Here is an 89,249-nt window from a genome sequence, read left to right as displayed (position 1 = left end):
CATAGAAATTGACACTGCAAGCTCCTCGGCTCCTTGCTTCAGTGTCAGTATGTCTCGCTCATCACCTCAAGCCGCGCCAGATGGGGTCAGCTTGGCGCTTACGATCAAGATCCATGAGGTGCCGGTTGAGGACTACCCGTTGGTAGTCTCCATCGCCCGTTGGGCCAATCAGCCCCTTCACTTGCAAGCCATCACCAGCGTCAATGTCGAGGTTACCCTGCTCCTGCACGCTGTCGCGTCAGAAGCACGGCCGGATTAGCTGAATTGCGGACCCAGCCGATGTTAGCGTGGCCTACGCGTTATGAACGGGGTCCACTCCTCGTGCTGCTTTGTGCATTCCACATTACCTTTTTATGCGACTTCCAAGCACAAAGCGTGAACATCTACCCAATGGCTCTGGTGTCCCACTCGCTTAGGCAGCCAAAACCTGACAATGCTGGTGCCGCTGCTGAGGTCGCGGTTGCGCCACCCTGGCAGATGGTCTGCTTTCCGCGTGCGAGCTGACCATTGCCAAGGCAGAAAATTCACTCTCCCACCTCCGAACCCAGGCGACGTTGTCTTTTCGCAGACCGCGTGGACTTCAGGCGCCGAACCTGTCCACCGCAAAGGGTGCTATGCGCGCTGGATCGCCGCGACCAATGATCAGCTCGGCAATCAGGCGCGCCGTGATCGGCGCCAGCGTCAGGCCGAGATGGCCGTGGCCGAAAGCGTGGATCACCCTCGAGCTGCCGCGCGACGGGCCGATGACCGGGCGGGAATCGGGCAGCGATGGCCGGAACCCGAGCCATTCGGATGAAGGCTGGCCGAGTTGTGGAAAGAACTGCCTGACACCGCGATCGAGCAGCGCCAGCCGGCGCGCATTTGGCGGCGCTGCAAGTCCGCCGAGCTCGACGGTTCCGGCGACACGCAGCCGGCCGGCCATCGGCGTCATGTAGAAGCCGAGATCGACCGGACAGACCGGACGATTGAGCAGAGGCGCTTCGGTCGGAAATTCGAGATGATAACCGCGTTCGGTCTCGAGCGGAATCCTGTCGCCGGCCTGTATGGCCAACGCCCGCGATTGCGCGCCCGCGGCGATAACCACCGTGTTCGCCTTGATGTTAAAGCCGGAACCGCTGAGCCTGACACCGTCCGCCTCAACCCGCAGTCCGGTTATCTCAGCCTGCGCCACCGAAACGCCGCGGTCGGCCGCGGCATCGAGCAGCCGCCGCATCACTGTCTCGGGATCGGTGACATTCATCGAGTCGGGGAAGTACAGACCGCTGGCCCCGGTCGCGGGCAGGCCAGGCTCCAGCGCGGCCACCGCTTCCGGCGTCAGAACCTCTTGATGGACGCCAAACCCGGCGCGCAGCGCCCTGCCCCCAGCGGCCTTGGCGAAATCGCTCTCGCGGCGATACAGGTAGAGACAGCCGTTGCGGCGCAGCAGGTCTGTCAGGTCAGCCTCCTCCACCATCTCTTCCCAGGCCGGCAGGGCCTCGGCCAGTAAACCGGCGAGCGCCAGCGCATTGGCGCGGGTAGCGGCGGGAAGCGATTGCCGCACGAATTGAACCAGCCATGGCGCAAGCTGCAACAGCGCCGGCCAGCGCAAGGAAAAAGGGCTGTCGGGATCGAGAAGCAGCTTTGGCAGCGCGCGCAGCAGAGCCGGATTGCCGACCGGCATGCAGGCATATTCGGCGATCGTTCCGGCATTGCCAAACGAGGCGCCGGAGCCCGGCTCATTGGGGTCGATGAGCAGGACTTCGCAACCCTCAGCTGCGAGCCGGAGTGCAGTTGCCAGTCCGACAACGCCGGCACCGACGATGGCGATTTCGACCGTTTCCGACGCTGCCATCTTTAAATTCCTAGACGAAACCAGGCAATTGAAGATGGCCGGCAGATAACAGTTCGGCCACCGAGTTCAGGGCCGTGCGCAGATCGTCGAGCGAGCGCGCAGCGCCGACATTGATACGCACGCCGTGCTGTACCGGCTCGCGCCCAACGGCGAAGGCATCACCGGGGAGCACGGCAACGCCACGTTCCAGGCAGGTGCGAGCGAAAGCCGCGCCCCGCCACGGCTCCGGAAGGCGCAGCCAGGCGTGGGTCGAGGTTGGGTGGTTCTGGACATCGTAGCGGCCGAGGATTTCAGTGAGGATGGCCTGGCGCTGGCGCAGCTCCTGCTTCTGCGTTTCTATTATGCGCGCCGCCAGGCCCTCTTCTATCAGCCGTGCGCCGATCAGCGCCGTCAAGGGACTGATGCTCCAGCAGTTGATACGCAACGCCGCTGCGACCTGGCCGGCTATGGCGCGTGGCGCGATCACAAAACCGAGGCGCAGCCCAGGGGCAAGACATTTCGACATGGCGCCGATATGGATCGTCAGTTCGGGCTCGAGGCTGGCAAGCGACGGCAGTGGATTGTCTGCCAGGGGGCGGTAGACGTCATCTTCGATGATTAGGACGTTGTGGCGGCGGGCGACAGCTATCAGCTCGTGCCGGCGCTCTTCGGATAGCGTGATGGTCGTCGGGTTGTGCAGGGTCGGCACCAGGAAGACCGCACGTGGGCGGAGCTGCGCGCAGGCCACATCGAACGCGTCGGCCCGCATGCCGCCACGGTCCATCGCGACGCCTCTGAGGTCGAGCCCATGCACCCGGCACAGTGCATTGATGCCCTGATAGGTCACTTCGTCGGCGAGCACGACCTCGCCTTGCCTGGTCACCGCGCCAAGCACGCAATCCAGCCCATGCTGGGCGCCCGCCGCCAGCACCACGCGGCCGGGATCGCCTTCCCCCGCCACCGGTCTCATCCACTCGGCGATTGCCATCCTCGCCCAAAGCGGCCCCTCGGGCGGATGATAGTCCTGAAGCGTGGCATAGTGCCGGTCCTTCGACAGGCGCGGCAGCAGCAGCCCAAGCGCATCGAGATAGGCCGAGGTCGCAGGTCTGTTGACGGAAAGATCGATGACGCCGGTGTCGTCGCTCGGCGCTGACACGAAACCTGGCCTTTCGCCGCCATTGCGGGCCGCGACCGTTGTGCCGCGTCCGGGCCGCGCTTCGAGCAGGCCGCGCTGCTGCAGCGTCGACAGTGCGCGCGTCACCGTGGTGACATTGATGCCCAGCGCGCGGGCAATCTCGCGCTGCGGCGGCAGCCGGTCTCCAACTGCAAGTGTGCCGGCCGTGATCCGTTCCGCAATAGCGTCCGCAAGACGCCGATAGACCGGGCCTTCATCCGAAGCGAGTTGCAGGTCCTGAAGCATGCGGATTGGCGGTTTCGGTGTGTTGACGCTCTGGCTATCGGCGCATCTAGCATAAGACAATGCTCCAGACAATAGCACTTGTCCGGCAGGTATTTTTAAAATCCGGCCCGAACAATCTCACACAATCCCGAAGAAAGCCGCTTGACGGCCAAACTTGTCTGCATCTATGGTTCTTTTGCGATCGATTGTGTGAGCATACAAGTTTGGTTTGCCGCCATTGTGCGGCAGCGTCATGCGAGACCCATACATGCACGGTAAACGCCAACTCGTTTCGACATGCAGCTTCTGCCGCAGATCGACGGACTTGCGTCCGTGATGGCCGAAGCGACAGCCCTGTCGCGTGACAGCGCCGGTCCTGCACGGGCAGCCGATGCCGGCAGCCAAGGATTTGTCGAATTCATCGATGTCGAGAAATCCTATGACGGCCGCACGTTCGCGGTATCGCGGCTGAACCTCGGCGTTGCGCGCGGCGAGTTCCTCACCCTTCTTGGACCCTCCGGTTCGGGCAAGACGACGACGCTCAACATGCTTGCAGGCTTCGAACGGCCGACCAGAGGCGTCATTGCGCTTGAAGGCCGGTCGGTCGACAGGCTGCCGCCCTACGAGCGCAACATCGGCATGGTGTTCCAGAACTACGCGCTGTTTCCGCACATGAGCGTCGAGGAGAACGTCGCCTTCCCGCTCTCCGTTCGCAAGATTACCAAGACGGAAGTCGCAGCCCGCGTCGGCCGCGCGCTCGACATGGTGCGGCTGCGGCAGTTCGGCGACCGGCGGCCGGCACAGCTTTCCGGCGGCCAGCAGCAGCGCGTCGCGCTTGCCCGCGCGCTGGTGTTCGAGCCGAGCCTGGTGCTGATGGACGAGCCGCTCGGTGCGCTCGACAAGAAGCTGCGCGAGCACATGCAGCTCGAGATCAAGCAACTTCACACGATGCTCGGTGTCACCATAGTCTATGTGACGCACGACCAGAGCGAGGCGCTGACCATGTCGGACCGCGTCGCCGTTTTTAACAATGGCGGGATTGCCCAGCTCGGTTGGCCGGATGATCTCTACAACGCGCCGCAAACTTCGTTCGTCGCGAGCTTCATCGGCGAGAACAACACCCTGCTCGGCAAGGTCGAGCGCGTCTCTGGCAAGGAGTGCCGCGTCGCGCTGGACGGCGGCGGTTCGGTCACGGCGCTCGCCATCGGTGTTGCGGAGGGCGATGCCTGCCATGTCGCTATCCGCCCGGAGCGGCTGAAGCTTGCGCCCGCCTCGAACGGAGCAAATGGGCTGGCCGCCACGGTTGAAGGCCGCATCTATCTCGGCGACCACCAGCGTCTTTTGGCCCGGCTGGAAAACGGACAGGTGCTGACGGTCAAGATCGGCCCCGAAACGACCATGGGCAACGGGGGACCGGTCACGGTTTCCTGCGCGCCCAACGACTGCCGTGCCTTTCCGGCAGATGCCGCAACGGACGGTTCCATCTCGAAAACAGGGGAATAACAACAATGAAAATTACAAGAGCCCGGCTGTTCGCCTTTGCGGCAGCCACAGCATTCATCACCTCAGGACATGTCGCCTTCGCCGACGAGCTTTCGATCATGGCCAGCGGCGGCGCCTGGCAGGATGCCCAGCGCAAGGCATGGTTCGAGCCGTTCAGCAAGGAGACCGGTGCCAGGATCGTCGAGCAGGAATATCTCGGCGATCTCGGCAAGGTCAAAGCCATGGTCGACACCGGCAACGTGCCGATCGACCTGGTGACGGTCGAGACCGCGACCGTCCTGCAAGGTTGCGACGCCGGCATTCTCGAGCGCCTCGACTATTCCAAGATCGCGCCGCGCGAAAAATTCCTCGAAGGCTCCGCGCTCGACTGCGGCGTCGGCCTCGACGCCTATGGCGACGTGCTCGCCTATGATCCCAACGTGCTGAAAGAGGCGCCGACCTCGGTGCTCGACATCTTCGACACGACCAAGTTTCCCGGTAAGCGAGCGATGCGCAAGTTCCCGGCGCAGAATTTGGAATGGGCGCTGATGGCCGATGGCGTCGCGCCGGCCGATGTCTACAAGGTGCTGGCCACGCCGGAAGGCGTCGACCGCGCCTTCAAGAAGCTCGACACCATCAAGAAAGACATCGTCTGGTGGGATGCCGGCGCACAGCCGCCGCAGCTCCTTGCATCCAAGGAAGTGGTGATGACCACCGCCTGGAACGGCCGTATCCAGAACGCCATCGATAAGGATGGGGCGCCGTTCAAGATCGTCTGGAACAACCAAATCCTCGAATACGACATGATCGCCATTCCGAAGGGGGCCAAGAGTCCGGACCTGGCCTACAAGTACCTTGCCTATATCAGCCAGCCGGAAATTAACGCCAAGCTGGCCAGCTACATCACCTACGGGCCGGTGCGCACCGATGCAGCTTCCTTTGTCGCGCGGGACGCCTTGCCCAAATTGCCGAATGCGCCCGACCATATGAGCGCTTACCTGGTCGCCGACACCGAATTCTGGGGCGATTACGGCGAGGATTTGGTCAAGCGCTTCAACGCCTGGCTCGCGCAGTAGGAAAAATGACGGCGCTTGAGCCCACGAAGTTGGAACGGCCGCGCCTCGCGCGCGACCGGTCGGCCGCCGATATCAAAGCGGCGAAATCGGTCACGGCAAAACTTCGGCGCGCCGAGTTCGGCGATCGGCTGCGGTCACTGGCGCTGGCGGCGCCTTTGCTTGTGCTCCTGGCGCTGAGCTTCGGCATCCCGATCGTCCTGCTGCTATCGCGCGCCGTCTATGACCCGACGATTGCCGACGCTTTGCCGCAGACCAGCCAAGCGCTGCGCGGCTGGAACGGCGCGGGACTGCCAGGAGATGCCGCCTTCCTGGCCCTTGCCGCCGACCTCAGGGACAATCAGGCCATGGGCACGGCATATGAGCTCGCCAAAAGCCTGAACGCCCGCCTGCCCGGTGCGCGCAGCCAGGTGCTCAAGACGGTACGCCAACTTGAAGCTGCCGACAGGCCGCCGCTGGAGGTGATGAAAGCCGTGCCGTTCTGGTCGGCGCCCGGCACGTGGCCGGTCATCGAGAGCGGCACCCATAGCGTGACGTCGTTCTACCTGCTGAGCGCGCTCGATCTGCGCTGGAACGCCGATGGAGGCATTGAAAGAGTGCCGCCGCAACAGGCGATCTTCCTGCAGGTGTTCATGCGCACATTCTTCGTCGCCGCGGCGGTGACGCTGGCCACGCTGATACTGGGCTTCCCCCTCGCCTATCTCATCGCCTCGGTACCCAAGGGCCTCGCCGCCATCCTCATCGTCGCGGTGCTGCTGCCATTCTGGACGTCGATCCTGGTGCGAACCGCCGCCTGGACCGTGCTCCTGCAGAAATTCGGCCTGGCCAACGACCTGCTTTTGTGGCTCGGCATTGCCGACGACCGGCTTGACCTGATGTACAGCCGCATCGGACTGATCATCGCCATGACCCATATCCAGCTGCCGTTCACGCTGCTGCCGATCTATAGCGTTATGCGCACGATCCCGGCCTCGCAGATGAAAGCCGCCTATTCGCTCGGCGCAAAACCCTTCACCGCGTTCCGCCGCGTTTATCTTCCACAGGTTTTTCCGGGCGTCATGGCCGGTTGCCTGCTCACCTTCATTCTGTGCCTCGGCTACTACATCACGCCGGCGCTCATCGGCGGTGCAAGCGATCAGCTGATCAGCAATTTCATCGCCAACTACGTCAATGTCGAGCTGAACTGGGAGATGGCGGCAGCACTGAGCTTCATCCTGCTCGTCTTCACCCTGGCGCTGTTTGGCATCTTCGCCCGCATCCTCGGCCTCGACCGTCTCAAGCTGGTGTAGCCATGCTGCTGTCTCCCTATCCGACGACAGGCGAAAGAATCCGCATCACCCTGCTGTGGCTGTGGTGCGGCATGGTGATCCTGTTCCTGCTCGTGCCGATCCTCGTTCCCGTCCCCTTGTCGTTCAACAGCGGCGCCTTCTTCATCTTTCCGCTGGAGGGAATTTCGACGCGCTGGTACGCGGTCGTGCTTGGCACCCAACGCTGGCAATCGGCGATCGGCAACAGCCTGATCGTTGCGTTCGGGACGACGCTGATCGCGACGATACTCGGCACGTTGACAGCGATTGCGCTTTCCGACGAAAAGTTTCCCGGCCGCCGCATCGTCATGCCGCTGCTGCTGTCGCCGCTGATCGTGCCGGTGGTGATCACCGCCGTCGGCTCTTATCTGTTCTATGCCCGCGTCGGCCTGGCCAGCACCTATGCCGGCATCATCCTGGCGCACACCGCGCTCGCCAGTCCCTTCGTCGTCGTCACGGTGGGAGCGAGCCTCACCGGCTTCGACCGCAATCTGATGCGCGCTGCCGCCATCTCCGGAGCAAAGCCCATCACGTCGTTCTTCAGGGTGATGCTGCCGCTGATCCTGCCCGGCGTACTGTCAGGCGCCGCTTTCGCCTTCGTTACCTCGTTCGACGAGGTCGTCGTGGTACAGTTCCTGGCCAGCGCCAACCAACGCACCATGCCGCTCGAAATGTTCATCGGCTTGCGCGAGAAGCTCTCCCCGGCAATCACCGCCGCCGCGACCCTGATGATGGCGCTGTCTATAGTGCTCCTGGTCGTCGCCAACCTTCTGGTACGGCGTAGCCAGCGTCGGCCAAGCGCGAGCGAGTAACTCGTGGCCTTGCCGCTCCAATGTTCCCGCAGTTTATGGAAGTGTTCCCGGTCCCTGGTCGGCGATCGTCGGAAGAGACGGGATGGGCACGAGGCGGTCATTGAAAGGTCCGTTCGGGATCTTCGCCTTTGGGTCAGTTGAGACTGCAGTCCCACCTGCTTGAATGTCTGCCATCGCTTTTAGGATGGCCAGAAGCTGCAAGTCCGCTCCCGGCCGCCACGACAGCGGCTGAATTGCCGGACCATCTTGGCCGCGGATAGCGCTTGCCGATGTTCTCTCCAAGCCGCAGAAGATGCAGTCGGTAACGCAAGGTGCGACAACACGAAGGCGACTGACGCGTTGGGTGATGGCGCCGTTGGCGGCAGGACAGCGAATGGATTGAGGCCGGTCCGGTCGCCGGTGCGCGGTACGCTGCACCTCTGCGTCAACGACCCAAATGGCGCCGTCTCTCGCGTCGCAGATAGTCCTGTATCGCGACGACGGGCGACCGCCCAAGAGCGATCGGCGAGCCCGCTCCGGCGCCTCGGACACACTGTCGAGCCCTAAATCCCCATAGCCCCGCCCGCCATCCCGCGGTTCAGTTCAATCAGGCTTTAATGTAGTCGCGACCCGTGCGTACCTGCCCAATCGCGCCCGCGACTACACAGAACTCTCCAGATTCATTATGCACCTCCTTTGCAAATGGCGGCGATTCCTGGTTATCGTCGTGGATGCGACGCGGAGTATTGCGCGCCCAGTTCGGCCTTGATCCGTTCGTCTTCGAGGTCGCTGGCGCGGATCTGGTAGGGCGCGCCGCGCATGACCTGCTCGGCGGGTAAGAGGCCATCCCTGATGAACCGGCGGATTTTGACGTGCGACACGCCGAGCTTCGCGGCCGCATCCGACATAGTGAGCCACTCGCCATTCTTGTCGGACGAGTGATAGCCGCTGATCTTGTGCACCGTGCGCAGCGATTGGACGCGTCGCGCGGTCCAGGTCTTTCCCTGACCGGTCTGCATGCCCATGCGGTTGAGTGTGGCAGCGATTTCGGCATCCGACCACCGGGTTGCCATGGAGCATGATCGCCAGAGCCTCCTCAGGCGTACGCTGGCCATGCTCTCAGGATTTGGGCTTGCGAACCCGTACCTGCGAGTGCTGGCCTCCATGCCAGTGGATCGTCAAGATCACGTCGCGCGAATGGTCATCGACATCCGCCACGATGTCCTTGATGAGCGCGCGCAGCAGTTGCTGACGACAGCGCATGTCGACACCCGGCGCATTCCAGGTGGCCTTGAGATCCTGGGCAAGGCCCGTGAAGTCCGGAACCGCGTCGACAGGCTCCGCACGCTGGACTTCGCTCAGCCGGGCCTCGCAGGTCCCCACGCGCCTGAGCGTGGCTTCCCAACTCCTCTCGAGCTGGACCGCAATAAGCCGGTTCTCCGGGTCGCAGGCCGCTTCGCCGGCAGAAGCATCTTGCGGATGGTGGACCTCGCGACAATGCCGTTGATTGAGGGCCGCGGCTGCGCTGTTCTCTGCCACTGCCTTTAACAGACTGGATGCACCCGTTGGCGTAGGTGACGAATACCAATTTGTCCGCCACGGCGAGAGCACTGGCCGTCCCGCCTGCGGTCAGCGCGGCGCCGGTGTCGAAATTCAGCCATGTGCGCTATCAGCTCGCAGGCGCCCGTCCAGCGCTCAGGCTCAGGGCGCCGGGCGGGTGAACAGGGTTCGGAATAGCTCCTCAGCACGCCGCAGTCCTTCATCTGTCAGAACCACTGACTTCGCCTTGTTTGCCGGATTCGCGATCAGCCCCTTCTCGTGCAAGCGATCCAGAGCATTCCAATCCAACCCCTTCCAGGCGCGCCTCTCTTCATGCAGCGTCAGCCAAAGCAGGCCCAGAACGGCTTCGTCGATCTTGTCGGCGTCGATCTCCATGCAAGCAGTCTAACACGCGAAAAGGCCGCTGCCACGATCCACACCGGATGGTTATTCCCTGCCGCGAGCGTTCGCCTGAAAACAGGCGCCTCACTTAGGCGTCGCATCCGCGACGGAGTCATTGGGGCGCGACGAGCAGGGACGGGATTGGAGTTCATCATGATGCCTAAGCGGCCGTGGCAGCGTTGCCGCTGGCAATGAAATGCAAATTGGCGAAATCCTCGTCTTCCCTCAGGTTGCGCTTACCGCAGGCGAGCGGCGCACTATCCAGGTCCGCGTCATGCTGCCGGCAACGCGCGCCGCCCCGCCGCGGTGGCCCATTCCATAGTCGACCGACGCGCGGATACGTTTTGCGGGACGCTTTCTTTTCCGACCCGCTCTCCGACTGCAAGTCTCAACCTTGTCAGAGGTGATTTTTGACTCCTGAGCGGTTATCGCGGAGCGCATTCCGGGCCACAAGCGAGTTTGCGACATCCCCTTCACTGATTCATTGCCCGTCCAGCGCCAGAATGCGAAATCCGCTGTGAGCGGTCGGGGCTTCGCAACAACCGCTCAAGGTCGGTCCGACGTTGCAGGGCTGACCTGTTTTCATCGAGCCAAGACTGACTCTGGTACCGTGCCGGGAATGAGCTATAGTTCACATACTGAGACGGCCGGGCGCTTGCACAATGGCTGGACTGGGTGAACAGATTGCGCGTCAGCAGCGCACCATGGGACCGCTCCTGGTGGCGGCAGTGGTCATCGGCCTTGTCGGTCTGCCCGTTGCAGCCTGGCTCGACCTCCGAGACCTATCCGAACGGATGCTGCGCAGGCAAGCCAGCGAAATCAGCCGCATCATCGACGAAATGCGCGGATTCTACGGCAGCGACGTCGTGGGACGCGTGCTGCAAGCTAACGGCGCCGTGACTGCGACGCACAACTACCGGGACGTGCCAGGCGCGATCCCTATTCCAGCAACCCTCTCGATCGAACTGGGCAACCGCATCAGCGCTCATGACGGCTCGGTCAAATATCGGTTCGTCTCGGATCTGCCTTTCAAAGGTCGCGCGCCCCACCAGCTCGATGCGTTCGAGCGGAATGCAATCTTGGCTTTGCGCGCCAACCCGAAGGAGCCGATCATCGAGGTCTCGGGCTCACTGTTTGACCGGCAGGTGCGCGCCGCGGCCCCTGTCATAATGGGACAAGTGTGCGTGACCTGCCATAACTCACACCCGGACAGCCCCAAGACGGACTGGAAGGTGGGGGATGTCCGAGGGATCCAGGAGATATCAGTCAATCAGCCTATTGCTGCGAACGTGCTGACCTTCAAGTATCTGCTCCTGTATTTCGGTTTCGCTGCGGCGGCGGGCCTGACGTTCATTCTCCTGCAGCGTCGGCAGGCCGCGTTGATTCAGGGCATCAACAAGGAGCTTTCGGAGGCAAACGACTTCCTGGCCGCCATTTCATTGAAGATCGCCAAATACCTTTCGCCTCAAATCTACAAAAGCATCTTCAGCGGCCAGAAGGACGTCACCATCGCGACCGAGCGCAAGAAGCTCACGATCTTTTTCTCCGACGTCAAGGATTTCACCGCGATCGTGGAACGGCTCCAGCCCGAGGATCTGACGCTTCTCCTCAACGAGTACTTTACCGAGATGTCGACGATCGCGCTCAAACACGGCGGCACCGTCGACAAGTTCATCGGCGACGCGCTTCTTGTGTTCTTCGGAGACCCCGAGACGCAAGGCGTCGAGGAAGACGCGAGAGCCTGCTTGCGCATGGCTGTCGACATGCAGCGTCGGCTGGAGCAGTTGAACAGGGTGTGGCATGACCGCGGAGTTGAACGGCCCTTCCGAGCTCGCATGGGCATCAACACGGGCTATTGCAACGTTGGGAACTTCGGTTCCGATGATCGGATGGACTACACGATCATTGGAGCCGAGGCGAACTTGGCGGCCCGGCTGCAGTCGATTGCCGAGCCCGGCGGCATCTGCCTCAGCTATGAGACTTACGCGCTCGTGCGCGACCTTGTCCGGGCGCGTCCGTTAGCACCCATTGCCATGAAGGGGATCAGCCGGGAGGTTGTCCCCTACGAAGTCGAGGGCCTCCTGGGTGAACTCGCCCAGCGCCCTCAGGTCATCAGCGAGCATGCGACTGGTCTCGACTTGTTCCTCGATGTTGAGGCAATCGACGAGAACGGGGTGGAGCGGGCGAAGAAACGACTTTCAGAGGCGCTCCTGGCCTTAACCATCCGAAGCAAGCCCGCCGCACTTTAGGTTCTTGAACGTGATCAATCTGGACCGTGGCCAGCCAAGTAAAGTCCGGTTCAACACCGTTCAGGCGCGCCGGGTCCCGGCCAGGAGTTCGCGCATCATCCTCGTTGGTCATCAGCGCCGTCAGGGCCGAGGCGTCGGTGAACATCAGTCATTCTCGTACAGGCTGTCGCGAAACGCCTTGTCGGCGGGCCTGCCGCGATCAGGCTTGCCCCGGGCTCGCAGATCACGGCAGAACCTGACGCCGATCTCTACCAGGGACCGTCTAGCCTGTTCGCGCTCAAGCTCATGCTTGAGCGCGGCATGGACGGCCTCTGTCAGACCAGTCCTCTTAACTGCGGCGAGCCGGCGGGCCAGTGCGTCGGTCTCGGGATTTTTGATGTGGAACGCCATCACTCGCGCGTATAGCCGTTCAAGTCTATCGGTATACAGCAATTTGGATACACCCGTGTGAAGGCCCCGCAGCATCGACCGCACACGAAGCGAATCGGCCACGCCGACCCAACTGTCGGCTGGATGGGATCGTACCGCTGTTTTTACAGATCTCGAGCAGTATCTGAGGTCGCTTGCATAAGTCACGTGCAACACCCGCACTTTCGTACGGGTCTGGAACGGCGCAATCACCGTCTAGCCAAATCCAGCAGCCTTGCCGCTGGCGATAAAATGCGGGTTGGCGAAATCCTCGTCGTCACTCTGGTTGCGCTTGCCGTAGGCGAGCGGCTCACCATCCAGCGTGCGCGTCATGCCGCCGGCGGCGCGTAGCACCGCGTCACCCGCGGCCGTATCCCACTCCATGGTGCGGCCGAAGCGTGGATAGACGTCCGCCTCGGCGCCGGCGACAAGGCAGAATTTCAGCGACGAGCCGACCGAGACGATCTCGGCGGCGCCAAGCGCGCGGATATAGGCGTCGGTTTCCGGCGTGTTGTGGGAGCGGCTGGCAACGACGGTCAGCGGCACCATACCGGCCCTTGCCGAAATCGGCTGGCGATCGACGATCTCGTAGTCGTCATTGATCTCGATCGTTTCCGCTTTGCCCGGCCGGCCGGAAAAGAAGCGGCCGGTGCAAGGCGCGAAGACAACGCCGATCTCCGGCACGCCATGGCGAACCAGCGCGATGTTGACAGTGAAATCGGTCCGCCGGTTGACGAACTCCTTGGTGCCGTCGAGAGGATCGATCAGGAAGAAGGCGTCGCCGAGATCTGGCGCCATGATGCCGGCCGAAGCTTCTTCCTCGGCCACGCACGGAATCTCGGGAAATGCGGCGCGTAGCCCGGCAAGGATGATCTTCTCGCTCTCGCGATCCGCCTCCGTCACTGGCGAACTGTCCGACTTGCTGTCGACCGCACAGCCGGCACGAAAGACGCGCATCACCTCGCGCCCCGCCGCCAAGGCAAGGTGCTCGAAGACGGCGAGCATCGCTTCGTCGTCAGATACCGCCGCCGCTGTCATATTGGTCTTCGGCAATGTCCCGCTCGTTCAGCCAGTGTTCCAGGGCGTCCACCATCTCCTCGGCCGATCTGCCGAGGGTCTTGAGATGGATTTCAGGTTTTTCCGGCACCTCATAGGGTGAATCAACGCCGGTGAAGTTTTTGATCTCGCCGTTCAACGCCCGCGCATAGAGACCCTTCGGGTCGCGCCTGGCGCATTCCTCGAAGGGAGTATCGACAAACACCTCGACGAATTCGCCGTCGGCCATCAGTTCGCGCGCCATGCGCCGCTCGGCGCTGAATGGCGAAATGAACGACACGATGACGATCAGCCCGGCGTCGGCCATCAGGCGTGCCACTTCGGCGACGCGGCGAATGTTTTCGACACGATCGGCATCGGTGAAACCGAGATCGCGGTTGAGGCCGTGACGGACGTTGTCGCCATCCAGAATGTAGGTATGGCGCCCGGTGGCGAACAGCTTCTTTTCGAACAGATTGGCGATGGTCGACTTGCCCGAGCCCGAAAGCCCGGTGAACCAGAACACGGCCGGCCGCTGGTTCTTCATATCGGCGCGGGCGCGCTTGCCGACATCGAGCGACTGCCAGTGGATGTTTTCGGCGCGGCGCAGCGAATGCAGGATCATGCCGGCGCCGACCGTGGCGTTGGTGATGCGGTCGATGAGGATGAAGGCGCCGGTGGTACGGTTCTCGGCAAACGGATCGAAGGCGATCGGCGACCGCGTCGAAATGTTGCAGATGCCGACTTCGTTCATTTCAAGCGACTTGGCTGCCTCATGGGCAAAGTCGTTGACGTTGACCCGGTATTTCAGGTCGGTGACGGTGGCGCTGGTCTGGTCGGTCTCGGTGCGCAGGATGTAGGAGCGGCCGGGCAGCAGAGCGTGTTCGTCGAACCAGACGATGTTGGCGGCGAACTGGTCGGCGACCTGCGGCCGCGTTGCCGGCGACACCAGTATATTGCCGCGCGAGACTTCCACCTCGTCGTCGAGGACAAGGGTGATGGCCTGGCCGGCGATAGCCTGCTGAAGATCTCCGCCATGCGAGACGATGCGCCTGACACGGGAGGACTTGCCGGATTTCGCGACGACCACCTCGTCGCCCGGCGCAACCGATCCGGACGCTATGGTGCCGGCGAAGCCGCGGAAATCGAGATTGGGACGGTTCACATATTGGACAGGAAACCGGAACGGCAATTCGACCGCGGCCTCGTCAACCGACACGGTTTCGAGATGTTCGATCAGCGTCGGGCCGGAATACCAGTCCGTCCTATCGGAACGGCCGGTAACGTTGTCGCCGTAGCGGGCCGACATCGGAATGGGCACGATCGTCTGGAAGCCGAGCTCACGCGAGAATTGCCCGTAATCCGCGATGATCTGTTTAAACACCGCCTCGTCGAAGCCGACAAGATCGATCTTGTTGACTGCGAGCACGATGTGGCGGATGCCCAGAAGCGAGGCGATGATCGAATGCCGCCTTGTCTGGCGCAGTACGCCCTGGCGAGCATCGATCAGCACGATGGCGAGATCGGCGGTCGATGCACCCGTCGCCATGTTACGCGTGTACTGTTCGTGGCCGGGCGTGTCGGCGACGATGAACTTGCGCTTTGGCGTGGCGAAGAAGCGATAGGCGACGTCGATGGTAATGCCTTGCTCGCGCTCGGCCTCGAGGCCGTCGACCAGCAGCGCGAAATCGACATCATCGCCGGTGGTCCCGTGCTTGCGCGAATCGCGCTCGAGCGTGGCCAGCTGGTCCTCGAAAATCTGCTTGGTGTCGGAAAGCAGGCGCCCGATCAGCGTCGACTTGCCGTCGTCGACCGAGCCGCAGGTCAGGAAGCGCAGCAGCGACTTTCGTTCTTGCGCCGCCAGATAGTCGCGGACGCCGTCGGTCGGGGCGAGGCTCTTGGCCATGATGTGGCGCATACTCAGAAATACCCCTCGCGCTTCTTCTTTTCCATCGAGCCGGCTTCATCACGGTCGATCAGGCGACCTTGCCGCTCGGAAGTGCGCGCCGTGAGCATTTCGCCGACTATGGCCTCCAGAGTGTCGGCCTCCGAGTCGATCGCGCCGGTCAGCGGATAGCAGCCGAGCGTGCGGAACCGCACCATCCGGTTCTCCACTGCTTCGCCGGGCCGCAGCTGCATGCGCTCATCATCCCTCAGGATAAGCATGCCATCGCGCTCGACGACCGGCCGCTCCTTGGCCAGGTACAGCGGCACGATCGGGATGTCTTCCTGGAGAATGTACTGCCAGATGTCGAGCTCGGTCCAATTCGACAACGGGAACACCCTGATCGATTCACCGGCAGCGACGCGAGTGTTGAAAATCTTCCACATCTCCGGCCGCTGGTTCTTCGGATCCCAGACATGCTGGGCGTTGCGGAACGAGAAGATCCGCTCCTTGGCGCGCGACTTCTCCTCGTCGCGCCGCGCGCCGCCGAAGGCTGCGTCAAACCCGTATTTGTCGAGTGCCTGCCGCAGCGCCACCGTTTTCATCACATGCGTGTGGGTGTTGGAGCCGTGGTCGAAAGGGTTGATGTTGTCGCGCACACCGTCTTCATTGACATGGACCAGGAGGTCGAAGCCGAGCTTTTGCTGCATCTGGTCGCGAAAGGCGATCATCTCGCGGAATTTCCACGTCGTGTCGACGTGGAGAAACGGAAAGGGCGGCTTGGCCGGATAGAATGCCTTCATCGCCAGGTGCATGAGCACGGACGAATCCTTGCCGACCGAATAGAGCATGACCGGCTTGGCAAAGGCTGCGGCCACCTCGCGAAAGATATGGATGGATTCAGCCTCAAGCCGCTGAAGGTGCGTAAGTGCGATGTTCATGGACTGTAAGCGTTCTTTCGTACCGATCCACGGAAGGGCCTGTATCATCAACGGGGCGCGATCTTCAGCCACCTGGTTCAAGCTGCACTTCTGGACAATCTATTTCTCGTGCGGGCGTTCTAGCAGATCGTTCCTGCGCAGAACAATGCAAGACAAGCCTGCGGCCGAATGGTTCGGGAATGAATTTTCCGTATGGCCAGCAAAATCGGGAAATTTCTGCTCAGCGAGCGAGTGCGCTTGGTAGGGGCAGGAAAACGTTGCCTGAGCCTCGGAACCCGAGAGTCGAGAGCCGGCTCGCCTCACATCGGTCCGCCATGTTCTGGCGATGCCAGCCGTGGCGACGAGATCGCTAGGACGAAGGTCCGATGGGAACAAACAGCTTGTCACCGTTGTGATCGATCTCGATCATCTCGCTCTTGCGGCTCAAGCGTTCGGCAAATCCTTTGTGGAAGATGATGGCGTTCATATAGGCAAAGGTCATCGCCAGCGCCCCGGTTCGCAGCGGATAATCGACCAGCGAATGAATGAGAAGAAAAGACACCGAGAGGAATGCCGCCTTCTGAAGTGGGTCGCGGCGAACCCTGGCAAGTGCAGCGAAAAGCAGTACGAAATAGCCTACCATAAGCAGGATAGCAGGAATTCCCCCTTCGAAGGCAATTTCAAGGTATTCATTGTGAGCATGATTCACATACTCCCTGAAAATCATGCCTGCTCTTTCGTATATCTGATAGGCCTTCTGGAAATTCCCGAATCCAATACCTATCGCCCAATTGTCTTTGATGCCCTCGATTGTGGTTCGCGCAAATTCTCCTCGCCCGAACGCCGGATCAAGCGCCTGTGCATCCAATTTGGTCCAGGCGCTTATCGTGTAGATCGAAAGTGCGATAAAGATCAGGAGAACGCCGAACCCACTCGCCCTCGAACGAGCTGAGAGAAAGACTACAGACAATACGGTGATCGCCAACCCGATCAGAACGCCGGCGCGAGAACCGGCGGCCAAAAGAAGCAGCAAAAGCGCGATCAAGCCGAAGGATCCGGACAAGAGATGCCCGCGGAACAGACCGTAATAGACGACGAAGGGAATAGACACAAAAAGCAACGCCGAAAAATGATTTACGTTGGCAAAAAGGCCGGCATTGATCGTAAAAGGCAACAGCCCGACAATGGCGACGTCGTCGGAGAGCGAATATTGAATCGCTCCCGCCAAACCATTGCAGATAACACCCATGAAGAAAAACGGAAGGAGCGCACTGACCTGCTCGGCACGCAAACGCAACACGGCCAAAAAAAACGCTGCAGCGGCCAGAAGATAAAGCAGGCATTCGACCGTGCGGCCGACCCCGACGCTGATGAAGCGAAATCGGCTTTCTCCAACCCAGGGATCTCCGAGCAGCAGCTCTGGCCGCAACCCATTGAATATGGCTGCCGGCAATGGGACGATTTGCAAAACGATCAGCGCCACAGCGAAGACCAGCAGCCACAGAACGCGCCGCGGGATTCTCTGGCCGGCGTTTTGCGAGAAGATGGCTGCCGCCGAGACAATTGCCGCGACCTCGATCAGAGTGTCCGTGTAAAGGCCGCTCGCAGTACCACCACCGATCAGCAGCGATACAAACAAGACCGTGCCGAGGAGATATTTATCCCATTCCGACGGCCGGTCGTTCAAGATGGAAGTCTCTCAACGCTCAATTTGTGCATTACCAAGGTGCCGACATATCGAAAGCGCCAGCTCTCGGCAATGGCGGCGGTCTGAAGCGTCAACAATTGTATAGGGCAGGCAGCCGGTCCTACTGAAAACTCCTGGCTGAGAGTCTGACGATTGTAAGTGCCTTCCGGAATGTTGAATCGCGCAATTTCTCCCGCAGGGTCAACACATCTGATGGACCAGAACAATCCCTTGGGTAGCTTCAGGTTCCGTGCCGAGGCAATCAGCGAAATCTTGTATGAGCCTGAAGGCAGCGAAACTAACTGCTGAAGAGCTGTGTTCTTAACGGGGGTATTCAAGAACCGGACCGTCGCCCCACCCTCACCCTCTACTGCATCCTGAGATGTTACAAACGTGACTTCTAAGCCGGATTGCCCGGGGATCTGCCAATCGAAAGGTTTGCCGCGGGAGACTGGCTCGAACGTGCTGTTGAAAACGTATCCGCCTAACTTCCGCTCTTGCTCAGACAGGGTGAAAAGAAACAGCCGATAGGCCGGTCCATATTGCTTCTGACGAAAGTAGCCGCTGATCACGGCACTCAGTTCGCTCGAATTCGGCGGTGCGCTTGATCCGGCCGAGTCGAGCAGCAGCCGATTTGCGAAATCAATCCCCCGGGGAGTTTTGCTAAGAGCGTAGATCAGGGTGGCTCTCCAGGGCGCCTCCGCTCTGATTGCCGCCAACACAGCCTGGTACCCTTCGGAATTTGAGAGAATTGTCGGCAGGCCGTCGGCGACTGCCGGAAATTGGTCTGGCCATCGCCGCAGCAATATGTCGATCTCGCCAACGGCCTTGGGCAAATCACCTGCTTCGATGTTGCGGCCAATTGACCTCTGTAGCGCATGGATCTCTGTCTTGGACAATTTTCGGGCTTGATCGAAGAGCTGGTAGGCCTCGTCTTTTTCGCCTTGCCGGTATTTGATCTCACCAATCAGGCTATAGAGGCGTGCATCGGCCAAATCGAAGGTGAGCGCGCGCTTAGCCTTGGCAAGCAAGGCATCAAGATCGATAGCATTATTCGTATCGTTCAGGTCACCGCTGATTTCAGCTGTCAATGCATCGACGTTGAATGGATCCAGCGCAAGAGCGACGGTTGGCGTTTCTGTTTCAAGAAATCGACTTAGCCCGATCGAGGAAGCCACCAACACTAGAACGGATGCGACGAACCAAACGACTGAATGTCGGAGACTTTGGATAAGCGGGCCGGCCTGCTCCATCATCGACTTTGCCCTCAATCTTCGGAGTACTCGTGTCGGTACCGTAGTTGTAGTACTGATAATTCATGTATTTGTAAGCGTAGTTGTAATCGAATTTATTCACCGCAAACTTTGACATTGCGGCTCCGACCACGTTCGCGCCAGCAGCTCGCAGGCGCTTCAACGCGGTCTTGGCCGACTTGCGCGTCACCTGATTTGTAGAGATGACCATCAATGTGCCCTCAGCGAGTCGGGTGAGAATAGGAGCATCAGAAAGGCCGACAATCGGCGGCGCATCGATAATGACAAGATCGAAGCGCTTGCCGAGATTGGTTATTATCAGAGCCATCTTCGGTGACGAGAGCAGATCCGCTGGGTTTGGCGGGATCGTGCCGGAGGTCAGAACGGTGACGTTGGGATATTTCGTCGCCCTGAAAATGCTCGCCAGATCCTCCTTGCGAACGGTGTTTGTCAGCAGATTGCTCAGTCCGATCGTATTGTCGAGACCAAACAGGCGATGAAGGTTCGGCTTCCGGAGATCGCCGTCGACAATGAGAACTCTTGCGCCAAGTGCTGCAAAATCCTGCCCGAGTTTGAACGACGTGGTCGACTTGCCTTCCGCAGGCTCCGAACTCGTGACGACCAGCGATCGTGGCGCGCCTTCCGCACCGGAAAACTGTAGCGAAGTTCGAAGCGAACGATAGGCTTCCGACAGGCCGGACTTCTGATCGGCAATACTGGCCATGAGTTCCCGGTCATCGACGAGCGGCAAGATGCCGAGCATTGCCAAGCCGAGCTCCTTTTCAACCTGTTCGGGATTGGTGAAGGTGTTGTTCATCAGTTCAATGATGTAAATGATCGAGGCGCAAAGGGTCAGAAAAAGAGCCAATGCAACCGCAAGATTAATGCTCAGGCGGGGAGAATAAGGCACTGGCGGCTGCGTAGCGAAATCTACGATGCCGGCGCTTTGGGTCTTGAGTTCCGAGCTTACACCAACCTCGTTCAGCTTGGCGATAAGGCTGTCATACTGGGATCGATTTGAATCAACCTCGCGCTTGAGAATTGTGTATTTGATGTTCTTGTCGTTGAAGATGACCTGCTGCTTTTCCATTTCAGCAAGTTTGGCCTTGAGATCGGCCTCCTTGTTCTGTGCCTCCTGGTATTTCAGTCGCAGAGAATCCGTTATCGCAAGGACGCCATTATTATAGACCCGCTGCAGCTCCTTGATCTGCGATTGAAGCTGCTGCATTTCGGGAAAACCCGGCTTGAGAATGCCCAGTTTCTGCTGGTACTGGCTCGTCAAATCCGCCAACTTTTCGCTGAGTTTCTGCAGACCTTCGCTTTCCAGGACCGGGGCTAGACTCGAACCGCGGCCCTTATCTATCTGATCCACTACCCGTCCAGCATCGAGACGATCCTGAATCGCCGTCGCAAGCGCTGTGTTCAGAGCCTCGATGTTCGATCCTATCAGCGACTTGTCGTCGCCGGTTATTGTGATGCCGGCATCCTTTGCGTAAGCGACCAGTTCCTCTTCAGATTTCTGGAGCTTTTGCTTCACCTGCAAAACCTGTTCCTGGATGAATTGCCTTGCCAGGTCCGAGGTCTCGCTGGTTTGGTCGAGGCGCTGATCGATAAAGCTCTGCGCTACCTGGTTGGCTACGTCGCTTGCGTATTTCGGATTCTGATCGGCAAACGTAATTGATAGTAGGCTTGTGTTGGCGACCAGATTGACTGTGAGATCGTTTAGGATCCGCCCGATCGCAATCGCCTCGCGTTCTTCTGGGGTCTTCCCTTGAACGGTTGGAGATTTGGAAATTCCGAACGCGCGATAAAAAATATTGCTGAGGGAGAAGTTCGGTGTAGGAAACAAAAAATCCGGCTTCTCGCTGAGGCCTAGTTGGAACACCACGCGCTGGGCCAATGCGCGACTTTTGAGTTTTTCGCGAGCGGTAAGGAAGGCCCGCACGTCGGCGTTCTCAGAAACCACCTCGATGTCTTGGAAGACCTTGGCCGAAGGAACTAGCACTTCCAACTGCGTTGTAGCCTGATACCTCGGAGTCTGCATCATCGTAACGATGACCCCGGCGACAAGGCCAGCTGCCGCCATAATGATGATCAGCCACCGGTATTGGACAACGTAAAAGAGCAGCTTTAGCGGATTGAAGCCTTCATCCTGCTCCGAATAGTCGCGGCCGTAAGGGCTATAATTTTGCGCACCGTCGTAATACAGGTCGGCGGACAGGGCCTGGCCGTGTCCCGGACCCGCTATTTGATGCTGCCTGTTGCGATCGAGCATGGTCGGAGATTATCCTAAATTCGTCTACATTCTGACCGGCCATGAATCACAGGCCGGGGACCACAGCAAGCCGAGCTGCACTTGACGCGACACCGAGGGCGTCCTTGAGATTATTCATCGCAATTTTCGATTTCGAGGCGAAGACCACAATCTTGTCGCCGCCATAGATGCGCGGATTGCGGCTTTTGCCACCACGAATCTCCTCGACGTTGTAATTAGCAACCAATGTATTTGGGCCGATATTGCGATAGACAAAAACCTTTTTTGCATCCCCAACGGTATTGAACCCTCCAGCAAGGGCAATCGCATCGATGAGAGAAGAATTGCTCGACACGGGATAAATACCGGCCTTGTTGACTTCGCCGTCGACGGTAATGCGCTGTCCGATCGATTCCTTGACGAAAATCGTGACGTCGGGAGACTGCAGGTATTTGGCGCCGTAGGCGGTCTCGATCTCCTGCTCCAACTGACGGACGGTCTTCCCTGCCGCGGTAATCGTGCCTATAAGCGGGAGCGAAATCTGGCCCCCAGAGTCGACTTGAACCGTTCTGTTTAAGTTATCGACCTGAAACACATTTACCTCGAGCACATCGTTCGGAGACAGAGGCTGCTCGCTGCCGTTCTGTGTATTTTGCGGCGCAGGCAGTTCCTTCACCACCTGTAGAGCGCCGCCGCCCGAGAGTGGCGCGGATGATGATGTCAATTGTAGCGCATCGACCGCACCAGAAGAGGATGGGGTCGTCGACGAGGTGCTCGTGCATGCGGAGATTGCCAGTGATGCAAGCAAGGCAGACATTATGGCCATATGGCTTCTTGCGAAACGGAAAGAGCCCATCACACAGTCCCGCCCTTGAACAAGCGGCCCAATCCAAAACGGCCGGCGTTGCCTGCGTTAGGTTTTTTTGGACGTGCTTTTCCGACAGGCTCGATGGGCCGGTTCGCCAATATTTCGCTTGGACGTTTCAGCACCATGTTACGGGCCTCGGCTTCTCCACATCGCTTGGCGGCAGCGGCAACCGCCTGTGAAAGGCCAGGACGCCGGCGTGTAGCGCTATGCGTATCCGATGCGATGATGTCCACCCTGCCCTCGTCAATCAGCTTTTCCGAATAATAAAGCGCCGTGCGTCCAAAAGCACCAACAATCGAGTCTGCGGTAACCTGGATAAGACAACCCACTGCATTCAACCTCTCGATAACGTCGTAATTCGTTTTGATCCAGGTCAAACGCTCAGGATGAGTAAGAATCGGGATGAAACCGGCGTTTATTAGGCGTAGAGCAAGATCCTCCATTCGGGGAGGTAGAACATGATGCGGCGGTTCGAACAGAAAATAGCGGGACCTGTTTAAGGTCGGCACAGTGCCGCCCGCCAATTGGTCCGGAAGATCCGGCGTTATGTGAACATCGGCGCCGACGTAGAGAGCAAGCGGTATGGCGGCGCTGCGCAGCGCCTGGTGCAACTCCTGAACCGCCCGGACGATGTTGGATGTTCCGTTTTCGTATATGCCCGGCGTCACGTGCGGCGTGCACGCCATGTGGGTCGTTCCGTCGGCCACCGCCAGTCGAGCCATTTCCAGCGATTCGGCAAGACTGGGCGAGCCGTCGTCAAGGCCGGGTAGGATATGGGAATGCAGATCGATCATGGGCGTTTGTGACTGCAACGACGCAACGTAGGGACGTCACCCGCAAAAAATATTAATGCGTCACCCGCAGCACAGCGAATGACGCATTTGTCAAGTTCAAGCGATACGATGGATGCCAGGCCCCGGCTATTGGCGGACAGAGTTGTCGTCATCATGCAGGCCGATGATCAGCACCGCATCGGCGGCAATAGCTGCGCCTGATGTATCGAGCGCTACACACATGCCGCCCTCCACAGAATTGACTTTGATCTTCGCCTTTGCCGGGCCCCGCATCCGAAACTTGCACCAACACGCAGCAGCGAAGCAAAAGATTGCAATTCGGCCATGGTGCCTAGCTAGACCGGTACTTCGCCCTTCATCTCGGCATGTTCGCTAGCCTCAGACATCCGCATGTCGCCTTGGCTTAAGCGATTCGACTAATATACCGACTGCAACAGCATACAGAATAACGCCGCTCTGTCGCCAACAGACGAGCAGCAGAACCACCATGCGCCTCTGCTGCCGTCGCCCTATTTACGATCAACTTAGTCGCTAACAGCGTGGCCGTGATCTTTGTCCGCGGTCGCGGCCAGAATACCGGCTCCAAGCGCCATGCCGCCGAAGATGAAGAGCGGAGTATTGTTATTGGAGGTACCCGTGGAATTGCCCGTTTGGGCAGTATGCTCAGAACCGAGGACATTGAGGCAAATCTTGTTCTCAACACGGGAGATATCGAGAGTCGAGTTAGCCGGGACGCTGACATTGCAGCCACCCACATGAACCGAAGCCGATCCCTTACCGCCAACCACGATGCGGCTCCCGAAATCCAGGGCGCCCCCTGCTTGTGCCGGGCCATAGCCAGCCACCTGCGAGACCATCACATCGCCATTGACGCTGCCGAGCGATCCAATCGGATTTACGCCGTTATAGGCGGTTGCACAGGTGCACGACCCATCCTGCGCGAAAGACGACACCGGGGCGAAGCCGGCCAACACAACAACTCCGGCCAACGCACTTTTCAACACTAGGTTCATCCGCATCAATCCTTCTGTCCCACGTTACCTGAGGCCCACCCAACCGCTAAGGTACTCAAAAGCGCGTAACAGCTTTCTGCGTCAATTCCAACCCATTTCGCATATGCGAGATAATTTTTGGTTTCGGTGTGGTTGATTGAACACACCATTAGAATATCGAAATGTATCATCTTTACTGTCGGCCGCAATAGAGCGCGTTTGCCAGCGAGCCAATCCGGCGTTCCTTGGGGCGCTGGCGTCACCTTCGTTTCGACGGTTACGCCACGGGTCCGCAGGAGCTACGAGCCCGGCGCGCAAGGTTTATAGGTCGAGCCCGCCTGCGCCGGCTGCCCGCATAGAATGCCTGCCTCGACGAGCTTCGCAGCCACATCCGTGCCGTCTGAGGTGAGGCATTGCACAACGAGGGCGTCACCAAACTTTGACGAGACATTGCCGTCGCATGGAGTCCCCATGCCGACCGGCTTGCAAGTCAACGTAAGCCCTTGATAATCCCGACGCAATACCTCGAACACCAGCGTCCGCACAGAATGCGGCTGGGTGAACGCGACGCCGCACAAAACAATCCTAAGCCCGGCGACACGCAAATCGTCAATCGATTGGACAGCAAACCTGCCCTCAAACGGCTCAAGCGCTGCGGCGGGTTTGGGCATCCGCGCGCCCAGATCTATCCCTCTTTCAACGACAATGACGAGAAAGCCAACCGCGAACGTAAGAGCGACAAGTGTAAGGAGGCCTACCGCCTTGATGGACAAAAGCGCACCTGTGAATGTTTTCAGCTTTTATCGCGGATTACAGTCAAATCGTATCCACGCGTGCCGTCGCGCATCGAAGCCTCGACCCAGATAACCAGGCGCGCAACGAGACCCGGTGTCGTTCTGAGTTTGCAGTTGGCCGCCATTCTAAGCACGCTGCCGTTTATCGATGTGCTGGCTGCGCATCTGCACGCAACGCTATGCAAGTCCCATTCTCCGCTCCAGCACTTCCAATTCAACAAGATCAACGATGTCACTAGCGCGTTGCACGGTAATCACAGCGTCGGCTGTAAGATAAAACTGATCGTGTTCGGTGCCAGCGTTTCCACCCTCAGCTGCAACTTGAGTAAAAAAATGAGGTGCTGCATTAGTAATCACCGCAGTTATCGCCCCAATACTGCCAAGCGAAACGGCAGATCCTATCATTAAAGAGCTTGGATGGCCGTGGAAAGCCATAATAGAGTAACGAGCGATGACAAGACCCCGACTGCGCGAAAACGCTCTTATGATTATTTCTAGCTCACGATAACCAGATCCAAGCTCTTGAAAACCGTAGTTGTGCTTCAGTTTGAACGGTATTGTGAGCACGGTGGCGCCAACTCGCAAAGGGGAATTGCGCAGTACGGTCTTGTAATGCAAGACAGGTGACCAGCCGAGATAAGGGACTTGTTTGACGTAGGCCGCTTTCATCGTGATACCCGGTGCCACCTTGCCGCCGGAAAGGTGTTTGGGATAGGTGATTGTGTTCGTGTCATACAACTCGAACGTGTCGGCAGAGGCGTTCGCCACGATAAATAGGCGTTTATTTATCTGGGCCATGCCGACGACTCCGTCGACGCGAACTACATCGCCATTTGAACGGCCATGCGCCGGGGCGACAACTCGAGCGGGATTGGAATTTGTAACATCCTTGATGCTGGCAACCTTACCCCGAGCACCCCATTCGTCGACAACGGACAGGACGACCGGCTCTGCACGCGGCGCCGTGCGCTGAATGGTTCGGCGGATATTCACTACATTTGTCGTTGTCCTGTCATCGACTTCAACGAACCCGACATCGTTTGTGATATCGATGTCGATAGAATTGACGTGGCAACGGCGAACGTAGACGCCATTGACTTCCCGTGCCCCAAGGCCTCCACGCGGACCGACTACGTCCTCATAGACACGATCATATTTTTTTCCAAGATACCGATAGGCTGGAAGGCTGATAACGCCACCTGCGCCGCTCACAGGTGTCATGGAGGTATCCACGGACCTGACTCGCTTTGCGTGGCCACCATAGCACCGCAGGCCAACCAGAGACGCTTTCTGATTAGGAGCGAGAACGTCCACTACGTCTTCAAATTTCGTTTCAAAAGAAGGATGGCACTCGACGATAGCAGTATTATTTAAGCCCGTTATACGCTTGATTATTGTGTTGAAAGCCCATTTATTCGCATCTATCGGATGCTGCACGCCTTCTGCGTATATATCATTAAATGCCGAGTTCCTTGATGCGTTGGATACGTTGATTGTATAGCGGCTATTAGTCAGAGCCAAGCGTTCGCCTCGTACTCCCTCGCAAACGCGAAGAAGGAGGCAATCTATTTCGGCGCGGGCTTCAGTTCCCTCCAGAGTCGCATCACAGATGTACGGCGCTTTCAGGCCCGTGAACTCGACACGTTTCCCATGCGCACATTTCCAGCTTATTCCGCGCAGGCGAAGCATGCCAGATCGATAAACGGAAATGTAGGTTTCAAGGGGAGAGAAATCGAAGTTTGCAGGCTCGACAAGCGTGATTTCGTTGGCGTTTATCGATGCGATCACGCCCACCATTTGCTTGTCGTAGCCGTAGGAAGTCTCGACTTGCGTGTCAGTGTCGAGAAAAAGAATGTCCCCGGCATGCGCCAAACTGGCGTCACTAACATTAATGACCATGTCGCCCCAAGCAACGGGGGCCGTAAGGGTAAGATTCGTTGCAATAACTTCCCCGGAGAAATCGATACACGCTGGATCGCCCGCGTTGATAATCAGTCGGGACTTTCCTCGGGCCCAAATGTCGAGAGTAGTGTTTGCAGGAATGGTGATGGTGGGGAGAGCCGTGTCTAGGGCGATATCGCCAACTGGGAGTTCAAGCGGCTGGTTTAGAAACTGCGCGGTCGCTATGGCGTTCATTAGCCCTGTCGCAGCGTCGGTTCGCCCACCTGCCACCACGCCGAACATTGCAGCGTTGAATGGCGGAACTAGCTCCCACCAATCACCATCGCCGGTTTGAAATTTGCCACTGTGTGCCGGCCGTGAATCAACCCTCCTATAAAGAGCATCGCCACCATCTCCAGCCTCATTGTAGCCGTTTACCCGGAGTGCAGTTGTTCCTGCCGGAACCGAGACGAAGGGCATGCCCACCACTGTCGCGTAGACGGGCGTATTGCCTCGGCTGACCTCATTGGCGCTATGTCGCGCTGCCGAACTGCCGCATGGATCCGTCTCCTCGGCAGTTGCATTAGCCACTACCGTGGCTCGAGACCCCGTAGCAAAGGCCGCAATGGGTGCGACCTTCAAGAATGAACGGCGATTTGTCGTTGGGGTTTTCAACGGGAAGTTTCTCAAATCGACGGGAAATCGATACGATGCTATGCTAGGGCTGGCGAAACAAAGGTCCGTGACCCAGCCTGGGGGAGCTTCCGGCCCCCGGTTCGACCTTAGCTACGGTTTTTTTGCGATCGCTATCATGCTTTTCGCAATCGCGGGAACGCGGCCTACTCGCTCGAAACGTGAAACTTCCAGCCCCGCCTCTTTGAGCAGCATTCCGAGCGTCCGTATAGACCAGAACTTGATGTGACCACCATCCCACAGCGCCCAGAAATGCGCATCCATTCGACCTGTCACCGCGAGTGCCAAATTCTTGAGATAACCATGATATGGTGTTGAAATGACGGCTGTTCCACCCGGATTAAGAAGCTCGTAAACGTTCCTGGCAAAGGCCCTTGGGTCATAGAGATGTTCCACAACTTCAAGGCTGAGGACCATGTCAAATGTGCCATAGCGAGCACGGAGATCATCGTAAGCTGAACCGCTTTCAATCCTGAGATCGGGATAGACCTTATTAGCTATAGCAACTGCAGATGTTGATGGATCGATCCCAGTAACAACACACCTATCGCTAAGGTGTTTTGCAACGCTGCCATTGCCGCATCCCAAATCGAAGATAGTCGCTGGAGAAAACTCCCTCACAATCCTGTCGACGGCAGGCAGCAAAATATTGTGAGAATCGTTCGTTTCCGGAGAATCGTAGAGATATTCCAGATTCTTTTCCTGACTCATTTGAATCTCCAAGTTAAAAACATCGATTTCTATACTATAGCCGATAAGCGCATCGGAATTGCTGGTCTTTCAACCTTCGTCGACGACAAATCCAGTACGGTCTTTGATAGCTTTTGCAACTGATATGCCATTTTGTTTCGCAAATTCCTCAATTTCAAACATCTTTGCATCTACCAATCCCCGATACCATAAACCTTGCAAAAAATGAAAATAGAATCCTGGCTTCCCGTCGAGGAACCCAAGGCGGATGAAATACCGGTACAAGAAGTACGTTATAGTTCGAAGCCCTGCGGGGGTGCGGAGATAAAGCTTTTCTTTTAGAAAGCGGCGCGCACGCGCCTGCGGGCTCGTACCGGAAGCGGGCAGCTTGTCTGCTTTTAAGAATGCGAAACGTGCATTCAGCAAATCTATGGCTTCCCGAGAAGCGTATTGATTATGCTTCGCCGACCACCACGTTAGAGAATTCAAGTTAATATCCGAGATTATGATGTTTGATTTTCGGACATTCCCATTCACGATTACATGTTCGTCCATCCAGCGCTGTTCGCAGCGCCCTCGGCCATTGCGCCAAAGCCGAAGCTGCCAGCTAGGCTCGATCGCTCCATATCTTATGCGACGGCCGAGGAAATAAATTCGACGCTGCACGAGGATGCCATCGCAATCGCCTCCGGCTTGCGAAACAGCTTCAAAAAGCTGGCCTGGCGTCGCCGAATCCAACACCTCGTCGGCGTCGATTCGCAGGAGCCAGCCGCCCTTCGCAACAAGGGTGGAAATTCCGAAATTCAACTGAGTCGCATAGTTTACCCAAGGGTGACGAATTACCTCGGCACCAAGCTTCTCGGCTATCTCGACCGTCCTATCATTAGATCCACTATCAATGACGGTGATGCTTTCAACTTGACCTTTGCAGCTCTCGATGCAGCGGGCTATGTGAACCGACTCGTTCAAAGTAAGAATAACGACGTGAATCCCCATAGCTGCCTTGCTTTCATTGCTCATGTCCGCTTTGACCATTTATAATTTAGCTAACGAAACTAAAACAGGTTATCGTGATGCTACTTGATGGGCTGGATTGCCGACCACGACGGCTCCGTCGGAAACATCCTTGGTGACGACCGAACGTGCCCCTATGACAGCCCGACTTCCAACACGCACACCAGGGCCGATGAAAGCCTCAGCCGCCACCCAGGCACCCGCCTCAATCCGGATCGGCCCAACGAAGAGCGGAAAAGTGGGATCGCGATAGTCGTGCGTGGCCGCGCAGAGGTGGGCGCCTTGACTTATGGTAACATGGTCTTCGACCGTAATCGAACCAACCGAGTAACAAATCACTCCGGGCCCGAGGCTGCTCACGGCACCTAGCCGCAGATTCCAGGGAGCCCAAATGCGCGCCGATGGATAGGGATGAGCGCCTTTGCTTACCGTGGCGCCAAATAGTCGCAAAAGAAAACACCGCCAACCGTGAGCTGGAACAGGCGACCAGCTATACAGCGTGGCTTGCACAACTCGCCATACCAACCGCCTGGATTTGTCCTTCAGGCTTGGCGCAGGAGACGGCGCTAGCCGAGAAGGTCGTGGGATCAAATCAGCCATGGCCTATTCCGACGTTACGAAGTGCGGCTGGTCCGCTTGGTTCAAGCACCAAAGGTAAACCTGCTCCATGTTCGCGGCGATTCCGTCCCAGCTGAAATCCCTTTTCATCCATGCGCGGCCGCGCGCGCCCATAGCATTCAGAAGTGCGGAATCCATTGCCATCGCCGACGTCAGTGTCGCCACAAGGGGTTCGACCCCATGATCGATCCACCAACCACAATCATGCTTGACAAGGCCTCCCCAAGGAGCACCACGGGTCGAGACAACCGGGGTGCCATTCGCCAGGGCTTCGGCGACGACCATACCGAAATTTTCATTGAGAGTTGGAAGGACGAACAGATCGGCTTCCTTATAGGCGGCGAGCTTGGCCTTGCCGAACAGGCTGTCTTCGAAGCTAATTCGAGTGAGGCTGAGTGAGCTTGCGCGCGCTTTCAATTGGCTGCCATGATCTAACTCGGACGGACCTACGATTCTGAGTTGCCAATCCGGATGCAGGGCTTCCAGTTGCCCCCATGCATCCACTAATCGCTCCAAACCCTTCTTGGGATGAACACGCCCCAGATACAGGAGTGTACGTCGTCGGCTCAGTCTCGAAATGGCGGTGAGCTCACTTGCGGTCGGCAGATCGATTCCATTTGGAATGACGGCAACCGGCTGCCTCAGGCCAAAAGCACGGATGTCCTCGAGCTCCTGCTCGCTCGTCGCGTGGAAGCAGCTTACCTGGCGGGCGGCCCTGCCCTGCGCCATTGCCCAGAACGCGCGTTTGAGCAAAGCGGAAAAGCGCAGCGACTCGGCTCCCAACATTCCCCGCGGAGAGAGGATAAATGGCCGGCCGCGCCGGAATGCCGCCTCGGCAGGATAGATGTTGGGCATCATCCAGAGCCCATGCGTGTGAAAGATGTCTACGGAAGCTCGCCGTAGCGCGCGCCGCATCGTCTGCGAAACACCAAGCCTGACAAGGGGACCTGCCCGCTTGAGATCCCAGGCGTAACGTGTGTGGCGCACGCCGGCCCAATTCCTCGTCCCTGGAAGACCGAGCGAGACAAGGTCGACTTCGTGCCCGAGGGCGGCGACGGATTGACTGAGGCGCGGCACCGAATAGGAAGGTCCTGCGGCCTCCTCTTCGACCGAGGCGACGATCTCGACAATGCGCATCATGTTCATTCGGTCTTGGAGCCCGTCCGGGATGTTGGCGCCTGAGGATTGGCGAATGTTGGCGGTTGAGATTCGGTGGATTGATCGTTCACAGACCGCGGCTCTCAAGCCGAGCTGCGCTGCGGCTTTTGGCCGGATGATGCCAGGGCGGCATCGGCCGCTTTGCCATCGCAGATTGGCCGCGCGATACGTCCTCCCAATGCTCGATAATCTTCTCGATATAGCTGGCAGCGGCCTCCGGAGTAATCGATGGGCGAAATTCGCGGATGATGTCGGCGAGGCCGCTTCCGTTGTGAAGTCGCCGGAACAGGATATCAAGGCTGTCGGCTAGCGATGCCTCTGATCCGGCGCGAAAAACTTGTCCGGCGCTGCTGGTCTCGATCAGCTCCTTGGCGCCAACACCGTCGCTCACAACCACTGGAAGTCCCGAAAGCAGGGCCTCGTTGATACGGATCCCCCAAGGCTCTTCAAGTCCGGGCGCCACGAGCACGTTGCTCCACCGAAACAGTTCCAGCAGCCGTTCGTTGTCAACGACACCAACAAACTGGACGTGGTTCGCCAATCCGAGTTTGATACTTAGCGTTTTGAGAGCCTCACCCGCGGAGCCGAACCCCGTTATGACGCATTCGACCGGGACCGAGCGGGCTCGCAACAACGCCAGCGCCTTCAGCAGGCAATCCTGTCCCTTGAAGGGCTCAAGGTAACCCACACAAAGAATGCGCAGGGCTGGTGCGGTGTTTTCGTCTTTCCGTTCCAACGATGGGAAGTTGGGGAAATAGCCGAACGGGAAGATGCGGTCAGGCGCGAAGCCAAGACTTTCAAATGCTTGCTGCCGATCACCGGACGCCGATAGCACAAATTCCGCTTTGCGGGCTACCGAGCGCGTTCGCATTGGTGTGATTATCGGCGCAAGCAACGACTTCAGCACTCTCTTCGCTCCCACTTCGAGATTGGCCGGCGCCTCCATGATGACCCCAAATCGATGACCGCCTTGCGAGAGGAGGTGTGCCACGTGACGAATGCGTTCATTGTGATAGATGCCGTTGACGATATGAATCCCAGGACGGTCATTCAGATATTTTTTGGCCTTGACCTTCCAGTTCTCGTCGTCGAGAATCTCGAGACGCATTTCGCCATTCTCAGGGATTGACCAGCCCAGCTTCTTGCGGCGTGGCGGCAGGTCGTACAGAGACACAAACAGCACGTCCCGGCCATAGTCCTCCGTCAGGGAACGAAATACCGGGATCATGCTCTTGCACGGTATCCCCCACCACACGGTGACCGAGGGCTGTGTCATTGCGTTTCTATGGCCTCATTTACGTGGTGTCCGCGCAAGCACCAGCTATCATACAGACTTGCTAGATAGTTGGGTGAGGTCGCTCGCAGAGAGGATTGTAACGCCGTCGTGAGAATACCCGGAAACGCAAGGCTATGACGTTTGATCATTGCGCCGATGCGATCGACTTCTGTACGCCTCGCCTCCATCGCTTTTATCAAACTCGCATCCGGCGCCTCCGAAAACATCGGAGCCGAAGTCTTGGCATCCCGGTGCAAACGATAGCCCCACGTATATCTTCGCAACCGAGCGAATCTGGCTCCGCTAATTGCAAAGCGCCACCAGAGGTCGGTATCCATAAGGTAATGAAGACCAAGGTCAACTCCGCCAACCCGGCCGTAAAGATCGCGTTTGAAGAACGCTGAGGGGCCATATGGCGTCAACCGGCCCAGGCGAGTGAGCAGGGGCAGATAGCGTTCGCCCTTTCGGCAACGCAGTATCCGATCATCCTCGTCCATCCAGATGATGTTGCCGAAGACACAATCACATCGGGCGTCGCTTGCAAATGTGTTCGCAACCTCGCGCAACGCCCCGGGCAAAAGCAGATCGTCAGTATTGAGCCACGTCAGAACGTCGCCTGTTGCGCGTGTAAAGCCTTTGTGCAACGCATCACTCTGCCCCTTGTCACGCTCCGAAACGCAGTAAGCGAACTTGTCACGATATTTTTCAATCACTGTCATGGTTTTATCGGTACTACCGCCATCAATAAACAATACTTCTTTGTCTTCATAATCTTGGTCAATAATTGACCTTATCGACGCCTCCACATACTTAGACTGATTGAATGATGGCATTATTATTGAAATTTTCATACTCTCGCTGCTCATATATGTCGAGATCATTTCTATTTTATCATGAAATACTTTCTAGTACATAGATTTGCGGGCCGACTCGAAGGCCTCGACCGCAATCTTCTCAAAACACGCCGAGAACGATCTTACTCGTTGGGGTAATTCTTCCAAAGCCCTATTCATTCTTTTCTCGTCGTCCTGAAGTGAGTATTCGTCAAGAAACCGGAGCAGGCGATCTGCCAGATCCCGTGAGGATCGGGGGTCAAAAAATATTCCGTGGTCGGGCGCTTGTTCACGATGGACGGGAATATCAGATAGAAGAATGCTCTTACCCAACGATTTCGCTTCCTCAACCGTCGTGCTCCAGCCCTCGAACAAAGAGGGGTTGATGACCGCGACCGAGTGCCTCATCAGCCCAGCGAGGTCGGCATAGGGAACCAGTCCAAGGACTTTGAGGTCATTTTCGCACCCTGCATCCCGGGCACGCCGCATCAACCGAGGAAAATAGTCAGGATGACGGCTGTCGTCGGTATGACCGGTACAAACGACCGTCATCGGCCGGCCACTGGAACGTGCTAGCGCAAGCGCATCGATAACCACACTATGGTTTTTATGCGCCCAAAATTGGTTTGGCAGATGGAAGAATGGCTCCCGTATGCCGTAGCGCTCGCTGAGGCTCTCACGCGTCTCGACGTGATCGGCATTGGCAGTGACCGTCGAGGCGAACCGCAGAATTCGCGCCTTGTCGGCCGCGGAAGGACGGAAAGCGCAAAAATCCCGCTTCGCATCTTCGCTGCTCAGCACAATCCGGGTGGATGCATCGGCGGACTGGGCGTAGGCAGCATCGCGCGCACGACGCTGCTCCGCCGTAAAGAACTCCGGCAGTCGAATATGTTGGAAGTCCGGGATCCAGGTGATCGTCGGAAGATGCGCGTTGCGCCCCAAATGACCTGAATGCGACAGAACGTCGATATTGTGATTCCGGAGAAATCGTTCCATCAAGACGTCGCGCCCAAAAATGCGCGCGCTCCCCTTGCGCGCCTTGTATAACCATCGCGAAGGCTGGACCAAACGAGTTCGAATGATTTCAAGGGGTGGGTCAAACCGAATGCTCGGCGCAAACGCATCACCGCTCAAGATCACAGGTTGAATTTTGTCGGACGTGGCGATGGCGCGCAACAAATTCTGGAAGTAGTTCGTCCCACCAATCCATCCGTTCCCTGACGCGTTCAGAACAAACCCGACGCGGATCAATGCGCGCCCTCCTTGAACCAGCGGACATATGCGCGCGTTTCGTCTGACCACCGGCGCGTTGGCTTCCAGCCCCAAGCCAGGGCTTCCGTGATCTCGGCCTGGTAATGGGCGGGATCGCCGGGTCGCGCCTGGCCGGAAAAATCGAGATCAACCTGGGCCCCAAGTTCATCGGCGATCGTGTGAAGAACGGCTTTGATGGAGGTCGCCTCGCCGGTTCCGCCATTGACGACCGGGCAACGGGCCGATCCGTGATCGGCAGCCAAAATCATCAATGCGGCCGCATCTTCGATATGCAACCAGTCACGCGTCTCCTCGCCAGTTCCCCCGAAACGGGCCTCTCCCAGGGTCAACTTCGCACAGGCATCCCAGAGCAACTGCTTTCGCAGCCCGGTCCCATAGATCGAGAACAGCCGGACGATGGCACTGCGCACTCCGAAATGTCGCCCATAGGACCGGCAAAGATCTTCTGCGAGCTTTTTGTGCAGCCCATAGGGCGATACCGGATTGAGGGGAGCCTCGACACTTGTCGGCAAGACAGTGGCAACGCCGTAGACACCGGCACTGGATGGCAGGACAAGCTTCGCATCGGAATGTGACGTGCGAATATACTCAAGCACGCTGTGCGTCGTCGCCACGGTGCGCTGGTAGTCTTGATAGGGATGGCTTAGCGAAAATGCCACCGAGCCACTGCCGGCGCAGTGAAAGACGGCTTCGGGTGCGCCTCCGTAGGTCGCCAGCGCATCAATCGTCACATCCGTTGGATGCCACTGAGCAATGCCCCAGTCGCGCCACTCGTCGCGGCTCCAGGAGCCATGACCGATCGCTATCACCTCGGCTCCCTGCCGGGCAACGGCACGTGCAACATGTCGACCCACGAAACCGTATGCTCCGGTAACGAGCACCCTCGATCTCATGACATCAAACTTTCGCCGAAACGAACGAGTAAAGCCGGCCAGGTCTTTGCGAGAACCGCCCAGCCAATTTGAGCGCAAGGTCGGGAACCAGCGCGGGCGAAGGCAATCGGAGCTTCCTTGCCCCCCGCGCTTTGACCGAACTCTTTGTATCGGGAAAGAGATTGATATCGCTTTCCAGCGGGTTGATCACTTCAACAATGCGAAGCTTGGCATGCCTAATCGCCGAAAGGTATTCTTCGAGCAGGAAGGCGTTCTCACCGCCGTACAACCAATGGAGATTGTGTCCCTTTAGAAACGCGTCCATGTCGGTCTTGCTCGAAATAACGTGTTCGCGGGTCGCCAGCATCAGGCCGCCCGCTCGAAGGACGCGCCCTGCTTCGGCACACAACTCCCGCAGATCCCGCGCGTGATGTAGCACCGCCCGGCAATACACCAGGTCGAAACTTGCATCGGCGAAAGGCAGCTTTTCGCCCCACTCGGTGACGACTTCGATATTGGTCGCCGTCGCATTGCTCAGTGATTGAATCGCTCCCGCCCCCACGACGTCACTGGGGTCCGGCTCCAACGCCGTGACCTGCCAGCCGTCGCGGGCGAGAGCGTAAGAAGCGATGCCGCGTCCGGCACCAATTTCAAGCGCTTTTCCTTTGCGACCACGCAGGAGCTTCTGAACAGCTGCCCACTCTGTCCCTGAATGAAACCGGCGGGCTGACGCCTCCAACGGGTCATCATAAAAGCAGGCTCGAACGAGATCGGCGCGATCTGGCTGCGATTTCAACCACTGAACCGCTTCTTCCCAGGTTCGTGTTTCAGGAATGCTCACGAGACCCCCTGCAACACGCGTGCTGGATTGCCAGCGACGATGGTAAATGGCTCCACGTTCTTCGTAACAACACTACCTGCACCCACAATCGCCCCTTCGCCAATGGTGACGCCTTTGAGTATTATCGAATTAAAGCCAATCCAGGCGTTGTCCGAAATTCTTACTTTGCTGACTTTCACATGGGACCAATCTTTCTTATTGAAATGCCATTCCCGTACATCTTTCTCACGCTTTGTCCAGTCAGTGGAGTGAGAATTATGGTCGACAATCGTGCATCCCCACGATATCAGTACGTTATTCCCTATACTTATTTCCTCAGCGCACACCAAACGGGAATTTCCTACAAATGTATTATTTCCAACCGATATGATAGAATTTTCGCGGTCAGATATAATGGTCGCTTGGAAAATAGATCCTTCGCCGATTGTCAACGCGGCCGGCGGCCTTTGGCCAATATTTCGGTAACTGATCTTTGTGCCAGCACCTATGTTCAGCGCGCACCTCTTTTTTAGCTTCCGCTCTGCAATCTTTTCCACAATCCTTGCTATGATTCTTCGCAATCTAGGCATCTCCTATTCACCTGTCCTGAGGATTTTGGCGCGAAGAACGAGTGCCGGAATGAGGGTAAAAGAGGTGAAGCTGATCAAAGTCGCCCAGACCGAACCGGCAATGCCCACATGATCAATGAAATAGAATTTGAGCGTGATCGCCACCACTGCGGTGAAAATTGCGGCGACCAGTTGAAAGCCGATCACTCGCATGCCGTTCAAGAACATGGCCAACGCACCACCCGCCGCCTCCACCACTTTCCACAAACCGAGACCAAGCAGAAGAAGAAAGGGCGGCGATACGGCGTGCCCCACCCATAATTCGAGGATCCAGGGCGCGGCAATTACCAAAAAGGTGGAACCGAGCGCCGCAGCTCCGGCCGACAACAAGAGCGAGCGTTTCAACGTCCGAGCCACCCAGACCCGATCCCCTCGAGCGATCGCCTCGCCATAGGCCGGCCAAAGAGGCGCGACCACCATCGCCACGACCAGACCGATCAGAGCGAACAGCCTTTCAGGCACCGCATAGTCGGCTACCGAAGAAGCGCCCAGCTTATGCGCAATGATGAAATTGTCGGACATGTAGGTCGCGGCGGCGACAAGCTGCAGGACAAGGAACAGAAAGCCGGTACCGGTCAGAATTCGAATCGCTGCCCTCGAAACGCAGTGACGATCGGGCGCGATATCCCGCTCGAGGAAGCCGAAGAACACTATGTTATTTGCGACGCCCGCCAGCAACGGCGCCCCGACATAGGCCAAGACCAGAAAGGGGAGCGGCGCCTTCAAATGAATGGCCAGAAGGACGCCGAAGAGGCCCATGACACTGGCAGCACCCTGCCAGAGGCTCATCATGTACCCCTTCTGCAATCCCATCTGAGTACGTTGGACCACTCCAACCGGAATCGCCAGGGCAAAGCAGCCAATCAGCACGGCGACCGCCGGCGCGGCCTCCGCGCGTGCGAGCTCGGATTGAACGTTGAAAATCCGATACCACGTCACTAACGGATAACAGATCGCAAGAATTGCTAGCACCGCAACCGCTATCAAGGAGAGCACAAGATAGGCGCTCGAAACAAGCGTCCGTATACCAGCGCGGTCGTCCCGTCCGTGAGCTGAGGCCACTGAGGACAATAGGCCATTGCCGATACCAAGATCCGCGAAGGAGAGAAACGCAACGAGCGAACTCATCGCCATCCACATGCCATAGCGCTCTGCGCCGAGGTAGTGAAGCGTCAGCGGCACTGAAACCAATGCCGTCGATACGGACACAATCTTGGCAAAGGCCGAGGCGAGCGCGCTTTTCGCGATGCGCCGCTCGCGCAGCGAGGCATGCCCATCACTAGCAACTTCAGATTCCATGATGGTCGACAATCACCGCCCTCACCTCAGCCGGCAAACCGTGGTCAGTTGCTGTTGACCTGGCCGCAAAAATCGAAAACGCCTGAGTTTGCTATTGCCAACATTTCGGAAGCACGACGGACGGTTTGCTCGCAACATTATCCCTGTCGAGCGGATGCGGAAAACTGAGCTTCGCGTCCGCGTCGGACACGAACCGATCCTTTCGATAGAATGTGAACTCCATGACCGAAGGTATCTCAAGTTCTCCCCGTCGAACTGGCTTCGCATGATTGTTAGGATGAACATGTACGATCTCGTGAAACCGCAGGAGTTTCTGAAACGCGGCACGTATTATCCGAAATGAGAACCTTCCATACACGCGCGACAAATGATGGAACTCTATCGTCATGATGCGAAAACTTTTGAGAGTCTCGTCGCTTGCATCAAGCAACACCCGGTACTCGGCACCTTCGATATCCATTTGCAAAAGACGATCACCGCCCAGGCCAGCCGGTACAAGCCCGCACAAAGAATCGAGCCGTATATTGTCTTCGTTCTCATGGACGTCGACGAACTTTTTCAGGAAGTGGAACCGCGCATCAATGGCGGGCGGCCCCGCGACGGAGGCGTCAGCCATGAACACGTCGATTCCGCGGTCAGCCATCGCCCGATCAAAACTCACCTCTGTGGAAACACCCGGTGAAATACACGCCCTTATGCCATCGAGATCGTTCGGCAGAAGATAGCCACCGTCAGCGACCCCGCCCAGCCGAATGAGGGGCGTCTTGATGGCTTTCGGACGCACGGTCTTGATAAAGGATGCAATTTGTTGAGGATCGGCCGAAGGCTCGATCCAAACCTTATTGCCCGATAATTTCTCGGCCACATCTTTGAGGAACTCAAACATCCAACAACTCCCACGCCCCTTCTACGATGTGCTCTTTGGAACTAGATGAACTTGACCCGCTGGTCGAAATATCCCATTTCGATCTGATGCTCTTGGGCTAATACCGTGCGCCATGCCAATAATTCTGGCACCCGCAAGGCACGCTGCAGAGACAAACATCGTAACATCCAATAAGTAAACCCGAAGGATCATCATCAGTATGAGAGGGATCAACGCTAGTTGAGCCGCCCGCACGAAAATATCGCGCTTGGCATCCGGCCCGGGAGTTATTCGAAGGGGCACTGGCGTCAGCTTCGCAAAATAAATTGCCATTAATACGATCATTACAATACCGCCGTTGACAAGAAAATATGTTATTCCGGACTTTGGTGCGATAACTCGCCCTTCCATGTAATGCCGAAGCGCATCGGGAATATACGCGTCCACCGCCAAATGACCCAACCCAAAGCCACGGCCGAGCACCATTGAAGAAGGATCTTCAAGAAAACTCTTGACGATCACCCAATCCATATCTTCCACTTCTATTCTTCCAACGGTGCGCTGATACAGAAGATCTTTAACACTATTGGGCTCCTCCACCGCAATGGTGGGTACGTCAATTCCTGAGAGAAGAGAAGTAGAGGGTGTATTGGCGACGTTGGATAAGTAAACCGCCAGCACGCAGGAGAATGCGCCTAAATATATAAACAATATTGACGTTGAACCCAGAGGGCGACCCAGGGCCCTTAAAGTCAGATATACACCCAGGCCAATTGGCAATGCGATAAGTGCCGAGGTCGATTGCGTCAGAAAGACGATGCAGAGCGCGAGTGCCAGAATTGCTAGTCGAGCTCTTAGCGTTGCAAAAATCTTCAGGCCGAATGCAACGGTAATAATTCCCGCGGACGCAGCGAAAAGGCCGAGCACCTTAGGTTCACCTGCAAGTGAACCCGGGCGGAGCGCGAGTTCACCGCGGAAGCTTAACATACCCGACCTTAGCTCATCGTCCCCGGCGCTAAACAAACCGATTGGCAGGATATCGGTTCCAAGAGCACGGAAAACAGCATACTGGACGATGCCAATCACGCATAAGATCGCGACCGAGATCAAGTAGGTGCGCATCAGAGCCATGACGTCGTGCTGTACGCCGCGCGCCAGGAACAACGCAAACGGTAGCAGTGACAGCAGAAAGGTAGTTGTGGAGATAGCGACTCGAAACCAGCCGTTTCGCAGGTCGCCACCAGCAAACTCGATTCCCAAGTCCGCTATTGCCAAGGTGAAGAAGCCAGAGACAACTCCAATACAGGTAAATAAAGCTACTAGCTTGGCATACGGGATTTGTTTTAGGCTAAATCGTCCGTGCAACGAATACTTCAATGCAAGAAATAAGAACAGTGCCTTTGATATTGGTAAATTGATGCCGATATCTGGTGTTAGTGCACCCCATGGCAAAAAGAACACAGGCACTACAAGGTCCCGACCTATTGGCCTATAGAGGCAAAGGATAGCACCAAGAACAAGAACTATGAACGGAACATAATGTAATCCGGTCATTTTTGTAAGCCGCCTAGAGCCTGCAGATGCATTTTCATGTCGCAGGTCGCAACGCTTTCAACTCGATCCAAACATACCCGGTTCGGTCCTGAAAGCTCCGCCATCTTGTGCACCGGCTTGTGGGTTTGAGATACACGCTTCATCTACAAGCAACGGTTATTTTGTCGATCAGAAGCAGCGTCAAGATACTGCCCAATCTTGCGCAGCGGCTTGGCAACAAGCGCGTAGTCGAGAGGACCTGATCCGAGCCAGCGGCGGCGTGAACGAAGCGCTTCCAGATTGTGCCGGATATGCGAGGCAAGGCTTCGCGTGCTGGCGCCGCCAACCATCATGTCGACCAACACGTGCCCGGTGGCTATGGTCTGGAATCCGTGGAGTTCAACGGCCCTCAGCATCCAATCGTAGTCCGAAGCCACTTTGAGTCTGAGGTCGAATGAACCGACCGCATCCCCAACCTTCCGCTTGACATAGAATGTTGGATGGGCCGGCATCCAACCAGTGCGAAAGCCTTTTTCGGGCCGCGGCGTCGCACGCCACCGGCGCACGACCCGCTTGGCCAGATGATTTTCGACGAAATCCAAATCGCCATGCAAGATATCGGTCTGTTCAAGCCCCGCGGAAATCCGCCCCAGCACCGTACGATCATGAAAGCAATCATCTGAGTTCAGCACGCCTACCGCGTCTCCGGTATAGATGCGCAACGCCTTGTTGAGCGCATCATACATTCCGCTGTCCGGTTCACTGATCAGCCGGATCTGGTCCTGCGGGTAAGACCGGACTATTGCAAGCGTGTCGTCCGACGAATTGCCATCGACGACCACCAGTTCCTTATCGCCATGATCTTGGGCCAGGAAACTCTCGATCGTATACCTGATTGTCGCCGCAGAGTTCCAACAGACGGTCAAGACCGAGACCTTCATGTCGACCCGGCTGCCCGATGTCGCTTACTGGGCCGCAACGCGCATCCGATCTTCGTCAAGGCGCCGGTGCTCAGATTCCCGCTTTACTGTTTCGAGGTCGGACTGGACCATTTCCTGGACCATTGTCGCCAGCGAGGTCGTCGCCTTCCATCCAAGCACGCGCTCCGCTTTCGAGGCGTCGCCGATTAGAAGTTCTACTTCGGTCGGCCTGAAATAGCGCGGATCCACCTCGACTAGAACGGCGCCGGATTTTGCATCTACGCCTTTTTCGGCGATACCGGAACCAACCCACTCGATGGCGACCCCGACCTCGGCAAATGCAAGCTCGACAAAACGGCGGACCGAATTCTTTACGCCGGTTGCAAGGACGTAGTCATCTGGCACTTCATGCTGAAGGATTCTCCACATCCCTTCGACGTAATCGCGGGCATGGCCCCAATCCCGTTCAGCGGACAAATTACCGAGGTAGAGCTTGTCCTGGAGGCGGAGGCTGATCGCAGCGGCTGCACGGGTAATCTTGCGGGTGACGAACGTCTCGCCGCGCATCGGGCTCTCGTGATTGAACAGGATGCCGTTGGAAGCATGGATATCATAGGCTTCGCGGTAATTCACTGTGATCCAATACGCATAGATCTTTGCGGCCGCATATGGCGACCGGGGATAGAAAGGGGTCGTCTCGCGTTGCGGGATCTCCTGCACCTTACCGTAGAGCTCGGAAGTCGACGCCTGATAGAAACGCGTCTTTTTTGTCAGGCCAAGCAGCCGGATGGCTTCGAGGAGACGCAATGTACCGATCGCGTCGGCATTCGCCGTATATTCTGCAGTCTCGAAGCTCACCTGGACATGCGATTGCGCGGCAAGATTGTAAATTTCGTCGGGCTGCACCTCCTGGACGATGCGGATGAGGTTGGTGGCATCGGTCATGTCACCATAGTGCAGCGAGAGCCTTACGTTCTTTTCATGCGGATCCTGGTAGAGATTATCGATACGGCCCGTATTGAACGATGAGGACCGCCGCTTGATGCCGTGGACATCATAGCCCTTTGTCAAAAGAAGTTCCGCCAGATAGGCGCCATCCTGGCCGGTGATGCCGGTAATGAGCGCGGTCTTCCTAGTCATTGTGCTTCTCCGAGGTCGATACGACGGTATTTTCAACGCTGATCAGCGTAACTTTTGACATTACAAATACCTATTTCAAAAAGCCGGTCCCCCGTCCTGTGAGGCTCGTGAGTGGTGGCTTGGCTGCGGTGACTACCGATCTTTGTCGCCGTGTCAACGCGCGCCAAATCCTGTCAGCATGGTTCGGATGGTACGAAACACAATCAGCACGTCGAGCCAAGGGGAGAAATTCTTGATGTAGTAGAAGTCGTAGTGAAGTTTTTCCAAAACATCGTCGACGGCCGCAACATGGCCCTGGTTGACTTGCGCCCATCCGGTAATGCCAGGCCGCACGATGTGACGGTAGCGATAGAATGGCAGCTCCGCCTCGTACCATTTCGACAACACAAGTGCTTCCGGCCGCGGTCCGATCCAGCTCATCTCGCCGCGCAAGATGTTGAAGGCCTGCGGCAACTCGTCGATCCTGGATTTTCTCAAGAACTGCCCCAAACGGGTGATACGTGTATCGCCGGCTTTCGTGATGGCCGCCTCCTTCTCGTCGACAGCCGTGTCGCTGAGCTTCATCGTTCGAAACTTGTAGACCTCGTAGGGATGCCCTCTGTAGCCCATTCGCTTCTGTTTGAATAGCGCCGGTCCAGGCGATTCGATCTTTACCGCAATCGCCACGAACAACAGCAATGGCGAGAAAACAACCAGCACAAATAACGCAGCAGCCCAGTCTATCGCCTGCTTAATTTTCAGGTAAGCCTGGTTTGGATTCAAGGAGCCTAGAGTGTTTTCAGAAAGATGTTCGATCTCTACCCTGCCTGTGAGCGACTCGCTTATTTGTTTGACGTGATAGACCGGTGTTCCCGAAAGCGCGCGGTCGGCAATATACCGCTCCCACTCATCTGAAAGGTCAGCTCGAAGATCGGCCACCACGCCGGTCGCATGCTGGACGACCGTGTCAGCCGAAAGAATCCTGTGCCAGTTAACGCCCGGTATGCTCTCCAGCCTGTCGACGTCTCCGCCAGGAATTATCGCCAGCCGGTGTGCATCGAGCCGCCGCGTCGCCAAGCTCAAACCAAAATACCACAATGTCGATTGAATGAAGCTCGCCGCGGCCTGGAACCGGCTGTAGTCGAACCTGAAGAAGAAGATCGTCGCGAACACCAGGCCGTAAGTCAGGGCGAAGGTTGGAAGGATGTAACCAGCGGCGGCCACGCCCGGGAAATTGCCGATGCGTTTGTAAAAGAAGTAGCCGGTGGTGTGCGCAATGAACGCTGCAATTATCGTAACCTGTAAGTTTGAATACAGGATAACGTCTTGATCGACCGACATACGGATCAGCGCGGGCAGCAGAATCGCGAATGTCAATCCGCCAAGCAGCTGAAAGCGCATCCGGAGCAGGAGATGCCGTTTGTTGGGTAAATGGATGGAGGTGGCGATCAATTTGAATCCCGCGAATCAACCCGGACGTTCACCCGACAACATGCCGCTCTCGGCCGATGCTGGAATAGGCTATCCCTTCCCTGACCACGTCCTCGCCGCGATACACGTTTCGCAGGTCGACCATCACCGGCGTCGCCATGACTGCACGAAGCCGCTTCAGATCCAGTGACCGAAACGCGTTCCACTCGGTGACGATGACGATCGCGTGCGCGCCGTTGGCCACCGCGTAGGCGCTTTCCCCGAATTCAATGCCCTCGATCATCTTGCGCGCCTGCTCCATGCCGACCGGATCATAGGCCTTGATCGAAGCGCCTGCATCCTTGAGTGCCTGAATGATGGCCAATGAGGGGGCGTCGCGCATATCGTCGGTGTTCGGCTTGAACGTAAGGCCAAGGATACCGATGGTCTTGCCACGAACCGAGCCGCCGCAGGCCTCGACCACCTTGCGCGCCATCGCCCGTTTGCGCTGGTCGTTTATCGAGACCGTCGTTTCAATAAGCCGCACTGGGCTTGCCGCGTCCTGCGCGGTCTTGACCAGCGCCAGCGTATCCTTCGGGAAACAGGAGCCGCCATAGCCCGGCCCGGCATGAAGAAACTTTGCGCCGATGCGATTGTCCATGCCGATGCCGCGTGCGACGTCCTGCACATCGGCCCCCAACCGCTCGCAGAGATCGGCAATTTCGTTGATGAAGGTGATCTTCATGGCCAGAAACGCGTTGCCGGCATATTTGGTGAGCTCCGCCGTACGTCGGCTCGTATAGAATATCGGTGCGGCATTCAGCGAGAGCGGCCGGTAGATCTCGCCCATGACCGCTTTGGCACTTTCGGCATCGGTCCCGACAATAATGCGGTCGGGCCGCTTGAAGTCCTCGATCGCCGATCCTTCGCGAAGAAATTCCGGATTGGAGACCACCGCAAAATCGGCTGTGGGATTTTGCTCGCGGATGATCCGTTCCACTTCATCGCCGGTACCGACGGGAACGGTCGATTTCGTCACCACGACCGTAAACCCCTTGAGTGCGCGACCAACTTCGGCAGCCGCGTCATAGACGAAGGACAGGTCGGCATGGCCATCGCCACGCCGTGATGGCGTGCCCACGGCAATGAAGACGACATCCGATTGAGAAACGGCATCCGCGAGATTGTCGTCGAAACGCAAGCGGCCTTGCGCGGCGTTGGTGGTGACGAGGTCGTCAAGCCCTGGCTCGTAGATCGGTATCTTGCCGAGTTTGAGCATGGCAAGCTTTTCCGCATCCCGGTCGACGCAGCAGACCTGATGGCCAAAGTCGGCGAAGCAGGCGCCCGAGACGAGCCCCACATAGCCGGCACCAATCATTGTTATTCGCATACCGCGTACTCTCCACCAGCGCCGATGAAACGATCTCGCCAGACAGCGCCTTTTCCCCACCGAACGACGGCTACCGCACTCCCGGGTGAAACCCGAGAGCGCATCCTACAACAATTTACATCACGACGCCGCCTTGATGTTTGCGGCTACGCGATTGCTACGAGATCCCTGGCATCCAAGTCGACAGGGATTTCGCCATTCATGATGGCCACCAGAACCCGGGCTCGTCCAGCTGGATCGAGCCGGTCAAGGCGACCGATCGTTTCCGCGAGAGGGCCCGAAAGGATTCGGACCGAGGCACCGGCTGCGAGGCCTCCACTGAAATCAAGCAGCCCGTCCTCACCGGTCAATGCAATGAAACGCTCTACCAGACCCGAGGGGACCGGCAAAGGCCGGTCGCCTTGTGTGACGAGGGAGCGCACACCGAATGTTCCATTGACCGAGCGCCAACGTTGCAGTCCGAGGTCAAGGGCGATGAACATGTAACCCGGGAAATAGGCCGCCGACCGGGTTTCGAGCCGCCGGGCATGACGCACGGTTTTCTCGCAGCGAGGCACAAAGGGCTCGAATCCCTGGATCCGGAGATGCCGCTCTGCGACATGCTCCTTCCCGGGAAAGACGCTGGCCGCATACCAGCGGGTTGCCGGCGCGGCGGTCGGCCCACGCGACAGGGCTGTTGCCTTGCTCGTTGTTTTTTCCGCGCTACTCACGTGTCTTCCTTCGGCGGTCGGCGGCATGATCTCAGGTCAACGGTCATGATCTCAGGTCAACGGTTACGACAGTGTGTGGATACCAGCAAGCAACCAAGCCACTAAAGTCAAGGCGGTTGGGTTAAGAATTTCCTACACATTGTCCAGAAATTTAGCTGTGCCTAAATAATCACCGAGCCGCTTTCTTTTTCAGCTGGCTGAGATGCTATGTCGAGCAATTTATTTCCATACGTAGGTGCTTGGTTACGCTGGTCGTGACGAATCGCCCGTTGGTTCTGGTACTTAGTCCGTCGACTTGAAGCTAATGTGACGAATGGCGTCGCGCTAGAAGCCAGCCGCCAGCGAGAAAGATCCTGCACGGCCACACCAACTACGGCGAAAAACATTCGACAGGTTATCGCGCAGAACAGGTTGCCATCGAGTCATGGGTCCAGGCAATAGCTTGGTGACAGCGGTGAAACATGCAGATCCGTTTTTGGCTTAAGTTCCGCTCGACCGGCTTCACGAACGCTTCAACAGCGACCAGACAGCCGGCACCAGGCTCGCGGCCAGCGCAACCTTGATCAGATCACCGACGATAAAGGGCACCACCCCGAACTGCCAGGATTTTTCCGGGCCGATCAACAGCGCCAGCCAGGCAAAGCCCATTGCCATCATGACGATCTCGGCCACCAGCATGGCATTGAAGAGCTTGATAGGATGGCGATCCCAGCCACGGTCGGCAGCCCAGCCGACGATCGCCGCCATGACAACGAAGCCGGCAAGATAACCGCCGGTCGAACCGAGCATGTAGGCGATGCCGATGCCCTTTTCCGGCGTGCTCTGGAAGACCGGAAGCCCCAGCGCGCCCTCAGCCATGTAGAGAAGCAGTGTGGCGACGCCAAGGCGCATGCCGAAGGCGGCAGCGATCAGCAAGACGGCGAGCGTCTGCATCGAGATATCGACCGGTCCGAGCATGACCTTGGTCTTGGCAGACAAGATCAACAGCAGCGTTCCGGCGATCGCCAGCAAAAGCTGTCCTGCCAGCCGGGCCGCGCCCTTTTCAGGCAGAGCGAGAGAAATAAGCGGACGCATCGTCGTTGCAATTGCCATGGTCTTCCCCGTTCCGGATTGCCGCCGAACGCGGCCTTGCGTTTTCCTATATTGGCTTCCGTGCTATGCGGCAATCGGTTTTGCCCTCGCCCCAAAAAAGGTCGCGACGTTCGCATGGCGCTGACATTCGACACACGCTTCGAACCGTCCTATGGCAAGGGCGTGATCGTTGCGCCTGGTATTCAACGCGTCACGGCCCCGAACCCAAGCCCGTTCACCTTTCACGGAACCAACAGCTATATCGTCGGGCGCGAGACGCTGGCGGTGATCGATCCGGGTCCTGATGACGAGGCACATCTTCAAACGCTGCTCGAAGCGATCGGGACCAGGCCGGTCAGCCATATCTTCGTCAGCCACACGCATCGCGACCATTCGCCGCTGGCGGCGCGGCTGAAGCAGCACACCGGTGCGGCGGTTCTGGCGGAAGGCCGGCATCGCCCGGCGCGGCCGTTGCGCACCGGCGAGGTCAATCCGCTCGATGCCAGCGCCGACACCGACTTCGTTCCTGACATCGCGCTGCCGGATGATATGATGATCGACGGTGACGGCTGGGTGATCCGGACGGTGCTGACGCCCGGCCATACCGCCAATCACGCGGCCTTCGCGCTGGAGGGAACCGGCATCCTTTTCTCGGCCGATCACGTCATGGCGTGGGCAACCACGATCGTCGCACCGCCGGATGGCGCGATGGCCGAGTACATGACATCGCTCGATCGGCTGATCGAACGTGACGACCGGCTGCTGCTGCCCGGTCATGGTGGGCCGGTGACCGAGCCGCGCAGCTTCATGCGCGGATTGAAAACGCATCGCAAAATGCGCGAACGTGCAATTCTGGAGCGGATCAACAGCGGCGACCGGGCAATCAAGGACATGGTGGAGGCGATCTATCGAGACACCGACCCGCGCCTCCATGGCGCGGCCGGCCTGTCGGTGCTTGCCCATCTGGAAGATCTGGTGGCGCGCGGCCTGGTCCACACCGACGGCGAGCCGGCTATCGACGGCATCTACTCGCCGGCAACCTAGCACACTTCGGATATCATTCCGCCGGCGCCACGCCCACCTGGCCGGCGACTTCCTGGTCGAGTTCGGAAAGGAAATCGGTGATGCGCGCTGCATTGTCGCCAAGGTCGTAGCGGCCGTAACGCGAGGCCGAGCGCATATCGACGATGACCGCATCGCCGTCGTCGGTCACGCGGATGGCAACATCGGCGGGAAGACCAAGCAGCAAGCCCTTGGCCAGCGCATCGACCGTCACGTCGCTTTGCCCTGCTGCATCTGGAAACGGCGCCGTGAGCTGCCAGCCGCGCCGATCGAGCACCGTTTTGACCGCCTCCAGAACGCGATCGAAAGGCAAGGTGTAGCTGCGTCCGGTAACAAGCGGATAAGCTTCGATTTGCAGGCGCTGCTCGCCGGGTGTCGGCGGCAAAAGCTCGTTCATATCCTTTGTCCGGGTGGAAATATCGAGCACCGGTGGGTCGTCCAGATCCGTCGAGATGTCGCGCAGCGGCGGATAGGTGGCCACCCAATAGGCCGCGACGCCGTAAGGGATGAGCACCAGAATCGCCAGCAAGGCGCCGGCGGTCAGGTCATGGCCGCCGCGATCACCGAAATTCCACAATCGCGCAAAGGCAAACCCGGCGAACAGAAGCGCAAACGCAGCCAGCAAGGCGACAATGCCAAGCACCCATAGGAAAGCTTGGGTCTCGACGAAATCATAGCGATGGCCGATGAGAGCGGTCAGCAGCAGGACTGCCGAAAACGCGCCGGTGCGCCGCGACCAGCTGGCAGCCCTCGACGTCTGTCGCTCGGGAATTCCCGTCATTGTTTTCCGCGCTGCCCCAACCCGAACACAGGCATAGTGCCTTTCAGCGCCGGCTTGAAGGCGCAAAGACGCCGCATCTCCGGTCAATCCGTCGGCAGGTGATAATCCCGGAATTGCTGGCGCAAGGTAATCTTCTGGATCTTGCCGGCAGCCGTGTGTGGGATTTCGCCGACAAAGGCGACGTCGTCCGGCATCCACCACTTCGCCACCTTGCCGTCCATGAAAGCGAGAATATCCGTCTTGGTCGGCTCCCTGCCCGGCTTGCGTACGATCACGAGCAAAGGCCGCTCGCCCCATTTGGAATGCGGAATGCCGATGGCGGCGGCCTCCGCCACGTCGGGATGGCCGACAGCGAGGTTCTCGAGCTCGATGGTCGAGATCCATTCGCCGCCCGACTTGATCACGTCCTTGGCGCGATCGGTGATCTGCATGTAGCCGCCGGGGTCGATATGCGCGATATCACCGGTATCGAACCAGCCGTCTTCATCAAACTGTTCGGGTCCGATGCCGCCATAATAGGCGCGCGCGACGGCCGGCCCGCGGACTTTGAGTCGGCCGAAGGTCTTGCCGTCCCATGGCAGCTCGTTATCGTCGTCATCCGTTATCTTCATTTCGATGCCGAACGGCGTAAAGCCCTGCTTCTGCTGGACGGCGAGGCGAGCCTCGCCCTTCAGCCCGACGTAATCCGGCTTCAAGGTGCACAGCGTGCCGAGCGGCGACATCTCGGTCATGCCCCAGGCGTGGACGACCTGGACATCGTAATTGTCCTGGAACTTCGTCGTGATCGCGCGTGGACAGGACGCGCCGCCGATGACGACTTTCTGCAGATAGGGCAGTTTCTTGCCAGTTTCTTCCAGATGCTGGAGGAGCATCATCCACACCGTCGGCACGGCGGCGCTGAAGGTCACCTTCTCGGTGTCGAGCAGCTCGTAGATCGAAGCGCCATCCATCTTGCAGCCGGGCATGACCAGCTTGGCGCCGATCATCGGCGCGCTCTGGGCAAGGCCCCAGGCGTTAGCGTGAAACATCGGCACGACCGGCAATACGGTATCGCGCGACGACAGGCCCATGGCGTCGGGCATCGCTTCGATCATGGCGTGCAGCACGTTCGAACGATGGCTGTAGAGGACGCCTTTCGGATCGCCCGTGGTGCCCGAGGTGTAGCACATACCGGCGGCGGTGTTTTCGTCGAAAGTCTTCCAAGCGAAGTTGCCGTCGGCTTCAGCAAGCCATTCTTCGTACGCAACCACATTGGGCAGCGCAGTCTCCGGCATATGCGCGTTGTCGGTCAGCACGATAACCTGCTTCAGCGACTTGACCGCGTCGGCGATCTTTTCGAGCAGCGGCAGGAAGGTCAGGTCGACGAAGATCGCCTTGTCCCCGGCATTGTTCATGATCCAGGTGATCTGCTCGGGAAAGAGCCGCGGGTTGAGCGTGTGATAGATGGCGCCGACACCCATGATGCCGTACCAGGCCTCGATGTGGCGCGCGGTGTTCCAGGCCAGGGTCGCGATGCGGTCGCCAAGCCCGAAACCGTCACGCTCGAGCCGCTCGGCGACCTTCAGGGCACGATCATGGATTTCGGCATATGTGCTGCGCACGATCGGCCCCTCGATCGAACGCGACACGATCTCGCGGCTACCGTGCTGCCTCTCGGCGTTGTCGATCAGCTTGTGACAAAGCAGCGGCCATTCCTGCATCAGCCCGAGCATTTTGTTCCTCCCGTTATTTTTTGCGCCATTGTGGGACGAACCGGCCGATTGTCCAGCCAGGATCGGGCTGGAGCGGGGCATGGAGCCAATTGAGGCCGAATTCGCCACAATCCGGCCATGCTCGGCGTTAACGTTGATTAACGGCGGGGCGCGATTGGCGAATGAAAGAGGTTCGCATGGACGCGCAGCTCGACGACAAAGCCTTGGAAAATACGCTTGCCGAAAGCCTGGCCGATCTGGTGGCCGCCGATGTGGCGCAGGCCGATCTGGTGCCTGACGCCAAAACCGTTTCCGAAGATGAATTCGTCGAGGTCGTCGGCGGCGCCCTCGAAGCTGTCGGCGGCACGCTCTTGTTCAAGATGTGCGTCGAGAACGAGGGCGAAGCCCAGCACGTCGCCGCCGCATCGGTCGGCGATGGCGGCAATCGCCAGTTCCTGCTGCTCACCTTGCCAACCAACGGTGGTGCTTTGAAGGTCGAGACCACCTCGAAAAGCACCAATCCGGTGGCCGGGATTGCCGCCGCCTATGCCGGGCTGATGGACGCTTTCCAGGCCGCCGCCTGATTTTAGGCGCGATACCGGAGGAAAGCGCAAGACTGCCAGCCGGGGGCGATGCCCGCCGGTCGCTTGCAGGTCTCGCGCAACGCGCTTGCCAGACACATCTTGGGGTAGAGGCAAGGAGATCCGATATGGACCAGATCGCAAATCCGTCACCCGGCTTTCAGCGCAATCCGGACAAGGTGATCACCGTCGAGCCTTACAAGGGCACCGTGACGGTGCGCGCCGGCGATACCGTTATCGCCTCGTCCAGCAAGGTCAAGGTGCTGACCGAACCTCCCTATCCGCCCGTTTTCTACATTCCGTTCGGCGACATCGACTTCAAACAGCTTGGCAAGACCGAACACTCGACCCATTGCCCCTATAAGGGCGATGCCAGCTATTGGAGCGTGCTGCCCGCCGGCGATGCAGGCAAGGATGCGATGTGGGCCTATGAGCGGCCGTTCGACGAGATGGCCGATATCCGCGACCACGGCGCGTTCTATCCGAACAAGGTGACCATCGAGGCCACGCCCGACTGATCAGTCGGTGGTGCCTTCATCGCCGATGCCGTCGGCGTCGTCGAGACGCACGAAGGTGAGGCCCTTGGCCTTCAGCGCCAGAAGTCCCTGCACCACGCCTTCGCCAGCCGCATGGGTCGGCTGGTTGATGTGAGCGATGATGACGTCGCCGTCCTTCGCCGCGGCAATGCGCCGGGCGGTCTCTTTTGCGCCGAGCAATGAGCCGCCATCGCCGTTGATCGAGAATCCGGCGATCTTGAAACCAAGCTTGCGGATCATCGCGATTGCCGATGGGCTGTATTCGGCGGTTGCGCCGCGAAACCATTTCGGCGCCAGTTCGCCGGTCACGGCAAGAGCGGCAGCACCCGATTCGACTTCGGCCAGCACGGCCTCCGGGCTGCCGGCACTGCGAATGCCGTAGATCTTTTGCGGCGTGTCGACGGCCGGGACGTGGCGGCCGCCATGGTTTTCCAATTCAAACAGTTCGGGATGCGCCCTCATGATCTCGACGGCGGCGGCGTTGTGCTTCAGCCAGATGCCGGTGACGAAAATGGTGGCAGGAATCTTGTTTTCCACCAGCGCCGAGAGAATCCGTGTGTCGGTCCTTCCGCCGCACGCATCGAGCGTCAGCGCGACGCGGCCGCCGCCCGCCTCGGCCTTGATGTGCAGCGTCGGTGCGACGAGCAACTGGGCGTTGCCAGGAGAGACAGCCCACAGCGATATCGCAACGGCGCAAAAATACTTTTGGAACAGGCGCATCGATTTATTTCCAGGTCGGCCGGATCAAAGTTGAAGCGGCGACCCCAAGACCGGCATCAAGGCGGAAATCGGGACGGTGCCCCAACAAAAGCGTCGGCAGCGGCAATTTGACCGCCGGCCTGACCTTTGGCAAGCGCGAGGTCACAACGCGTGCTCCACGTCCTTAACCTTATGTGAAAGGATCGCGAGCACCGCGTCGACCACCGCTTTGACCTCAAGTCGCCAGACGCAGCAAGCCTTGCTCGGATCGGGTCGGCGGCACAGGTCCCTGGCTATGCACTCGCAAGGCATGGAGGGCCGCGGCGTAACACTGGCCACGCCGACAGGCCCCCAGACGGCCGGGTCGGTCAGGCCGAACAGGCCGACAACCGGCGTTCCCGCGGCCGCCGCCATCTGCATCGGGCCACTCTCGTTTCCCAGAAACAGGCGTGCCTGGCCGAGGACCGCCAGCAGCGTTGCCAGTGACAGCGCCCCGACCACGTTGACGACCGGCGAAGCGGCCTTAGCGACGATGCGCTCGGCCGATGCCCGTTCATCGGGGCCGCCGACAAGCAGGAAGTCCAACCCGGTCTGCCGCGAGATCTCGTCGATGGCCAGCGCAAAACGTTCCGGCTGCCATTGCCGCCCCCGGAAGCTCGCTCCTGCATGAACGGCTATGAAGGCGTTACGCCGGAGATGATGCCGGTCGAGAAGCGCCAATGCCCTGGCGGTCTCCAGCGGCAGCGGCTCAATCATTGGGACCGGCGCACGCAACTCCACGCCAAGCGCCTCAAGCGGCGAAAGATAGCGGTAGAGATAATGCTGGCCACCAAAGCCAAACGGCTTGGCCAGGACGTTGGCGGGCTGGCGTTCCAGCCAGCGCAACGGTTTTTCGGGAGGATCATATCCGACGCGGGTCTTGGCGTTGACGAGCCTGACGATGATGCGTGAGGTTTTGGAATCGGCCAGGTCGATAGTCAGGTCAAACCGGAACCGGCGCAGAGCGCGCACCGTCGCGTAAAGCTCGCGACCACGCTGCACAGGGGTGCCACGCATCCGTACGCGTCGGAACGCCACCACGTCCGAGGCGATGCCATGAGCCAACACGAAACTGGCAAAGTTCGCCTCGCAAAGGAACACGATCCTGGCCTTTGGATATTGGAGGCGCAGGTTTCTGGCAAGCGCGGAGGCGAGGACAAGATCGCCGATGAATTTCGTCTGGAGGATGAGAATCGAGCGGACGTGCGTGGGCGGGTTCTGCAACATCTGTTTCTGGCACCGGGGCGGGTTCGGGGGCCGGAAACTGGGCAGAAACGATGTCGGGATTTGGAGCCGACAGACGCACGTTCGCGTGAATTCGGTTACAAATCGGTAAGGTCAGATGCCGGTGGACTCCAACTCCTATCCGCGGCCGTTCTTTGCAGCCTGCACCGCCGCTTGCGCAGCGGCCAGCCTGGCAATTGGCACCCGGTATGGCGAGCAAGAGACGTAGTCGAGGCCGACCTTTTCGCAGAAATGGATCGAGGCCGGGTCGCCGCCATGCTCGCCGCAAATACCGAGCTTGATGTCGGGCCGCGTCGCCCTGCCCTTTTCGGCCGCCATCCGCACCAACTCACCGACACCCTCTGTGTCGAGCGACACGAACGGATCCTGCTCGATGATGCCTTTTTGCCGGTAGGTCTCGAGGAACGAGGCCGCGTCGTCGCGCGAGATACCGAACGTGGTCTGGGTCAGATCGTTGGTGCCGAAGGAGAAGAATTCGGCTGCCTCGGCGATGATTTGGGCGCGGATCGCGGCACGCGGCAGTTCGATCATCGTGCCGGTCAGATAGTCGATCCTGACACCGGTCTCCTCCATCACGCTTTTGGCGACCGCATCGATATGTGCCTTGACGAAGTCGAGCTCCTTCGCCAGCCCGACCAGCGGCACCATGATTTCGGGGACCACCAGCGCGCCGGCCTTCCTGCCGGCCTCGATGGCCGCCTCGAAAATGGCGCGCGCCTGCATCTCGGCGATCTCGGGATAAGAGACGGCAAGCCGGCAACCGCGATGGCCGAGCATCGGATTGAACTCGTGCAGCGCCTCGGTGCGCCGCCGGAGCTTGTCCGGCGACACATTCATGGCGGCGGCGACCTCGGCCACCTCCTCCTCGGTCTTGGGCAGGAATTCGTGCAGCGGCGGATCAAGCAGGCGGATCGTCACCGGCAGCCCGGCCATGATCTCGAACAGTTCGAGGAAATCCGAGCGCTGCATCGGCAACAGCTTGGCCAGCGCCGTTCGACGGTCCTTTTCCGTATCGGCCAGGATCATCTCGCGCATGGCAATGATGCGATCGCCGTCGAAGAACATGTGTTCGGTGCGGCAAAGACCGATGCCTTCGGCGCCGAAGGACCGCGCCATGCGAGCGTCCAGCGGCGTCTCGGCATTGGTGCGCACCTTCATGCGGCGCGCGCCGTCGGCCCATTCCATGATGGCGGCGAAATCGCCCGAGAGTTCGGGCTGCAGCATCGGTACCGCGCCTTTCAGCACCTGGCCGTTGCCGCCGTCGATGGTGATGATATCGCCCTTGCGGAACGTCGATCCCATCGCCATCAGCGTGCCGGCCTTGTAGTCGACTCGCAGCGAGCCGGCGCCCGAAACGCAAGGCTTGCCCATGCCGCGCGCCACAACAGCGGCGTGGCTGGTCATGCCGCCGCGCGTCGTCAGGATGCCTTCGGCCGCATGCATGCCATGGATGTCTTCGGGGCTGGTCTCGATGCGCACCAGGATCGCCTTGCGGCCTTGTGTCTTGGCCTCCTCGGCGTCGTTCGAGGAAAACACGATTTCGCCAGTGGCAGCACCTGGGGATGCCGGCAGGCCGACGCCGATGATATCGCGCGCCGCCTTCGGATCGATCGTGGGATGCAGCAACTGGTCGAGCGAGGCCGGATCAATGCGGGCGACGGCCTCCTCCTTCGAGATCAGCCCGTCCCTGGCCATGTCGACAGCAATCTTCAGCGCTGCCTTGGCGGTGCGCTTGCCTGACCTGGTCTGCAGCATCCATAATTTGCCGCGCTCAATGGTGAATTCGAGATCCTGCATGTCGCGGTAATGCTTTTCCAGGCGGTCGGAGATGCTGACGAAAGCCTGGAAGGCGTCAGGCATCAGCTTTTGCAGCGACGGCTTGTCGGAACCGGCGGCAATGCGCGCCGCCTCGGTGATGTTCTGCGGCGTACGGATACCGGCAACGACGTCCTCGCCCTGGGCGTTGACCAGGAACTCGCCGTAGAGCTGCTTTTCGCCGGTCGACGGGTTGCGGGTGAACGCGACGCCGGTGGCCGAGGTGTCGCCCATATTGCCGAAGACCATGGCCTGGACATTGACCGCCGTGCCCCAGCTTTCGGGAATGTCGTGCAGGCGCCGATAGGTGATCGCGCGGTTGTTCATCCAGCTGGAAAACACCGCACCGATGGCGCCCCACAGCTGCTCGCTCGGATCCTGAGGAAACGGCTTGCCGAGCTCCTCCTCGACCTTGGCCTTGTAAAGCGCGATCACGCCTTGCCATTCTATGGCTGTCAGCTCGGTGTCGAGCTCATGGCCGAGGCCGCCCTTCTGGTCCTCGAGGATTTCCTCGAAGACCTCATGGTCGAGGCCCATGACGACATCGGAATACATCTGGATGAAACGGCGGTAGCTGTCATAGGCGAACCGCGCATCGCCTGAATCGGCGGCAAGTGCCTCGACCGTCTCATCGTTGAGGCCGAGATTGAGCACGGTGTCCATCATGCCGGGCATGGAAGCGCGGGCACCGGAGCGCACCGACACCAAAAGCAGTTTCGACGGATCGCCGAAACGGCGCCCGGTCAGCCGACCGACGTGATCGAGGGCGACCGCCACATCCGCTTCCAGCGAGGCCGGATAGGCGTGGCCGTTGGCGTAATAAGCGTTGCAGACCTCGGTGGTGATGGTGAAGCCTGGCGGCACCGGCAGGCCCAGGCTGCACATTTCGGCAAGATTGGCGCCCTTGCCGCCGAGCAGATTGCGGTCGCCGGCACGGCCTTCCGCCGCTCCATCGCCAAAGGTGTAGACCCATTTGGTCATGCTTGCTCCCCGGTTGCAGGAGATTGGAAATACTGACAAATCGAGCGATATGATGCTGCAGTGCGAAAGGCAAGGCATCGACCAAGCCGGCCGGCCTCTACAATCGATTAATGAAAAGCGGCGCCGAAAAGACTTGCTTTTTGGAAAGCTTTGTTTTTGAACGTAACGTGAACAAAAGGCTGAACGATGAGAATGACCGGAAAGCTCGATTATCTGGAAATGCCGGCGACAGGCGGAACGCTGGACAGGGTGAAGGCTTTCTATAGCGCGGTCTTCTCGTGGTCGTTCACCGATTACGGGCCGACCTATTCAGCCTTTGCCGAAGGGCTGGACGGCGGTTTTCAGGCGGATGGCCAAGATGCGCCGGTCAAGCTGCTGCCCGTGCTCTATTCCGAAAGGCTGGAGGAAACATTGACCGCCGTCGAGAATGCCGGCGGCACCACCGTCAAGCCGATCTTTTCATTCCCCGGCGGCAGGCGGTTCCATTTCGTCGATCCGGCCGGCAATGAAATGGCGGTGTGGAGTGAATAGGTCCGATCAAGGTGACGATTGCAAAAACGGCGGGTCGGTCGCGCATAGTCGAGATGTCGGCATTGAGCTTTCTCCCGGCTCGTCCTATAAGGCCGCGCGCACAGCGGGCACGCTCCGGCTGTTGGGGCGTCGCCAAGTGGTAAGGCATCGGTTTTTGGTACCGACATTCCCAGGTTCGAATCCTGGCGCCCCAGCCAGTTCTCCAATTCTGACGATCTCCCGAGTCGTAATCTCAGTTGCAGACACCTTGGTCGCGGACTGGTATCTGCGGTATCTGTCCACAACAAATTGGTGTCTCCGGCAGAGAGCGCGATGTGGCTGGCATCTTAGTTTAATGTCGGCTCAATTGGCCGGCAGTCAAATGCATCTTATAGGGAAAAGCAGTTTTTCTGCCACGGCTTGTCGTTTGATCTTATAGTTTGAGACTTTTATAATCAAAAACATCGGATTTTTTGTCACTTTTCTTCAAATAAGCCAGCGCCTCCAACGTCCCTGTAGGAACCGGCGTAATCATCAAACTCATTTTAATAAGATTAAATTTCTTTTTTAACGATGGCGATCATGTTATCTTTGGGCTGTCTGCAACAAATAGAATGTCCTAGAAATATCAATAAGCATCTATCGGAAAACGGCGTGGGCATCTCTGAAGAGAGATTTGCTTTTTTATTGCACAGTGTCGACTATCCGTAAGTATATTTTCGCCGCAACGTAAGAATCCTGCCGCCGATCAACCATTCTATCAGGGCGTGCAGGTATGTGATTTGGCGCTAATATACACCTTCTAGTAGGCAGACATCCGCGGGGCGCTATCGAATCAAAATGAGGGATTATGGATGGCAACTCTGCACTATGCATCGGGTGGTTCTGCCACCGAAATCGCAACCGCCGGCTTCAATCTGGCTGACGTTCAGTATGTTTCGCTGGTCGACGCATTGCCGGACGGCATGAAAGGCCTGGTCTACCTCAACGAGCATGAGGGCGTAACCGCATCCTTCATCGAGAAAATGACCCCCTTCCTCGGCAATCCGAATGTGTTTGGGTTCTATCTGGTTGACGAGCCCGATCCCACGGGCAGGTGGGGTACCTATGCAACCGCCGAGAACCTGAAGGCGGAATCCGACTGGATCCATGAGCATTTTCCAGGCGCCAAGACCTTCATCACCATGATGAACATGGGATCCCCGACCAATCCGGATTTTACCAACACCTACAATCCGGCCAACACGCATATCGACTATTTTGGAATAGACCCCTATCCGGTGCGCACGGGAACGGACACGGTCGACTACGACATGATCGACCGAGCCGTGGCTGCAGCGGTGAAATCCGGCATCCCGATCAGCAACATCGTTCCGGTCTATCAGGCCTTCGGTGGCGGCAATTGGGAGACTTCCGATGGCGGCAGACAGGTCATGCCCACCGCCGAACAGATGCAAATCATGATCGATCATTGGGCCAAGCTGGTTCCGTCACCTGCCTTCGACTACACCTACAAATGGGGAACGCAGAACGGCGACACCGCATTAGAGAGCTCTCCGGAACTACAAGCCGTTTTCCGGGAGCACAACCTCGCAACGACTGGGACCGAACCGCCTCCCATCGACACAAGCGACACCTTGTATGGCACCAGCGGCGACGATGTGTTTCACGGCGCCGGCGGCCACACGATGATCGGCTATGGCGGCAATGACACCTATTATGTCGATGACATCCGCGACAAGGAGATCGAGGCCGCGGGCGGCGGTACCGACAAAGCATTCGCCTCCGTAAGTCATGCGCTTGCGGCCGGATCGGAGATCGAGCTTCTTGCCACCAGCAATCCGTCCGGCACGACCGCAATCAATCTCAACGGGAATGAATTCGGCCAGACAATTCAGGGCAATGCCGGCGCCAATTATATCAACGGCCTCGGCGGCGCCGACACGATGGCTGGCTATGGCGGCCCCGATACCTACTATGTCGACAATGCCGGCGACAGGGTCTTCGAGGCGATCGGCGGCGGCTCCGACAGAGTGTTCACTTCGGTGAGCCATGCCCTTTCGGCCGGATCGGAAATCGAACTTCTTGCTACCAACCCGTCCGGCACCACGGCAATCAACCTCACCGGCAATGAGTTCGCCCAGAGCATCGGGGGTAACGCCGGCGCCAATGTCATTAATGGCGGCGGTGGCGCCGATACGATGGTCGGTTATGGCGGCAACGACACCTTCTATGTCGATAACGCCGGCGACAAGGTGGTCGAGGCAATCGGCGGCGGCGGTGACAAAGTGCTCGCCTCGGTGAGCCATGCCCTTTCGGCCGGGTCGGAGATCGAGCTCCTCGCCACCGGCAATCCGTCCGGTACGGCGGCCATCAACCTCAATGGCAATGAGTTCGCCCAGACGATCCAGGGCAATGCCGGCGCCAATTTCATCAATGGCGGCGGCGGCGCCGATACGATGGTCGGCTATGGCGGCAATGACACCTACTATGTAGACAATGCCGGCGACAGGGTGGTTGAGGCGGCCGGTGGTGGCACCGACAGGGTGTTCGCCTCGATGAGCCATACCCTTTCAACGGGCTCGCAGATTGAGATTCTCGCCACGAACCCGTCGGGTACGACGGCAATCAATCTCACCGGCAACGAGTTCGCCCAGAACATCGGCGGGAATGCCGGCGCCAATGTCATCAATGGCCGTGGCGGCGCCGACATCTTGGCCGGCTATGGCGGCAACGACACATTCGTGTTCAATACCGCTCTTGGAGCCGGCAATATTGACAGGATCACCGACTTCAACAAGCTCCAGGACAAGATCCAGCTCGACGACGCCGTTTTTGCCGGGCTTAAGTTGGGCGGCCTTTCATCCGATGCTTTCTTTGCTGGCACGGCTGCACATGATAGCTCCGACCATATCATCTACAACAGTTCAACCGGAGCGCTCTCTTTCGACAGCGACGGCATCGGCGGCGCAGCTCAAATACAGTTCGCCACTCTCTCTCCAGGTCTGTCGCTAGCAGCAGGGTCGTTCCTTGTGATCTGAAAGACCCGGAGCGGCGGACCTTCGGCTCGAGACGGTCCGCCACTCTACAGCGAGGTAACCAGTCCGAGTGGCGCTCTCCTCCTGGGCCAGCGCGACGTACCCTCCATAAGGTTCGCCTGAAAAGTGGAATGTATCGTTGTTGTCTCGTGATCTGCTTAAAGGGAGGCCTGGATGGTTCACTCAATGTCAATACTGAGATCTGGGGATAGCCGGCTATGGCCAAAAGCGCTCAAACGTCAGCGATTTGTCGCTGCCTTGACCTTGAGCAAAGATGCGGAGCTCCATTCAACTCAGGACACTCAATTATGCGCTTGTGGTCGCAGAAGAGGGCAGTTTTCTGCGCGCGGCGCGGCGCGCCGGGATCGATCACACTGCGCTCAGCCGGCGCATACGCGATCTCGAGTACGCGGTGGGAACGAGGATATTTCATCGCCATGCTCGAGGCGTTGGGCCAACCCCGGCCGGCGAGCGTTTCCTCGATCGTCTGCGCTCCGTGCTGCTTGAACTGGACAATACTCTCACACTGGCCAGGACCGGCATTAAAGATGAACTACAAAGGCTTTCCGTCGGCTGCAACGGACTCATCCTCGCCGGGCGAGCGCTGGATGCAGTCATCGATTTCGGGAAATGTCATCCAAATGTGACCGTCAGCTTGATCGAAGGCTCTCACCCTGAACCTGGGGCTACCCGGCGCGAGGCGGAGGTCGACGTTACCGTCACTTCCTCCTCCCAATCCACTGGCGGCGCATTCGAACTGAGATTGTGGAAGGACACCCTAGCCGTCGTTCTCGCTTCAAATCATCCTCTGGCAACCCGCCCGGTGATCGAGTGGTCGGAGCTGGGCCAAGAGACGCTGCTCGTGCGTAGGGGCGAAGCATTTCTGCTCGCCGACGCTGTGGGAAATGGCGTGCAGCTTCCCGCAATCGTGGAACATCACGTCAGTGCGGGCATCCTTCTGCGCCTCGTCGGGAACGGTCTGGGAGTCGCTCTGATCCACGACGGAGATGCCAACAATGTTCCTGAAGGTGTCGTCTGCCGCAAGCTGCGGATCGGGGGCAAGCCAATCCAGATCTGCAATTTTGCCCGTTGGCGCCTGGACAACGCCAATCCTGCCCTGCCGATGTTCATCGAGTTCCTGCGTGATCGGTATTCGTCCTGACGACCGTCCGACCACAATGACCCGAAAAGTCATCCCCCGCTTCAGGGCTCGTCGAACTCTGGCAAAGGCTCTGTCCGTTGTCACGAATCGGGTCAGCATCGGCGCTATCAGCTTGCGGAATCGGCGACTATCTGTCCGGCCTCGCGGCCGAGCAATTCAGCATAGGCGACCAAATCGCGATGAACGGCGCCGGGCAGTTCGGCCGTGGTCTTGACCGGACGGTCATCGGGAATGGCGGAGAGTTTCAGCTTGGTCATGACGGATCCTTCGGCGCCACACCCGGTCAGCACCAAAGCCTTCGGCGATGCGCACCAGGTCGCTGAGCGCTGAACGGATTTGTGGCCAGGGGAACTCGGAGCATTCCTCCCATGCCTCGCCTTCGCGCAACACGGCATCGAGCTTGCCGGCCACGCCAGCGAGAGTCGTAGCGTGGGTGGTTGAGAAGGCTCCCAGAAGATCCTTCGCCCGGTCGCCAGCCTCGCGTTCGGCCCTGAGCGCAGCGGTGTAACCTGTCTCTTCGGCCGCCGCATTCCAGCGTGCTTGATGCATTGCGAACTCATTTTCGGCCTTCTCTCGGAGAGCGGCCGTATCCGGCCCGTTGCCGAGCACTTCATTGAGCCCCTCGATCGAGTGGACCGTCACTTGCTCACCTTCGGGCACGCGGAGGGTCACACAAGGAAAGCCGACGGCCTCAACAAGCCTTGTCTCTAAACGCTGCTGCTTGCGGCAAAGCCGCTCGGTCTGTTTGTGGACTCTCTCCCATTCCAGCCAAAGCGCCAGGGCAGGATCAGAACGCACATTCGTGCTGCCGGCGTCGCTTGCGGGCGCGTTGCCTTCGAGCGTCCACGCGGTGGTGGCCACGACTGTTCCCTCAAGCACTCGCCTGCGGGTGACGTAAGGCAGAGTCGTGGTATTGTCGGAATCAGCCATGATCCGAGCTCCATCAGCTTGGGATGTGGTCAGGCGGACTGGAGTGGTGGCGCACTCCGGCCAGCCGCCGCACGTGCGATGCAAGTGCGGTGCACGTGCATATCTATACGCCTTTTGAAACTGAATATCAAGCCGCAGAGCGAAAATGACAAAAAAGCCGTTCACCACCCGCCTTGATCCGCCGGTGTTGGCCTTGGCGCAACAGCTTGCAGAAGCGGAGCGGCGTTCTATCACCTCGGTGATAGAACTCGCATTGATCGAGTACGCGGAACGGCGCGGAATCAAAATAAGTGCGACGGAAAGGGAATAGTCAGAAGCGGGCTGGCGGACGCCGCCAAGGTACTGGGTTGGCGAGCACGCATGCGATCACATGGAGCAGAAATCAGCCGACGGCCCGGCTGGCCACGGGTACGTGACTGGCACGTCTCCGGCCCCTGCCCGCGCTCGACCGCTACGGACCGGCCAACTGGCCGGCGTATCGCAGACCGGCACGCGCACTCTTCTTACAATCTCATCGAAAACAGGATCGACAAAACTCGTCACGGTCGATCTTTCAATGCGGACGACTCGTGCCAACGAGTTCGGCAGCTAACCGACGTTGGCAGCACCAACGCGGCGGATTTCCCGACCCTTATTCCGCCACTCCGCTCTCAGCGCGATGGTTGAGGACGATAAGGTTTTTTTGCCTGCGCCAGGCTGCCGGGCTGCTCATTGTGGTAAGGGGGTCCGACTCTCATGATGAGAACGGTCTCCGGCAAGAAGACCAGCTCGCTGAAGATGTCATCCCACTCGATATCGCCCAAACCGAGGAGTAACTGCAGGTCACCCGGACCTAGCGCTGCATTCTCCTGCGAGAGGTAGGTTCGATGGAGACCCTGTGGGCGCCCGAAGGAACCATGGACATGCAGGTGGCCCGTAACCGGCGCCATGGCCCGCAGCTGCTCACGGAAGTTCAGGCCGCGATGGATCGATTCACTATAAGCGTGACTGAAATCGATGAGCGCCACCAGGTTCAGATGGCTAACCGCCATTGCCGTCTGCGCAACCCCAGGGCCTTGGCAGCATCAATCTGGTAACAGTAGACCGCCGGGTCCGTGAGGTTCGATGAGACGACGCGGTGAACCGTATAGCGGAAATCGAACTTCCTCGTCAGCGCGATAAGCCTCTCGGCTCTCTCGGGGACGACGCGACCACCGACCATGAGGTCGAGGGTCGTCAGTTCCAGTCCGACGGCTTCGACGCACATATCGGCAAAGCTGCGAAAGTCCGCCTCAAGGCTCTCCATCTGCCATTGGAAGAGACTGAGTCAAAACCTGCGGCGATAATCTTGCTCATAAGCATCCCCAATGACGGGCGGCCAGGAATGCCAGGCCGGTCCGGATCGTTGTCAGGTGAGATGGCAATTACAGAACCGATGCCATTCTCGAAACGAGCTTCGTTCACCCCAGGTGCGATCGAGCGGTCTACGCTATTGCCAGTGGGCCTACCTTAACTCGGATCAGACCGCGACGACCTCGAGTCTTACAAAGCAGACTGCCTGCCCCGAACCTGGAAGCTCTCAAGAGCACCTCTCGTTCAGACAGACTTGATACTGAGAGCCCCTTTCTCAAGCTAAACTATTACAGGTTCACGCAAATCACCTTGTCATCGTGGCGAATTCATCAGCCTCCAGAGCTGGAGGAACTGGCGAGATGGGCGGCATGAGGCAAATCAATTCGACCGCCGGAGGCCCCGCCGTTGCAGAGTTTCCGGGTTTGAGTTTCATTGCTGCGGCGTGCTCGCAGATCCCAGGAAAAGACCGGTGAAGTTCGCAACACGTTGAATTCTCGGCGACACGCAAAGGTTACAGCTCGCCTTTATGTACGCCGCAACGGCTCAGATCTGTCTGGGTTCGGTCCACTCGGCGCCCGAGAGGCGAAGATTTCGGGATCGAGGCGCTTGAGCCACTGCGCGCCAGACAGAGCGATCCGATCCGTGTCATACTGTCAGGCAAGACACTAGCAATTTGGGGGCCGCAGCAAATGAAAGAAGAGAACGACGTTCAGAAGTTGGTGCGCACGTTGCGTGCTCGAGCACCTGATGACGCAGCTGAATTGCTGGCCCGAGAATCTCCCGAGTTCATCCGCGACACACTAAAGCTGTTGCCGGACGGGCACGCCCGTAAGGTGGCCGAGCATTTGCCACCGCATATGCGGCCCATCAGGTCTCATGGCGGTGGCAAGGATTTCGCGGTCCCCGACTCGCTCGTCGAGCTAATGGACCCGATTCCCGCCAGCGTTCCTGTCGCGACGACGGTTGCTGCCGCGGTGGAAGCTGTCAGACGCGCCCAGGTGCCGACCGAGCTCACTTATCTCTATGTCACGGACGAGGGCAATAAACTGGTTGGCCTGGTGGTCCTGCGCGATCTGATGCTGAGCGAAGCGGACGCGACGGTTGATCAGATCATGCTGCCCAGGCCGTTCGCCCTTAATGTCGGTCTGTCTTTGAGCGACGCCTGCAAGGCAGCAGTACGCCGTCAGTACCCTGTCTATCCGGTGGTGGACGCGGAGAACCGGCTGCTCGGGCAGGTTCGCGGCTGGCGCTTGTTCGAGCAGCAAATCATCGAGATTTCCGCCCAGTCTGGCCAGATGGTGGGTGTCCAGAAGGAAGAGCGTTCTTTTACGCCGCTGTTTTCAGCCTTCTTGAAGCGTCATCCGTGGCTGCAGCTGAACCTGCTGACGGCCTTCATGGCCGCTTTCGTGGTCAGTTCATTCACAGGCACGATCGAGAAGATCGTCGCCCTGGCGGCGTTCCTCCCGGTCTTGGCCGGGCAGAGCGGAAACACCGGCTGCCAGGCACTCGCTATGACGCTGCGTGGCCTTGCCCTGGGGGATGTGGACAAACGACCGAAGCTGCACCTGGTGATGAGGGAGGGCGCGCTCGGGATCGCCAACGGCGTGCTCGTCGGTCTTGTGGCGGCTGCGGCGATGTGGTTCTACGCCTCGCGGCAACCGGAGTCGGCGGCCCAGGCGCCCATGCTGGCACTTGTGATCCTGCTTGCCATGTCCGGATCGTGTCTCATGTCCGGAATCTCCGGCGTGCTGATCCCGCTGGGCCTGCGCCGGGTCGGCGCCGATCCGGCCGTCGCTTCGGCGATCTTCCTCACCACCGTGACCGATATTGTAGGCATGGGCCTGATGCTGGGGCTGGCCACCATGCTCGTACTGTAGCAAGACGCGTCCGGTGACGCGTCCCTGGGAGTCGGGGGCGATAAGCTGACCTCGTCGCGTTCAACGAAACAGCAAGAGCCAGGCCGCATCGCGCACGTGTTGTGAGTAGCACCTTCCGGCAGCTCTCCGACCCCTTACGCAACGCGACGGAAGACCTTTGGATGAGCCGTGGGTGACCTTGAAGCCTCATTCGGTGACCAGAACGCGCAGAATCGCGCAAACAATATTAATCTTGTCGGCTGCGCGATCCGCCACTGATGATGATTTGAGTTAGTTGCCACTGGTGCCGAATACTTCAATTATGTACAGCAACGCTGAGAAGATGTTTTGACAACCAGCGCAGCCGAAACACGAATAAACCGATAGTTTGTTGCGCCGCTGCAACAGCTGCTGAGACTCGCATGGTCTGGTGACAGTTCAGTCGCCTTTTTCTTTGAGTCGTGCTAAATCCTTCGCACTAGTCGGGTTTGGGGTGGGTTCTCGGCATGCAATCTTCGTTTCGAACGATCTTCGGCTTCGCCGCAGCGCTGCTTTGTACCGGCGTATTGCCGGCCGGCGCACAAGGTCTTTTTACGGGCTATGATGATGCGTTTTCGGCCCGCATCGCCAGTCCGGCCGACAACGGAACGCTCGCCCAGTTCGTCACGGTTGCCGTCAACGCGGGACAATACGATCAGGCGATCTCTTCAATCGAGCAGTATCTGATCAAATATCCCCGCGATGCGCGCGCCCGACTGGCGGCCAGCCGATTGTACTATCATGTCGGCTCCTATGAATTGGCCCGGCGGCAGGTGCAGTACGGCATCGAAGTCGGCGGTCTGAGCGCAAGTGAGCAGCAGGAAGCCGTTCGCCTGCTCGCCCGCATCGAGCGCGCGTTGCGTGGCGTCACCTGGGAACTCGCCCTGACCGGCGGCGTGTTCAGCGCATTTACCGATTTTGAGCCAGGCGGGGCGCAGGACGACGACAGCTTCGTCTCGCCCTACGGCCGGGCGGAAGGTTTTGTCCGGTGGGACCTCGGCACGCCAAGCGCCGACGCTCTCGTCCTTTCAGGCTCATTGACCGCGACACAGCGCTTTTTCACGGAAGACCTGTCGGTTCCGGGCAGCGAGAAGACTTTCATCCACGGCAACGCCGCGATCACCTGGGACAAGGGGCTGCCGAACAGTGGGATCGATTCGCTGCGCCTGCTGCTTTCGGCGTTCACAGTTACGGATCGTTTCGACAGCGATATCCACGAGACCGGCATCGGCGTCAGTGGGCGCTTTCTTGTGCGCCCGACGGTCGAAACGACGCTTTTCGCAGGCGGCGGCTACATCGATCTAAGCGCCTCGCAAGGCATTTTCGCCGATAGCAGGGTTTTCTATGAGGCGGGCGGCAGCTACCGCTTCCGCAATGGCCAGGCGCTCGGACTGCGGCTGGTCGGCTCGAATGACTTCGCCTCCGGATCTGGCGAAATCGGCCACAGCTACACGGGCGAGGTCCGCTATGGCGGCCTGTTGATGAACGTACCGGATCTTTTCGCATGGTCGCACCAGATCGCCTTTTCGGCCGGCCACAGCAACACTCCCGATCTGTCCGTCGGCATCGGCACAAATATCAAAAGCGACTTCTGGCGCATTGCCTCGGAAAGCGATTTTCAGCTGACGGAGGCGCAGAAGATCAGCGTCGATCTCGCCTATCGCCAAACCAACTTCGACATCGCCAACGGCGACCGAAAATCGTTCGAAATGCTCATGAGCTACACGTTGACGCTCAATTGAAAGAGGCCGCGATGAGGACCCCGTACCGTCAGATCGCCATTTTTGTCGCCTGCCTTGCCTTTGCGGCACCTTCCGCCGCTGAGACGGTCGGGTCGATGACGGCCTACCAGACCAACATCGTCCGCAACAACGGCGGGACAATGAACGTGGGGGCCGGCGTCGAACTCGGCGACCAGCTGCGCAGCAATCCCACCGGTCTTGGAATGCTGGTGTTCCGGGACGAATCGAGCGCCAAGATTGGTCCGAACACCAGCCTGACGATCGATGAATTCGTCTACAATCCGGGCTCCGGATCGGGAAAGATCGACATCGGGATGAACAGCGGCCTGGCCCGGTTCTATGGCGGCCAGGTTTCGAAAGGCGGCGTCATGCAGGTTGCGACGCCGCATATGGTGCTCGGAGCCAGAGGCGGCATCATCGAAGTGCTGGTGGCAGCCGGCCAGACCGTGGGCATTTTGCGCGCCGGCCGCATGACCTGCACGATCAATGGCAAACGGCTGGTCATCACAAACCCAGGCTACGCCTGCACATCGGAAGATGGCAAGCTGCTGACCGGCTACGGCGGAATCGACACCTTCCCGATATTGGACAGCATCGACCGGATTGCCGGCACCGGCCTGCCAGGCGAACCGGGTCCGGGACTGGATGTAAGCGCGCTTTGTGCGTCGGCACTCGGGGGCTCGCTCAAAATCTGCGACTCCACCGACGGCGCATTGCCAGGAGTGGTCATGGAGTTCCCCGACACCCCAACGCCACCCGTGGGCGGCGGCGTGAATAAGGGCGAGTGTGAGGGTGAGGGTTGCTGCAACTACTGCGAATAGGGCTGGCCGCACGACATGAGCCTCTTGGTCGGTTGGCGCTGGGCTGATTGGCGGCAAGCAGGCAGGCGCAAAGTATCCGGCCTTGTGGTCGTGCTCCTGCTGCTCGCTTGCCATTTGGCTTTTGACGGGCCGTTGTCGCGCCTGCGCGAACGCACGTACGACTTCTACCAGTTCCTCGCCCCACGCGAGGCGACGAGCAATCCTGTCGTGATCGTCTCGATAGACGACGCCAGCCTCAAGGCACATGGGCGATGGCCCTGGAACCGAGGCCTCTTGGCCGATCTGGTCGATGGCATCACCAAATCCGGTGCCGCGGTCATCGGGCTTGCGCTGGTCCTGCCCGAGGCCGACACCTCGCCTGAGGGCATCGCCGGAGACAAGCGCCTGGCAGCGGCACTGGCCAAAAATCGAACGGCGCTTGCTGTCAGCCTGGGCAACGAGGCGACGGTTTCAGAAGCAGGGCCCAAAGCCGGCTGGTCGATCGTCGGACAGGTACCCGACACACTTCCCGGCTTCGCCGGCCTGACCGGCTCGCTTGGCGAATTCTCGAACGCCGCCGCGGGCCTCGGCGTAATTCGCACCTTGCCCGATCCCGACGGCGTACTGCGCCATGTGCCGCTGCTGTGGCTTCGCAATACCGCTCAAGGCGTGCAGCTGTGGCCGTCCTTCGCGCTCGAGCTTCTGCGCCTTTACGCCGGGCAGGACGGCTACATAGCCCGGATGAAGGCCGCCGGGTTCGACGCACTCAGGATGGCCGGCGCCATCGTGCCGCTCGAGCCGGAGGGGAGCATCCGCCTCTGGGAAACCGCCACCGATACGCCGCGTATATCTGCCAGCACTATCCTTTCGGGCGGCAGTGATCCGCGGCTGCGGGACGCCATCGCCATTGTCGATCTGTCGGCCGTGGGACTGACGCAGTACCTGCCCACCCCGACACGTCCAGCGCGACCAGGCGCGGACATCCACGCCGATGCAATCGCCCAGCTGCTTGCCGGGCAGTACCTAACAGAGCCGCCGCATGCGCGCACGGTGGAGCGGCTCTGGTTTGTCCTCAGTGCCGTCATTTTCATCGGACTTTCCGGAGTGCTCGCCGGGCGTGTCGTGCTTGGTGCCTTGGCTCTCGTGCTGCTTGCCGTCACGCCGTTCGTGTTCGGCGCTCTCGAATACAGCCTGCAGGGCGCACTCTATGACCCGCTGCAGCCGGCGCTTGCGACGATCCTGGTAGCCGGCTTCGAAGGCTATGTTCTCTACAGGCGCAGCGAGCAGCGCCGGTCCACCCTGGCACGGCAGTTCTCCCAGTATCTGTCGCCTTCCGTGGTGCAGCGCCTCGCAAGCTCAGACACCGAAGCGATCCTGTCCGGCGAGAAGCGCGAGATCACGATCCTGCTCAGCGACATACGCGGCTTCACGACGATGAGCGAACAACTCGACACCCAAGAAATCGCAAAGGTGGTCAACCACTTCCTCGGCATTGCGACCGATGAGATCCTCAAGCGCGACGGCACCATCGACAAATTCATGGGCGACGCGGTGCTCGCTTTCTGGAACGCGCCGCTTGATCAGCCGGACCATCGCGAGCGCGCGCTCGACGCGGGCCTTGCCCTGATCGAACGGGTGAAGCGTGAAGACGCCGCCTTCAGCGCGGACGGCCACCCCTCCATCGCAATCGGCGTCGCCATCGAGACGGGTATTTGCTCGGTAGGCAATTTCGGCTCCGAACGGCGTTTCGATTACACCGCGATCGGCTCTCCGGTGAACCGCACGGCTCGGCTCGAGTCGACGACCAAGAAGCTGGGCATCCCCCTGGTGCTTGGTCCCGGCTTTGCGGCAGGAGCGCCGATGCCGGTCGTCCAGGCGGGCGCCTTTGAACTCCAGGGTTTCAAGGGCGAGGTGTCGGTTTTCACCGTTCCGGAGATGCAAGCTGCTCACCAAGGTATGAGCCGCGAAGTAGAGAGCCAACGTGGTGAGCAATCTGGCGCCCCTGCCGTGGTGGTTGGTTCGCCGCCATCCGTGCAAATGGCACCGCCTGATCTTGCACCCCGAACCCGAAGCACACGCTGACCGGATCCAGCGGATCGCGGGTGCCGATCTGCTTTGTGAACTAATACTGCTGGGGAGGCCTAGGTGTCATCAAACGGCCCTTTAATTACGGGTGGCTGTCAATCCGGATCAGCGCGAGAGCCGATGAGACGCGTATAGACGGCGAAGGGATCCGTCGAGGTAACTCCGGCAATGATTGTCGAGGCCGCCGAATTTTCGAGCGAGAAGATAGGCCGTGTTATCCAGTTCACCACGAATGGCAGCACGGCTTCGTTGAGTTCGCCGCGCCATCATGTGGAGGCAGCGCGTGGTTCAGATTGTTTATCCTCGCCGCCGGATCATGCGCTCGAGATGTTTCCAAGAGCATCCAGCCGTAGCACTCCCCGAGCTGCCCTAACGAGAGAGTTCACTTGGGCCGGGATTACGGCCCTATGAACCTGACGCAATCGATGCAGCTGGCGCTGGCCTCATCGGGCGCGTGGGCGGTCTATCGACATCAATCGGTCGCCGCGGATGTTGGGATGCGCATGCGTCGGCGCACGTAGCGTCGATACGCCTTGGGCATGTGGGCATTGACAGTGACATGGCCGGAGCGACGTGTTTCAGACGCCGAGCAATTCCAAGGACTGAGCACCAGAACCGAACCTCCCGACGGAATTTCGCGAGCTCATTCCTCCCTCTCCTCCTTATCAAAAGGCCGCTCGCGAATTCGCTGGCGAGTATATCTCCGCTATGATATACATATATCACTCATGAGGATATACAAAATGCCGCTCTTCATTCGCGATCCCGACGTCGACGCCATGGCCGTCGAGCTGCAGCACATTACCAACGCGCGCAGCAAGACCGAGGCCGTCAGAACCGCCTTGCGCCACGAGATCGAGCGCAACCGCGGCAGCGTCCCGCTGCGCGAGAGACTTGCCAAAGTCAAGGAAATGGCGCGGCGGATCGGGCCGGCCAACCCTGATTTCGATATGAAGAAATTCACCGACGAAATGTGGGGCGACGACTGATGTTCGTCGATGCCTCGGTGATCGTTGCCATTCTGAACGAGGAACCTGGCGCGGAAGAACTGGAAAAGCGGCTCGCGGCCGCGACCAAGCCGCTGTATATCTCCCCGCTCGTCCGGTTCGAGGCAGTCCAGGGACTCGCGCGAGCGTCGGCCGAAGCCATCACAAAGAACGCCAAGCCCACGGCCAACATGCTGGCGCAAGCCCGTGATACCGTCGACGCCTTTTTGATCGAGATCGCCGGCAAGGAAATCATGATATCCGGCGATATCGGCGACCGGGCGATCGAAGCCAGCATGAAATACGGCAAAGCAGTCGGGCACAAAGCCGATCTCAATTTCGGCGATTGTTTTGCCTACGCTTGCGCGAAGGCTCACCGGCTTGCCCTGCTTTACAAGGGCAATGACTTTTCACAAACTGATCTGGCGTAAGGCTTTCCTGGCCTTGCATCGCGGCGCAAGAGCCGATGCGCCCTTTTGCATGCTTTGGGCCAATCGTCGTCTTTCATGGTTAAACGCAATATAACGAGGAACGTTCGCTGGAGCACTGGTTTTCTTCGGCACGATCACCGTCCAGGCACAGCGGGCAGACGGCATCTTCTGGGTGCTGCGATCGGGTGCGCCATGGCGCGATCTGCCCGAGCGCTGCGGCCCACGCACCACCTGCTACAATCGCTTCGTTCGATGGCGGAAAGCAGGTGTGTGGGACCGCCTCATGCATGGCATCACCAAAGCCCATGATGCAACGGTGCAGATGATCGACACCTCTATTGTTCGCGCCCATCAGCAGGGTGCGACGGCAAAAAGGGGAATCGAGATCATTGTCTCGGTCGTTGCCGAGGCGGGCTGACCACCAAAATCCATGCTCTTGTCGACGCCGAAGGCAGGCCGATCAAGCTGACGCTCACGGCAGGTCAAATGAGTGACATCGCCTACGCAGCGGACTTGATCAAGGATTTGCCCGAGCTGCTCGCCGACAAGGGCTATGATGCCAACGCCTTGCGCAATGCCCTGACCGAGCAAAAGGCATGGGCCAACATCCCGCCCAAGGCCAACCGCAAGGACCCGGTGTGCTTCAGCCCCTTCCTCTACAAGGCCCGCAAACCTCGTCGAACGCTTCTTCAACAAGGCCAAGCAGTTCCGTCGCATCGCAACTCGATATGACAAGCTGGCAGAAAACTACCTTGCTGCCCTGAAACTCGTCTCAACTCGCATCTGGCTACGCGGTGATGAGTCTACGTCCTAGCGTTTTGCGTGCCCTCCCCGGTTGTCATTCGCCGCGCATGGTCGCCTGGAAGGTCGGCAGGTGCTTCTTCTGTGCCTCGAGCATTTTCTCGCGATAGACGCCATAGATGACGTCGGTGTCGTGCAGTGTGACGCCGGCAATTGTCGGCGAGGCAAAAACCGGCAGTTCGATGCCGCGTTTCGAAAGCGCATCGGCGGTGCGGGCGATCAGCTCATGCGCCAGGATCATGGCAAGCACGGTCGACGAACCGGAGACCGGCCGGCTCCAGCCCTCGACCGGCACGATGGCATCCTCGATCGGCGAGCAGGTGTCGATGACAAGGTCGGCGGCATCGGCAAGCCGTTTGCCGGAAGAGTGCGTCGCCGGCTTGTCGAGATTGTTCTTGCTAGTTATCGCAACGACGAAGATGCCGCGTTTTTTCGCATAAAACGCGGTGTCGATGCCGGACGAATTGCGGCCGCTGTGGCCAAAGATGATGATCGAATCGCCTTTGTTCAGCGGCTGGTGGTCGAGGAATTTCTCGGCGTATTTCTCGGTCCGCTCCAGCCACAGAAGTTCGCGCACGCCGCCGGCGCCGAGCACGTTATGCCACATGACACGCGGGTCGGTCAGCGGATTGAAGCCGACATAGCTGCCGTAGCGCGGAAACACTTCCTGGACCGGCAACACCGAGTGGCCCGAGCCGTAAAGATGAACCAACCCCCCGCTCTCGAGGGTGTCGGCAAAGCGGCTGGCCGCTTCGCCAAAGGCTTCGGCATTGGCTTTCGAGGCCTGTTCGATGAGGGCGGCAAGGCGAGGTATGTAGAGATCGGACACGTCGGTACTCCTGTTATGTGTCGGCTTCGGTAATGGCTCAGCTTCTTGCGGTTGGCGCGGCGCGACCGGCACGCAGCGTCGAGCGGATTTCGTAGCGGTCGCCACGCATAACCGAGACGGTGAATTCGAACGGGCCACGCTCGTCGGTGGTGATGCGCTCGACCACGAAAGCGGGGCTCCCCGCAGGCAGATCGAGCAACTCGGCATCCGCCGTCCCGACCGCGCCAACACGGTAGTTTTCGCGCGCCGCGACCGGCACGATGCGGTAATGGCGTTCCAACGCTTCGTAGAGCGAGCCTTGCAACAGGCCGGCATCGAGAAAGCCGGGCACGCGCGCGGCCGAAAGTTGCGCAGTCTGAATACCGATCGGTTCGTTGTTGCCGAGCCTGAGCCGCCGGATGCGCACCACCGGATCGCCCTCCTCGATCTCCAGCGCTCCGGCCACGGCGGCATTGGCGGTGGTCAGGCTGCAGTCGAGCAATCGCGAGCCGGCGACCACGCCCATATTGCCCATTTCCTGCGTGAAGCTGGTGAGTTCGCGGGTGCCGGCGACCAGCGTGGTGGAGCGCACGAAGGTGCCACGGCCATGTTCGCGCCTGAGCAGTCCGTGCTCCTCAAGATTACGCAGCGCGTGGCGCAGCGTGATGCGGCTCACCCCGAATAGGGCGCACAGTCTGTCTTCGGCCGGCATCTGGTGGCCGGTCGCCCACTCGCCACTCTTCACGACGGCGCGGATGGCCTCTTCCACCTGATACCAGAGCGGCTCGGGCCTTCGGCGGTCGGGCAGCTGGAAGCTAACTTGGCTCATCTTATCTGCCTCCACTGTGCTCCGGCGAGACCGGCCAGCGAGGCGCCGACGAGACCGGCGCGGGAGCCAAATTCGCCGGACCGCAGCACGACATCGCGCAGATGCGGCGGCAGCTGACGCCGCAATGCCGCAAGCAGCCTCGGTCCAACGACGTCCAGCGCATCGGCAAGCCCGCCGGAAATCAGCACCGCCTGGGTGTCAAGCAGCGCGACCGCACCCGCCAAGGCAGTACCCAGCCGGCGCGCCGGCAGCTCCAATGCGTCAAGGGCGGCCGTCTTGCCACCCCGGGCCGCCTCGACCAGCCTGCCGCCATTGGCAAGCCCGATCTGGCGCGCCGCGGTGTCGAATGCCAGCCCGGAAGCGAAGCGCTCCAGCCAGCCGCCGCGGTCGTCGCCTTCATCCTCGATGTCGGCGCAGGCCCAGCCGAATGAGCAAGCGCCGCCACGTACGCCGGCGACGATGTGGTTATTGGCCAGAACGGCGGAGCCGATACCGGTGCCGATCGCCAGCAGGATGGCATCGGACAGGTCTTTTGCGGCACCTTCGACCGCTTCGGCCAGCATGGCGACCTGCGCGTCATTGCCAACGGCAACGCGCAGACGAGGAAACAAGGCCGCGATGTCGATGCCGTCGAGATAGGGCAGGTTCGGAATCCAGCGGCAGACCGAGCCCTCGACAAGCCCCGGCACCGCTAAGCCAAGTGCCTCGACCGGACCGGCCTCGGCGCGCAACGCACCGACGCGGGCGACGAAGGCATCAAGACTTGCTGGTGCGGGCTCGCGGCTGAGCATCTCCAGCCAGCGAACATCGCCGGTATGGATAGCGGCGCGCAAGTTGGTGCCGCCAAGATCGATGGCCAGAACGCGTGTCATCGAGAGCGACTCCGACTGGCTGCCGCCCGGTCCTCGGAGCGCCAGGTCCACGACGCCACGGCGTCGTCGGCTCTGGTCGGCAGTGCGGTACAGACTCCGGTGCACGCGGCGCCAAAGCCGATCGGGCTGAGCGCAGCGTGTCGATGAACCATGCTTCGCCTCCCATTCGACATCGGCATCCTTTGCAAGCGGCGCCCGGCAGCCGAGAGGCTGCCTGTCTCCGCCGCGGCAACGAAAAGCGGCTCAGTGTCATTATAACGACATGACTTCGATCGCAAGAGGTTTTGGGGGATAGCCAGCAGTGAGAAACAGCTCGAGCCATAGCACTTAAACTCCTGTTTATTATCTGTGATCTCCCTTCACAAAACCGGAGTAAGAAAACGCCGCAACGCCGGCAGGAGCTCTCCACGAAGATAGCGCTTGCATCGTTGCTTCTGGTTGTCATAACGTCATGGACATCGCTGTGTGGCTATGCGGAGGGTCGGATGTCTTTGGCTTGGATTTCGAAACTGGCACTTGCTGCAGGGTTGTTGGCCTCGCCCACCATTGGTTGGGCCCAATCGGTCAACATCTCCTATCTGACCCACTGGTCGCCCGAAACGGTCGCTTTGCTGGACGCCGCGGCCAAGGACTACGCCAAGAGCGATCCGGATGTGACCGTCACCGTGCGCGCCGTCCCCTTCGGCGATCTCCTGACGACACTGCGTTCCCAGGGCGGCAGCTCGGACGGGCCGACGATCGGCGGTATCTATGATTTGTGGCTGCCCGAACTGGCGCGAGACAAGCTGGTCGCGCCGGCCCCCGATGCAGTCGCCGGCGAGGTCAAGAGTGCGTGGCCGGCCGGTGTCGTCAGTGCAGCCTCTGTTGGCGCCACGCTTTACGGCATTCCAAACGAGATCGACGTCTACGCGCTGAACTACAACAAGGAGCTGTTCAAACGGGCAGGCATTACAGCCGCGCCGAAGACCTGGTCCGAATTGAAGGATGCGGCCCAGAAGCTGACCAGGAAAGATGCCGGCCAGCAAGGCTTCGGCATGATCAATTCCTGGGCGGCGGGCGTCGTCCATCCCTTCGCCTCGCTGCTGGTCTCCAATGGCGGCGAGCTGGTCAAGGACGGCAAACCGATGCTCGACAGTCCTCAAGCCGGTGAGACTTTCCAGCTTTACGAGGACCTGATCAAGTCCGACGCCAGCGATCCGGCGATGGCCACGGCCGACGCCAACACAACCGGCCCCTTCCTAGACAATTTCGTCTCCGGCAAGACCGGCATGATCATCATGGCCAACTGGTGGGAAAGCGCATTGAAGAGCGGCATGGGCGACAAGTTCTCCAATATCGCCACCGCACCCATCCCGGTCGGTCCGAGCGGCGACAAGCCGCACTCGATCTCCTATTCATGGATGACCGTCGTCAACGCCAATGCCGGTCAGGCCGAGCAAAAAGCGGCATGGGATTTCCTGGTATGGCTGAACAGTCCGAAGTCCGGCAAGAACGGCGCATCGGCAATGTCGGATATTCTGATGTCGATGGGCATCCTGCCGACGCGGACCTCCGACATCGAAGCCCATAAGGACAAGCTCGGTTCCGAGTTCCTGTCCGGCTATGTCAGCGTGCTTGCTGACGCCAAGCCCTTCCCTGTCGTCCCGGGCGGCCAGGAGTTCAGCGAATCGCTGCAGCAGACGCTCGAGGCGTTGCAGTATGGGCAGCTCTCGGCCAAGGATGCGCAGGCGAACGCGCAGGCCGATGCCGTCTCGATCCTGGAGCGTGCCGCCAAATAGCGAAGGCGCTGTTTCGAGAGCCCGACGCTTTGGAAGCAGAGCGATGATCAAGAGCTATCGTGCCTCGGTGGGCATCATGCTGGCGCCCGCCGTGACACTGATTGGCGTTTTCATCCTGCTGCCGATGCTGCTCACCATCTGGCTGTCATTCCAGGACTGGTCGACGCAGACGCCTTTTTCCAATGCGAGCTTCATCGGCTTCGACAATTTTCGCGAAATATTCGGGCCGACCTCGGTCGGGCGGGATTTCAAGCGAGCGCTGCTCAACACCGCCATCTACACGGCATTGTCGGTGATGCTCATCCTGCCCCTTTCGGTAGTGTTCGGCTTGATGGTCCACCAGCGCGATGTCGCAGGCGGTACGGCGCTGCGGACCGTGTTGTTTTCCACCTACATGGTGCCGATGATCGCCGTGACGCTGGTCTGGTCGAAGCTCTATTCGCCGAGCGAGGGGCCGCTCAACCAGGTGCTCGGTCTCGCCGGCATCGGCCCGCAACTCTGGTTGTCCTCGCCAAGATCGGCGTTGATCTCGATCGTCGTCCTCAATGTCTGGCAGCAGATCGGCTATTTTACGGTGCTGGCCGTTGCCGGGCTGACCCAGATCCCAGGCAGTCTTTACGAGGCGGCGACGCTTGACGGCGCCAACCGGCGCGAACAGTTCCGCTTCATCACCTTGCCGCTATTGAGCCGCACGCTCTTGTTCAGCGCCGTCATTGCCATCATCAACGCCGTGCAAGTGTTCGAGCCGGTGGCGCTGATCACCCAAGGCGGGCCGGTCGGCTCGACCAACGTGCTGACCTACCATATCCGCCGAGTCGGCATCGAGCGGGCACAAGGCGGGCTGGGCTCGGCCATGGCAGTGATGCTGATGCTGTCGCTGATCGTCATTGTGTGTGCGCTGTTTGCATTCGCCAACCGGAAGGATGACGAATGAGCGCGCCGGGCCGCTCACCATCGAGCCGGTTGGCGCGCAAACGCCTGGCGGGCCGCAGAGCACTGCTCGCCACGCTGATGCTGCTGGTTGCCGTGGCCTCCGCCTTCCCGCTGTTGTGGATGGTGCTCTCCAGCCTGAAAACGCCGGCCGAAACCATGCAGGTGCCGCCGGTGTGGATACCCCGCACGCCGACCCTCGAAGCGTACGAGAAAGTGTCCGGCGTCATCAATGTCGGTCGCTCGATGTGGAATTCGCTCGTAATCGCCACGATCAGCACCGCCGGCATTCTGGTCACCAGCATGATGGCTGGCTACGCCTTCGCCAAGCATCACTTTCCCGGCCGCTCACTGCTGTTTTCGGTGCTGATCGCCACCATGTTCCTGCCGCCGATCGTCACGCTGATCCCGCTTTACCGTCTCGTCGGATCAATTGGCCTGAACGCCAGCCTTGCCGGTATTATCGTGCCCAATCTCGCCAATGCGTTTGGCATTTTCCTGATGCGCCAGTTTATAGCCGGCGTGCCGGACGATCTGATCGACGCAGCGCGGATGGATGGGGCGTCGGAACTCCTGATCCTGTTCAAGATCGTCGCGCCGAGCGTGGCGCCGGCAATCGCAGCACTGGCGCTGTTTGCCTTCGTCTATCACTGGAATAGCTATCTCTGGCCGCTGACCGTTCTACAGGGCAATGCACACGAATATCCGATCGTCATCAGCCTTAGTCGCCTGCTCAGCTACAATCGAGGCGCTCTCAACACGGGACTGGTGATGGCTGGCGCGACGCTTGCCGTGCTCCCGCCACTGGTGCTCTTCGTCTTCCTGCAGCGCTTCTTTGTGGATTCGATCGTCGGCTCGGCGATCAAGGGGTAGCGTCGGCGGCACTGCCGGCATCCGTCTGGCTGTCATCGGGACGCGCTGGTGCGCTGAACGGAGCTGAGCAGATGACCGCGTTCTGAGAGCCATCAGTTCATCAGTACAACTGGCCGCGAATGCCTCCACCACGTTAGCTGCAACTAGTGAATCGCACGCTTGGTACCCGCCCCAGGCCGTTTTCACAGCTCCCAGAAAAGCGGCGCGGCCCTGCTCGTTTGCAGACGTTCGGAAGGTCACGGGAAGGTAGTGATTGGACCCTGCGTTTAACGGTGACCTGCCTCATCTCGGGAAACTAGCCCCGATCGAGGAATTTGCGCCCCCGCGAGAAGCTCTCGCTCGAATAGTTGCTCGAACTCATGCGACGCGAGCTGGGTCAGAGCAGGACCGCGATCTTCAGCTGTTCGCTTCGCCCCGCTGCGGCTATTCCGCGCGAGGGCGTCGGCTTCGTTGATCTGGTTAGGGTTCTTTCTTCCGCAGGTCCTTTACAACATCGAGAAAAGCCCGCAGGGCGGGCGGCACGGCTCGATGTCCGGGGTAGTAGACCGCAACTTCTTCCGGTGCTGGCGTCCACGCGGTCAGGACCTTGCGTAGCCGGCCATCGGACAACGCGGCTTCGGCGGCCCAATCCGCCACATAGGCGATGCCCAGACCCTCTATTGCGGCTTCGACCATCAGTTCCTCGTCATCAAGGACGATGGGGCCGTTTGCCCCGATCACCAGTTCCTGGCCTGCGCGTTCGAACTCCCATCGATAGAGCTTGCCGCTGGGCATACGGTGGCCGATGCAATGGTGGCGTTGCAATTCCTCGGGCGTTCCCGGCTCCCCGAAGCGATCGAGATAGGCGGGTGACGCGATACAGATGAACGTCAACGCGCGTGCAAACGGCACGGCGATCATGTCTTTGGGAATTGATGTGATGAGGCGCGCGCCGGCATCGAACCCGCTGGACACGATATCGATGAGCCGTCCCTCGACGACGATGTCCACGGTCACGTCCGGATGGCGCTCCGCCATCTGCGGAAGAACCGCGCGAACGAGCAGCCCGGCCACCAATCGCGGTGCGTTGATGCGGACCGTTCCTGCGACATTGCCCCGGAACCCCGCGACGCTGTCGAGCGCCTCGTCCAGCGAGGCGAGCGCCGGCTGAAGACGGTCGAGCAACCGGAACCCGGCTTCTGTCGGCGAGACGCTGCGTGTGGTGCGGTTCAGAAGTCGCACGCCCATGCGTTCCTCGAGCGCACGCATCGCATGGCTCAATGTGGAAGGTGCCGTGCCGATCTCGTCCGCTGCGCGGCGGAAGCTACGGTATGTGGCAACGGCGACGAAGGCGGTGAGATCGTTGAGCGACGGGCGGGGCATTGATGGGGATTTTGCATTGTCCCATGCCGATTTCAACGGCTAATGCGCGCAATGCGATTGCCCTATCTCCTGCCTGGATCAATTGGAGAAATGAGAAATGGAAAAGGCCTGGCTCATAACGGGTGTGTCTTCTGGTCTAGGCCGGCTGCTGGCGGAGAAGACCCTGATCAGGGGAGACCGCGTCGTCGGTGCCAGTCGCAGCGAGGACGCACTTCCCGACCTGCGTGCAAGTTACCCCGAACGGCTCCGCATCGTCGCAATGGACCTCAAGGACCAGAGCTCGGTCCGCGCCGCGGTCGACCGGGCCTTCGCGGCATCCGCTCGGATCGACATCGTCGTCAGCAATGCTGGCTATGGCCTGCTCGGCGCGGCTGAAGAGGCTGGCGATGTGCAGGTTCGGGACATCATCGACACCAATCTCATCGGCTCGATCACGCTCATCCAGGCGGCGTTGCCGCATCTGCGCAGCCAGGGTGGTGGTCGGATTCTACAGGTATCGAGCGAGGGAGGCCAGATCGCCTATCCGGCTTTCAGCCTCTATCACGCGACCAAGTGGGGTATCGAGGGGTTCGTCGAATCCGTGGCGCAGGAGGCTGCTCCCTTCGGCATCGAATTCAGCCTTGTGGAACCCGGGCCGGCGCGGACCGGGTTCGGCGGCAATCTCGCGCGGACCAAGCCGCTTGCGGCCCATGAGGGAACCCCCGCCGATCAGGTCCGCGAGGCGCTCCATGGGTCTTGGGTGATCAAGGGCGACCCCGACCGCATGACGGATGCAATGATCAGGCTTGCCGATCAGGATGGTCCGCTCCCGAAACGGCTGGTGCTCGGTGCCGAGGCCTATGCTGGCATCCGCAAGGCACTCGGCGGACGCATCGAGGAGCTCGACCGGCAGAATGACATCGCGGTTGCGGCGGATTTCACAGACGAGGAGTTGGCGCGGCTGTGACCCCCGGCTCCGGCCCGCTGCTCGTGCCCACCTCTTATCAAGACAGAAAGGAACTTGAGATGCCTACACGTGACGCCGTCTACCCGGCCAACCGGCACGCGTTATACGATATCCACCGCTATTCCGCAGCCATTCGGTCCGGCGATCTTCTCTTCGTGTCGGGTCAGGTCGGGAGCCGTGAGGACGGCTCGCCCGAGCCCGTATTCGAGGATCAGGTTCGACGGGCCTTCGCCAATCTACGCACGGTCTTGGCGGCCGCCGGGTGCAGCTTCGACGACGTCGTCGACGTCACAACGTTCCACACCAACCCGGACGAACAGATCGAGACAGTTCTGGCCGTCCGAGCGGAAGAAATCGGTGCACCTCCCTACCCGAACTGGACCGCAGTGGGCGTCAATTGGCTTGCGCGCTTCGATTTCGAGATCAAGGTCATCGCCCGCATCCCTTCGACGACGAGCAGCCAGCCGGCGGACAAGCGCTGATCGCTCGCCCTGCAGTTCTGTATTGGCTATTTGGGGCCGAAGGCAGCCTGTCAGCTTTGTGTCCGGAGCGGAGATAGCTGACCTCCACCTGCGAGAACCGAGGTCGTGAACTGACCAAACAGATTAGGTTCGTTCGGTCAGCGTACCGCAAGGGAATCTCGCAGCCTGTTGTGTATCTTGGCTTTCTAAAGTTCGAGAGAGGTGCTGAAGGTCGAGAACTCTTCATCTGTGATCGGGACCACGTGCTGCGGCTCGGGTAAGCGCCCGTCTGCACGTCGGATACGAGCTCGCGATAGGCGGCAATACGCTCGCGTTGCAGCCGCTCATATTCGGCGGTGAAGTTGCGGTAGGTCTTGGCGTGGCGCGGCCTGTGGCCAGCGGTGTGGCCAAGCATGTCCTCGCTGAACAAATACTGCGCGTCGGCATTTGGGCCGGCGCTCGTGCCGAGCATGATCATCGGTGTATTCCGGGTGATCAGTTCGGCGACCGGTCGGAGACCACCTCCAGCTCGGCGCCAAAGCAGCCTATGCCTCCACCTTCGCGTATGAGCTCCGAAATTCGTTCGGAGGCACCACTTTCAGATCTCTCCAACTCGAGGACCGGGATGTCGGAGGCAAGAACGCGCCGGAAGCGACGGGAGAACCCGTAACGGCGAATGTTGTCTTCAATCAGTCGCGCGGAACGCGACAGAGTGGTCACGACACAGAAACTGTGTGCGACAAGGCTGACGGATGAAGCGAAGCCTTGCCTATACCGATGACGGGCTTGGTAGCGATGGCCCTTTCCGCGTCGAGACCCGTTTCGTCTAAGCAGGCAATGATACGGGCGTCGACATTGTCCATTTCCGCCGCGACCACCTGCTTGAGCAGGCCCGCTACGGAGAGTGCACCGTCAAATGGCCCTTCGATCGCTTCAGGTCCAGCCGTTGGCATGCATGCCCACTATCTTCGTCCCCGGATCCGGCGCCGCCATGGCGGCTGCGACGATCCCGCTGGTCATCGAAGCGGTGGTGTTGGGATTGATGATGGCAATTCGCATTCGGGGCATCCTGGCTTGGTTCCGCTCAGTCACAAGGATGCCAGCGCGCTGGACATCCGCTCCAGCCCTCGGCGCAGCAGAGGACGCGGGCAGCCGACATTCAGGCGGATGAAACCTTCGCCGCCAGGCCCATAGACGCGGCCGTCATACAGATTGACCCCGGCCTGATCGACAAAGAACTTCTGAATTCCACCCACTCTACGATCGAGCGCGCACGCGTCCAACCACACCAGAAACGATGCGTCGGGCCGCATGGGCGTAATGCCTGGAAGGTATTCGCCGGCGAAGTCACAAACCAGATCAATGTTGCTGGCGATGTAGGATGTGAGTTGATCGAGCCAGGGCGCGCCGGTGCTGTAGGCAACCTCCAGGGCCAGGCGGCCGAAAAAGTTTGCATTTACCATGAATGAGGCCTGCATCGCGGCAAGAAGCTGCTCGCGGCGCTTTTTGCTCGCCACCGCAATGGTTGCCGAAGGCACCCCGGCGAGGTTGAAAGTCTTCGTCGGAGCGGTGCAGATGAACGACTTCTCCGCGGCATCGTGCGAGATGGAGGAGAAGACGATGTGCGGGTGGTCCGACAACCTTATGTCGCAGTGAATGTCGTCGGATATGACCAAAATCCCATGGCGCTCACAAATGTCGTTCAGCGCTGTCAATTCTTCGAGTGTCCAGGCCATTCCGGCAGGATTGTGAGGATTGCACAGCAGGAACACCTTGGCGCCGCCGGCCGCCAGTTTCTCGAAGTCTTCCAGATCGAGTTCATACCTGTCGTTTTGCAGCCTCAGCCGGTTCGTGAGCAGAATCCGGCCATTTCCCTGAACCACTTCGAAATAGGGCGAGTACACGGGTGACTGAACGATGACGCCGTCACCAGGCTTCGTGAAGGTTCGCAGTATCGCAGCGACCGACGGCATGATCGCCGGCGCGGGGAGCAGGGTCTCCAGCATCGGCGACCAGTTGTGCCGGCGTGTGAACCACGATTGCACGATCTCATAGTGGCGCGGATCGCGGCGTGTGTAGCCGTAAATGCCATGGTCCGCGGCCTCGCGCAGCCGCGCGATGACGGTTTCCGGGGCACGAAAATCCATATCCGCTGTCCATAGGGAGAGCAGGTCCTGGCCTTGCACCTGAGGAGAGAACTCGTCCCACTGGTTGGCCCATTTGACGGATCCGAATTGCTGGCGGTCGTGGATTTGGTCGAAATCTATTCCCACAATATTTTGTTGCCCAACCGCCGATGCGGGCGTGTCTGCACAAGCCATTTGATACTCACCTGGAAAATCTACTGCCACGGTTACGGGCCGCTTTGCGTCTGCGGACTTCCCTATTTGAGGATTTGCGCCAGAAACTGCCGCGCTCGTTCCGACCGGGAGTTGGTGAAGAACTGATGGGGCGTATTGATCTCGACGATCTCCCCGCGGTCCATGAACACCACGCGATCGGCCACCTCCCGCGCGAAGCCCATTTCATGCGTCACGCACAGCATCGTCATACCTTCACCGGCGAGCGACACCATCGTGTCGAGCACCTCCTTGACCATCTCCGGATCGAGGGCAGAGGTTGGCTCGTCGAAGAGCATGATCTTCGGGTTCATGCAGAGAGCCCGGGCAATTGCAGCACGTTGCTGCTGGCCACCCGACAGCTGACCCGGGTAGCTGTCCGCCTTTTCCGCAATTCTGACGCGCTCCAGATAATGGCGCGCCAATTCCTCAGCTGCCGTCCGGGGCATCTTCCTCACCCAAACAGGCGCAAGCGTGCAATTCTCAAGGACCGTGAGGTGGGGAAACAGATTGAAGTGCTGGAAAACCATCCCGACATTGCTGCGGACTTCATCGATCTTGCGCAGATCCTCGGTTACCGCTTTGCCGTCGACGATGATCTCGCCCGACTGATGCTTCTCGAGATGGTTGACGCACCGGATCATCGTCGATTTGCCCGACCCCGAGGGGCCGCAGATCACAATGCGCTGCCCCTGTGGCACCGACAGGTTGATGTTCCTGAGCGCATGGTATGAACCGAACCATTTGTTGACGTCACGCAGTTCAATGGCCATCGCCTTGTTGAAGGGCTGTCCCTTCGTCGATGCGTACATTGCTTGTGGCATCATCGTCGCGTCCTAAGATTTGTGGCCGCGCGCCAATTGGCGCTCCATCGATTGCGAGTAACGGGACATGCCGAAGCAAAAGCCCCAGTAGACCAGTCCCGCAAAGAGGTAGCCGGTTGATGAGATCGTCGGGCCTGCCCAGTTCGGATCGACGCGCGCCGTTTCGATGGCTTTCAGGAAATCCGCGATGCCGACGATGGCGACCAGAGTCGTGTCTTTGAACAGACCGATGAAGGTGGAGACGATGCTCGGTATGACGATCGTCAACGCCTGGGGGAGGACGATCAGGCGCATTATGTCGAAGTAGCTGATCCCAAGCGCCTTCGCCGCCTCGTATTGGCCCTTCGGGATCGCCTGAAGGCCGGCCCTCACAACTTCGGCCATATAGGCGGACGAGAACAGCGCTATCGCCATAAGCGGGCGCAGGAGACGGTCAGGCGTCAGATAGTCCGGGACGAAGAGCGGCATCATGAAGTTCGCCATGAACAATACCGTGATAAACGGCACCCCCCGGACGACTTCGATGAATGTGACGCAAACCGCCTTGACGAAAGGGAGTTCGGACCTGCGTCCAAGCGCCAGGATAACCCCGATCGGAAGCGAGAAGACGATGCCCACAATCGACATCAGCAACGTGATCAGGAGACCGCCCCAGAGCGTCGTATCGATGACAGACAAATGGAGCCAGGCGACCCCGCGCACGAGAACGAACGCGGCAACGGGGTAGACAAGGAAGAATAGCAACGCCGCCACTTTGCGCCGCGGAGCCTTCGTCCACAGGAGCCAAACGATGAGGATGGCGCCGATAGCCTGTGCGAGATCAACGCGCCACCGCTCGGAAGCCGGGTACGCGCCGTATCGCAGGTAGTCGAACTTCTCGGCAATGAAAGGCCAGCAAGCTCCTTGGCTGTTCGTGCGGCAAGCCTCGCGACCGCCGCTCCAGACCGCGTCGAAGATCGCAAAGCTCAGAAAGTGACGCAGCAGCCACACGGCGAAGAGGAGAAAGCATATTGTCAGCGCGCCTGAAAACGGCGTCGAAAACAGATTCTTTTTCATCCAGGTCACTGGACCTGGCCAAACGTCAGCGGGGGGCGCCATCGCTGGTATAAGCGCGCTGCTGACAACTGGCGAATGCATGGACTGATCGCTCATGCGTCACCTCTCGACGATCGCAAAATGTCGGTTACACGCGTTCATGGCCAACGACGTGGCAAGGGAGATAACGAGATAGACGGACAAGGTGATCGCCATGACCTGGACGGCGGCGCCGGTCTGGTTGAGTACCGTCCCGGCAAAGATCTGAACGAGGTCGGGATAGCCAATGAACACCGCAAGCGACGAGTTCTTGATTAGATTGAGATACTGGCTTGTCAAAGGCGGGATGATAATACGCAGCGCCTGCGGAACAACGACAAGGCGAAGCGTCTTGCCCGGCGCCAGCCCCAGCGCATACGCAGCCTCGCTCTGGCCCTTTGGCACTGCCTGGATTCCACTCCGGACGATCTCGGCGATGTAGGATCCGGTGTAGACCGACAGACCGATCAGGAGAGCGGCAAACTCTGGATAGAGTTGATGTCCGCCTTGAAAGTTGAAACCCCGCAGCTGCGGCGCGACAAACGAGACCGGCTCGCCAGCCGCCAGGAACACGATCAGCGGAAATCCTATCAAGGTCGCCAGGCTGACCAAAAATACCGGCAGCTGCTTGCCAGTTCGTTTCTGGACACTCTTGGCGCGGAACCAGAATGCAATGCAGCAGAAAACGGCCGCTACCAATGCCAGGCCCACAAGCCCCGCCCCCGGATGCCACTGGATCTCCGGAATGATGAGGCCGCGATTGTTGAGGTAGATGCCGCCGGGGATGGCGATGGACGCCTTCGGGGAAGGCAACGGCTTGAGGACGGCGTTGTACCAGAACAGCAGCTGCAGCAATAACGGGACATTGCGCACAAGCTCGACATAGGCGGTCGCCACCTTCGAAACGATCCAGTTCGGCGAGAGGCGGGCAACGCCGATGACGAAGCCAAGCAAGGTGGCCAGCAAGATTGCGAGGAAGCTGACGTAGAGGGTATTGACCACTCCCACCCAGAAGGCCTGACCGTAGGTGGATAGTGCATCGTACGGTATCAGCGTTTGATTGATGTCGAAGCCGGCAGCCTCACCCCAAAAATCGAATGAGAGCGGAATCCCCCGGACCCGCATATTCGATGCGGTCTGCATGCCGATGCCCAGAGCCAATGCCAACAGGCAACCTGCGAGCAAGAGCTGGTAGAAAACGCCGCGCACTTTCGTATCGTGCAGCGATAGGCTCCTGCGCGAGGGCGCTGGAAGCGACAAATCGGACATGGCGTGTTCCTATCGGGATCTGTGCAAGGCGCTGGCGGTAACGCGCAAGCGCCTTGCAACCATGCTTTGCCTAGCGAATCGGCGGAGCGTACTGAACGCCGCCTTTGTTCCAGAGCGCGTTCATGCCGCGCTCCATTTTCAGCGGGGAGTCCTTGCCGACATTCCGATCAAACACTTCGCCGTAGTTACCGACCTGTTTGATCACCTCGACCGGCCAGTCGTCGCCGAGCCCGATGTCCTTGCCGATGCTGCCTTCCACGCCAAGCAGACGGCGGATGCTGGGATTGTCCGACGACTTCATAGCATCAACGTTCTTGGAGGTGACCCCGTATTCTTCGGAGGCCACCATGACGTAAAGCGTCCACTTCGCCACATTGAACCACTGGTCGTCTCCCTGCCGCACTGCCGGGCCAAGCGGCTCCTTGGAGATCAGTTCGGGAAGAACGATGCTGTCGTCCGGCTTGGCCATGCGAAGCCGCGATGCGTTCAAGGTAGAGGTGTCCGCCGACAGGACGTCGCAACGCCCCTCCTCGTAAGCCTTCACGACAGCTTCCTCGTCGGCGAAACCAACCGTGGTGTACTTGATCGACTGCGAGCGAAAATAGTCGGCAAGGTTCAACTCGGTCGTGGTGCCTTGGGTGACGCAAATCGATGCGCCCTCGAGCCCCTTGGCTGATGTGATGTTGTCCGCCTTGCGCACCATAAATCCCTGACCGTCATAGAAGTACGTCCCCGCAAAAAGTATGCCGAGAGACGTATCGCGCGACGATGTCCATGTTGCGTTGTGTGCAAGAACGTCGATCTCCCCCGACTGCAAGGCGGTGAAGCGATCTTTCGGCGTCAATGGGATGAACTTAACCTTTTGCGCATCCCCGAGCACAGCAGCGGCCACGGCGCGACAATAGTCGACCACAAATCCGGTCCATTTGCCTTCATTATCGGGAAGGCTGAAGCCAGCCGTGGCCGAATTTGTGCCACACGTCAGCACTCCATTCTTTTTGACATTGTCGAGGGTTGCGGACCACGCCGAGGAGGCAGTGCACGCGATAGCGAGGGCAAGAAAGCCCTTGAACATCGATCTCATTTCGGTATTCCCCTGTTTTTGTTGAAGGGAATGTGGCCTCAAGTATGACTATTCGTCAAATTGACTGTTCTCATTGCAAAAATGAGCGCCATTCATAATTGAGGAGGCGCTCGCTCTCGGGTGAAAGGGAGCTTGAGTGCTGATCGGGCTAGTTTGCTTGGGGCGGGCTAATCGAATGAGCGACGGCGCGCGCGACCTATGGTGCAGCCAACCCCGGTGCTCCGACGGTTGACCCTTGGTCTCTCTCGGTCCGCGACTCGTTGTAGATGCTCATGATTATTTCCCGGAGCCATTTGGTACCCGGGTCATTCGCCATCTGGCGGTGAACAATGAGCCAGGCATTCACATTCGATATGGCAAGGGGCGGCGGGACCAACGTCACCTCACTCCTCTCGTCCAGAATTTGCAGGATGGCATCGCCGCAATGGGTAATCAGTTCAGTGCCGCGAAGCGCCCAGGGCAGCACCAGATAATTCGAGATGGTCGCAACGACATTGCGCCGGAGACCATGCTGCTTGAGGGCGGCATCCGCGAGGCCTTCTGCCAGACCATCTGCGGAAATCTGCAGGTGAGAACTGGCCAAATATGTTTCCAGTGTCATTGCGTTCCTGGCGATCTTGCTTCCACTCCACACCGCGCAAAACAATTGATCCTGGCCAAGCTCCACCTTCAAGAGACCTGGGTCGTCGCGTATTGCCGCTCCCGTCAGCGCACAGTCGACTTGTCTCAAATAGACCGATGAACCGATTTCGGGTCCGTTTGCGGGAATGACGTTCAGCGTCGCGCCAGGCGCTTGCCTCGAAAATTCCCGTATGAGCCCTGGGATGAATATCATGGCGTGATAGTCAGTGAGTCCCACGCGAAAGTTGCGTCGCGTCGTTGCTGGATTGAAGATCTGATGCCGGTCGATCGACGCGCGGATCGTAGCCAGCGCAGCAGAAATATCTGACAGCAACTCCACTGCCCGAGGGGTCGGTCGCATTTCGCCCCCGTCTCTCGTGAACAATTCGTCCTGCAATAAATACCGAAGTTTTGATAGGGAATGACTTACAGCTGATTGTGTTCTTCCCAATTCGGCAGCTGCGCGCGTTACGCTCCTTTCACGCATCATCACGTCGAACACTCTCAGCAAATTGAGATCGATATCATCGAAACTCATGAGACCTTCCCCGTTTTCATCATGCCTCGCCTGCATGCTAACATCGCTTCCAACGCGCGAACGATGCCATGGCGAACAAATGCGACCCTTCGACCTGCGGGGTCAACGTTCCCTGTTGGGAAATCAATATGTTAGCGGAGGGTTCGCCAACCCATTTCCTTCGCATTCTCTCGTATGGTCTGGCTAACCTAAGGACCAGGGATGTCTACGACTCGCTGCCCCTTAGGCTGAGGCCAGACTGACCTGTTGGCGCTTCGGCTGCCGTGCCGAAACCAGGGTGGCGAACTGGTCCACCGCCTGCCCGGCCCGCGCCAGAACCAGCGAATCTACGAGCTTGCCGTCGGCAAAGTCGCTGTCACTGCCATAGACGGCGCTCGGCACCGGAGTAAAAGCCAAACAGCGGGCGAAGCTGATGTTCGACTACCAGCGCGTGGCGCTGGCCACCACCCGTCGCGCCGATCAGGACCGGCCGGTCGACGAGCGC

The 89,249-nt window shown here is 59.2% G+C and carries 79 protein-coding genes, 1 tRNA gene and 3 pseudogenes; 26 read left to right on the top strand and 57 right to left on the bottom strand.

Annotation, left to right across the window (positions count from 1 at the left end):
• A partial coding sequence (locus NKJ15_RS26440; protein ID WP_352818605.1) for a hypothetical protein occupies nt 1-259 on the top strand: 259 nt, incomplete at its 5' end.
• 321 nt (nt 260-580) lie between these two features.
• On the opposite strand, the gene NKJ15_RS26435 is transcribed toward NKJ15_RS26440, so the two are convergent.
• Both NKJ15_RS26435 and NKJ15_RS26430 read right to left on the bottom strand, forming a co-directional pair.
• Nucleotides 581-1,831: an NAD(P)/FAD-dependent oxidoreductase gene (locus NKJ15_RS26435; RefSeq protein ID WP_352818602.1), complete on the bottom strand. Its 1,251-nt coding sequence runs from the start codon at nt 1,829-1,831 to the stop codon at nt 581-583.
• Between the two features lie 10 nt (nt 1,832-1,841).
• A complete protein-coding gene (locus NKJ15_RS26430) occupies nt 1,842-3,230 on the bottom strand; it encodes an aminotransferase-like domain-containing protein (protein ID WP_352818600.1) in 1,389 nt (462 codons plus the stop codon).
• Between the two features lie 315 nt (nt 3,231-3,545).
• On the opposite strand from NKJ15_RS26430, the gene NKJ15_RS26425 reads away from it, so the two are divergent.
• The 4 genes from NKJ15_RS26425 to NKJ15_RS26410 are packed head-to-tail and all read left to right on the top strand — an operon-like array spanning nt 3,546 to nt 7,883.
• Nucleotides 3,546-4,712, top strand: a complete 1,167-nt coding sequence (locus tag NKJ15_RS26425; protein ID WP_502906950.1) for an ABC transporter ATP-binding protein — start codon at nt 3,546-3,548, stop codon at nt 4,710-4,712.
• A gap of 5 nt (nt 4,713-4,717) precedes the next feature.
• Nucleotides 4,718-5,767 carry an ABC transporter substrate-binding protein gene (locus NKJ15_RS26420; protein WP_352818594.1) on the top strand — a complete coding sequence of 350 codons (1,050 nt, stop codon included), beginning with the start codon at nt 4,718-4,720 and terminating at the stop codon, nt 5,765-5,767.
• Nucleotides 5,768-5,772: 5 nt separating this feature from the next.
• Nucleotides 5,773-7,053, top strand: coding sequence for an ABC transporter permease (locus tag NKJ15_RS26415; RefSeq protein ID WP_352818591.1), 1,281 nt, complete (start codon nt 5,773-5,775; stop codon nt 7,051-7,053).
• A 2-nt stretch (nt 7,054-7,055) separates the two neighbouring features.
• Nucleotides 7,056-7,883 (top strand): ABC transporter permease, encoded by an 828-nt coding sequence (locus NKJ15_RS26410; protein WP_352818588.1) that lies wholly within the window; start codon nt 7,056-7,058, stop codon nt 7,881-7,883.
• A 698-nt stretch (nt 7,884-8,581) separates the two neighbouring features.
• Here the strand turns inward: NKJ15_RS26410 and NKJ15_RS33065 are convergent.
• The 3 genes from NKJ15_RS33065 to NKJ15_RS26400 form a co-directional block, all read right to left on the bottom strand.
• Nucleotides 8,582-8,935 carry a helix-turn-helix domain-containing protein gene (locus NKJ15_RS33065; protein WP_502906947.1) on the bottom strand — a complete coding sequence of 118 codons (354 nt, stop codon included), beginning with the start codon at nt 8,933-8,935 and terminating at the stop codon, nt 8,582-8,584.
• Between the two features lie 46 nt (nt 8,936-8,981).
• Nucleotides 8,982-9,401, bottom strand: coding sequence for a hypothetical protein (locus NKJ15_RS33060; RefSeq protein WP_502906946.1), 420 nt, complete (start codon nt 9,399-9,401; stop codon nt 8,982-8,984).
• 162 nt (nt 9,402-9,563) lie between these two features.
• Nucleotides 9,564-9,797 (bottom strand): DUF6429 family protein, encoded by a 234-nt coding sequence (locus NKJ15_RS26400; protein ID WP_352542802.1) that lies wholly within the window; start codon nt 9,795-9,797, stop codon nt 9,564-9,566.
• A 668-nt stretch (nt 9,798-10,465) separates the two neighbouring features.
• On the opposite strand from NKJ15_RS26400, the gene NKJ15_RS26395 reads away from it, so the two are divergent.
• The gene (locus NKJ15_RS26395; protein ID WP_352818586.1) at nt 10,466-12,052 is read left to right on the top strand and encodes an adenylate/guanylate cyclase domain-containing protein; all 1,587 of its coding nucleotides are present in this window, start codon (nt 10,466-10,468) and stop codon (nt 12,050-12,052) included.
• Nucleotides 12,053-12,196: 144 nt separating this feature from the next.
• On the opposite strand, the gene NKJ15_RS26390 is transcribed toward NKJ15_RS26395, so the two are convergent.
• The 31 genes from NKJ15_RS26390 to NKJ15_RS26240 all read right to left on the bottom strand — a co-directional run bounded on the left by NKJ15_RS26390 (nt 12,197) and on the right by NKJ15_RS26240 (nt 47,036).
• On the bottom strand, nt 12,197-12,442 hold the full coding sequence (locus NKJ15_RS26390; RefSeq protein ID WP_352818583.1) for a type II toxin-antitoxin system VapB family antitoxin: 246 nt from the start codon (nt 12,440-12,442) through the stop codon (nt 12,197-12,199).
• Nucleotides 12,443-12,676: 234 nt separating this feature from the next.
• Complete coding sequence (gene cysQ / locus NKJ15_RS26385; RefSeq protein ID WP_352818614.1) at nt 12,677-13,465, bottom strand: 3'(2'),5'-bisphosphate nucleotidase CysQ; 789 nt, start codon at nt 13,463-13,465, stop codon at nt 12,677-12,679.
• Nucleotides 13,466-13,475: 10 nt separating this feature from the next.
• Complete coding sequence (cysN, locus tag NKJ15_RS26380) at nt 13,476-15,413, bottom strand: sulfate adenylyltransferase subunit CysN (RefSeq protein ID WP_352818581.1); 1,938 nt, start codon at nt 15,411-15,413, stop codon at nt 13,476-13,478.
• A 2-nt stretch (nt 15,414-15,415) separates the two neighbouring features.
• On the bottom strand, nt 15,416-16,321 hold the full coding sequence (gene cysD / locus NKJ15_RS26375) for a sulfate adenylyltransferase subunit CysD (RefSeq protein WP_352616519.1): 906 nt from the start codon (nt 16,319-16,321) through the stop codon (nt 15,416-15,418).
• A 349-nt stretch (nt 16,322-16,670) separates the two neighbouring features.
• A complete protein-coding gene (locus tag NKJ15_RS26370; RefSeq protein WP_352818577.1) occupies nt 16,671-17,987 on the bottom strand; it encodes an O-antigen ligase family protein in 1,317 nt (438 codons plus the stop codon).
• Entirely contained in the window at nt 17,984-19,165 is a 1,182-nt protein-coding gene (locus tag NKJ15_RS26365) for a tetratricopeptide repeat protein (RefSeq protein WP_352818574.1), read from the bottom strand. Before NKJ15_RS26365 ends, NKJ15_RS26370 begins: the two co-directional genes overlap by 4 nt.
• Nucleotides 19,131-21,515, bottom strand: coding sequence for a GumC family protein (locus tag NKJ15_RS26360; protein ID WP_352818571.1), 2,385 nt, complete (start codon nt 21,513-21,515; stop codon nt 19,131-19,133). Before NKJ15_RS26360 ends, NKJ15_RS26365 begins: the two co-directional genes overlap by 35 nt.
• A 46-nt stretch (nt 21,516-21,561) precedes the next feature.
• A complete protein-coding gene (locus NKJ15_RS26355) occupies nt 21,562-22,311 on the bottom strand; it encodes a polysaccharide biosynthesis/export family protein (RefSeq protein ID WP_352818569.1) in 750 nt (249 codons plus the stop codon).
• A gap of 38 nt (nt 22,312-22,349) precedes the next feature.
• Nucleotides 22,350-23,156 carry a tyrosine-protein phosphatase gene (locus NKJ15_RS26350; RefSeq protein ID WP_352818566.1) on the bottom strand — a complete coding sequence of 269 codons (807 nt, stop codon included), beginning with the start codon at nt 23,154-23,156 and terminating at the stop codon, nt 22,350-22,352.
• A 524-nt stretch (nt 23,157-23,680) separates the two neighbouring features.
• Nucleotides 23,681-24,169, bottom strand: a complete 489-nt coding sequence (locus NKJ15_RS26345) for a hypothetical protein (RefSeq protein WP_352818563.1) — start codon at nt 24,167-24,169, stop codon at nt 23,681-23,683.
• 278 nt (nt 24,170-24,447) lie between these two features.
• The gene (locus NKJ15_RS26340; protein WP_352818560.1) at nt 24,448-24,921 is read right to left on the bottom strand and encodes a hypothetical protein; all 474 of its coding nucleotides are present in this window, start codon (nt 24,919-24,921) and stop codon (nt 24,448-24,450) included.
• 198 nt (nt 24,922-25,119) lie between these two features.
• A complete protein-coding gene (locus NKJ15_RS26335) occupies nt 25,120-27,414 on the bottom strand; it encodes a hypothetical protein (RefSeq protein WP_352818558.1) in 2,295 nt (764 codons plus the stop codon).
• 195 nt (nt 27,415-27,609) lie between these two features.
• The gene (locus tag NKJ15_RS26330; RefSeq protein WP_352818556.1) at nt 27,610-28,227 is read right to left on the bottom strand and encodes a class I SAM-dependent methyltransferase; all 618 of its coding nucleotides are present in this window, start codon (nt 28,225-28,227) and stop codon (nt 27,610-27,612) included.
• A gap of 69 nt (nt 28,228-28,296) precedes the next feature.
• Entirely contained in the window at nt 28,297-29,226 is a 930-nt protein-coding gene (locus NKJ15_RS26325) for a glycosyltransferase family 2 protein (RefSeq protein WP_352818553.1), read from the bottom strand.
• A 45-nt stretch (nt 29,227-29,271) separates the two neighbouring features.
• Complete coding sequence (locus NKJ15_RS26320; RefSeq protein WP_352818551.1) at nt 29,272-29,820, bottom strand: LbetaH domain-containing protein; 549 nt, start codon at nt 29,818-29,820, stop codon at nt 29,272-29,274.
• Between the two features lie 3 nt (nt 29,821-29,823).
• Nucleotides 29,824-30,978, bottom strand: coding sequence for a glycosyltransferase (locus NKJ15_RS26315; protein ID WP_352818548.1), 1,155 nt, complete (start codon nt 30,976-30,978; stop codon nt 29,824-29,826).
• Between the two features lie 85 nt (nt 30,979-31,063).
• On the bottom strand, nt 31,064-32,224 hold the full coding sequence (locus NKJ15_RS26310; RefSeq protein ID WP_352818545.1) for a glycosyltransferase family 4 protein: 1,161 nt from the start codon (nt 32,222-32,224) through the stop codon (nt 31,064-31,066).
• Between the two features lie 44 nt (nt 32,225-32,268).
• Entirely contained in the window at nt 32,269-33,123 is an 855-nt protein-coding gene (locus NKJ15_RS26305) for a glycosyltransferase family 2 protein (RefSeq protein WP_352818542.1), read from the bottom strand.
• A gap of 54 nt (nt 33,124-33,177) precedes the next feature.
• Nucleotides 33,178-34,356, bottom strand: coding sequence for a glycosyltransferase family 4 protein (locus NKJ15_RS26300; RefSeq protein WP_352818540.1), 1,179 nt, complete (start codon nt 34,354-34,356; stop codon nt 33,178-33,180).
• Nucleotides 34,353-35,270: an NAD-dependent epimerase/dehydratase family protein gene (locus NKJ15_RS26295; RefSeq protein ID WP_352818612.1), complete on the bottom strand. Its 918-nt coding sequence runs from the start codon at nt 35,268-35,270 to the stop codon at nt 34,353-34,355. The genes NKJ15_RS26300 and NKJ15_RS26295 overlap by 4 nt, the downstream gene beginning before the upstream one ends.
• A 4-nt stretch (nt 35,271-35,274) precedes the next feature.
• The gene (locus tag NKJ15_RS26290) at nt 35,275-36,090 is read right to left on the bottom strand and encodes a class I SAM-dependent methyltransferase (RefSeq protein WP_352818536.1); all 816 of its coding nucleotides are present in this window, start codon (nt 36,088-36,090) and stop codon (nt 35,275-35,277) included.
• Nucleotides 36,087-36,626, bottom strand: coding sequence for an acyltransferase (locus NKJ15_RS26285; protein ID WP_352818533.1), 540 nt, complete (start codon nt 36,624-36,626; stop codon nt 36,087-36,089). The genes NKJ15_RS26290 and NKJ15_RS26285 overlap by 4 nt, the downstream gene beginning before the upstream one ends.
• A 36-nt stretch (nt 36,627-36,662) precedes the next feature.
• On the bottom strand, nt 36,663-38,009 hold the full coding sequence (locus tag NKJ15_RS26280) for a lipopolysaccharide biosynthesis protein (RefSeq protein ID WP_352818531.1): 1,347 nt from the start codon (nt 38,007-38,009) through the stop codon (nt 36,663-36,665).
• Between the two features lie 79 nt (nt 38,010-38,088).
• Complete coding sequence (locus NKJ15_RS26275) at nt 38,089-38,883, bottom strand: FkbM family methyltransferase (protein ID WP_352818528.1); 795 nt, start codon at nt 38,881-38,883, stop codon at nt 38,089-38,091.
• Between the two features lie 21 nt (nt 38,884-38,904).
• A complete protein-coding gene (locus tag NKJ15_RS26270; protein WP_352818525.1) occupies nt 38,905-40,329 on the bottom strand; it encodes a hypothetical protein in 1,425 nt (474 codons plus the stop codon).
• Nucleotides 40,330-40,559: 230 nt separating this feature from the next.
• The gene (locus NKJ15_RS26265) at nt 40,560-41,336 is read right to left on the bottom strand and encodes a glycosyltransferase family 2 protein (protein WP_352818522.1); all 777 of its coding nucleotides are present in this window, start codon (nt 41,334-41,336) and stop codon (nt 40,560-40,562) included.
• Nucleotides 41,337-41,360: 24 nt separating this feature from the next.
• Entirely contained in the window at nt 41,361-42,455 is a 1,095-nt protein-coding gene (gmd, locus tag NKJ15_RS26260) for a GDP-mannose 4,6-dehydratase (protein WP_352818519.1), read from the bottom strand.
• 153 nt (nt 42,456-42,608) lie between these two features.
• Nucleotides 42,609-43,886 (bottom strand): sugar transferase, encoded by a 1,278-nt coding sequence (locus tag NKJ15_RS26255; RefSeq protein WP_352818516.1) that lies wholly within the window; start codon nt 43,884-43,886, stop codon nt 42,609-42,611.
• Nucleotides 43,887-43,914: 28 nt separating this feature from the next.
• A complete protein-coding gene (locus NKJ15_RS26250; protein WP_352818513.1) occupies nt 43,915-45,234 on the bottom strand; it encodes a UDP-glucose dehydrogenase family protein in 1,320 nt (439 codons plus the stop codon).
• A 146-nt stretch (nt 45,235-45,380) separates the two neighbouring features.
• Nucleotides 45,381-45,944 carry a transcription termination/antitermination protein NusG gene (gene nusG, locus NKJ15_RS26245; RefSeq protein ID WP_352818511.1) on the bottom strand — a complete coding sequence of 188 codons (564 nt, stop codon included), beginning with the start codon at nt 45,942-45,944 and terminating at the stop codon, nt 45,381-45,383.
• A 501-nt stretch (nt 45,945-46,445) separates the two neighbouring features.
• Entirely contained in the window at nt 46,446-47,036 is a 591-nt protein-coding gene (locus NKJ15_RS26240) for a biotin transporter BioY (RefSeq protein WP_352503745.1), read from the bottom strand.
• A 114-nt stretch (nt 47,037-47,150) separates the two neighbouring features.
• On the opposite strand from NKJ15_RS26240, the gene NKJ15_RS26235 reads away from it, so the two are divergent.
• On the top strand, nt 47,151-48,059 hold the full coding sequence (locus NKJ15_RS26235; protein ID WP_352818507.1) for an MBL fold metallo-hydrolase: 909 nt from the start codon (nt 47,151-47,153) through the stop codon (nt 48,057-48,059).
• A 13-nt stretch (nt 48,060-48,072) separates the two neighbouring features.
• Here NKJ15_RS26235 and NKJ15_RS26230 read toward each other — a convergent pair whose 3' ends face one another.
• Nucleotides 48,073-48,858, bottom strand: coding sequence for a DUF1499 domain-containing protein (locus NKJ15_RS26230; protein WP_352818504.1), 786 nt, complete (start codon nt 48,856-48,858; stop codon nt 48,073-48,075).
• 83 nt (nt 48,859-48,941) lie between these two features.
• Nucleotides 48,942-50,570 (bottom strand): fatty-acid--CoA ligase, encoded by a 1,629-nt coding sequence (locus NKJ15_RS26225; protein WP_352818501.1) that lies wholly within the window; start codon nt 50,568-50,570, stop codon nt 48,942-48,944.
• Between the two features lie 176 nt (nt 50,571-50,746).
• Here NKJ15_RS26225 and NKJ15_RS26220 point away from each other — a divergent pair, with 176 nt between their 5' ends.
• Nucleotides 50,747-51,133: a hypothetical protein gene (locus NKJ15_RS26220; RefSeq protein ID WP_352503741.1), complete on the top strand. Its 387-nt coding sequence runs from the start codon at nt 50,747-50,749 to the stop codon at nt 51,131-51,133.
• A 125-nt stretch (nt 51,134-51,258) separates the two neighbouring features.
• Nucleotides 51,259-51,648, top strand: a complete 390-nt coding sequence (locus tag NKJ15_RS26215) for a DUF427 domain-containing protein (RefSeq protein ID WP_352818499.1) — start codon at nt 51,259-51,261, stop codon at nt 51,646-51,648.
• Here NKJ15_RS26215 and NKJ15_RS26210 read toward each other — a convergent pair whose 3' ends face one another.
• The 3 genes from NKJ15_RS26210 to ppdK all read right to left on the bottom strand — a co-directional run bounded on the left by NKJ15_RS26210 (nt 51,649) and on the right by ppdK (nt 56,445).
• The gene (locus tag NKJ15_RS26210) at nt 51,649-52,386 is read right to left on the bottom strand and encodes a polysaccharide deacetylase family protein (protein WP_352818496.1); all 738 of its coding nucleotides are present in this window, start codon (nt 52,384-52,386) and stop codon (nt 51,649-51,651) included.
• A 141-nt stretch (nt 52,387-52,527) separates the two neighbouring features.
• Entirely contained in the window at nt 52,528-53,631 is a 1,104-nt protein-coding gene (locus tag NKJ15_RS26205) for a glycosyltransferase family 9 protein (RefSeq protein WP_352818493.1), read from the bottom strand.
• Between the two features lie 135 nt (nt 53,632-53,766).
• Nucleotides 53,767-56,445: a pyruvate, phosphate dikinase gene (gene ppdK, locus NKJ15_RS26200; RefSeq protein ID WP_352818491.1), complete on the bottom strand. Its 2,679-nt coding sequence runs from the start codon at nt 56,443-56,445 to the stop codon at nt 53,767-53,769.
• 186 nt (nt 56,446-56,631) lie between these two features.
• Between ppdK and NKJ15_RS26195 the strand changes: the two genes are divergently transcribed.
• From NKJ15_RS26195 to NKJ15_RS26180, 4 genes are all read left to right on the top strand, one after another.
• On the top strand, nt 56,632-56,976 hold the full coding sequence (locus NKJ15_RS26195; protein ID WP_352818488.1) for a VOC family protein: 345 nt from the start codon (nt 56,632-56,634) through the stop codon (nt 56,974-56,976).
• A gap of 122 nt (nt 56,977-57,098) precedes the next feature.
• A tRNA-Gln gene (locus NKJ15_RS26190) sits at nt 57,099-57,173 on the top strand.
• 636 nt (nt 57,174-57,809) lie between these two features.
• Nucleotides 57,810-59,996, top strand: a complete 2,187-nt coding sequence (locus NKJ15_RS26185) for an autotransporter outer membrane beta-barrel domain-containing protein (protein WP_352818485.1) — start codon at nt 57,810-57,812, stop codon at nt 59,994-59,996.
• A gap of 271 nt (nt 59,997-60,267) precedes the next feature.
• Nucleotides 60,268-61,155 carry a LysR family transcriptional regulator gene (locus NKJ15_RS26180; protein ID WP_352818483.1) on the top strand — a complete coding sequence of 296 codons (888 nt, stop codon included), beginning with the start codon at nt 60,268-60,270 and terminating at the stop codon, nt 61,153-61,155.
• 48 nt (nt 61,156-61,203) lie between these two features.
• Here NKJ15_RS26180 and NKJ15_RS26175 read toward each other — a convergent pair.
• Together NKJ15_RS26175 and NKJ15_RS26170 are read right to left on the bottom strand one after the other, a co-directional pair.
• Nucleotides 61,204-61,412, bottom strand: a pseudogene (locus NKJ15_RS26175) (DUF2274 domain-containing protein); the annotation flags it as partial.
• Nucleotides 61,378-62,085: a hypothetical protein gene (locus NKJ15_RS26170; protein WP_352818480.1), complete on the bottom strand. Its 708-nt coding sequence runs from the start codon at nt 62,083-62,085 to the stop codon at nt 61,378-61,380. The pseudogene NKJ15_RS26175 and the gene NKJ15_RS26170, both read right to left, overlap by 35 nt.
• A 145-nt stretch (nt 62,086-62,230) precedes the next feature.
• On the opposite strand from NKJ15_RS26170, the gene NKJ15_RS26165 reads away from it, so the two are divergent.
• The gene (locus NKJ15_RS26165; RefSeq protein ID WP_352542715.1) at nt 62,231-62,395 is read left to right on the top strand and encodes a hypothetical protein; all 165 of its coding nucleotides are present in this window, start codon (nt 62,231-62,233) and stop codon (nt 62,393-62,395) included.
• A gap of 321 nt (nt 62,396-62,716) precedes the next feature.
• On the opposite strand, the pseudogene NKJ15_RS33055 reads toward NKJ15_RS26165, so the two are convergent.
• Nucleotides 62,717-63,420, bottom strand: a pseudogene (locus NKJ15_RS33055) (hypothetical protein).
• 686 nt (nt 63,421-64,106) lie between these two features.
• On the opposite strand from NKJ15_RS33055, the gene NKJ15_RS26150 reads away from it, so the two are divergent.
• From NKJ15_RS26150 to NKJ15_RS26120, 7 genes and pseudogenes are all read left to right on the top strand, one after another.
• Nucleotides 64,107-65,294 (top strand): magnesium transporter, encoded by a 1,188-nt coding sequence (locus NKJ15_RS26150; RefSeq protein WP_352818472.1) that lies wholly within the window; start codon nt 64,107-64,109, stop codon nt 65,292-65,294.
• A 485-nt stretch (nt 65,295-65,779) separates the two neighbouring features.
• Nucleotides 65,780-67,054 carry a tetratricopeptide repeat protein gene (locus NKJ15_RS26145; protein ID WP_352818470.1) on the top strand — a complete coding sequence of 425 codons (1,275 nt, stop codon included), beginning with the start codon at nt 65,780-65,782 and terminating at the stop codon, nt 67,052-67,054.
• Nucleotides 67,051-67,875 (top strand): FecR family protein, encoded by an 825-nt coding sequence (locus NKJ15_RS26140; RefSeq protein WP_352818467.1) that lies wholly within the window; start codon nt 67,051-67,053, stop codon nt 67,873-67,875. The genes NKJ15_RS26145 and NKJ15_RS26140 overlap by 4 nt, the downstream gene beginning before the upstream one ends.
• Before the next feature lie 15 nt (nt 67,876-67,890).
• Complete coding sequence (locus tag NKJ15_RS26135; RefSeq protein ID WP_352818464.1) at nt 67,891-69,936, top strand: CHASE2 domain-containing protein; 2,046 nt, start codon at nt 67,891-67,893, stop codon at nt 69,934-69,936.
• Nucleotides 69,937-70,682: 746 nt separating this feature from the next.
• Nucleotides 70,683-70,928, top strand: coding sequence for a type II toxin-antitoxin system VapB family antitoxin (locus tag NKJ15_RS26130; protein ID WP_352699631.1), 246 nt, complete (start codon nt 70,683-70,685; stop codon nt 70,926-70,928).
• A complete protein-coding gene (locus NKJ15_RS26125) occupies nt 70,928-71,356 on the top strand; it encodes a type II toxin-antitoxin system VapC family toxin (RefSeq protein WP_352818461.1) in 429 nt (142 codons plus the stop codon). Before NKJ15_RS26130 ends, NKJ15_RS26125 begins: the two co-directional genes overlap by 1 nt.
• Nucleotides 71,357-71,513: 157 nt before the next feature.
• Nucleotides 71,514-72,170 (top strand): annotated as a pseudogene (locus NKJ15_RS26120) (IS5 family transposase); the annotation flags it as partial.
• A 24-nt stretch (nt 72,171-72,194) separates the two neighbouring features.
• On the opposite strand, the gene NKJ15_RS26115 reads toward NKJ15_RS26120, so the two are convergent.
• The 3 genes from NKJ15_RS26115 to NKJ15_RS26105 are packed head-to-tail and all read right to left on the bottom strand — an operon-like array spanning nt 72,195 to nt 74,666.
• Nucleotides 72,195-72,986 (bottom strand): sugar isomerase domain-containing protein, encoded by a 792-nt coding sequence (locus tag NKJ15_RS26115; protein WP_352818459.1) that lies wholly within the window; start codon nt 72,984-72,986, stop codon nt 72,195-72,197.
• Between the two features lie 37 nt (nt 72,987-73,023).
• Complete coding sequence (locus NKJ15_RS26110) at nt 73,024-73,794, bottom strand: GntR family transcriptional regulator (RefSeq protein ID WP_352818457.1); 771 nt, start codon at nt 73,792-73,794, stop codon at nt 73,024-73,026.
• Nucleotides 73,791-74,666, bottom strand: a complete 876-nt coding sequence (locus NKJ15_RS26105) for an ROK family protein (RefSeq protein WP_352818455.1) — start codon at nt 74,664-74,666, stop codon at nt 73,791-73,793. Before NKJ15_RS26105 ends, NKJ15_RS26110 begins: the two co-directional genes overlap by 4 nt.
• 485 nt (nt 74,667-75,151) lie before the next feature.
• Between NKJ15_RS26105 and NKJ15_RS26100 the strand changes: the two genes are divergently transcribed.
• Genes NKJ15_RS26100 through NKJ15_RS26090 form a run of 3 tightly spaced genes read left to right on the top strand, consistent with a single transcriptional unit; the run spans nt 75,152 to nt 78,247 of the window.
• Nucleotides 75,152-76,444, top strand: a complete 1,293-nt coding sequence (locus NKJ15_RS26100) for an ABC transporter substrate-binding protein (RefSeq protein ID WP_352818453.1) — start codon at nt 75,152-75,154, stop codon at nt 76,442-76,444.
• A gap of 43 nt (nt 76,445-76,487) precedes the next feature.
• Entirely contained in the window at nt 76,488-77,378 is an 891-nt protein-coding gene (locus NKJ15_RS26095) for a carbohydrate ABC transporter permease (protein ID WP_352503539.1), read from the top strand.
• A complete protein-coding gene (locus NKJ15_RS26090; protein ID WP_352818451.1) occupies nt 77,375-78,247 on the top strand; it encodes a carbohydrate ABC transporter permease in 873 nt (290 codons plus the stop codon). Before NKJ15_RS26095 ends, NKJ15_RS26090 begins: the two co-directional genes overlap by 4 nt.
• 459 nt (nt 78,248-78,706) lie before the next feature.
• On the opposite strand, the gene NKJ15_RS26085 is transcribed toward NKJ15_RS26090, so the two are convergent.
• Complete coding sequence (locus NKJ15_RS26085) at nt 78,707-79,609, bottom strand: LysR family transcriptional regulator (RefSeq protein ID WP_352503549.1); 903 nt, start codon at nt 79,607-79,609, stop codon at nt 78,707-78,709.
• A 97-nt stretch (nt 79,610-79,706) separates the two neighbouring features.
• On the opposite strand from NKJ15_RS26085, the gene NKJ15_RS26080 reads away from it, so the two are divergent.
• Nucleotides 79,707-80,555, top strand: coding sequence for an SDR family oxidoreductase (locus NKJ15_RS26080; protein ID WP_352818449.1), 849 nt, complete (start codon nt 79,707-79,709; stop codon nt 80,553-80,555).
• A 59-nt stretch (nt 80,556-80,614) separates the two neighbouring features.
• Nucleotides 80,615-81,037, top strand: a complete 423-nt coding sequence (locus tag NKJ15_RS26075) for a RidA family protein (protein WP_352818608.1) — start codon at nt 80,615-80,617, stop codon at nt 81,035-81,037.
• Here NKJ15_RS26075 and NKJ15_RS33050 read toward each other — a convergent pair.
• The 9 genes from NKJ15_RS33050 to NKJ15_RS26040 all read right to left on the bottom strand — a co-directional run bounded on the left by NKJ15_RS33050 (nt 80,985) and on the right by NKJ15_RS26040 (nt 88,765).
• Nucleotides 80,985-81,488, bottom strand: coding sequence for a 3-methyl-2-oxobutanoate hydroxymethyltransferase (locus tag NKJ15_RS33050; RefSeq protein ID WP_502906949.1), 504 nt, complete (start codon nt 81,486-81,488; stop codon nt 80,985-80,987). The two genes, NKJ15_RS26075 and NKJ15_RS33050, sit on opposite strands and share 53 nt — an antisense overlap.
• A 244-nt stretch (nt 81,489-81,732) precedes the next feature.
• Nucleotides 81,733-81,969 (bottom strand): aspartate/glutamate racemase family protein, encoded by a 237-nt coding sequence (locus NKJ15_RS33045; RefSeq protein ID WP_502906945.1) that lies wholly within the window; start codon nt 81,967-81,969, stop codon nt 81,733-81,735.
• Entirely contained in the window at nt 81,950-82,075 is a 126-nt protein-coding gene (locus tag NKJ15_RS33040; RefSeq protein WP_352871706.1) for a hypothetical protein, read from the bottom strand. The genes NKJ15_RS33045 and NKJ15_RS33040 overlap by 20 nt, the downstream gene beginning before the upstream one ends.
• Nucleotides 82,076-82,104: 29 nt before the next feature.
• A complete protein-coding gene (locus NKJ15_RS26065) occupies nt 82,105-83,337 on the bottom strand; it encodes a MalY/PatB family protein (RefSeq protein WP_352818444.1) in 1,233 nt (410 codons plus the stop codon).
• Nucleotides 83,338-83,399: 62 nt separating this feature from the next.
• Nucleotides 83,400-84,128, bottom strand: coding sequence for an amino acid ABC transporter ATP-binding protein (locus NKJ15_RS26060; RefSeq protein ID WP_502906948.1), 729 nt, complete (start codon nt 84,126-84,128; stop codon nt 83,400-83,402).
• A 63-nt stretch (nt 84,129-84,191) separates the two neighbouring features.
• On the bottom strand, nt 84,192-85,331 hold the full coding sequence (locus tag NKJ15_RS26055) for an amino acid ABC transporter permease (protein WP_352818437.1): 1,140 nt from the start codon (nt 85,329-85,331) through the stop codon (nt 84,192-84,194).
• A gap of 3 nt (nt 85,332-85,334) precedes the next feature.
• The gene (locus NKJ15_RS26050; protein WP_352542699.1) at nt 85,335-86,522 is read right to left on the bottom strand and encodes an amino acid ABC transporter permease; all 1,188 of its coding nucleotides are present in this window, start codon (nt 86,520-86,522) and stop codon (nt 85,335-85,337) included.
• A gap of 70 nt (nt 86,523-86,592) precedes the next feature.
• A complete protein-coding gene (locus NKJ15_RS26045) occupies nt 86,593-87,606 on the bottom strand; it encodes an amino acid ABC transporter substrate-binding protein (protein WP_352503547.1) in 1,014 nt (337 codons plus the stop codon).
• Between the two features lie 196 nt (nt 87,607-87,802).
• On the bottom strand, nt 87,803-88,765 hold the full coding sequence (locus tag NKJ15_RS26040; protein ID WP_352818433.1) for a LysR family transcriptional regulator: 963 nt from the start codon (nt 88,763-88,765) through the stop codon (nt 87,803-87,805).
• Nucleotides 88,766-89,249 lie beyond the last annotated feature (484 nt).

It is taken from the genome of Mesorhizobium sp. M0207, from assembly GCF_040321995.1.
Taxonomy (GTDB): domain Bacteria; phylum Pseudomonadota; class Alphaproteobacteria; order Rhizobiales; family Rhizobiaceae; genus Mesorhizobium.
This window is presented reverse-complemented; position numbering and strand designations above follow the sequence as displayed.

Excerpts from the sequence above, each read along its gene's own strand:
- NKJ15_RS26435 (WP_352818602.1), bottom strand. The coding sequence starts at position 1,831 with ATGGCAGCGTCGGAAACGGTCGAAATCGCCATCGTCGGTGCCGGCGTT.
- NKJ15_RS26430 (WP_352818600.1), bottom strand. The coding sequence starts at position 3,230 with ATGCTTCAGGACCTGCAACTCGCTTCGGATGAAGGCCCGGTCTATCGG.
- NKJ15_RS26425 (WP_502906950.1), top strand. The coding sequence starts at position 3,546 with ATGGCCGAAGCGACAGCCCTGTCGCGTGACAGCGCCGGTCCTGCACGG.
- NKJ15_RS26420 (WP_352818594.1), top strand. The coding sequence starts at position 4,718 with ATGAAAATTACAAGAGCCCGGCTGTTCGCCTTTGCGGCAGCCACAGCA.
- NKJ15_RS26415 (WP_352818591.1), top strand. The coding sequence starts at position 5,773 with ATGACGGCGCTTGAGCCCACGAAGTTGGAACGGCCGCGCCTCGCGCGC.
- NKJ15_RS26410 (WP_352818588.1), top strand. The coding sequence starts at position 7,056 with ATGCTGCTGTCTCCCTATCCGACGACAGGCGAAAGAATCCGCATCACC.
- NKJ15_RS33065 (WP_502906947.1), bottom strand. The coding sequence starts at position 8,935 with ATGGCAACCCGGTGGTCGGATGCCGAAATCGCTGCCACACTCAACCGC.
- NKJ15_RS26400 (WP_352542802.1), bottom strand. The coding sequence starts at position 9,797 with ATGGAGATCGACGCCGACAAGATCGACGAAGCCGTTCTGGGCCTGCTT.
- NKJ15_RS26395 (WP_352818586.1), top strand. The coding sequence starts at position 10,466 with ATGGCTGGACTGGGTGAACAGATTGCGCGTCAGCAGCGCACCATGGGA.
- NKJ15_RS26390 (WP_352818583.1), bottom strand. The coding sequence starts at position 12,442 with ATGGCGTTCCACATCAAAAATCCCGAGACCGACGCACTGGCCCGCCGG.
- cysQ (WP_352818614.1), bottom strand. The coding sequence starts at position 13,465 with ATGCTCGCCGTCTTCGAGCACCTTGCCTTGGCGGCGGGGCGCGAGGTG.
- cysN (WP_352818581.1), bottom strand. The coding sequence starts at position 15,413 with ATGCGCCACATCATGGCCAAGAGCCTCGCCCCGACCGACGGCGTCCGC.
- cysD (WP_352616519.1), bottom strand. The coding sequence starts at position 16,321 with ATGAACATCGCACTTACGCACCTTCAGCGGCTTGAGGCTGAATCCATC.
- NKJ15_RS26360 (WP_352818571.1), bottom strand. The coding sequence starts at position 21,515 with ATGCTCGATCGCAACAGGCAGCATCAAATAGCGGGTCCGGGACACGGC.
- NKJ15_RS26355 (WP_352818569.1), bottom strand. The coding sequence starts at position 22,311 with ATGTCTGCCTTGCTTGCATCACTGGCAATCTCCGCATGCACGAGCACC.
- NKJ15_RS26350 (WP_352818566.1), bottom strand. The coding sequence starts at position 23,156 with ATGATCGATCTGCATTCCCATATCCTACCCGGCCTTGACGACGGCTCG.
- NKJ15_RS26345 (WP_352818563.1), bottom strand. The coding sequence starts at position 24,169 with ATGAACCTAGTGTTGAAAAGTGCGTTGGCCGGAGTTGTTGTGTTGGCC.
- NKJ15_RS26330 (WP_352818556.1), bottom strand. The coding sequence starts at position 28,227 with ATGAGTCAGGAAAAGAATCTGGAATATCTCTACGATTCTCCGGAAACG.
- NKJ15_RS26325 (WP_352818553.1), bottom strand. The coding sequence starts at position 29,226 with ATGAGCAATGAAAGCAAGGCAGCTATGGGGATTCACGTCGTTATTCTT.
- NKJ15_RS26320 (WP_352818551.1), bottom strand. The coding sequence starts at position 29,820 with ATGGCTGATTTGATCCCACGACCTTCTCGGCTAGCGCCGTCTCCTGCG.
- NKJ15_RS26315 (WP_352818548.1), bottom strand. The coding sequence starts at position 30,978 with ATGATGCGCATTGTCGAGATCGTCGCCTCGGTCGAAGAGGAGGCCGCA.
- NKJ15_RS26310 (WP_352818545.1), bottom strand. The coding sequence starts at position 32,224 with ATGATCCCGGTATTTCGTTCCCTGACGGAGGACTATGGCCGGGACGTG.
- NKJ15_RS26305 (WP_352818542.1), bottom strand. The coding sequence starts at position 33,123 with ATGAAAATTTCAATAATAATGCCATCATTCAATCAGTCTAAGTATGTG.
- NKJ15_RS26295 (WP_352818612.1), bottom strand. The coding sequence starts at position 35,270 with ATGAGATCGAGGGTGCTCGTTACCGGAGCATACGGTTTCGTGGGTCGA.
- NKJ15_RS26275 (WP_352818528.1), bottom strand. The coding sequence starts at position 38,883 with ATGTTTGAGTTCCTCAAAGATGTGGCCGAGAAATTATCGGGCAATAAG.
- NKJ15_RS26265 (WP_352818522.1), bottom strand. The coding sequence starts at position 41,336 with ATGAAGGTCTCGGTCTTGACCGTCTGTTGGAACTCTGCGGCGACAATC.
- gmd (WP_352818519.1), bottom strand. The coding sequence starts at position 42,455 with ATGACTAGGAAGACCGCGCTCATTACCGGCATCACCGGCCAGGATGGC.
- NKJ15_RS26250 (WP_352818513.1), bottom strand. The coding sequence starts at position 45,234 with ATGCGAATAACAATGATTGGTGCCGGCTATGTGGGGCTCGTCTCGGGC.
- NKJ15_RS26240 (WP_352503745.1), bottom strand. The coding sequence starts at position 47,036 with ATGGCAATTGCAACGACGATGCGTCCGCTTATTTCTCTCGCTCTGCCT.
- NKJ15_RS26235 (WP_352818507.1), top strand. The coding sequence starts at position 47,151 with ATGGCGCTGACATTCGACACACGCTTCGAACCGTCCTATGGCAAGGGC.
- NKJ15_RS26230 (WP_352818504.1), bottom strand. The coding sequence starts at position 48,858 with ATGACGGGAATTCCCGAGCGACAGACGTCGAGGGCTGCCAGCTGGTCG.
- NKJ15_RS26225 (WP_352818501.1), bottom strand. The coding sequence starts at position 50,570 with ATGCTCGGGCTGATGCAGGAATGGCCGCTGCTTTGTCACAAGCTGATC.
- NKJ15_RS26220 (WP_352503741.1), top strand. The coding sequence starts at position 50,747 with ATGGACGCGCAGCTCGACGACAAAGCCTTGGAAAATACGCTTGCCGAA.
- NKJ15_RS26215 (WP_352818499.1), top strand. The coding sequence starts at position 51,259 with ATGGACCAGATCGCAAATCCGTCACCCGGCTTTCAGCGCAATCCGGAC.
- NKJ15_RS26210 (WP_352818496.1), bottom strand. The coding sequence starts at position 52,386 with ATGCGCCTGTTCCAAAAGTATTTTTGCGCCGTTGCGATATCGCTGTGG.
- NKJ15_RS26205 (WP_352818493.1), bottom strand. The coding sequence starts at position 53,631 with ATGTTGCAGAACCCGCCCACGCACGTCCGCTCGATTCTCATCCTCCAG.
- ppdK (WP_352818491.1), bottom strand. The coding sequence starts at position 56,445 with ATGACCAAATGGGTCTACACCTTTGGCGATGGAGCGGCGGAAGGCCGT.
- NKJ15_RS26195 (WP_352818488.1), top strand. The coding sequence starts at position 56,632 with ATGAGAATGACCGGAAAGCTCGATTATCTGGAAATGCCGGCGACAGGC.
- NKJ15_RS26185 (WP_352818485.1), top strand. The coding sequence starts at position 57,810 with ATGGCAACTCTGCACTATGCATCGGGTGGTTCTGCCACCGAAATCGCA.
- NKJ15_RS26180 (WP_352818483.1), top strand. The coding sequence starts at position 60,268 with ATGCGGAGCTCCATTCAACTCAGGACACTCAATTATGCGCTTGTGGTC.
- NKJ15_RS26170 (WP_352818480.1), bottom strand. The coding sequence starts at position 62,085 with ATGGCTGATTCCGACAATACCACGACTCTGCCTTACGTCACCCGCAGG.
- NKJ15_RS26165 (WP_352542715.1), top strand. The coding sequence starts at position 62,231 with ATGACAAAAAAGCCGTTCACCACCCGCCTTGATCCGCCGGTGTTGGCC.
- NKJ15_RS26150 (WP_352818472.1), top strand. The coding sequence starts at position 64,107 with ATGAAAGAAGAGAACGACGTTCAGAAGTTGGTGCGCACGTTGCGTGCT.
- NKJ15_RS26145 (WP_352818470.1), top strand. The coding sequence starts at position 65,780 with ATGCAATCTTCGTTTCGAACGATCTTCGGCTTCGCCGCAGCGCTGCTT.
- NKJ15_RS26135 (WP_352818464.1), top strand. The coding sequence starts at position 67,891 with ATGAGCCTCTTGGTCGGTTGGCGCTGGGCTGATTGGCGGCAAGCAGGC.
- NKJ15_RS26130 (WP_352699631.1), top strand. The coding sequence starts at position 70,683 with ATGCCGCTCTTCATTCGCGATCCCGACGTCGACGCCATGGCCGTCGAG.
- NKJ15_RS26125 (WP_352818461.1), top strand. The coding sequence starts at position 70,928 with ATGTTCGTCGATGCCTCGGTGATCGTTGCCATTCTGAACGAGGAACCT.
- NKJ15_RS26110 (WP_352818457.1), bottom strand. The coding sequence starts at position 73,794 with ATGAGCCAAGTTAGCTTCCAGCTGCCCGACCGCCGAAGGCCCGAGCCG.
- NKJ15_RS26105 (WP_352818455.1), bottom strand. The coding sequence starts at position 74,666 with ATGACACGCGTTCTGGCCATCGATCTTGGCGGCACCAACTTGCGCGCC.
- NKJ15_RS26100 (WP_352818453.1), top strand. The coding sequence starts at position 75,152 with ATGTCTTTGGCTTGGATTTCGAAACTGGCACTTGCTGCAGGGTTGTTG.
- NKJ15_RS26095 (WP_352503539.1), top strand. The coding sequence starts at position 76,488 with ATGATCAAGAGCTATCGTGCCTCGGTGGGCATCATGCTGGCGCCCGCC.
- NKJ15_RS26090 (WP_352818451.1), top strand. The coding sequence starts at position 77,375 with ATGAGCGCGCCGGGCCGCTCACCATCGAGCCGGTTGGCGCGCAAACGC.
- NKJ15_RS26085 (WP_352503549.1), bottom strand. The coding sequence starts at position 79,609 with ATGCCCCGCCCGTCGCTCAACGATCTCACCGCCTTCGTCGCCGTTGCC.
- NKJ15_RS26080 (WP_352818449.1), top strand. The coding sequence starts at position 79,707 with ATGGAAAAGGCCTGGCTCATAACGGGTGTGTCTTCTGGTCTAGGCCGG.
- NKJ15_RS26075 (WP_352818608.1), top strand. The coding sequence starts at position 80,615 with ATGCCTACACGTGACGCCGTCTACCCGGCCAACCGGCACGCGTTATAC.
- NKJ15_RS33050 (WP_502906949.1), bottom strand. The coding sequence starts at position 81,488 with ATGCTCGGCACGAGCGCCGGCCCAAATGCCGACGCGCAGTATTTGTTC.
- NKJ15_RS33045 (WP_502906945.1), bottom strand. The coding sequence starts at position 81,969 with ATGCCAACGGCTGGACCTGAAGCGATCGAAGGGCCATTTGACGGTGCA.
- NKJ15_RS33040 (WP_352871706.1), bottom strand. The coding sequence starts at position 82,075 with ATGCGAATTGCCATCATCAATCCCAACACCACCGCTTCGATGACCAGC.
- NKJ15_RS26065 (WP_352818444.1), bottom strand. The coding sequence starts at position 83,337 with ATGGCTTGTGCAGACACGCCCGCATCGGCGGTTGGGCAACAAAATATT.
- NKJ15_RS26060 (WP_502906948.1), bottom strand. The coding sequence starts at position 84,128 with ATGGCCATTGAACTGCGTGACGTCAACAAATGGTTCGGTTCATACCAT.
- NKJ15_RS26055 (WP_352818437.1), bottom strand. The coding sequence starts at position 85,331 with ATGAGCGATCAGTCCATGCATTCGCCAGTTGTCAGCAGCGCGCTTATA.
- NKJ15_RS26050 (WP_352542699.1), bottom strand. The coding sequence starts at position 86,522 with ATGTCCGATTTGTCGCTTCCAGCGCCCTCGCGCAGGAGCCTATCGCTG.
- NKJ15_RS26045 (WP_352503547.1), bottom strand. The coding sequence starts at position 87,606 with ATGAGATCGATGTTCAAGGGCTTTCTTGCCCTCGCTATCGCGTGCACT.
- NKJ15_RS26040 (WP_352818433.1), bottom strand. The coding sequence starts at position 88,765 with ATGAGTTTCGATGATATCGATCTCAATTTGCTGAGAGTGTTCGACGTG.